The sequence below is a fragment of the Roseiarcus sp. genome (assembly GCF_049514155.1).
GTDB lineage: Bacteria > Pseudomonadota > Alphaproteobacteria > Rhizobiales > Beijerinckiaceae > Roseiarcus.
Genome location: NZ_JBEKVH010000004.1, coordinates 1 through 85,112, shown reverse-complemented (window position 1 = coordinate 85,112; position 85,112 = coordinate 1). Strand labels below are relative to the sequence as shown.

Here is an 85,112-nt window from a genome sequence, read left to right as displayed (position 1 = left end):
GATCCTTCGCCTGACGCAGCTCGGCGATATACTCGACCGCGTCGATGACGTTGGCGAGCTGGGTTTCGCCCGGCAATCCGAGCTTGTTGGTCGAACCGAGGCCGACGCCGAGGAACACCGCGTCATAGTCGCGGCGCAATTGCTCGAGCGTCACGTCGCGGCCGAGCGCGACGCCGTGCTTCACCGTGACGCCGCCGGTCGACAGGATGAAGGCGACCTCGCGCGCGGCGAAGTCGTCGGGCGTCTTGTAGGCGGCGACGCCGTATTCGTTGAGGCCGCCCGACTTCTCGCGCTTCTCGAAGATCGTCGCCTCGTGGCCGGCGACGGCGAGCGCGTGGGCGCAAGCCAGCCCGGCGGGGCCGGCGCCGACGATCGCGACGCGTTTGCCGCTCGGCGCGGCGCGGCTGAACGGCGTCTTGCCGGTCGCCATCTGCGCGTCGACGGCGTGGCGCTGCAACAGGCCGATTCGCACCGGCTTGCCCTCGGCCGCCTCGCGCACGCAGGCTTCCTCGCACAAGGTCTCGGTCGGGCAGACGCGCGCGCACATGCCGCCCATGATATTGGCGTTGAGAATCGTCTCGGCGGCGCCGAGCGGGTTGCCGCCGGCGACCTGGCGAATGAAGAGCGGAATGTCGATCGAGGTCGGACAGGCGCGCTGACAGGGCGCGTCGTAGCAGAAATAGCAGCGGTCGGATTCGACCTTCGCCTCATGGGCGTCGAGCGGCGGGTGGAGGTCGGAGAAATTGTCGCTGAGCGCGGCGCGGTCGAGGCGGCCCGGCTTGACGTCGGCGATCCCCCGCGGTTCGGAAACGATTCCCATTCCGGCCCTCCACGCGCGAGGTCCGCGCGCTGCGTTGCGACAGTTCTTGACCAATTGGTCAAAATGCTCGCCCGGCTCACAAATTATGTCAAGTGCGCGAACGCGAAGCGAGCCGCCAGGCGGCACATCAGCGCAGGGGCGGCGAACGGTAATCAGGGAGCGTCGGCCGTCCGCCGGCGCCCGCAGCGCCGGCGCTCGGGTCTTGCCGCCGACACGGCTGACCGAGAGGCCGACGTCGACCGCCGGCTTGCGGCCCTCGTTGAACAGCCGCGCGTCGAGCACGATCTGACCGTCGGCGATCGAGATCAGGTTGGTGGGGATATAGGCGGTCAGGTTGCCGGCGTCAGTTTCGGCGATCGGCAGCGCGGTCAGCGAACCGCCGCCGCGCGCGGCCGACAGTTTCGCCGCCCGTTCGAGCATCCGCGCGTGCAGATAGAAGACGTCGCCGGGATAGGCCTCGCGGCCTGGCGACTGGCGCGTCAGCAGCGCGATTTCGCGGTGCGTGGCGGCATGCTTACTCAGGTCGTCGACGACGATCAGCGCGTGGCGGCCGCGGTCGCGGAAATATTCGGCCATCGTGAAACCGGCGAAGGGCGCGATCCATTGCAGGCCGGGCGGGCTCGCCGCCTCGGCGACGACGAAGATGCAGCGCGACGGATCGCCGTGCGCCAGGATCGCGTCGATCGCCCGGCGCACGCTCGACGTATTCTGGGCGATGATCGCGTCGACGGCGAGCGTCGTCTTGCCGATCGCCCGATCGCCGATGATCAGCTCGCGTTGGCCGCGCCCCAGCGCGAACAGCGCGTCGACGACCGGGACGCGCACCACGTCGCCGGTTCCACGGACGGCGTCGCCCGCTTCGACCGCCTCGCCTTCGTCGAGCAGGACGCAACCAACGCGGTCGCGCTCGAGCGTTTGGGCGAAGCCGAACTGTCCGCCGTCGAACCGCACCAGTTCGTTGAGGCCGACGTCGGGCAGGCCGGAAACCAACGCGACGCCGTCCTCGACCTCTTCGACCCGCCCGATCGACTCGACCTTCGCGCCGAGCTCGGCGCGATCGAGCCGCGCGCGCGCGCCGTCGAGCCAGTCCTCCGCCAGACGTTCGAAATCATCCGACATCGGCGATCTCCCTCTTCAAGCGGTCGAGGTCGGCGCGCCAATTGTTGCCGACGAGGAGATGCGCGCCACGCAGCTCGAGGCCGGCGATCAGATTCGGATCGACCGCGAAGCCGACTTCGCCGGCGCGGCCGAGCGCTTCGGCGGCGCGGCGCTGACGATTTGCAAATCTGCGCGGGACGCGGCGTCGCCGCGCTCCTCGTCCGGCAGGGCGCGAATCGCCGCAACCAGCCCGTCGAGAAAGGCCGCGCGCACCGCGCTCGCGTCGAGCCGGCCGGCGAGCCGCCCGGCGATCTCGAGCGCGAGCCGCGCCGCCCGCTCGGCGAAAGCGCGCTCGGCGCCCTCGCGCTCGGCCGCCATCGCCGTGCGCGCCGCCGCCTCGATTTCGCCCGCCCGGCGATCCGCTTCGGCGCGGCGCGTCGCGCTCTCCGCTTCGGCGGCCGTCCGCGCCGCGGCGAGGATCGCCTCGCGCTCGGCGGCGAAACCGGCGCGCGCCTTGACCGCTTCGGCCGCCGCCGCCACGGCCTCGGCGCGCTTGGCCTCGGCCTCGGCGAGGATGCGGCCCGCCGCTTCGCGCCGCTGTTCGATCATGGCGGCGAGCGGCCGCCAGAAGAACCGCGCGAGAATCCAGATCAGGATCGCGACGTTGACGGCCTGGAAGCCGAGCGTCCACCAGTCGATGGTCATGCGGTCATTTCAGCAGCGGATTGGCGAACAGCAGCAGCAGCGCGATCACCAGGCAGTAGATCGCCATCGTCTCGATCATCGCCAGGCCGACGAACAGCGTGCGCGAGATGGTGTTGGCCGCCTCGGGCTGGCGGGCGATCGCGTCCATCGCCGCGGCGACGGCGCGGCCTTCGCCGAGCGCTGGGCCGATCGCCCCGAAGGCGACGGCGAGCGCGGCCGATGCGATGCTGACGGCGGCGATCCAATTCATGGCGGCGTCCTTTCTTCTGATGGCGATTCGGGAGCGGCTTCGGCGACGCGCCGGCGACGAACACCGTCGCCAGCACGGCGAAGATGTAGGCCTGAACGGCGCCGGTGAGCAGGTCGAGCGCCATCAACGGGATCGGCGCGACCAGGCCGGCGAGCGACAGGATGAGGCCGATGACGAACACGCCGCTCATGACGTTGCCGAACAGGCGGATCAGCAGCGAGAAGGTGCGCGTCAGGCTCTCGACGAAATTGAGCGGGATCATCAGCGGGCTCGGCGTGGCGAAGGTGGCGAGATAGCCCTCGAGGCCGCCGGCGCGCACGCCGAACCAGATCACCGCGACGAAGACGATCAGCGCCAGCGCCGCGTCGGTTTCGAGCCGCGCCGTCGGCGGCGTCACGCCGGGAACGAGCGACGACCAGTTGGCGACGAAGATGAAGACGAACAGCGTGCCGATGAAGGCGCGATAGGGCGCCGGATCGACGCGCATCGTGTCGCGGATCTGCGAGTCGACCGCTTCGACCACCAGCTCGCACGCCGCCTGGATCGACGCCGGCAGGAGCTTCAGCCGGCGGCGCAGCGCCAGACTGCCCACCGTCAGCGCCGCCATGATGCCCCGGGTGACGACGACCGGCTCGCTGATCGGGATCGGACCGACGTGGAACAGGACCGGGCTGACGAGCGGCGAGATCACGTAACGCCTCCGATGCGCCTGACCAGCGCGGCGCGGGTCAGCAGCGGGCCGAGCGCGAGCGCGAGCATCGGGCGGGCGCCGACGAGGCTCGCCGCGGTCAGCGCGCCGGTGAGCAGCGCCAGGCGCAGCGCGGTCAGCGCCGCGGCCGCGCGCGCGCCGCCGGCGACGAGACGCCGCACGGCGCAAGCAAGCGCCAGCAGGTGGAGACAGGCGACCGCCGCGCCGGCGGCGGCGAAGCCTGCGAGTTCGAGGACCTCGGCGCCGGCGTTCATTGGGCGTTGATCCATTTCCACGCCGACCACGCGCCGACCGCGAGGCCGACGATCAGCAGCGGCGCGGTCCAGAAGATGCCGGAGGCGAACGTGCGATCGAGCCAGCGGCCGACGAAGACGCCGATCAGCATCGGCGTGACGATGACCCAGCCGAGCACGCCGATTTCGGCGAGGCGGCGCGCGGTCGACGGCTCGCCTTCGCGCTTCCAGCGTCGTCGGCGCTCGTCCTTGCGGCGCGCGCTGGCGACCAGCGGGTCGCGTTCGCCGGGATTGGGGCCGGGCGCGCTCATCACCACCCCGTCGGGCCGTCGCGCCCCTCGGGGCGCAGGCGGCGCATGATCTGGCGGATCGCGGTCAGGTGCAGCCGGGCGCTGTCGGCACGGGCGCGGCGCTCCTCGTCGGTCTCGGAGCGGAAGCGCTCGATCACGGTCTGATCGAGCGTCGCCAGATCATCGCCAGGGACCGCCTTGCGCGTCGCGACCGCGATCTCCCGCCCACCGCTGACGGTCAGCACGCCGCCGCGCACCGCGCAATGGCGCTCGGCGCCGTCGCCGCCGATCCAGCTTACGACCGACACCGTCAGGCGGGTGAGGAAGTCGGCGTGGCGCGGCAGGATGCCGAAACCGCCGCTCGCGTCCTCGGCGCGCAGCGAGGTCACCCCCTGCTCGTCGACGACGATCTCGAGCGGCGTGACGATGCGCAGTCTCATGCGGCGCGCTCCGCCGGCGCGGCCGCGCGCTCCTTGGCGCGCGCCTCGTCGATGTCGCCGACCATGTAGAGCGAACTTTCCGCCCAGTCGTCGGCCTCGCCGTCGAGGATCGCCTGGCAACCGGCGATGGTCGCCGCGCGCGTCACGCTGCGCCCCGCGGCGCCGGTGAACGCCTCGGTGACGGCGAACGGCTGGGTGAGAAAGCGCTGCAGCCGCCGCGCGCGCTTGACGACGAGGCGATCGGCGGCGCCGAGCTCCTCGACGCCGAGCAAGGCGATGATGTCCTGCAGCTCCTTGAAGCGCGCCAGCGTTTCGCGCGCGCGCTCCGCAATGCGGTAATGCGCGTCGCCGACGACCTGCGGATCGAGCAGCGCCGAGGACGAGGCGAGCGGATCGACGGCGGGATAGAAGCCCTGCGGCGCGAGGCCGCGCGACAGCATGATGACGCTGTCCATGTGGCTCGAGATCGCAGTGACCGCCGGGTCGGTGAAATCGTCGGCCGGCACATAGACGGCCTGGATCGCCGTCACCGCCGCCCCGGCGACCGAGACGATGCGCTCCTCCAGCGCCGCGACTTCGGTGGCGAGCGTCGGCTGGTAGCCGACGCGCGAGGGCAGGCGGCCGAGCAGGTTGGAGACTTCGGCCCCGGCCCGGACGAAGCGGAAGATGTTGTCGATCAGCAGCAGGACGTTCTGCCGCTTGTCGTCGCGGAAATACTCCGCGATCGTCAGCCCCGTCATCGGCGTGCGCCAGCGCGCGCCGGGCGGCTCGTTCATCTGGCCGAACACCAGCGCCGCGCGCGCGAGCACGCCGGAGCGACGCACGTCGGCGAGCAGTTCGTGGCCCTCGCGCGACCGTTCGCCGACCCCGGCGAAAATCGAGATGCCGCGGTACTTCTCGATCATCGCCCGCGCCAACTCCATCGCCAGCACCGTCTTGCCGACGCCGGCGCCGCCGAACATCGCCGCCTTGCCGCCTTGCGCGAGCGACGCGAGCAGATCGACGATCTTGATCCCGGTCTCGAAGATCGCCGTCGCCGAGGTCTCATCCTTAAGCGCCGGCGGGCGAGCGTGGATCGGTCGGCGTTCGACGTCGGCGGGCAGCGGCGGGCCAAGGTCGCGCGGGGTTCCGGTCACGTCGAGCAGGCGTCCGAGCACCGCCTCGCCGACCGGCGTCATCAGCGGCCCGTCGGTCGTGCGAACCGGCGTCCCGCGGTTCAGTCCCGCCGTCGCCTGCAGCGCGATCGCCCGAACGGTGTTGGGATCGAGGTGGCCGTGCACCTCGAGCGTCAGCGACTCGCGGCCCGGCGGTTCGACGACCACGCCGGCGTCGATCGGCGGCAGACGACCGTCGAAGGCGACGTCGACGACGGCGCCGCGGACCGAGACGACCTTGCCGATCGAGGCGACGGCCTGCATGGTGGCTCCAGCGGCGCGATCGCGTAAGCGGGACGGCGATAAGCGGCGCTCCGCAACGGCGAATTCGCGCTTCAGGCGCAAGCGTGGGACCGGCGCCGCGCCTTGTCCACGCGTGGATCGTCGCTAAGCCGACGCTCAGATTTCGTAAGTCAGTTCGCCGTGCGTCTCGGTCAGGTCGCGCATCGCCGACAGCGAACGGTGGTCGAGGACGTCGGCGATCGCGGCGCGCACTTCGAGCATCATCAGCCTGACGTGGCAGGCCTTCTCGCTCGAGCAGTCGTCGCAGCGGCGGTAGAAGTTGCGGCTGGCGCAGGCGATCGGCGCCAGCGGACCGTCGAGCGCGCGGACGATGTCGCCGACCATGATATCCGACGGGCTCTTGGCCAAGGCGTAGCCGCCGCCGCGGCCCTTCTTGGAATGGACCAGACGCGCGGTGCGCAATTCGCCGAGGATCGCGTCGAGGAACTTCTTGGGAATGGCGTTGGCGGCGGCGATGTCGGCGACCAGGGACGGTTCGCCGGGCGGCTTGCCGGCGAGGTGGATCATCGCCTTCAATCCATATTTGCCCTTGTTGGTCAGCATCGACACTGGCTATGCCCTCCAGTCGGCGCAGCGCCAGGGCGCGCGCCGTCTATCCCGACTCGTTCGACAAGATTTATACGATTTACGCCCAGCGTCTATGTGGCTATGGCGTTACGGCTTGCCAACCTCCCGGTCGGGGAGCGTGGGGCGCAGCCCCAAGAGGTCGGCGCGGACCCACAGTTCGGCGGGAAAGCCGGTATCGGTCTCGGAAGCGTAGAGGCGATAGTCGGCCCGCGCCGCCGCGATCTCGGGGTCGCTCCACGCCCATTGGTGGAATCGGGTGTCGAGCCGTCCGACCAGCAGCGCGTCGGGGCGGTTGCGCTCGAGGTCGGCGACCAGCCGGTCGCGATCGGCGTCGATATAGACGCGCATGCGTTCGGCGAGCGCCGGATCGCCAGGGTTTTCGTCGATGCGTCGGCGGGCCGCGGCGGTAATCCACAGGCTGGGAACGCTCTGCGCCCAGACGCCGCCGATCCGGCGCACCATCGGATGGCCGAAGGCGAGGCTCTCGGAGAGCGACGCCACCGTCGGATGCGGCCCGAGCGAGGCGAGCGCGCGGGCGATCGCCGGCGTCTCGATCCCGTCCATGGCGAACAGGCCGCAGGCGGCGCCGAGCGCGGCGGCGACGCCCATTTCGGCGATCGGCGCGGCGCCCTTGCGCCCTTCGAGGCCCCAGGCGAGCGCCGCGCCAATCCCGGCGGCGAGAAAGGCGAGCGGCAGCGGCCAGCGGCCGAGCGCGACGAGACCCAGGCCCGCGGCGAGAAAAACAAGCGCGCCGAGCGCCACGCGCAACCTTGGCTGGGGCGCGCGCGCGAGCGCCGCGCCGGCGGCGAGCGAGAAGAAGGCGAGCGCGGGATAGGCCTGGTAGAGCCAACCCTTGCCTTGGACGAGATAGGCGGCGAGCGCGCCGAGGCCGGCGAGCGCGGGAATGGCGACCAGCGGCTCAGCGGAATCGTTGCGCGCGAGCCTCAAGGCGCAGACGACGAAGACGAAGGCGAGGAGCGGCCCCGGCGCGGCGAGCAGAGAGGCGATCGGCTCGCGGATCGGCGCATAGAGGTCGAGGCCGATCGGCAGGATGTTGGCGACGTAGTCAGGAAACGCATGCGGGACAGCCGCGACATAGGCGAGGCCGAACGCCGCCGCGACGTAATATTCGACCGCTTTCAGCAGCGGGACAATTCCGGCGCGGCGAACGAGATAGGGCAGCAGGATGAGCGCGACCAGCGCGTAAGGCGGCTTGATGACCCCCATCAGGCCGGCGCCGAGGCCGGCGAGAAGCGCGAGCCGCAGGTCGACGGGTGCGCGCGCCGCCCGCGCCGCCGCGACGGCGAGAAACGGCAGGCCGTAGACCGCCGCCAGGTGATCGCGCTCGTCGAACGACTGGCCGGGCAGCACGGCGAAGGCGACGAGCGCGACCGACGCGCCGAGCGCGCCGAGGCGGTCGATCAGGCCGGCGCGCGCGAGGATCGCCGCAGCGAGGCCGAGGCCGGCGGCGATCGACAGGAAACCGAAGGCGGCGACGGTGAACTCGGGCGCGACGCCGAGGACGCGCGCCAGCGCCACCGCCGGTCCATAGAGCATCAGCGACGCGGGCGGGTTGATCTCGATGATGTCGCGATAGGGGGTCGCGCCGTCGAGCCATTTCTCGTCGACGGTGATCAGCCACGAAACGTCGCCGAGCAGGCCGAAGCGCCATTGCAGCAGCATCGCAGCGACGGCGATGACGACGATCGGCGCCAGCGTCGCCGACAGGCCGCTGGCTGGCGCGCGCCAGCGGGCCTGGGGAAGCGCGGCGGGGGGAGCGGCCGACATCGCCTTCAGGCGCGCCGCGCCGCCGCTTCGCCGCGGCCGGCGCTCTCAGCCGCCGGCGCCGCGAAGCCCGCCTCGCGCTCGACGACATAGAGCGGGCGGCGCTTCACCTCGGAATAGATGCGGCCGACGTAGACGCCGAGCACGCCGGTCATCAGCATGTTGGCGCCGCCGAGGAAGGTCACCAGCACCGCGATCGAGCTCCAGCCGCGGGCGAAATCGGCGTTCATCGTCCACATGGCGATGACCCACAGGCCATAGAGGATCGCCAGCGACGAAATCGCCAGGCCCGCCCATAAAGCGAGGCGCAGCGGCGCGTCGGAGAACGAGACGACGCCGCTGGCGGCGAGCCGCAGCATTTTGGCGAGCGAGTATTTGGTCTCGCCGGCGGCGCGCGGCGGCCGATGGAACTTCACCACCGCCTGGCGGAAGCCGATCCAGGCGAACATGCCGCGCACGAAGCGGTCGCGCTCGGGCATGGCGAGAAAGGCGTCGAGCGCCTGGCGGTCGACGAGGCGGAAGTCGCCGACGTTGCGCGGAATGTCGACCTCGCTCAAGCCGCCGAGCAGGCGGTAGAACAGATCGGCGGTCATGCGCTTGAAGCGGCTCTCGCCCTCGCGCGTCAGCCGCTCGGCGTAGACGACCTGGACGCCCTCTTTCCATTTGGCGACCATGTCGAGCACGACCTCGGGCGGATCTTGCAGGTCGGCGTCCATGACGATCACCGCCCGGCCGGCGGCGCGCGCCATGCCGGTGGTGATCGCCACCTGGTGGCCGAAGTTGCGCGACAGGCGGATGAAGCGGTAGCGCGAATCGCCGCGCGCCTTCGCTTCGAGCACGATCGGCGAAGCGTCGGCGGAGCCGTCGTCGACCAGGATCGCCTCGGCCGGCGCGTCGAGCGCGTCCATCAACGCGTCGAGGCGGCGCAGCAGCAGCGGCAGGACCGCCTCTTCGTTGTAGATCGGAACGACCAGCGAATAGACGGGCGACATGGCGGCGCGGGCCTCGCTTCGACGATGCGGGCGCAAGCGTAAACCGCCAACGCTTAAGAAAGCGGTAACCAGAGCGGCGCGGGAGGGGGCCGATTCGCCGCCGATCGGTCCGGCGCCGGCACTCGAAAGCATGCGGGTCGTTCGCCTTCCAGCCAACCTTGCGGACCGGCGATGATTCACGCACATTCGCGCGGTCGAACGGCGGCGAACGTCCGTCGCCGCATCATCGAAAAGGGGCGCCTGCATGATGGGCTGGTCGGAGCGCTTGACTTTAGCCGCGGCGTTCGCCTGCTTCGCCGTCGCGCCGGCGTCGGCCGCCGATGTGCGCCAAGCGCTGGTCGGCAAGACCATCGTCGTCAGCTGGTCGGAGTCGGACCGGGAAATGGATATTTCCTCTGGCGATGAGACTCCCTACACGGTGCAAACCGAAGCGCGGTTCCTCTTCGGCGCGGACGGCCAAATCGCCACGCGCTACGACCGCACGATCAATGACCGGCGCCCGTTCTCGGCGGCGCAGACATTCGACGCCAACGGATCGCTGCTGACCGGCCCTGCGTCCGGCGTCTACAAGATCGTCAAGATCGAATTTCAAGACCGCGGGTTCGCCGCGTCGCTCGTCTGGGGCAACCATGGCGCCCAACAGATCAGAGTTGCGGTCGGGCCCGGCGCAAGCGCGTGCACAGGGGAATTTCTCCAAGGAACCGACCGGACGGGCGGCACCGACTATATCAGCCCCGTCGACGGCAAGAAGAAACGATCAATATCGAGGCAGGTGAGCGGCGTCAGCTGCCAGATCGCCAACGGCTAGAGGGCGTTCGGCGAGGGCGGGCGAAAACGGCCGGGAGCGCGCGTCATGGAATGGGAAAACACCCCCCTATCCGACAACGTCGAGGATCGGCGCGGCGGCGGCGGCGGCGGCTTGGGCGGGTTCGGCGGCACGGGCGGCCTCGGCCTGGGAACGATCCTGATCCTGACTATCATCGGCTACTTCACCGGCATCGATCCGCGCATGCTGATCGGCGGCGCGGAAGTCGTCTCCGACATGCGCGCGCAAGCGCCGCAGAGCCAGGCGGCCGCGCCCGGCGCCGACGACAAGCTGAAGCTGTTCGTTCGCCATGTCCTCGGCGAGACCGAGGCGGTGTGGGCGGACGCCCTGCCGGCGCAGACCGGCGTCAGCTACCAGCCGGCGACGCTGGTGCTCTATGACGGCGCGACCCAGTCCGGCTGCGGCGGCGCCCAGGCGGCGATGGGGCCGTTTTACTGTCCGCTCGACAAGAAGGTCTATCTCGACCTGTCGTTCTTCCGCGACATGGAGACGAAATACGGCGGCGGCGGCGATTTCGCCGACGCCTACGTGATCGCCCACGAGATCGGCCACCACGTCCAGGACCTGCTCGGAATCCTCGCCAAGACCGACGCGGCCAAGGAGAACGCGAGCCAGACGACGCGAAACGCGATCTCGGTCAGGGTCGAACTGATGGCCGACTGCCTCGCCGGCGTCTGGGCCGCCAACGCCAATCAGAAATGGAAGCTCCTCGACCCCGGCGACGTCGAGAAGGCCGTGGCGACGGCAGGGGCGATCGGCGACGACCGGCTGCAGACGGCGGCGCGCGGCTATGCCGTGCCCGACAGTTTCACCCACGGCTCGTCGGCGATGCGGGTCAAATGGTTGACGGTCGGCCTGCAGAGCGGAAAGGTCGACGCCTGCGACACGTTCAAGCAGTAAGGCGCCGGCGCCCTTCTCCCGCTCGCGGGAGAAGGTGTCGACCCGCAGGGGCGACGGATGAGGGGAGCGCCGCCAGAACCGCCTTCTCCCGCCTCGACAGTCTCGCGCTACGCGGACAACCCGCGCCGCACGCGCCCTCATCCGGCGCTTCGCGCCACCTTCTCCCGCTTGCGGGAGAAGGGTCTCGCCTAGGCCGCGTTCTCCAACAGCAGCGTGCCGGCCGCCGTGTTGGAAATCGGGATGTGGTAGTTCTGGTGCAGGCGCTTGACCTTGCCGTTCAGGCAGCCGCGCATCGCCAGCCAGAGAATGAACTCCAGCCCCTGCGCGCCCGCTTCGTGGATCAGGTCGGCCGTCGAGATCTTTGCCAGCTCTTCGGGATCGTCGACGATCTTCTCCATGCACATGAGGTCGAACTTCTTGTTGATGAAGCCCGCCCGCTTGCCGTCGAGCTGATGCGACATGCCGCCGGTGCCGAGGATCACGACTTTCTCGGCGCCGGGGAACGAGGCGATGGCGCGGCCGATCGCCTGGCCGAAACGATAGCAGCGCATCGGCGTCGGCACCGGATGCTGCACGGTGTTGACGCAGATCGGGATGGTCTTGATCGGGTTCTTGGTCTGGTCGCCCCAGAACAATTGCACCGGCACCGAGAAGCCGTGGTCGACCGCCATCTCCTGGCATGAGCAGACGTCGAAACCGTCGGCGACGACGCCGTCGATGATCCGCCAGGAGAGTTCCGGATAGCCGCGGAACTTGCCGAGCGCCGGGATGCCCCAGCCTTCGTCCTGGTTCTCGTATTCGAACGCCGCGCCGATGGCGAAGGTCGGCATCTTGTCGAGGAAGAAGTTGAGGCCGTGGTCGTTGTAGAAGACCACCGCTACGTCAGGCTTCTGCTCGGCGAGCCATTTGTGGACCGGCGGATAGCCTTCGAAGAACGGCTTCCAATACGGATCCTCGAACTGCTTCTTGGCGTAGGCGGCGCCGACGGCGGGAATATGCGAAGAGGTCAGGCCTCCGATGATGCGAGCCATGGCGTCATTCTCCCTGCTTCTTGAGCATGTCCTTGAAGGCCTCGACCGTCATGCCGGTCTGTTGCGCGCCGAGATCCTGCACGCCGAGGCCGAAGATGCCGGCGAGCTTGGCGAGATAATAGATGTTGCCGCCGGCGTCGATGAGCTGCGCGACGTTGCGCGCCCGCACCGCGGCCTTCTGCTTCTCGGTCAGGCCGAACCGGGTCATGTAGGCTTCCGGGTCGCGGCGGAAATCCTCGCGCGCGTCGGCCCGGTTGAACGAGTAGCACATCTTGTTGAGCGGGTAGCCCTTCATCGCTTCGCGGCCGTCGAAGATGACGGTGTCGGGAAGTTCATGCAGTTCGTGTGCGTGCGTCGCCATCGTACGTCCTCCCGCCGAATTGGCGTTCATCGCGACCAGTAGAGTCGCATCGGGTTGTCGACCAGCAGCGCCTGCCGCTCGTCGGGCGTCGGGGCGATGCGCGGGATCATGTTCGTCAGATCGCCGTCATCGGGCATGTGGGTCGTCATGTTGGGGTGGGGCCAGTCGGTTCCCCACAGCACGCGGTCGGGAAAGGACTCGACCAGAGCGCGGGCGAACGGGACGAAATCGTCATAGGCGGGAGGGCCGGAGATCGACAGCCGCTCCGGGCAGGTGACCTTGCTCCATATCCTCGGATTGGCGGCCATCAGATCGACGAAGCGGCGGAAGTCGGGATGATCGACGCCCTTGGCGAAGTCGGGTCGGCCCATATGGTCGACGACGATCTTCGTCGGCAGCGAATTGAGGAAGGGGATGAGGTCGGCGAGCTCGTGCGCCTCGAAATAGACGACGATGTGCCAGCCGAGCTTGGCGATGCGTTCGGCGATCGAGACATAGGTCTCGCGCGGCGTCGCGTCGACCAGCCGTTTGACGAAATTGAAGCGCACGCCGCGCACGCCGGCTTCGTCGAGCGCCTTCAGTTCCGCATCGCTGACAGTCGCCCTGACCGTGGCGATTCCGCGCGCGAGGCCGTTTGCGGCCTTCAGCGCGTCGACGAGCGCGCGATTGTCGGCGCCGTGGCAGGTCGCCTGGACGATGACGTTGCGCGAGAAGCCAAGAAAATCGCGTAAGGCGAACAGCTTCTCCTTCGGCGCGTCGCAGGGCGTGTACTTGCGCTCCGGCGCGTAAGGGAAGACGCCGGCCGGACCGAAGACGTGGCAATGCGCGTCGACCGCGCCCAGCGGCGGGACAAAGCTCGGCCGCGTCGGGTTCGGCTTGAACGGCATATAGTCAGCGTCCACGAACATTCTCCTCAGCGGCCGAAGACGATTCCGTCGAACAGCTTGCGCGCGGTGCGCAATAGCGCCGCCGACGTGACCGCGCCGCCGTCGTCGAGATCGACGACGACCGTCATCTCGCCGGTCGGGTGCTCGACCGCGAGCGTCTTGCGTCGGCCCTCGGGCGCGACGGCGAGCGCCTTGGCGGGCGAGCCGGCGAGCAGGCAGGCGGTGGCGACCGAGACCGCGCCGAGCACGCCGATCGAGGCGTGACAGCGGTGGGGGATGAAGGTGCGGGTCATGATCGCGCCGCCCGCCTTCGGCGCAGCGACGAACGACATCTTCGGCACCGACTTGTCGGCGACGTCGCCGAGGTTCATCAACGGCCCCGCCTTCAGCCGGATCGATTCGAGCTTCGCCTTCAGCGCCGCGTTCGCTTCGAGTTCTTCGCGCGTTTCGTAGCCGCTGACGCCGAGATCGGAAGCGCGCATGACGACGACCGGCATGCCGTTGTCGATCAGCGTCGCCTCGACGCCGTCGATCACGTCGACGGCGCGACCGGTCGGCAGCAGCGCGCCGCAGCTCGAACCGGCGGTGTCGCGGAACTCGATCGGGATCGGCGCCGCGGTTCCCGGAACGCCGTCGATGCGCGCTTCACCGGCATAGGTCGGCTTGCCGCCCGGCGTTCTGACCCGCGCGACGGCGACCTGGCCGGTGTTGACCATGTAGATCGTCACGAGCGTCTCGTCGCCGGTCGCCTTCACCAGCCCGCGCTCGATCGCGAACGGGCCGATGCCGGCGAGGATGTTGCCGCAGTTCTGCGCGTCGGTGACGATCGGCTTGTCGACGAACACTTGCAGGAAGAGATAATCGACGTCGACGCCGGGGCGGGTCGAGCGCGAGACGACCGCGACCTTGGAGGTCAGCGGATCGGCGCCGCCCATGCCGTCGATCTGCAGCTTGTCGGGCGAGCCCATCACGTCGAGCAGGAAGGCGTCGCGAGACGCTGCGTCCTGCGGCAGGTCCTCGGCGAGGAAATAGCCGCCCTTCGACGTGCCGCCGCGCATCCACATGCAGCGGGCCGAGATCGGCGTCCGCTCAGACATATTTCAGTCCCCGCTCGGCGAGGCGCTCGCGCATCTTGTAGAGGTCGAGACCGAGTTCGCCGGCCTGCAGGCGCTTGCGCTTGTCCTCTTCGTTGGCGACGCGCGTGCGCGACTTTCTCAGCACGTCGGCGGCGTCGGCGCGCTTGACGACGCAGACGCCGTCGTCGTCGGCGACGATCACGTCGCCCGGCTCGACGTAGGCGCCGGCGCAGACGATCGGCACGTTGACCGAACCGAGCGTCTCCTTGACCGTGCCCTGGGCCGAGACGCATTTCGACCACACCGGGAAGCCCATCTCGGTCAGGTCGCGCACGTCGCGCACGCCGGCGTCGATGACGAGGCCGATTCCGCCGCGCGCCTTGACCGAGCTGGCGAGCAGGTCGCCGAAATAGCCGGCGTCGGAGGGCGAGGTCGGCGCGACGACCATGACGTCGCCCGCCTTCATCTGCTCGACCGCGACATGGATCATCCAGTTGTCGGCCGGCGCGACCGAGACCGTGACGGCCGAGGCGGCGACGCGCGCGCCAGGATAGATCGGCCGCATGTAGGGCGCGAGCAGGCCGATGCGCCCCTGCGCCTCATGCACGGTCGCGACGCCGCATTCGGCGAGTCCGGCGACGACATCCTCGGCGGCGCGAGCGATGGTCTGGACGACAACGTTCATTTAGAGTTCGTCCACGGTGCGGGGGAACATCGACTGGAAGCCTTCGGCGTATTTGGCGTTGCGCCCGCCCGATTGGCCGCCGGAATTGCGCTTGAAATGGTTGGCGCGATTCTCAGCGAGGTTGGTGTAATAGGTCCAGAGGTGCTCCTGGCCGACCATACATTGGATGGCCGCGTATTTCTTGTCCCAGACCTCGGTGATGTCGAGGAAGACGTCGGGCTTCCAGTTCATCTGCTCGGTCTGGTGCGGCTCGAACAGGTAGAACTGCGGCGCGCCGAGCGCCTTCTCCTGCGGGTTGTGGCCCCAGGCCTGGGCGATCATGCGGCACTCGAGCGCGACCTTGGTCGCAAACATATGGTCGGTGTTGTAGGGGTCCCACAGCGAGTGGCTCATCATGAAGGTCGGCTGGACCTTGCGGATGACGTCGACCAGGCGGAACTTGGCGTCCTTGTCCATCTCCAGCGGATAGTCGCCGAGGTCGAAGAACTGGATGTCGTGGACGTCGAGCGCCTTGGCGGCCTGCTCGGCCTCGACGCGGCGCGCCGTCTTGACCTTCTCCAGGGTGGCGCCCGGCTCTTTCCAGATCTTGGCGCTCTCGCCGCGCTCGCCGTAGGACAGGCAGACGACGGTGACCGCGTAGCCCTTGGCCTGGTGGAGGGCGATCGCCCCGCCGGCGCGCCAGACGAAATCGGCGGCATGCGCGCTGATGACCAGCGCGGTCTTGTTGGTCATCGCCAATTGTCCTCCCTGCGGCGGCCGATTTTATCTTGGGCCGCGATCATTCGCCGGCTGGCCCGACCTGGCCAGTTCGAATTCCTCCCCTGCCATAAGTTTTTGTTATAAGAGTGGCCAAACCGCCCGCCGCCGCGCCATGTGGACCGACATCCCCAACCTGCGTCACCTGCGCGCCTTCGTCGCCGCGGTCGAACACGGCGGCGCGACGCGCGCCGCCGAGCGCATTCATCTTTCGCAGCCGGCGGTCACCCAGGCGTTGGCCAAGCTCGAGGCGCGGCTGGGCGCCAAGCTGTTCGTCGTCGGCGCCGACGGCATGCGGCCGACCGAGATCGGACGACTGTTCCACGATCGCGTCGCGCGCGCCCTCGCGCTGATCGAGACCGGCGCGCGCGAGGCGCTCGGCGCCGACGCGCGTCGCCCGGGCGACGGCGTCGCCCGCCTTGCGCGGCTGCTGACCGTCGCGCAATTGCGCGCGCTGGCGGCGATGCAGTTCAACCGCAATTTCAGCCTCGCGGCGCGCGAGTTGAAGCTGTCGCAGCCGTCGATCCACCGCGCCGCGCGCGATCTCGAGCGCGTCATGGGCGCGACGCTGTTCGTCGCTGCGCGCCAGGGCGTCGAGCTGACGCCGGCGGCGGCGATCTTCGCTCGCCACGCCGCGCTCGCCCATTCCGAACTGCTGCAAGGCTTCGCCGAAGTCGGCGAACGGCTCGACGCCGATCCCGGCGAGATCGTCGTCGGCGCGATGCCGTTCGCCCGCACCAAGCTGCTGCCCGACGCGCTCAACGCGCTTTCGCGCGAACGCCCCCGCGCGCGGGTGCGGGTGATCTCCGCGCCCTACGACGGGCTGCTCGGCCGGCTGCGCTACGGCGTGATCGATTTCCTGGTCGGCGCGCTGCGCGACCCGCCGCCGATCGACGACGTCGTCCAGGCGCCGCTGTTCGACGATCCGCTGTCGATCGTCGCGCGGCGTGGCCATCCGTTGACCTTGCTGCCGTCGGCGACCCACGCGGACCTGATCGCCTATCCCTGGGCGGCGCCGGCCGAGGAGACGCCGGCGCGCGCGGTGTTCGACCGACTCTTCCCGCCTGAGGACGTCGCGCGCATGCCGGGCGGCCTCGTCGAGACCAGCTCGCTGGTGCTGCTGCGCGGCCTACTCGCCGGCAGCGACCGGCTCGCCCTGCTCTCGGCGCGCCAGGCCCACATCGAGCTCGACCAGGGCCTGTTGGCGCTCGCGTCATTCAAAGTGCCGATCGGAACGCGGCGCATCGGCCTCACTTATCGCCGCGGCTGGCGGCCGACGCCGACCCAGGCGCTGCTGCTCGAGCTGCTGCGCAGCTCTCGCGAGGCCGAGGCCGCGGAGGGCGCTATAGGGAAAACGAATGGCCGGCGACGCCGTTCGACCTCGCCGCCCGAGGCGCCACGCCGCTAGAAATCAGCGCCAAAGGGGGAACGCATGGAGACTGGGCCCGCCGGCGCCGACCGCATCGCCTTTCTCGGCTTCGGCGAAGCGGCGCAGGCGTTCCTCAAAGGCTGGCGGACGCGACCGGCGTTCGCCGCGCGCGTCGTCGCCTACGACGTCAAGACCGACTCGCCCGACGCGCGCGTGCGCGACGCCAAACGCGCCGATTACGCCGCGGCCTGCGTCGAGGGCGGGACAAGCGCGCCGGCCGCGCTTGCCGGCGCGACGCTGGTCTTCTCCGTCGTCACCGCCGACCAGGCCGAAGCGGCGGCGCTCGCCGCCCTGCCCGGCCTCGCTCGCGACGCTTTTTTCTTCGACTGCAATTCCTGCGCGCCGCAGACCAAGGCGCGCTCGGCAAGCCAAGTCGAAGCGGCCGGCGGACGCTATGTCGACGTCGCCGTCATGTCGCCGGTCCACCCGCGCCTGCACCGCGCGCCGCTGCTCATCAGCGGTCCCCACGCCGCGGCGGCGGCGGCGGCGCTGCGTGCGCTCGACATGGCGCCCAGGGTTCACGAAGGGCCGGTCGGCTCGTCGTCGGCGGTCAAGATGATCCGTTCGGTGATGATCAAGGGGCTCGAAGCGCTGGCGTGTGAGTGTGCGCTCGCCGGGCGCGCGGCGGGCGTCGACGCCGTCGTGCTCGCTTCGCTCGACGAGAGCTTCCCCGGCTTCGACTGGAAGAAACGCGTCGCCTATATGATGGAGCGGGTGATGACGCACGGCGTGCGCCGCGCCGCCGAAATGCGCGAGGCGGCGCTGACCGTCGACGAACTCGGCCTCGACGGCGCGATGTCGCGCGGCGCGGTCGCTTGGCAGCAGCGCATCGGCGCGCTCAGGCTTCGCGCCGCCGACGGCGATTCCTCGGACTATCGCGATCTCGCCGACCGGATTCTGGCGGCGCTCGATTCCCACGGAGAGACGAAATGAAGATTTGCGTCGCTGGCGCCGCGGGCGCATTTGGCGTCAAGCATCTCGACGCGCTCGCCGCGATCGACGGCGTCGAGGTCGTCAGCGTGGTCGGCGGCAAGGCCGCCGACATCGAGGCGCTCGCCGCCAAGCGCGCCATCCCGCACGCCGACAAGAGCCTCGACCAAGCGCTGGCGCGCCCCGAGATCGAGGCGGTCATTCTGTCGACGCCGACCCAGATGCACGCCGTTCAGGCGATCGCCTGCCTGAAGGCGAGCAAGCATGTGCTGGTCGAAATTCCGATGGCCGACAATCTCGCCGACAGCGAGGAATTGGTGCGCATGCAGGCGAAGACCGGCCTCGTCGCGATGGCCGGGCACGTGCGGCGCTTCAATCCCAGCCATCAGTGGATTCACAACAGAATTGCCGCCGGCGAGCTGAAGATCCTGCAGATGGATGTGCAGACCTATTTCTTCCGCCGCACCAACCTCAACGCGCTCGGCCAGCCGCGAAGCTGGACCGACCATCTGCTGTGGCATCACGCCTGCCACACCGTCGATCTCTTCCAGCACCAGTGCGGCGAAGTCGCCTCCGAGGCGTTCGGCCTGCAGGGCCCCAAGCACCCGACGCTCGGCATCGCTATGGACATGTCGATCGGCCTGAAAGTCCCGTCGGGCGCGATCTGCACGCTGTCGCTGTCGTTCAACAACAAGGGGCCGCTCGGCACGTTCTTCCGCTACATTTGCGACAACGGCACCTATATCGCGCGCTACGACGACCTCTACGACGGCGAGGACAAGAAGATCGACCTTGCCGGCGTCGCCGTGTCGTCGAACGGCATCGAGCTGATCGACCGCGAGTTCGTCGCCGCGATCCGCGACCAGCGCGAGCCCAACGCCTCGGTCGCCCAGTGCCTGCCGGCGATGCGCACGCTCGACCGGATCGAGAGGGCGATGCGGTAAGCCATTCCGCATTTGCTCCAAACGATTGTCATGGCCGGGCTTGACCCGGCCATCCAGACTGTCGCTCGAAGAATCAGCGGCGGCGCATCCACGGCGACCCTTTCGCTGAGGTCGCCGCATGGATGGCCGGCTCAAGCCCGGCCATGACGCGTGGCGGCGGAGCCTCGCCGCGCGCGTCTACAGAGTGGCGTTTTCGGCCGGTTCCTGGCGCGCGACGACGACCTCCAGCCCGCCATGCGGCACACGCTGCGCGGCGCGGGCGAAACTGCCGTGCACCCGGTCGCCGGCGTCGCCGTGCGGCGCGCCGACGACAAGCGTACGCGCCCCGAGGGCGAGCGCGCGCTCGACAACCGCCTTGGCGGCGAGACCCTCGGGCGCCTCGATCCGCATCGAAGCGGCGGGCAAGCCAGCCTCCTCGACTGCACGCAGCGAACGCGTGACGATCGCCGCCGACTGCTCGGCGGTTTCGTCATCGGCGGCGTCTTCGCCGGCGACCTCGAGAACCTGGACGTGGGCGACGGCGACGCGACCTTGCGCGGCCGCGGCAATTGCGATCGCGCGCTCGATAACCGCCTCGTCACTGGCGCTGCCGTCGACCGCGGCGACGACCAACGGCTGCGCTGCGGTCATGGCCGGCGCCGACGCCTCGGCGACCACGCGGCCTTCGATGCGGAGCGCGCTGCGTCGCGCGAGCAGAATGAGCGGGGCGACAAGCGCCGCCGCAGCGGCGACGACGAAGGCCGACAGCGGGCCGAAATGCTCCGCAAGCGTCGGCGCGACGAACGGCGCGACCACGCCGGCGAACCAGCGCAGAAAATTGTAGCCGGCGGACGCGACCGGTCGCGGCGCGTCGGACACTTCCATCGCCATTTCGGTGAAGATCGTGTTGCAAACGCCCATGACGGCGCCGCTCGCCATTACGCAGCCGGCGATCGTCAGTTTCGCGCCGACGCCCATGACGATGAGCAGGATCGCCAGGACGACAAGGCTCGCGCCGGCGACCGGCAGCGCCCCGAAGCGCGCCTGAAGCCGCGGCGTGACGATGACCGAGAACGCCGCCAGCAGCACGCCCCAACCGAAGAAAATCAGGCCGACCGCGTGCGCCGACATCTGCAGCACAAACGGGACGAAGGCGAGCACGGTGAAGAACGCGTAGTAGTAGAAGAACGCCGCCGCCGACACGGCGAACAATCCGGGATGGCCGAGCGCGCGCAGCGGCGCGATCAGCGAGGTCTTGACGGCAGGTTTCGGCTGCGGCGGCAGGAACATCGCCACCGCGAGGAGACCGATCGCCATCAGGGTCGCGGTGCCGAAAAACGGATAGCGCCACGAATGGACGCCGAGCGCCGCGCCGACCAGCGGGCCGGCCGACAGGCCGAGGCCCATCGCCGCCTCATAGACGAGGACCGCCGAACTCACGCCGTGGCGCGACGAGGCGACCAGCACCGCCAGCGCGGTGACGACGAAGAACGCGTTGCCGAGACCCCAGCCGCCACGAAACAGCACCAGCTCGAAAACCGAGTTCGACGTGCCGGCGAGCGCCGAAAAGACGACGATCAGCGCGGCGCCGAGGATGAGCGTGCGGCGTCCGCCGAGCCGGCTCGAGACGAAGCCGGTCACCAGCATCATCAGCGAGGTCACCAGGAAATAGCTGGTAAAGAGCAGCGAGACCTGGGTCGGCGTCGCCTGAAGGCCGGCGGCGATCGAGGTCAGGATCGGATCGACGAGGCCGATCGACATGAAGCCGACGACGCAGGCGAAACCGGTCGCCCAAACCGCCCGCGGCTGGTCGAAAAAACTCACTGTCTCGGCATGCTGCGCCACACCGTTTCCCCGTCGCCAAGTGTTGGAAGTAGGTGTATGATACACATATAATCGTCTTGCGCAAGCCGCCCACAGCGGATGGAGGCCGGGATGGAAACCAAGACTGCGGCGAAGGACCTGGAGTTCGCGCTCGCTCTGCTGGCGCGCTCGATGGAGGCGATCTACCGCCAGCGCCGCTATCCGCTGGAGCGATCGCACCACCTCCTGCTGAGGACATTGAGCGAAGGCCCGCGCCGCAGCCGTGATCTCGCCGACGTCCTCCTGCTCGATCACTCGACGATCGCCCGGCAAGTGAGCGCGCTGGAGAAGCTCGGCCTGGCGCGACGCAAGCCCGACCCGGACGACGGCAGAAGCGATCTCGTCGCGACGACGGCGAAGGGCGAGGCCTTGTGCGCGGCGACGAGCGCGATGCGCGTGAAGCGCATCGAGACGCTGTTGGAAAGCTGGAGCGGCGAGCAGCGTCGCGCGCTCGTCGAGTCGCTGAAACATCTCAACGGCGATCTCTCGCAATCGCTGAGGGAATTGCGCGCGTCCGACGGCGTCGCTTAGACCCTTGCCGCGCCGTCGCCCTCGACCGCCCGCCGTCTCGCCTCGCGCCGGAATTCGGCCGGGGTGACGCCGGCGCGGCGGCGGAAGAAACGCCAGAAATAGGCCGCGTCGGCAAAGCCGAGTTCGTAGGCGATCTTCGTCGCCGGCGCGGCGATATAGGCGAGACGACGGCGCGCCTCGAGCATCAGCCGGTCCTGGGTCGCCGCGTGGGCCGACTTGCCGGCGACGGCGCGCGAGGCCCGGTCGAGCCGGCTCTCGGAGACGCCGAGCGCCGAAGCGTACCAGCCGACCGGCCGATGCTCCGCGTAGGCGGCCTCGAGCAGGGCGCGAAATCGGCCGTAGAGCTCGGCCTCGCGGCCGCGCGTCTGCCCTCGCGAGCCCGACGCCAACAGCCGCGCGGTCAGCGCCACGGCGGCCGCGGTCAACCCCTCGACCGCGGTCGTCCAGCCCGCGCCGCGCTCGCGAAACTCGACGGCGATTTCCCCGATCAGGCGCGCCAGCCGCGCCGCGGCCGGATCGGCCGAATCAAGCGCCAAAGCGGCGGGTCGCGCGAACGTCGTCTCCACCAAGGCGCGACGCTCCGGCGCGCCGTGGACGAACCGGCTCTCGGCGAAGGTCAGCACATGGCCGACGGCGCCCGGGGTGAAGCGGAAGGCGTGCACGGTCGCCGGCGGCACGACCAGCGCGCACGGGCCTTCGCTCGAACCTGCGTCTTCGTCGAGCCGGTAGGCGACTTCGCCGGCCGAAAGCATGAGGATCTGGCACAGGCCGTGATGGACGTGGCGGCCGATTTCCCAAGCGTAGCGCTGCGAGCGCGCGGCGATCTCCTCGATATGGACGAAGTCGTCGTCGTGCGAGGCCGGCGTCTCGCCATAAAGGGAAAATGCAGGCGCAGCGCGCGTCATATCGTCGCCTGCCGCGTCGCGCCCCTTTTTTTTGATAGATTTTTCCATGGCGACCGAGACCGTCATGCGCCGCGTGAGTTGCCGGAAAAGTACAGAATTTGACCGCCTTCGTCCAATGACCCGCCGCGTTCCGCGCGGCAAGCTGAAGCCAACGAGGCGGCCCGCGCGCGCGTCCACAGACGCCGGCGCAGACGGCCGCCATCAGGGAGGTTGCGATGTTCCGTTTCGACCCGTTTTCCCCCGAGACCGACGCCGATCCGTTTCCGGCCTACCGCCGGCTGCGCGAGGAGTTCCCGTGCTTCTGGAGCGAGGAGGCCAACATGTGGGTCCTCTCGCGCTTCGCCGACATCGTCGCCGCGCTCAACGATTGGGGGCGCTTCTCCTCGGCCAAGGGCAACATGATGACCGAATTGCCCAACCGCGCCGGCGCGACGCTCGGCACCACCGACCCGCCGCGCCACGACCGCCTGCGCGCGCTGATCCAATACGCCTTCGTCAAGCGCAACCTCGACTCGCTGACCGGACCGATCCGCGACATCGCGCGCGAAGCGGCTGAGGCCCTGCGCGGGCGCAAGCGGTTCGATTTCATCGACGACTTCAGCTCCAAGTTCACAGTCAGGGTGCTGTTCGCCGCGCTCGGCCTGCCGCTCGGCGACGAGGCGACGGTGCGGAAGAACGCAGTGATGATGGTGCAGTCGGACCCGGTCACCCGCGCCAAGGGGCCGGAACACATCGCCGCCTACGAATGGATGCAGGTCTATGCGGCGAAGGTGATCGCCGAGCGGCGCGCCCATCCGCAGAACGACCTCATCTCGCATTTCTCGCTCGCCGAGATCGAAGGCGACAAGCTCGACGAGCGCGAGGTGCTGCTGACGACGACGACGCTGATCATGGCCGGCACCGAGTCGCTCGGCGGCTTCATGTCGATGTTCGGACTGAACCTCGCCGATTTCGCCGACGCGCGGCGCGCGTTGGTGGCCGATCCGGCGCTGCTGCCCGACGCGATGGAGGAATCGCTGCGCTACAACACCTCGGCGCAGCGCTTCCGCCGCTGTCTGACCCAGGACGTCGAGTTGCACGGCCAGCGCATGCGCGCCGGCGATTTCGTCTGCCTCGCCTATGGCTCGGGCAATCGCGACGACCGCCAATATCCCAACGCCGACGTCTACGACCTCGCGCGCAAGCCGCGCGGCCATCTCGGCTTCGGCGGCTCTGTGCACGCCTGCCTCGGCGCGACCATCGCCCGGCTGTCGCTGACGATCGCGATGGACGAGTTCCACAAGGTCGTCCCCGCGTATCGTCGCGTTGAGGACAACCCGCCGTGGATGCCGTCGTCGACCTTCCGCAGCCCGATGCGGCTGTTGCTCGAAGCGGCGTAGCCGCTCAGCGCGAGGCGAGCCAGGCGCGCACGCGCTCGGCGGCCATCGCGCCGGAGCGCGCCGAGCCTTCGAGGCAATCGGGCAGGCCGGTCTGCACATAGGCGCCGGCGAGGAACAGGTTGGACCAGCGCGTGTCGCCGCCCGGCCGCAGCGCGTCCTGCTCCGGCGTCGCGGCGAAGGCGGCGCGCTTGCGCTTGACCACGCGCCAGGCGGGCACGGCGTCGCGCTGGCCGGTCAGCGCCGCGACGTCGCGCCAAGCGGCGGCGGCAAGCTGGTCGCGCGGTCGCTCGATCAGCGCGCCGGCGTCGCGGACGACCGCGGTCATGCTGTCTTCGCCGCTGAGCAGCCAATGGATCGCGCCGTTGGCGACGCCCAGGATCGGCGGCGCGTCACGCGCCGCGGGCGCGGCGAAATGAACATGGACCGCCGCGGCGAAGTCCTGCGGCGCGGCGAGGCCCGGCGCCAACGCCGTCGCTTCCTGCGGCGGCGTCGCCAGGATGACCGCGTCGCCGGGCGCAAGATCGACGCGGTCATGGACGAAGTCGAGCGCCGCGACGCGCCCATCGGCGAAGGCGAGCCCGACCAGCTTGCGCTCGAAACGGGTCGCCGCGCCGCACCGCGCCAGAGTCTTGAGCGCCGGCTCGACCAGGCCGCGCGCCAAGCCGCGCGAGGGCTTGAGCAGCGTCGCGCCGCCCCAGCGCGAGGCGGCGAGCGCCGCGCCGGCGAGCCGCGCCGAGGCGCGCTCGAGGTCGGCGTTGAGCGCGGCGAGCGCGAACGGCCGCCAGACCCGCTCGGCCGCCGTGCCGAAGCGCGGCGCGTAATCGACGAGCCGCGCGGCGGCGGGAGCGCGGGCGAGCCGCGCGCCCGGCCAGAAGTCGCTGAGCGCGACGCCCGGCGGGCGATTGCGCGGGTCGAGCAGCCGCCACGGAAAGCGCCCGCGGCCGAGCCGCAGCCGCCAGCGTTCGCCGGTCGCCAGATCGGCGAAGGCGATTCCGTCGGGCGCGGCCTCGCGCCATTGCGCGCGAGCGCCAACCGCCTCGATCAGCGCCAGCGCGCTCGTCCAGCTCGACAGGACGAAGTCGGCGCCGCTGTCGAACGCCGTCTGCGACGCTTCGTCGAACAGCGGCCGGCGGCGGCCGCCGGCGATCGCGGCGCTCTCGTGGACGACGATTTGGGCTTCGGCGGCCGCGGCGAGGCTGACCGCGGCGCTTAAGCCCGAAACGCCGGCGCCCACGACATGGACGGTTGGGCGGTTCATCGAGCCTTTCCAGACGAATCAGGCGGCGGCGCGGCGCGCGCTCACAGATAGCTGCGCCGGCGCAGGCGCGCAACGCGGCGCGCCCCGCCAGGTCGCAGCTATCCTCAGAGTTCGGTTAGGGCGAATTGAGGTTGATCGGAATCGCCCTTTGCGTCATGGCCGGGCTCGACCCGGCCATCCAAACGGCGACGCTCTGCGAGGAAGGCCGCCGCAGAAGGGCCTGCGTCGATTCTCCGACCGATACTGTTTGGATGGCCGGGTCAAGCCCGGCCATGACGGCGGATCGACGTGAAAGCAGAATGTTCTAGGAGGTGCGCGCCGACTCGTCAGGCGCGTGATCGCTCAGTGGCGATATTGCTGGATGCGGGTCGTGCGCAGGCCGGCGAGGCCGTGCTGGTCGATCGAGGCCTGCCAGGACAGGAACTCGTCGACGGTCAGGGTGTAGCGCGAGCACGCTTCCTCGAGCGAGATCAGGCCGCCACGCACAGCCGCGACCACTTCGGCCTTGCGCCGGATCACCCAGCGCTTGGTCGACGTCGGCGGAAGGTCGGCGATCGTCAGCGGGCTTCCGTCCGGACCGATGACGTATTTCACCCTCGGTCGAAGCGCTTCGCTCATTTCACTCTCACACTCGAACGCAAGTCCTTACGCACTGAAATCTAATGGCCGTCACTTAAGATTTGCCTAAGCCCATCACGAGTAAGTTCTTTACAAAGTGTTTCAACTTGCGGAGTTTTTCAGCCTGTTTCGGGACGGCGGCGGGTCGCGGCGCGTTTTTCTGGGCCGCGCCGGCGCTCGAATGCTATAAGGCGCTTAAGTTCCGCACGGACTTCGAACCCTTAAGATGTTGGCCCCGCCGCTTTCCCGGGACGCGTGGACGCGTCCGCTCAACAGCCTCGGGCTGGCCAAGGCCCCCAGGGACACCCGCGTCGTCGTCGCGATGTCGGGCGGCGTCGATTCGAGCGTCGCGGCGGCGCTGCTGGCGCGCGAGGGCTACGAAGTCGTCGGCGTGACGATGCAGCTCTACGACCATGGCGCGGCGACCCACCGCAAGGGCGCCTGCTGCGCCGGCCAGGACATTCACGACGCGCGCGACGTCGCCGCCCGGCTCGGAATCCCCCATTACGTGCTCGATTACGAGACGCAGTTCCGCCAGAAGGTGATCGAGCCCTTCGCCCGCGCCTATGTCTCGGGCGAAACGCCAGTGCCCTGCGTCGCCTGCAACCAGACGATGAAATTCGTCGACCTGTTCGAGGCGGCCAAGGACCTCGGCGCCGACATCCTGGCGACCGGCCACTATGTCGTGTCGGAAGACGATGGGCACGGCGGCCGCGCGCTCTATCGCGCCGCCGACCCCGAGCGCGACCAGAGCTATTTCCTCTTCGCCACCACCCGCGAGCAGCTCGCGATGCTGCGTTTTCCGCTCGGCGCGATGCCGAAGCCGCAGGTCAGGGCGCTCGCCGGCGAATTCGGCCTGACGGTCGCCGACAAGGCCGACAGCCAGGACATCTGCTTCGTGCCCGCCGGCCATTACAGCGAAATGATCGAGCGGCTGCTGCCGGGCGCGGCGGAAGCCGGCGACATCGTCCATGTCGACGGGCGCGTGCTCGGCCGCCATGCCGGCGTGCTGCACTACACGATCGGCCAGCGCCGCGGCCTCGGCATCGCCGCCGCCGAGCCGCTCTATGTCGTCGCGCTCGACGCTCAGCGCGCCCGCGTCGTCGTCGGCCCGCGCCAGGCGCTCGAGACCCATCGCATCCGCCTGCGCGACGTCAACTGGATCGGCGACGGCGCGCTCGCCGACATCCCCGCCGACGGCCTGGCGATCGCGGCGCGGGTGCGCTCGACCCGCCCGCCGACCTCGGCGCGCCTACTGCCAGGCGGCGCGGTCGAGTTCGACGACCCGGAATCCGGCGTCTCGCCCGGCCAGGCCTGCGTGTTCTACGCGTCCTGCGACCCGCGCGCGCGGGTGCTCGGCGGGGGGTTCATCGCCGGAGCGGCGCAATAGGGAGAAGTCGCGGCGAACGGCGCTGGCGAAACGCCGCGCCCCCGATTGGCGTGTCTCGCCAGAGGGGCGCAGTCCACGAGCGTGTCACCGAAAATCCGTGTCACCGAAAATCGAAAATCCGCTCGCCGCGCCGCGCGCCTTTCCCGGCGCAGGCGAAGCCGAGGTTTGCCCCTTCCGGCGCGCCGATTGGGCGGCGACGGAAACCGCCCTATGATGCGCGCGCTGCGCGCGAGGGGCGCGGTCGGGACGAAGAGGGGCGGGCCATGGCCGGGTTCGAGGACGAGGTTTTCGGCGCCCCGCCCGCCAAGCCGCCGGTCCACGCGATCGGCCAGCCGCTCGACGACCTTTCGGCCCCTGAGCTCGCCGAGCGCATCGTGCTGCTCAAGCTCGAGATCGAGCGGCTCGAGCGCGCCATCGCTCACCGCGAGGCGACGCGCAACGCCGCGGCCGCTTTCTTCAAATCATGAGGCCGGCCGTCTCGCCGCGGGACGCCGCGTCGCCGCCGGGACACTAACGGATTGTTAACGATTATCATTTATGAAGGAAGTCGATCCATTCCTTGGGTCCTGTTCGACGCCTCCCAACCTACCGACCTCCCCAGCCGCTTTCGGGCGGCTGTTTTTTGCGTTCTCCCCTCCGATCGGGTTAAGCTTTCGTTAACCTTAGCGAAAGGTAAACAGCCGGCGGACGGTCTGCGGCGTTAATCTTGCGGCGCGCCGAGTCGTGGCGTGCAAGCGTGCGGAATTGGCACGCCGGCCGCTTGTCAGGAACGCTTGGGAGAGGGAGTCATGGGGCGTAGCGACGGATCGGCGCAGAGCGCGGCGCTCGACGAGGCCGCGGCCAACACGGTTCTGTTCTATCCCAAGCTCGCCGCCTCGGCGGCGTTCAAGACGCTGTTCCGCGAAGGCATGAGCCTGGTCGAGGACACCGCCGCCTATCTCGACGGGCCGGGCCGCGAGGAATCGCGCAGCCTGCCACGCGCTGCGGCGCTCGCCTATGCGACCGAAAGCATGCGCCTGACGACCCGGCTGATGCAGGTCGCCTCGTGGCTGCTGCTGCAGCGCGCCGTCAACGAAGGCGAACTGTCCCCGGCTCAGGCGCAGTCGGAGAAGCATCGCGTCCGGCTCGCCGAACAGAACGTCGCCTGCCCGGACGAGCTGTTCGAGCAACTGCCCGAAGCGTTGCGCGCGTTCAGCGCCAAATCGCTGCGGCTGCAGGCGCGCGTCGCTCATCTCGACCGCGCCCTCGCCGAAGCCGAAGCCGCCCATCCGGCGCCGCGCGGGGCGGTCGCCGAGCAATTCGAGCGCCTGCGGGCCGCTTTCGCCAGCTGAGGCGCCGCGCCCAACCGGGCCGCGCCCGCTTGGGCTGCGCCGGCTCTTGCGTCGCCGCACTTTTGGCCGCATTGCTCGGCACATAACGCCCTCCGCCGAAGTCAAAGCCGCCCTTCATGGCCGTCGCTCCGTCCTGCCGCCTCTATCTTCTCACGCCGCCGCTCGGGCTTGCCGACCTCGCCGCGTTCGCGCCGCGGTTCGCCGCCGCGCTGGCGGCGGGCGACGTGGCCAGCGCGCTGGTGCGCATCGCGCCGGAGGCGCAGGGCGACGCCAAGCGGATCGCCGAGCGCATGGTCGAGGCGGCGGCGCGCGCCGACGCGGCGATCCTGATCGAAGGCGAGCCGCGGCTGGCGGCGCGCGTCGGCGCCGACGGCGCGCATGTTAGTGGCGTCGGCGACCCGCTCTCCGACGCCTTGGCGAGCCTGCATCCCGAGCGCATCGTCGGCGTCGGGGCTTTGCGCGGCCGCGACGACGCGATGACCGCCGGCGAGGCGGACGTCGACTACGTGATGTTCGGCGAACCGCGCCGCGACGGATGGACGCCGCCGCTCGCCGAAACTGTGGAGCGGGTCGCCTGGTGGGCTGAGATCTTCCAGACGCCGTGCGTCGCCTACGCGGCGCGGCTCGACGATGTCGCCGCGCTGGCGGCGGCCGGCGCCGACTTCGTCGCGCTCGGCGACGCCCTATGGTCGGCGCCCTCGGCCGAGCAGGCGATCGCCGCGGCCGAAGACGCCGCGCGCAAGGCGGCGGCGGCGCGCGCGGAGGCGAGCGCATGAGGCTCGCCGCGGCGCTGGGCTTGGCGATCGGGCTCACGCTGGCGGCGCCCGCCGCGGCGCAGACGTTCACGCCGCCGTTCACGCCGCCGGCCGGCCCGCCGACTGCGGAAGGCCCGCCGCCAGACACCGCCTTCGGCGACTATCAGCGCGGCTATTTCCTTACCGCGTTGCGCGAGGCGTTGAAGCGCGTCGCCGACAATCCCAAAGACGCGGCGGCGATGACCCTGATCGGCGAAATCTATCGCGACGGCTACGCCGTCGCGCCCAACGAGGCGGAGGCGGCGCGCTGGTATCGCGTCGCCAGCGGCCTCGGCGACCGCGAGGCCGCTTTCGCGCTCGGCATGCTGCTGCTCAACGGCGCCGACGGCGTCCCCGAGGACCGCGCCGGGGCCAAGGCTCAATTCGAGATCGCGGCGGCGAAGGGCCAGCCGGGCGCGCTCTACAACCTCGGCGTCATGGCGATCGGCGACAAGGCCGCCAACGGCTTCCCGGACTTCAAGGCGGCCGCGGCCGATTTTCGCCGCGCCGCCGAGGCGGGCTACGGCGACGGCGCCTATTCCTACGGGGTGCTGCTGCGCGAGGGCAAAGGCGTGCCGCTCGACATCGGCGAAAGCGCGCGCTGGCTCAAGCGCGCCGCCGACGCCGGCGTCGTCGCCGGCCAGGTCGAGTACGCGATCATGTTGTTCAACGGCGTCGGCGTCGCCAAGGACGAAGCCGGCGCGGCGAAACTGCTGTTGCGGGCCGCAGCGCGCAACAATCCGATCGCCGAAAACCGCCTCGCGCATCTCTACGCCAGCGGCCGCGGCGTGCCGAAGGACCTCGTCGAGGCGGCGACCTGGAACCGCTTCGCCAAGGCGGCCGGCATCGACGATCCCGACCTCGACGCCGCGACCGCCAGCCTGACGCCAGAAGAGAACAAGCGCGTCGACGAGCTGATCAGACGGCAGGCGGCGTTCTGAATTCCTCGGACCGCCGCCGCCCCCGCCGCGCTTCGACCAGCGCGCGGGTCAAATCGCCGGCGAAGGCCGCTTTTTCGTCGGGGCCGAGGAAGGTTGCGATCTCATGCCGGCGGCCGCGGCTGCGCAGCGCCAGCCGTTCAGCCATCGGTCCCGTCTCGCCGCGCTCGAGCGTCACCCAGGCCGGATTGAAGCGCCATTCGCGCCGCGCGCCGCGCGCGCTCACCCGGGCGAATTCGAGCTCGAGATAGGTGAGACGGTAGTCCTCATAGGCGCGGGCGGCGCGGAAGCTCATGCGGAAGGCGAGTCCCAGCAGCGCGACGTCGAGGCCGAGAAAGCCGACGATCGGCCAGGCCCCGGCGAGATAGAACGGCAGGCTGAACAGCGCGCTGGCGACGAATGTCGCTGCGAGCAGCCGGCGCGCCGCCGCCGGAGTGAACGAACGGCGCGGAAAGAGCCGCGCGGCGAAGAGCGCAGCGTCGTCGGCGTCAGGGCTTGGGTCCACAGCAACCTCCCTGGCGAAGCCGCCGCTTGGCGACCCGGTCGAGGCCGACTATAAGGCGCGCATGGCGCGAGGCAATCCGGCCGCATCCCCCGTCCGCCGCCGCCCGGCACGCGCGCCGAAGACCGCCGCGGCGGCGCGCGCCGAAGCGATCTTCGCCCGGCTAGCGGCCGCCAACCCCGAGCCGAAGAGCGAACTCGAATACGTCGATGCGTTCACGCTGCTGGTCGCCGTCGTGCTGTCGGCGCAGGCGACCGACGCCGGCGTCAACAAGGCGACGCGTGCGCTGTTCGCCGTCGCCGACACGCCGGCCAAGATGGCGGCGCTCGGCGAAGTGGGGCTCGCCGAGCGGATCAAGACGATCGGCCTCTATCGCACCAAGGCCAAGAACGTCGTCGCGCTGTCGCAGGCGCTGATCCGCGATCACGGCGGCGAGGTTCCGGCTGACCGCGACGCGCTCGAGGCGTTGCCGGGCGTCGGCCGCAAGACCGCCAATGTGGTGCTCAACGTTGCTTTCGGCGCGCCGACGCTCGCGGTCGACACCCATGTCTTCCGCGTCGCCAACCGCATTCCCCTCGCCAAAGGCGAGACGCCGCGCGAGGTCGAGGACGGGCTGATGAAGATCATACCGGCTCGGTTCATGCGCCACGCCCACCACTGGCTGATCCTGCACGGCCGCTACGTCTGCAAGGCGCGCGCGCCCGCATGCGCGCGCTGCGCGATCGCCGACCTCTGCCGCTACGAGGATAAGACGGTCTGAAGCGACGGCTCAGGCGACTTTCGTTCCGGTGGTGGAGTAAATCGACACGTTGTCGGAGGCGAGCTGCGCGATCGTGTCGGTGAAGCTCATCTGCAGCGACCCGGAATAGGCGGTGTTCCAGGGATTCTGGATCGAGACGGTGCCGTTGGTGAGGTTGATCCCGGTGACGATGTACATGTGGTCGCCGACCAGATTGCCGATGTCGACGTTGGGAGTCGACAGGATGATCTCGTCGCCTTCGGTGAAATCGGTGGAAAGCGTCGACATCAGCGAAGTGAGCGACGACGTCGATTCCGTCGGATTGAGATTGTAGGTGTTGAACGTCTGGTCGGTGATTTCGCTCAGCGTGATCGCCGTGCCGCCGTTGATGTCCTCGTAGGCGTTTCCCGCCGTGTGGCCGCCGTAACTCGCCGCGGCGGTCTGCTCGTTGAGCTCGACGAAGGCCTTCTCCACCAGCGCTACCCAATCGTCGACCGTCCCGTTGGAGAATTCCAGCGTCGAGCCGTTCGACCAAACGTAACCGCCGCCCATGACCGGCAATTGCGAATTGACGGTCACGTAATCCGGCTGACCGTTGATGTAGAAGCAGACCGAATAGGTCCCGTTGCCGTTGTTGGTGATCATGTTCTCGATCAGGGTCGGGTCCTGCAACGCCGTCTCGCCGAGCGCCGCGACGAAGTAGCAGTCGCCGAGATAACCCTGGTTGACGTCGAGGTAACTCGGCGTCCCGGTGTTGCCGAACAGCGGCAGGGTCGAAGTCTGGTAGGTCGGATTGAGATTCGACTCGCCGATGCCGGACAGGCTGAGACTCGGCAGGTCGGTTCCGAGGAACCATTTGCCGATCAGCTCGTCGACTTGGGTCTGGGTCGACTTGGCGCTGAGATTGCCGAGCTTCGTCGTCGTCGACGAACCGCCGTTCCAATAGGCGTTGGCCGGATTGCCGAGGATCACGTCGTCGGCGATCTGCTGGACGTAGGCCGAGGTCGAGAGGCCGCCCGACTGGTTGAGCATCGAGGCGAGCGTCTGCAGGGCGCTGAACTTGGTCGCGGTCATGCCGCCGACCGCCGCGTCCTGCAGGATGGTCAGCATCTGGTTATAGTTCAGCGAATTGCTGCTCGTCACCTGCTGAGTGATCGTAGAGGAGACGCCGAGTTCCCCGAGCAGCGAGCTGACGCTCGACGAGCCGGACGGCGCCGTCGTCTTCTCCGTGGTCGAATAGGCGGAGGACCAGGACTTGCCGTCATAGGCCTTGACGCTGATCGTTTCGCTGCCGCCGCTGGGCCCGGCGACATATTGAAGTTGTGCGAATTGCGCGGCGGTCAAATTGTGCCACGCGCCATCTGAGAGCTTGACGCCGTTGAGAATGAAATAGCCGCCGTCAGCGCCGCTGTCGTAGACCGAGTACTTGGTGATCGATCGAGACGCGCTGTCCGTTACAGAAGTGACGAAGGACGACGCGGAGATCGTCTGACCTTCCGTAAGCGTCTGAGGATCGAGGGTCAATGTAATCGTCATCGCAGCACCGCTTCCAGCGTTCGAGAGCGCCCGCGACCACCCGTTCCGTTCCATCTCCCGGCGGCGCAAGCGCGCAACCCCCGGTGAACGCAAATCAGGTTCAGTCGAAACGTACGTTAGGGCGCCTTTATTGAAAAGAGATTTGCGTGGTCTGTTAAAAATTTCCGAATTAATTGAACGTCGTGAGTCGCTTGCCCAAGCGTCAGAAAGGACTTGGCAATATCTTATGGGCAACTTGACCCTTAGGTCCCGCGCCGCGCTTGCCCCCCGGCCGCGCGACGCTCGATGTTCGGTCCTCCTTCGATTCTGGCCCCGCCATGCGCGCCGCACTCAGGCTGAACGAACCGCCCGCGCAGCCGACGCCGGAAGCGGCGACCGGCGGTCCGAAGGCCGCCGACCCTGCGGCTGCGGGGCCGGCGGCGCCGACCGGCGCGCCGTCCTCGCTCGCTCCGCCACAGGATTCCGGGCTCACCGCCTTGGCGATGGTCGCCGGCTTCTACCGCATCGCCGCCGACCCGGCTCAATTGCGCCACGAGCTCGCGCTGGGCGCCCACGCCGCCGGGCCGGAAGATCTCGTCCGCGCCGCCAAGCGGCTCAATCTCAAGGCGCGGTTGCTGACTGGAAATCGCGCCAAGCGCCTCGACGCGGCGCCCTATCCGGCTTTGGTCGCGCTCGCCGCCGGCGGCTTCGCCATTCTCGCCGCGGCGCCGGTCAAGGGTTCGGTCAGGCTGATCGACCCGCTGTTGCGAACCGCGCGCGACCTGCCAGTCGCCGAAGCGGCCGCGCTGACCGGCGGCGCCATGGTGCTCGTCACCCGCCGCTTCGCCGGCGCCGGCGCCGATCCGGCCGCGTTCGGACTGCGCTGGTTCCTGCCTTCGATCGCGCGCTATCGCAAGCCGCTCGCCGAGGTCCTGGTCGCGTCGTTGTTCGTCCAGGCGTTCGCGCTGGCGACGCCGCTGTTCTTCCAGCTCATCGTCGACAAGGCGCTGGTGCACAAGAGCTATGCGACGCTGACGGTCATCGTCGTCGGCATGCTGGTCGTCGGCCTGTTCGACACGCTGCTGCAGTTCCTGCGCTCCTATACGCTCAGCCACACCACCAACCGCATCGACGTCGAGCTCGGCCGGCGGCTGTTCCACCACCTCTTCCGCCTGCCGCTCGCCTATTTCGAGACGCGCGCGGCCGGCCAGACGGTGGCGCGGGTGCGCGAACTGGAAACGATCCGCAGCTTCCTCACCGGGCAGGGCCTGACTTCGCTGCTCGACCTCGTCTTCACCGTCGTGTTCTTCGCCGTGATGTTCCTCTATTCGGCCAAGCTGACGCTGATCGTGCTCGCTTCGATTCCGGTTTACATCATCGTCGCCGTGCTGATCCGGCCGCCGCTGCGCGAGCGGATCAACGAGAAGTTCGACGCCGGCGCGCGCTCGCAGCAGTTCCTGGTCGAGTCGATCGTCGGCGCGCAGACGCTCAAGGCGGCCAGCGTCGAACCGATGATGCAGGCGCAATGGGAGGAACGGCTCGCGACTTACGTAAGCGCCTCGTTCGACGCCGGCGTGCTCGGCTCGCTCGGCCAGAACCTGATCCAATACGTCAGCAAGGCGACGACGGCGCTGATCCTGCTGTTTGGCGCAGAGGCGGTGATCGAGGGCGGGATGACGATCGGCGAGCTGATCGCTTTCAACATGATCGCCGCCCAGGTGGTGCAGCCGATCCTGCGCCTGTCGCAACTGTGGCAGGACTTCCAGCAGGTGCAGGTGTCGGTCGCCCGGCTCGGCGACATCCTCAACGCGGCGCCCGAGCCGGTCCCGCGCAATCTGCTCACCCTGCCGCCGCCGGCCGGCGCAATCGAGCTGCGCGGCGTCTCGCTGCGCTACCGGCTCGACTCGCCCGACGCGTTGCGCAACGTTTCGCTGGCGATCGCGCCGGGCGAGGTGATCGGGGTCGTCGGCGCTTCGGGTTCGGGCAAGTCGACGCTGACGAAAGCCATACAGCGCCTCTACAGCCCGCACGCCGGCCAGATTCTGCTCGACGGCGTCGACATCGCCCAACTCGACCCGGCCTGGCTGCGCCGCCAGATCGGCGTCGTGCTGCAAGAGAACGTGCTGTTCAACCGCTCGATCCACGAGAACATCGCGCTCGCCGATCCCGCCGCGCCGCGCGCGCTGGTGATGCAAGCGGCGCGGCTCGCCGGCGCCGAGGAGTTCATCGCCCAACTGCCGCAAGGCTACGACACGATCATCGAGGAGCGCGGCGCCAACCTGTCGGGCGGCCAGCGCCAACGCGTCGCCATCGCCCGCGCGCTGGTCACCAATCCGCGCATCCTCATCCTCGACGAAGCGACCTCGGCGCTCGACTACGAGAGCGAGCGCGTCATTCAGCGCAACATGCGCGCGATCGTGCGCGGCCGCACGGTGATCATCATCGCCCACCGCCTCGCCGCGGTGCGCGAGTGTGACCGCATCGTCGGCATGCGGGGCGGCGAGATCGTCGAGGTCGGCACGCACGAGCAACTGCTCGACCGTCCTGACGGTCTTTATGCGCGGCTTTGGCAACTGCAATCCGAGCCGGAGCGGCGACTGCGATGAGCGACGCGCGCTCCGCCGGCCGCCGCGCCGCCTCGTCCGTCTCCGGTCGTAGCCGGCAGTTCCTGCCCGCGGCGCTGGAGATCCTCGAGACGCCGCCTTCGCCGCTGCCGGTCGTGACCATGCTGACGATTTGCGCCGTCTTCGCGGCGGCCTTCGCCTGGTCATTCTTCGGCCGGCTCGACGTCAACGCCGTCGCGCCCGGCAAGCTCGAGCCGACGGGGCGGGTCAAAGTCATCCAGGCGCTCGATCCCGGCAAGGTCGCCGCCATCCGGGTCGACAACGGCCAGTTGGTCAAGGCCGGCGACCTGCTGCTCGAGTTCGACCCCGCCGAATCCGCCGCCGACGAACGCGAGGCGCGCGAGGCGCTGCAGGCCGGCTTGAGCGAAATCGCCCGCCGCCGGCTGGCGATCGACGCCGCGCGCGCCGCGCAACGCGCGAGCGCCGAGAACAGCGCGCCCTTGCCGGCGCTCGAAGCGCTCGCCGCCAATCCGCAGGGCAAGATCGATTGGGGCGAGCCGCCGCCGGACGGCATGCAGGCGCGCGAAGAAGCCGTGCTGTCAGCCGATCTCAGCCAGCTCGCCGACGCGCTGCGCGCGCTCGACAAGCAGATCGCCCAGAAACAGGCGACATTGCAGCGACTGCGCATGAGCATCGCCTATCAGACGGCGCTGATCGAGACGCTGAACGATCGCGTCGCCACTCGCCAGCAAGCGATCGACCTCAAGGTCGGCACCAAAATCAACCTTTACGACGCCAAGGAGGAGCTGCAGCGCTCGCAGTCCTCGCTCGCCTCCGACCAAGGCCAGTTGATCGAGACCGACGCCGCGATCGGCGAGCTGCAGAGCGAAAAGACCAAGGCTCTGTCGCAGTTCATCGCCGAAAACGAGAACAAGGCGGAAGAGGCGTCGCGCAAGGCCGACGAGGCGCGCCAAGCGCTCGCCAAGGCGACCGCACGCCTCGCCAACACCAAGCTCTACGCGCCGATCGACGGCATCGTGCAGCAACTGTCGGTGACGACCTTCGGCCAAGTCGTCGGCGCCGGCCAGCAGTTGGCGACGGTGACGCCGACCGACGGCGCGCTGCAGGTCGAGGCGCTGGTCGCCAACATGGATATCGGCTTCGTCCGCGTCGGCCAGGAAGTCGCCGTCAAACTCGACGCCTTCCCTTTCACCCGCTTCGGCGCGCTGCACGGCAAGGTCGTCGCCATCGCCGCGGCGGCGGTCGACGAACAGCAGGCGAAGCGTTCGCTCGCCAACGCCACCACGCCCGGCAACGCCCCCGAATCGGCCGCGCCCGGCCAGGCGCAGAGCTTCGTCTTTCCCGTAACCGTGGCGATCGACGAAACGGCGATGCGCGTCGATGGCGCGACGATCCCTCTGACGCCGGGCATGACGGCGACCGTCGACATCAAGACCGAGAGCCGGCGAGTGATCGATTACCTGCTGTCGCCGCTCGCCAAGACGGTCTCTGAGGCGATGACCGAGCGTTAGCGACAAGCGCTGCGCTTCAACTCAGCCGTGCGGAAGAGGATGGTACCGCCACCCCGGCTCGAACGGGGGACCTCTAGATCCACAATCTAGCGCTCTAACCAACTGAGCTATGGCGGCGACGGGCGGGAAACTAGTGTCAAAGCCCGGCGCTTGCAAGCCGCCTAAAGGCGGCCCGCCGGCGGCGCGGGCGGGGCGCCCGGACCGCGCCGAAAGGGGGCCGTCAGAGGGCGAGCTTGAAGCTCTTTTCGACCTGCGCCTTGATCGGCTCGAGCGCTTCGAGGGCGGTCTTCTGCGCCAATTCGCCGATCGCCTTGGCCTGGCCGGCGACGGCGTCGAGGCGAGCGCTGGCGAATTCGCCTTGCAGCGCGACATAGTCGGCGAAGCCGCCGACGCCGAACGCCAATTTGAGGAAATCGAAATTGGCTTCGACGTTGGCCGTCAGCAATTCGAGCGCCTTGACGTTGATCGCGACGACGCCGGCGCGAGCGGCGGCGTAACTCGTCTCCAGCGCGTCGGCGGCCGCTTCGGCGGCGACCTTGGTCTTCACATAAGCGGAGCGAGTCTCGGCGAGACCCTTTTCGGCCGCCGCGCGCAGCTGACCGTGCAACTCAGCCAGCGTCGCGTCCGGCGCGGCGAAGATTTGCGGCGAAGGGCTCGGGGCCGGCGCGGCGACGCTTTCAGCGACGGAAGCGGCGGGCTCGACCGGCCCGGCGGGGAGGGCGGTTTTCCTTGGAGCGGTCGCCATGTTCGGATTCCCCCTATTGGCGGCGAATGAGTGGGTTTTCGACGACGCGTCGTCGATCACTTGGCGCCGGGCGTCGCGCTCTTCTGGATCAGGGCGCCGATCTCCTTGGCCTGGGCCTGGAGGCTGACGAGCTGGCTCTTGAGGAACTCGCTTTGCAGCGCGAAAGCCTCCTGCGGATCCTTGGCCTGAACCAGCTTGTGGGCGAGATCGAGGGCGGCGTTGACGTTTTGCTCAGTGAAGCTCAGCGCCTGCGCGCCAACCGACTTCGCGTTCTTCTGCGCCGCCTCGGCGGCGTCGTCGGCCGCGCCGATCGTCTTCTGGGCGACGGTGACGAAGCCCTCGAACGCCTTGCGCGCCTGGTCGACGCTGCGTTCGGCGAAATCGCGAAGCTCGTTGGGAATCTCAAACGGGGGGTTGGTCATGGTCGGTCTCGCCTGCGGCGTCCTCTCGTCGGCGGTTTTGGTTGGCGGGCATATAGACTAATCATTGCTGCAGTGCAACATAATTTTGCGCCGCAACACGCGTTAACCGTTTTGCCGGGCGGCGGGGGATGGCGCGCACGAAAGGCGAGCGCAACCGTTAAGTTTTTGGTAAGCATGCCTTTGCCGTGCGCTTTTCGCCGCGCCGACGCCCGCAACCGCATCACCGCCGATGGATTCCGAAAGAGCCGTAGCCAGCGCCGAGGAGACCGCCGCCCTGCTGGCGGGGTCGCCGTTCGCCGAGCGGCTCGCCCGCGGAGCGGCGACGATCGTGGCCGTCGGCCGGCCCCCGCGGGTCCTGTTCGCCAATCCGGCGGCGCTGACCCTGTTCGCCGCGCCCGACCTCGCCGCGCTGGAGGCGCATCTCTTCTCGCCTTCGAGCCCCGGCGCGCGGCGCTTGACCGGCCTCGCCGAGGCTGCGGCGGCCGGTCCGCCGCGGGTCGAATCGCTGCGCTTCTGGCTCGGCCGGCGGCCGCTGCCGCTGGCGCTGCTGTGCGGAAGGATCGGCGACCGGCTGGTCCTCGCCACGCCGCCGACGCCCGACGAAATCCGCGCCGCCGCGCCGCCGCCCGAGCCGCAGCGCGCGCCGCCGCCGCGGCGCTTCCTCTGGCGTCTCGACGGCGAAGAGCGTTTCGGCGCCGTCGACCCAGCGCTGGCGGACGCCTTCGGCGACCACGCGCCGCAGACCGGCGAAACGCTGGCGACGTTCCGCGCCCGCGCCGGCTTCGATCGCGACGGCAAGCTCGCCGACGCGCTGGCGGCGCGCCGCACTTTCGCCGCGCTGCCGATGAGCTGGGGCGAAAAGGACGGCGCTCGCTTGGCGTTGATGTCCGGCGCGCCGGAATTCGATCGCGACCGCCGCTTCGCCGGCTGGCGTGGGTTCGGACTGTTCGCCGATCAGGCGGCGCCGGACGCGCCAAGCGCGCCGCCCGCCGAGGCTGTGGCCGAGTCCCCGCTGGCTGAAGCCGCGGCCGAGGCGCCGCCGAACCCGCCGCAGGAGGCCGTTGCGCCCGCGCCGCCGGTCCGACCGACGCCGCCGGCCGAACGCAGCGCCGAAATCGTCGTGTTGCGTCCGGCAGCGCCGCTCGCCGCCGCCAACGTCGTGCCGATCCGCCCTGGCGCGACGCCGCCGCTCCCCCCCGCCGCCGAAGCGCGCCGCGGCGACGACGACAATGTCGAACTCTCCAGCCACGAACGCGACGCGTTCCGCGAAATCGCCCGCGCGCTCGGCGCGCGCCTGCCGAGCCACGGCGACGACGGCGCGCCGCGCGACCTCCTCGACCTCGCCCCGCCGCCCGCCGTCGAGCCAGCCGCGGTCGCCTCAGGCGTTGCCGGCGCCAATGCGGAAGCGCTGCTCGACCTGCTGCCGATCGGCGCGATGGTGTTGCGCGCCGGCGAGCCGCTCTACCTCAACCGCACGCTGCTTGAGCTTGCCGGCTACCACGATCTGTCCGAGTTTCGCGCCGCCGACGGCCTCAAACGCATGTTCCGCGGCCGCGACGCGCAGACCCTGGCCGAATCGGGCGAGGGCGGCGCCATTCCGCTGGTCGCATTGGGGGGCGAGTTGATCGCCGTCGACGCGCTGGCCGAAGCGATCGCTTGGGACGGCGCGCCGGCGACTCTGCTGTCGCTGCGCCGATCGCGCGAGGTCGAATACCAGGAGCGGCTGCGCAATTTCGAACGCGAGGCGCGCGATCTCAAGGCGCTGCTCGATTCGGCCGCCGACGGGGTCGTCACGCTCGACGAGTCGGGGCGCGTCCTCGCCATGAGCCGCGGCGCCGAGGCCTTGTTCGGCTACGACGCCAGGGAAGTGGCGGGCGAAAGCTTCCTCATTCTGTTTGCGCCGCAGAGCCAGAGCGAAGCGGCGGCGTGCTTCGAACGGGCGCGGCGCGAGGAGCCGCCGGCGCGCGGCGGCGAGGAACTCTCCGGCCGCGACCGGCGCGGCCAAACGCTTGCCCTCGCTTTGACTCTGGCGCGCTTCGTCTCCGCCGGCGCGCTGGCGCGCTACTGCGCAGCCTTGCGCGACCTCGGAATGTCGAAGGCGACCGAACGCGCGCTGGAGACGGCGCGCGACGCCGCCGAACAGGCCAACGCGCGCAAGACCGAGTTCCTTGCCCGCGTCAGTCACGAGGTGCGCACGCCGCTGCACGCGATTCTCGGCTTCGCCGAAGTGATGATGGAGGAGCGGTTCGGGTCGATCGGCAACGACCGCTACAAGGACTACGTCCGCGACATCCACGCTTCGGCGCGGCACGTCATGAGCCTCGCCAACGACCTGCTCGATCTCGCCAAGATCGAGGCGGGCAAGCTCGAGCTCGAGTTCGCGCCGGTCGACGCCAACCGGGTCGTGCGCGAATGCGTCTCGCTGATGCAGCCGCAAGCGGCGCAGGAGCGCATCATCATGCGCCTGTCGCTGTTGGAGCGCCTGCCGCCGGTGATGGCCGACGAGCGGGCGCTGCGCCAGATCCTGCTCAACCTGCTCTCCAACGCGGTGAAGTTCAACGAACCGGGCGGACAGGTGATCGTCTCGACCGCGCTCGACGAGGCCGGCGCCGCCGTCATCCGCGTGCGCGACACCGGCGTCGGCATGAACGAGAATGAGATCGCCGCGGCGCTCGAACCGTTCCGCCAGGTCGGCGACGCGGCTCAGCGGGCTGGCGGCGCCGGCCTCGGCTTGCCGCTGACCAAGGCGCTCGCCGAGGCCAACCACGCCGACTTCTCGATCAAGAGCCGCAAGCAGCAGGGGACGCTGGTCGAGGTCGCTTTCCCTGGCGCCAAAGCGGCGCAGTAAAGCGCCGCCCGGCCGGACACAAAGCGGCGCGATTTGCGACAAATCGATTAAACCGCCGTTAGCGGATAAACGCTATCGATGGACGCGCGCCGGCCGCAGGAGAGCCAGGCGGAGTCGCGTCCATGAAAGCCTTCGGCGCCGTCGCGCGTCCAACGATCCGCAATGAGCGCGAGCTGCTGCGCTACGTGGCGTTGGTCACGGCGTTCGCACTCGCCTTCGCCCTCGCCGTCGACGTCGTCAACCAGCTCGCTTTCTTCGTCGATTGGGAGCGATGCCTGCGGTCATGGTCGGTCACGACGGCAGTCTGTCTGGCCATCGCGACGCCGATCGCCTATTCGATCGGGCACACCCATCTCGAACTGTTTCGCGCCAAGGAACTCGCCGACGCGTTGGGCCGCATCGACTCCCTGACCGGCCTTTCCAACCGCCGGGCGCTGATCGAGGACGCGGAGTCTTCGCTCGCCGAAGTGCTGGCGCTGGCGATCTTCGACCTCGATCGCTTCAAGTCGGTCAACGACGCCTATGGCCATCTCGTCGGCGACATGGCGCTGCGCACGGTCGGCCGGATGATGCAGGAGGAGCTCGGCGCCCTCGGCCTCGTCGCGCGGATCGGCGGCGAGGAATTCGCGCTGCTGACGTCGCGCGCCTCGCTCGAGAACATGGTCGAGCGCCTGCTCGCGTTCCGCGATCGCCTGCGAGCGACGCCGATCCTGATCGACGACATCACCTTGCGGGTGACGGTCTCGGCGGGAATCGCATTGCGCGAGAACGGCGACGGCTTCGACCGCCTTTACGGGCTCGCCGACCGCGCGCTTTACGAGGCCAAAGCGGCCGGCCGCAACCAATTCCGCTTTCCGCCGTCGCTCGAACCGCTGGTCAGTCGGCACGCGACGCGTTTCGAGCCGGGCTCGCGCATCGCGACGCTGCGCAGCGCCTGAGCGTCGACGCTCACGGCAACGGAAAATCGGCGCGCGCCGACGGCCGCAGCGTCGCGTAGGGCACGCTGCAGGAGAATGCGCCCTCGACATAGGCGCCGACCGCGTAGGGATCGTACGAGACCGTCGCAGCGTCGGCGCCGAAGCTCCACGCCTTGAGGTCGGCAGTCGCCTCGGCGACGCTTTCGGCGAGCGTCTTCGGCGCGCCGGAATCGTCGTCGGCCGACCCCTCTCGCGCCGACTTCTGGTCGCGCACCTGCTTCAGGCACAGCGCGAAGATCTTGTCCGCCGCCGGCTTGTCGAGCATGTCGGCGAACGTCGCCTCGCGGCCGCGCGCGCCATCGATGTTGACGTTGACGCTGTAGGAATTGGGGTGGGCGCCGCCCATGAACGAATCGCCGTCGGCGTGGGCCGAGATCAGCCGCGGCGAAGCGTAGGCCATGCGCATCGACCACATATAGGACCATTGGTCGGCGAGCGGATCGTCCTTGCCTGGATTCTCGAGGTCGTTGGTCAGTCGGTCGACCGCGGCGTTGAACGCGCGCTCGGCCGGCGTTGCGGCGTCGACGAACTTCAGCAGTTGCACGTCGACGTCGGTGCGGCCCTTGCCGCCTTTCTGCATGCGGAAGACTGGCGCGAGTCGGCCCGGCGCGCCGGGCCCCGCCTCGGGCGCGCCGGCGAGGAAGGCGACGCGCGCGCGGGTCTCGCGGGCGAGGCAGGCGCCGAGCGCCGGGCCCTTCTCGTCGGCGCAATTCGAGTCGCGTAAGCCCAGCCACGCGACTTGAGCGGCGACAAGCTGCGTCCTGCCCTTCGGATCGAGAGAGGCGCGCAACGCATCGAACGCCTTGCCGAGATCGGAATCGGCGGCGAGCGCGATCGGATCGGCGCAAATCGCCTTCTCGCTCGGCGTCGCCGCGCGCTGACAGTCGAGCGCCATCGCCGGCGACGCGGCCAGCGCCGCGAGCCCCAAGCCGACGCGGACAGCGCGCGTCATCGCGCGCGCGTCCAGTCGTACGACTTGCAAATGAGGCCGCCGAAGACGCAGCCGGCGGTCGTCAGATGTTCGCCCGCCAGCGTCATCTTGCCGGAGTAGGCGCGGCCGTCGTCGGGATTGAACGCCGAGCCGGCCCAGGTTCCCTCGCCGTTCGGCTTCATGTCGAAGAACACTTGCTGACCGACCTTGGCCGGGCTGTCGGCGTCGCGCAGCCAGGTGACCGAACCGCAGACCGCGCCGCCGCCGCAGGGCGCGAAGCGCACTTTGGACTTGCCGTCGTCACGCTTCCATTCGCCGACCACGTCGGCGGCGAAGGCGGCGGACGAAAAGGCGACGGCGGCCGCAGCCGCCAGCGTCAAGCGGCGAATCATCATGTCCTCCCTTTGGCGTTCCCGTTTGGTCGCTCTTTTCTTCGCGACGCGCCGGTCATGAAAGCCGTAAGCGACGCGCGCGGTCAAGGCTGCGACGGCTCAAAAGCCGCCTGTGCGCAGCGCATCCGACGGACGCTGCTGGTCGGCGGCGAGCTCCAGCGCCCAATAGACGCCGTAATGGGTGTTCGGGCTCTTGGCGATGGCGACGCCCATGCGGGTGAAGCCGGGCATGCGCAGGTTGGCGTCGTGCTCGGCCGAGCCGCGCCAGCCGGTCATCGCCTCGTCGAGCGAAAAATAGCCTGCGCCGAGATTCTCGCCTGCCTCGGTCGTGACGATTCCGGCGGCTGCGAGTCGCGTCGGGAACGGGCCGCCGACGCCGTGCGACAGCGCATCGCCGGCGACCATCGCGTCGGCCTGGCGCTGCGCCATCGCGGTCAGCGCCGGATCGAGCCGCAGCGGCTTGAGGCTGCGGCTCGAGCGATAGGCGTTGATCGCCGATTCCGCGGCGCCGGGATCGAGCCGGACATTGTCGAGGCGCCGCGCCAGCCGCGAATCGATCGGCGCCAGCGGCACCTCGCCGCAGGCGGCGAGCAGCAAAGCGCCGGCGAGCGCGACGAGCGCGAACCGACCGCGCGCAAACAGGCGAATCGTCATCAGGAAAGATCCTCGGCCCAACGCGGGCGATAACCGGCTTCGAGCGCGGCGACAATAGCCGGCGGCGTCAGCACGCGAGCCGCTTCGCTCGCCGGGCGCGCCTCGGGCGCGCCATAGCCGAAGAAGCTCCATGGCAGCAACGCCGCGCCGCGCACCCCGTAGGGTCGGCCGTCGCGCTCGATCATCGTCCCGTCGGGCAACCCGGCGAGCGGGCGCTCGACGATGCGGCCGGGAAGCTCGGCAAGCCGCTCACGGTGGAGGACTTCGTCGATCGCGGGCGCGCTTCGCGTCCCGGCGACGAACGCGTCGCGGAACGCCTCCGCGTCGGCGCGGCGGCAGACGAAGCACGGTCGGTGGCCGGCGGCGAGCGCCGTCGGCTCGTCGAGAAAGAACAGCTCGGTGTAGCTCGCGCCCCACACGCGGCGACGGCGGCCCCGGAATGCGCACAGGCACGAGATCCATTGGCGCGAAGCCCAGCGGCGGCGGCCGAGGGTCTGGTCGGGGCGATGAAAGCGGCCGCCGCGATTGCCCATCAGCGCGCCGCGTGCGGCGACGGCGACGAGCGCGCCGTAGGGATCGACGCGGTTCTGCAAGGGCCGCGAAGCCGTCATTGGGCGTTGGCGGCGAAGGGCGCCGGGCGCAACGCCTCATCGAACGGCGAGGCCGGCGCGACGCCCGCCGACGCGTCCGCCGCGGCGTCGAGGCCATAGACGTCGTTGCGGAAATTGGCGGCGCCGTCGGCGCTCGCCCAGCCGGTGAGATAGACCCAGATCACCGGCGTCGAGCGCGTCAGCTTGATGTCCTCGCGCGCGCCGGTCTTGGTCTCGGCGACGAGCGCATCCTTGTCCCAGGCGCCGCCGAGCGGCGCGCCGCTCGCGCCGTCGAGCAGCCAAGCGGCGAGATCGTAGACGCCCTGCACCCGCACGCAGCCGTGGCTCAAGAAGCGGTAGTCGGCGCCGAACAAGCGCTTCGACGGCGTGTCGTGCATGTAGACGGCGAGCTTGTTGGGCATGTCGATGCGGATCGCGCCGAGCGAATTGCCGGCGCCCGAATCCTGACGCAGCGTGTAATTGACCGCGCGCTCGGTCGACCAATCGATGCGCTTGGGGTCGATCTCCGCGCCGGTCGAATCGAGGATGCGGATCTTTTCGCGCGCAAGATAACCGGGATCGCGCTGCATGCGCGGGATGATTTCCTTCTTGATGATCGAGACCGGCACGGTCCAGGTCGGATTGAGATTGATCGCTGCGATATGGGCGGCGATCTGAGGCGACGGATGATCGACGTCGCCGACGATCGCCGCGTAACGGTGGACGACCGCGCCGTTCTCGACCGCTTCGACCGCGGTCGCCGGCAGGTTGACGACGACATAGCGCTCGCCGAACCCGAATGTCACATCGGCGAGGCGGCGCGCGCTCGCCGCGAGTTCTTGCGCGCGCACGCTCGCCGGCGCGTTGAGCGCCTTCAGCGTCGCGCCGGCGACGATCCCGGTCGGACGCAGGCCCATGCGCGCCTGGAAGCGCTTGACCGCAGCCGTGAGGTCGGCGTCCCACGCCAGCGTTCGCAGCCCTTCGGCGGCGGCGCGATCGAGATCGCCTTCGATCGCCAGACGGCGGCGCAGGTCGGCGACCTCGGGACCTTTTGAATGGGGGCCGAGCGGCGCGATGTCGGTCGGCCAGCCGCCCGCCGCTTCGATCGCCGCGTAGCGGTCGGCCGCTTTGGCCGTCAGGGCGGCGGTGTCGGCGGTCAGCGTCGGCGCGGGATCGCTCGACAGCGCCGTTTCGAGCGGCGGCGGCGGCGGAGCGATCTTCTTCGGCTTGGCCGGCGCGGCGACGACGGGGATCGGGACGGCGCCCGGCGTCGCGGCGAGGGCGCCGGGCGAATAGGCGGCGCCGGGCTGCGCCTGGGCGGCGGGGACGGCGGCAGGAACGGGGATGGGGGCCGGGATTGGGATCGCCGCCGGGTTGAGCGCGGCCGCCGGGGCCAGCGCGGCCGCGTCCTCGGCGAACGCCGCCGTCGCCGCGCAGACGAGCGCAAGCCCGATCAGTCCGCCCGCCAAAAGCCGTCGAAACGCCATCGTCAAGGACCCCGTCGCATTCTGTTTCTTAGCTACGGGATGGTTACTAAATCGCCACGAAGGCCAGTTTGGGGCGGCGAGGCTAACCGGCGCCGACGACAACAATATGCAGCCTCCTCGGCCCATGGGCGCCGAGCAGCAGGGTCTGCTCGATGTCGGCCGAGCGCGACGGGCCGGTGATGAAATTGACCGTGCGCGGCAGCGCGCCGGGTCCATAGGCCGCCTTCAGCCGGGCAAAGACGCTTTCGACGTCGGCGACGACGTCTGCGGCGAAGACGACGACGAAATGGTTGTCGGGCAGGAAGTTGAGCGTCGTCGGATTGTCCGAGCCGGAGAGGAGCGCCAGCGTCCCGGTCTCGGCCACGGCGGCGAAGGCGGCGCTGACGGCGTTGAGATCGTCGCCCTCGGAGGGGCCGCGTGCGATTTCGAGCGCGGTCGCCGCCCACGGCATGTCTGCGAGGCGCTGGTCGTCGCCGAAGCGTAGGGTCGCCGGCAGGTTGTTTTCGCGCAGGTAGCGCGCGATCTCGGCCGGAACGTCGGCGGCCGCCGCGGCCTCGGCGATCGTCGCCTGGACGCGCTCCGCCTCGGACTTGAAGGTCGCCAGCCGCTCGGCCGCCTCGCCGTGGCCGCGGCGCGGAACGATCCCGACCGGCGCGTGAGCGAGCCGCGCGGCGACCGCGTCGCGACGCGGCGCATCGACCGGCCCGACGTTCAGCGAACGGCGGATCGAGGCGAAGATCTCCTCGCGCGCGCTCATTCGACTGCCCCGCTCTTCGCCCGCCAGCGGCTCTGAAAGGTCGCGCCCTGCGGCGCGGCGAGATCGCGCCAGCGCGTCCAGCCGCCGGCGAACGGCAACCAGGCGAAACGGCCGCGGCGGCGGCCGATCAGGCCGAGCGCGCGCATCGCCGGCTCGACGGCGAGCCGATAGAGCGCCGGCCGCTTGGCGAAGAACACCCATAGCCGCAGCCCGGCGCGCGCGAGCGGCGGCGTCAGGCGGCGCTCGAACTCGCGTTCGCGCCAATTGCGCATCAGCTTCGGCAGCGGGATGCGCATCGGACAGACCTCTTCGCAGCGGCCGCAGAAGGTCGACGCGTTGGGCAACTGGCCGCCCTCGGCGACGCCGATCAACAGCGGCGTCAGCACCGCGCCCATCGGCCCGGGATAGACCCAGCCGTAAGCGTGGCCGCCAACGGCATGATAGACCGGACAATGGTTCATGCAGGCGCCGCAGCGGATGCAGCGCAACATCTCGGCGAACGGGCCGCCGAGCGTCGCAGAGCGGCCGTTGTCGAGCAGCACGACGTGATATGCCTCTGGCCCGTCGGGGTCGCCCGGCCGGCGCGGGCCGGTCGACAGCGTGGTGTAGACCGACATGTCCTGGCCGGTCGCCGAGCGGCCGAGCACGCGCAGAATCTGCGCCACGTCGTTGAGCGTCGGGGTGATCTTTTCGAGCGAGGCGAGGACGACATGGACCTTGGGCAAGGTCTGGGTCAGGTCGCCGTTGCCCTCGTTGGTGACGATGATCGACGTCCCGGTCTCGGCGACAAGGAAATTGGCGCCGGTCAGGCCGACATCGGCGGAAAGGAAGCGGTCGCGCAGAATCGCGCGCGCCTCGCCAAGTAGCTGCTCGGGCCGCGAAAGGTCTCGGTCCGGCGGGAGATCGCGGTGGACACGGCGGAAATCGGCCTCGATATCGTCGCGGGTGACGTGGATTGCCGGGGCGATGATGTGCGAGGGCGCCTCGCCGCGCAGCTGGATGACATATTCGCCGAGGTCGGTCTCGACCGCATCTATGCCTTTTCGCTCCAAGGCCGCGTTGAGGCCGATCTCCTCGGAGATCATCGACTTGCCCTTGGTCACCACCTTGGCGCCACGCGCCTCGCAGATGCCGAGGATGATCTCGACCGCTTCTTCGGAATCGCGCGCATAGTGCACGCGGCCGCCCGCCTCGACGACCTTGCGCTCGTAGGCTTCGAGATAGAGATCGAGATGGGCGAGCGTGTGGTCCTTGATCGCACGGGCGCTGTCGCGAAGCGCGTCGAACTCCGGCAGGCGCGCCACGGCGTCGGCGCGCCTGCCGATGAAATTCTTCGCGTGCGGCAGCGCGCCCTGCAGGCGCTGGTCATTGAGCGCGTCGTGGACATTGTCCTTGAAGCGCGGCGTGGCGCCGGCGACGCTCACTTCGCTTCGTCCTCAGCGGGCTCGCCGATCGCCGGCTCGTCGGTCATGCCGGCCAGCACCTCGGCGACATGGCGCGCCTTCACCGCGCGGCCCTGGCGCTGCAGCTTGCCCGCCATGTTCATCAGGCAGCCAAGATCGCCGGCGAGCAGGGTGTCGGCGCCGGTCGCGACGATCTTGTCGCTCTTGCGCGCGACGATTGCGTCGGAGAGTTCGCCGTACTTGACCGCGAAGGTTCCGCCGAAGCCACAGCAGACGTCGGCCTCGTCGAGTTCGACCAGGCTCAGGCCTTCGACGCTGGCGAGCAGCTTGCGCGGCTGGTCGCGCACGCCGAGTTCGCGCAAGCCCGAACAGGAATCGTGGTAGACGGCGACGCCGGAAAAACGCGCCGCGACGCTGGTCACGCCGAGCGTATCGACCAGGAAGCTCGTCAGCTCGCGGCACTTGGCGGAGAAGGCGACGGCCTTGATCGCCATGTCCGGCTCGTCGGCGAACAGTTCCGGGTAGTGTCTGGCGAGCATGCCGGCGCATGAGCCGCTCGGCGCCACCACGTAATCGCAACCGGCGAAGGTTTCCATGTTGCGGCGGGCGATCGCCTGGGCGTCGGCGCGGTCGCCGGAATTGAAGGCCGGCTGGCCGCAGCAGGTCTGCTTCGGAACGATGACTTTGCAGCCGGCGTCCTCCAGCAGCTTGACCGCGGCGAAGCCGACGGTCGGGCGAAACAGGTCGACGAGACAGGTGACGAACAGGCCGACGCGAAGCTGCGTCTTTGCCGCTTGGCTTTCCGACACGTTTCGATCACCCTCTCGCGGCGGCTTGGCGCTTGGCCGGCGCGCCGCCCTTGTCGCTCGTCCCTGCGCACCCTAATGTTATGAAGGCATGATCCCGGATATCGCCACGCGTGTCTACAACCACACGTTCCGCATCGACCCGATCGTGCGGACGCTGCTGGACACCGATTTCTATAAGCTATTGATGCAGCAGATGATCTGGAAGCTGCATCGCGACCGCCAAGTCACCTTCCAGCTCCATAACCGGACCAGTGAGGTCCGCCTCGCCGACATCGTCGACGAGCGCGAACTGATCGACCAGCTCGACCACGCGCGTTCGCTGCGCCTAGCCAAGAACGAGCTGATCTGGCTCGCCGGCAACACATTTTACGGCGACCGGCAGATATTCGAGCCTGATTTCATGGAATGGCTGGCCGACTTCCGCCTGCCCGAATACGAGCTGACCCGCAAGGACGGGCAATACGAACTGCGCTTCGCCGGACCGTGGACGCATACGACGATGTGGGAGATCCCGGCGCTGGCGATCATCAACGAACTGCGCGCGCGCGCCGCCATGCGCGGCATGAGCCGCTTCAATCTCGACGTGCTCTACGCCCGCGCCAAGGCCAAGCTGTGGAGCAAGGTCGAACGGCTGCGCACGCTCGCCGCCGAGGGTCCTCTGAAGATCTCCGATTTCGGCACCCGTCGCCGCCATGGGTTTCTGTGGCAGCGCTGGTGCGTCGAGGCGCTGCAGGAGGGCCTCGGCGACAATTTCATCGGCACCTCGAACATCAAGCACGCGATGGACACCGGGCTCGAGGCGATCGGCACCAACGCCCACGAGTTGCCGATGGTCTACGCCGCGCTCGCCGACAACGACGAGGCGATGCGGCAGGCGCCTTACGAAGTGCTGCGCGACTGGGCGCGCATGTATGGCGGCAATCTGCTGATCGTGCTGCCCGACTGTTTCGGCTCGACCGACTTCCTGGCGCGCGCGCCTGACTGGGTGGCGGACTGGAAGGGCGCCCGCCCGGATTCGAAGGAGCCGATGGCGGCGGCGCAGGAGCTGATCGCCTGGTGGCGCAAGCGCGGGCGCAATCCGCACGAAAAGCTGCTCGTCCTTTCCGACGGAATGGACATCGACACGATCGAGACCGCAGTCAGGGCGCTGCGCGGCCGCCTCAACGTCTCGATCGGCTGGGGCACCAACCTCACCAACGACTTCAAGGGCTGCGCGACCGACGGGATCGACGGCGAACTGAAGGCGATCTCGATCGTCTGCAAAGTCGCCGACGTCGACGGGCGGCCGGCGGTCAAGCTCTCCGACAATCCCAACAAGGTGCTCGGGTCGCCCGAAGAGATCGCGCGCTATCGTCGCGTGTTCGGCGCCAAAGGCATGATCCCGCAACCGGTGGCGGTCTAGGCCGCGCCTCGCCGTCGCCCGCTGCGGCGGCCGCATTTCGAGAATGGAACCATCCATGGCCTTGGACGCAGTCGTCACCGGCGCTTCGACCGGCATCGGCCGCAGCGCGGTCAAGGTCCTCGTCGGCCACGGCTGGCGGGTCTTCGCCGGCGTGCGCAAGGTCGCCGACGCGGAATCGCTGCGCCAGGAATTCGGCGAGGCGGTCGAGCCGCTGCTGTTCGACGTCACCGACGCCGACGCCGTGCGGCGAGCCGCCGAGGAGACCCGGGTGAAGCTCGACGGGCGCACGCTCAAGGGTCTGGTCAACAACGCCGGCCTTGCGCTGGGCGGACCGCTCGCGCATCAGCCGATCGACCAGATCCGATGGGTGCTCGACGTCAACGTGCTCGGCGCGGCGCGCGTGAGCCAGGCCTTCATTCCCCTGCTCGGCGCCGATCGGTCGCTGACCGGCGACCCAGGACGGATCGTCAACATCACCTCGGTCGCCGGCAGGATCGCCGCGCCGTTTCTCGGCGACTACGCGATGTCGAAGCACGCGCTGGAGGCGTTCAGCGACAGCCTGCGCCGCGAATTGGCGATCTACGGCATCGACGTCGTCGTCATCGGTCCGGGCGCGATCGTCACGCCGATCTGGGACAAGGCCGAAGCGACCGACGATTCGGCTTACGCCAATACCGATTACGGCCCCGCGCTGAAGCGGTTCAAGAAGGTCTTCGTCGAGCGCGGGCGTAAAGGCCTGCCGCCAGAGGCGATCGGCGAAGCGATCCATCTCGCGCTGACGGCGCCGAAGCCGCGGGCGCGCTACGCGATCTTGCGCGGCAAGTTCTTCAACTGGACGCTGCCGCTGCTGCTGCCCAAGCGCCCGCTCGACCGGATCATCACCCGGGCCTTAGGGCTGACCCGACGGCGCTGAGCCGCCGCAGGGGCGCATCGCGCCGTAAGTCGTCTTGCGGCGGCTCGTCATTCCGTGGATGATTCCCGCCGCGCCCGGCCGCCGGCCGCGTGATGCTAGGGAGGCCTCGACCATGGCGCAGATTGCGTTTCCGCCGCCTGATCCGACCATCCTTAAACGGCGCGACCAGATCCTCGCCGGCCTGGCGGCGATCCTGCCCGCCAATGGCCTGATCGCCGACCTCGCCGGGCGGCGCGCGTTCGAGACCGACGCGCTGACCGCCTATCGCCGCCTGCCGCTCGCGGTCGTCCTGCCGCGCTCGGTCGACGAGGTCGCGCGCATCATGCGGTTCTGCCGCGACGCCGGCGTCAATATTGTGCCGCGCGGCGCCGGCACCTCGCTCTCCGGCGGCGCGATTCCGCAGGAGGACGCGATCGTCCTCGGCCTGTCGAAGATGAACCGCATCCTCGAGATCAACCTCGCCGACCGTTATGCGCGGGTCGAGGCGGGCGTCACCAATCTCGCCATTTCCGAAGCGGCGGCGGCGGACGGCTTCTTCTACGCGCCCGACCCCTCCTCGCAGCTCGCCTGCACCATCGGCGGCAACGTCGGCATGAACTCGGGCGGCGCGCATTGCCTCAAATACGGCGTGACGGTCAACAACCTGCTCGGCGTCCGGCTCGTCACCCTCGACGGCGACATCCTCGACCTCGGCGGGGCCGAGCCCGACGCCGCCGGGCTCGACTGGCTAGGGTTGGTCTGCGGCTCGGAGGGGCAGCTCGGCATCGTCGTCGAAGCGACGGTCAAGCTGATCCGCGCCGCCGAGGGCGCGCGCCCGGTGCTGTTCGGCTTCGATTCCTGCGCCGACGCCAGCCGCTGCGTCGCGGCGATCATCGGCGCCGGAATCGTGCCGGTGGCGATGGAATATATGGACCGGCCGGCGATCGCGATCTGCGAGGACTTCGCTCACGCCGGCTATCCGCTCGACGTCGAGGCGATGCTGATCGTCGAGGTCGAGGGGAGCGAAGCCGAGATGGCGGCCGAACTCGCCGGCATCGCGGCGATCGCCAGGGCGCATGGCGTGCGGGTGATGCGCGAGTCGATGTCGGCGATGGAGAGCGCGCAGATCTGGAAGGGGCGCAAGTCGGCGTTTGGCGCGACCGGCCGTGTCGCCGACTACATCTGCATGGACGGCACGGTGCCGACCGGGCGACTGCCCGAGGCGCTGCAGCGCGTCGGCGAGATCTGCGCCGCCTACGGCTTGCGCGTCGCCAACGTCTTCCACGCCGGCGACGGCAACATGCATCCGCTCATCCTCTACGACGTCAACGATCCCGCCCAGCAGCAGAAGGCCGAAGAAGCGGGGATGGAAATTCTGAAGATGAGCGTCGCGCTCGGCGGCAGCCTGACCGGCGAGCACGGCGTCGGGATCGAGAAGCGCGATCTGATGTCCTGCCAATATAGCGCGGCCGATCTCGCCCAGCAGAAGCGCGTGCGCGCGGCGTTCGATCCCGCCGCGCGGCTCAATCCGGCCAAGGTCTTTCCGCTCGAAGGGAGAGGCGCGTGATCGCCGACGAAGTCGCGACGCTGACGCCGAGCGACGAAACCGAAGCTTGCGCGGTGGTCGCCGAGGCGCGTGGGGCGGGCGAGACGCTCGACATCGCCGGCGGCGGCTCGCGCGCCGGGCTTGGCCGTCCGCCGGAGGGAGCGCGCCGCCTGTCGAGCGCGCGGCTCAACGGCATCGTGTTTCACGAGCCGGCCGAGATGGTCCTGCGCGCCAAGGCCGGAACGCCGCTTGCCGTTGTCGTGGCGGCGCTCGAAGCGCATGGGCAGATGCTGCCGTTCGAGCCGATCGACCATCGCGCGCTCTACGGCGGCGGCGGCGAGCCGACGATCGGCGGGCTGGTCGCGGCCAACGCTTCCGGCCCGCGCCGAGTCAGCGCCGGGGCGGCGCGCGACAGCGTGATCGGCCTCAGACTGGTCAACGGCCGCGGCGAAGCGATCATGACCGGCGGCCGGGTGATGAAGAACGTCGCCGGCCTCGACCTGGTCAAGCTCAATTGCGGCGCCTTAGGCGTGCTCGGCTTCCTCACCGAGGCGACGTTCAAGCTGCTGCCGAAGCCTCAGAGCGAAGCGACCATCGTCATCCGCCGCCTCGACGACGCGCGGGCGGTCGCGGCGATGACGGCCGCACTCGGTTCGCCGTTCGGCGTCAGCGGCGCGGCGATGCTGTCGCCCGGAATGGGACGCGAGTTCTCGCGCACCTTCCTGCGCGTCGAGGGCGCCGCCGCCTCGGTCGACTATCGCGCCGACAAGCTGCTGGCGCTGCTTGCCGAATTCGGCGCCGAGCGGGTGCTGAAGGGCGACGATTCGGGCCGGCTATGGCGCGCGTTGCGCGACGCCGAATTCCTCGCCGAGCCGCGCGAGCGCGCGGTCTGGCGGGTCGGCGTCAAGCCGTCTCGCGCCGTCGACTTCCTCGCCCGCCTGGGTCCCCGCGCGCTGGCGCATCTGTTCGACTGCGGCGGCGGCCTCGTCTGGCTTTCGACGGCGCCGACGCCGGCCGACGCCGCCGCCGTGCGCGCCGCGCTGTCGCCGTTCGGCGGCCACGCGACGCTCGTGCGCGCGCCGGACGCTTTGCGCGCCGCGGTCGAGGTCTTCCAACCGCTGCCGCCTGCGCTCGTCGCGCTGACGCGGCGGGTCAAGGCGGCCTTCGACCCCGACGGCCTGTTCAACCGCGGGCGCATGTACGCGGGGATTTGAACCGTGCAGACCCATTTCGCCCCCGAGCAACTCGCCGATCCGAAAACCCGCGCGCTGGAGAGGATCCTGCGCTCCTGTATCCATTGCGGCTTCTGCACCGCGACCTGCCCGACCTATGTCGTCAGCGGCGACGAACGCGATTCGCCGCGCGGGCGCATCTATCTGATCAAGGACCTGCTCGAGAGCGGCCGGGCGCCGACCGACGACGACGTCTGGCCGATCGACCATTGCCTATCCTGCAACGCCTGCATGACCACCTGTCCGTCGGGCGTCGAATACCGCCGCCTGGTCGACCACGCGCGCGTCCTGATCGAGGCGCGCTACAAGCGACAGCTGCCTGACCGGCTGATGCGCGCTGCGCTCGCTTGGCTGTTGCCGTCGCGCCCGCTGTTCGCGCTTGGCCTCAAGCTCGGCGCGCTGGCGCAGCCGTTCGCGCCGCTGATCGCCGCCCTGCCGCGCGTCGGGCCGCAGCTCGCGGCGATGCTGGCGCTGGCGAGGAGGCGTCGCGCGCGTCTGCCCCCTGAAGCCGTCGCGGCGCCCGTCGCCAGCGCCGATGCGCCCCGCCGTCGCGTCGCGCTGCTGACCGGCTGCGCGCAAGCCGTGCTCGCCCCAGAAATCAACGCCGCGACCGAGCGTCTCCTGCGCCGCGCCGGGATCGCCGTCGCGCCCGCGCCGGGCGAAGGCTGCTGCGGCTCGCTACTGCACCACATGGGTCGCGAGGACGCCGCGCGTGCGCAGATGCGCGCCAACATCGACGCCTGGACGCGTGCGATCGACGGCGAAGGGATCGAGGCGATCGTCGTCACGGCGTCGGGCTGCGGCGCGACGATCAAGGACTATGGCGCGCTGCTCGCCGACGATCCCGCTTACGCCGACAAGGCGGCGCGGGTGGCGGCGCGGACGCGCGATGTGAGCGAATATGTCGCCGGTCTCGATATCCCCTTCGCCGCGCCGAAGCCGCTCGTCGTCGCCTACCACGCCGCCTGCACGCTGCAGCACGGACAGAGAATCGTCGAGCCGCCCAAGGCGCTGCTTAGCCGCGCCGGCTTTGTCGTGCGCGAACCGGCCGAGAGCCATCTCTGCTGCGGCTCGGCGGGGACCTACAACATTCTCCATCCCGAGACCGCCGCCGCGCTGCGCGCGCGCAAGGCAAGCCATCTCGAACGACTGAAGCCCGACGTCATCGCCGCCGGCAACATCGGCTGCCTGACCCAGATCGCCAGCGCGACCGCGGTGCCGGTCGTCCACACGGTCGAGCTGCTCGACTGGGCGAGCGGCGGGCCCGCGCCGGGAGGGCTGACGCACGGGGCGCCGTTTTCCGGAGCGAAGGCCTGACTTCAATAGCTTGCGTGGCAATTTTCCGCCGCTCGCGCAGTTCGGTCTGGACAGCGTCTCGTCGCTCGCGACGATGGCGGCGGGCGCGCGGCGCAAACCCGTGACGCGATAGATTGAAGTCAACGGGTTAGGCGCCAATTTGTGTCCCGATTTCGGAGCGTCCCTTTATGTCGCCGCTTCCTCGGCGACGGCGGCGAGAAAATCGGCCATCGCCTTCAGGATCGCCTCATTGCCGACCTCGGCGCCGTGCCGCCGGGCGAGCCAGCGCGGGTCGTTGTAGCCGACATGGGTCGCCCCGGACGCGTCGCGCCAGACGAGCGCGCGCAGCGGCAGATCAATCCCGATCGTCAGCGCCGCCTGCATCAGCGGCGTGCCAGCCTTTGGATTGCCGAAGATAAGAACCTCGGTCGGCGCCAGCGCTAGGCCGACCGCCGCCGCGGCCGCCGCATGGTTGACGCGCGCCACGACCGCCGCGCCGCGCGCCGTCACCGCGGCGACGAGCCGATCCATCGTCTCTTTCGGCTCATGGCGGCTCAAGCGGACGATCAGTCCTTCCGGCGTCATGACAAGCCTCCCGCCGCCCAGGCGTTGCAGGCGAAAGCTACCGCGAACGCAGCGGTTCGACCAGCGAGCGGTCCGCGCGGCTACGCCTTCGACGGGCTCGCCGCGCGGCGGCTGCGAACCTGCGCGGCGACATGGGCGAGCGCCATGTCGAAGGCGAGCGCGAGCGGCCGGTCGGACTTGGCGCTGCGCGACAGCAGCAGGCCGCCCTGCACGGCGCTGAGAACAGCGAGCGCGATGTCGGCGGGCGCGGCGCCAGGCGCGAGTTCGCCGCGCGCCTGCATCCGGACGAGCCCCTCCTCGATCCGCCGGCGCCATATCTCCAGCCCGTCGCCGACCGCCGTCCGCGCGCCTCTGGCGCTGCGCGGCAACTGATAGACGAGCGCGCCGAGCGGACAGCCGGTCCGCCGGTTGAGCGCCAGAACGGCGTCGCGCCAGCTGCGCATCGCGGCGAGCGAATCGAGCGCCTCGAGCAGCGGCCCGTGCGCAGCGAGCACGCGCTCGGCCTGCAACGCCGCCGCTGCGCGCAGCATCGCGAGGTCGGCCGCCGCCGCGACGATGCGGCGCCGCGTCGCCGCGCCCCGCGTCGTCAGACGCCGCTCGGTTCCGCGCTTTTCGCTCATCGCGCCGCTTTCCCGCCGCTTCGCTCGCCGGAACGAGCGATACATCAATTGGACTTGACAGTCCAGTTTCCTGCCGCCACCAGTGGACCATCCGGTCCACATACAGGAGAGTTGTCCAATGCCCCTTCTTCACAACGGCGATCGTTTCCCGCGCCTGTCGATCCGCAAAGTCGGCGGTGGAACGATCGAACTGCCCGGCGATCTCGCCGGCTCGTTCGGCGTCGTGCTGATCTATCGCGGCGCCTGGTGTCCCTATTGCAACGCCCAGCTTGCCGCCTTCGCGCGCGCCAGCGCCAAGCTCGACGAGGCCGGCGTCAAGGTCGTCGCCTTCTCGGTCGACGACGAGGCGACGACGGCGGCCCTCGCCGCCAAACACAACGTCCGCTATCCCCTAGGCTACGGCGCCGACGCCGACGCGATCGCCGCCGCGGTCGGCGCCTACGTCAATTCGGAGCCGCATTACCTGCAGACCACCGGGTTCGTGCTGGCGCCCGACGGGACTTTGGTCAACGCCGTCTATTCGTCGGCCGCGATCGGCAGGCTCGTCCCCGACGACGTCGCTGGCCTCGTCGCCTACATCAAATCGAAGACGTCGCAGGCGTCGGCGGCCTGACCAACGGGCGCCGCAGCATCGCGCCGGTTTCGCCCCAACACGAGACCGGCGTTTGCCGCCGCCGCGGCGATCGCCGATAATTTCGTGGTTGCTGGGAGATGCGCCGTGCTGAAGCTTCGTTCGTTGTCATGCGCGGCGCTGATCTGCGCCGCCTTCACCCTCACGCCTTTCGCCGCGGGGGCGGCTCAGACCGTCCCCTTCGTCGGCTGCGCGAGCGACGGCCAGCAGGGGCCGGTCGCCGCGCCGAAAGGCCAGCCAAAGGCGGTCGCCATCAATCCCGCGGCGGCGAAAGGGCTCGCCTGGTATCAGGCGCAATATTCCGCCGGCGCGCTCGCGCCGCGCGGCTGGAAATGCTTCTCGTTCTACGGCTCGAGCGGCGTGACGCTGACGATCGCGCCGAGCGGCAAGCTCGACGACGCGAGCCAGCCGATCGCCGGCCCCGCCGTTGTCCTCGCCGACGACTCGGGCGGCACCAGCGGCCGCTTCGACGTCGCCAAGGTCGCCGCGCGCGTCTTCGCCGGGCCGGAAAAGGCGTTCGTCGCTTCGGTGATCGCCGAGGGGGTCGAGCCGAAGGAGAATTTCCCCGCCGGCCCCTACCCGGCCGACAAGCTGACCTACAAGACGGCGACGCTGGTCGCGTTCGCGACGCCCGCCGGCAAGGACGGACTGGGCGCCGCGGCCGGGCTGGGCGCGAGCCCGCTGCCGGTCGTCGGTCTCGCCAAGCTCGTCGGCCCGGCGGACGGGCCCGATCTCTACTTGCTCGCCGTTCGTCTGCCGGCCGCCCAGGCCGACCTCGCGGCGGCGATCGTCGCCGCCGCCGAGGCGACGTTGCCCAATTCTTCCCAGTGAGCGCGACGTTTGCGCGTCCGCCTTGCCGGGCCTAGAAGAGCGACGCTTTCGCGGTCTTCGTCAGGAATCGCGCCATGCCTTTTTCCGGCTTCGGCCCCCAGGCCGTCCCCTTCTTCAAGGCGCTCGCCTTCCACCAGACCAAGGACTGGTTCGAGGCCAACCGCGCAATCTACGAGGGCGAGATCAAGGGGCCGCTCGGCGACCTGGTCGAAGAACTCGCGGCGCGCTTCGCCAAGGCGAAAACGCCGCTCAAGGGCGACCGCAAGGCGTCGCTCTTCCGCATCAACCGCGACGTGCGCTTCGCCAAGGACAAGAACCCGTACAAGACCAACGCCGGCGCGGTGCTGTCTCGGACGGGCGCGAAAAACGACCCCGGCATGCTCTACGTCCACGTGTCCGCCGAGGGCTGCTTCGCCGCCGCCGGCTTCTGGCAGCCCGAGCCGGAAGCCCTGGCGCGGCTGCGCGCGGCGATCGTGCGCGCGCCAAAGGCGTGGAAGACGATGGTCGCCAAGCTCGCCGACGGCGGCCTCGCGCTCGAAGACGAACACGCGTTGAAGCGCGCGCCGCGCGGCTACGAGGCGATCGACGACGAGGAGATCGCCGCCGCGGTCCGCAACGCGTCGTTCATCTGCTCGCGCGACATCGCCGACGCGCGGCTCGCCAAGCCCGCCCTGGTCGACGACATCGTCGCCTTCGCTCATGACGCTATGCCGCTGCTGAAATGGGGCTGGAGCGCGGTCGTCGATGCGCGCTAGACGGCTAACTAAAGTAGTCGTTTTCGGGTGGCGCTGCGCATCCGGCTCGACGATGATGTCGGCAGGAGCGCGTTGCAGTTAGGCGAAAACAGCGCAGCTGCGTCCCTTCTCCCCGCTTGCGGGGAGAAGGATAGGATGAGGGGCCGGGCGATTGGCTGCAACGCGGCGGCTAATCACCAAGCCCCTCACCCTCGCCCTTTCCCCGCAAGCGGGGAGAGGGGATTGTGGCGCAGCAGTTCGAACCGAGTGCAACGCGCTCTGGACTTCATGGATGCGGACCAATGCTCGATTTTCCCGCCTTCCCCGTCGCGCCCGGCGCCGATTACGCCGTCGTGCGCAAGGCGATCGAATTCATCTCGACCCGCTGGCGCGACCAGCCGTCGATCGAGGCGATCGCCGACCACGTCGGCCTCTCCGCGTCGCACTTCCAGCACGTCTTCAAGCGCTGGGCGGGACTGACGCCGAAGGCCTTCCTGCAAGCGCTGACGATCGAGCGGGCGCGCGAACTGCTGCGCGATTCGGCGAGCGTGCTCGACGCCGCCTACGACGTCGGCCTGTCGGGGCCGAGCCGGCTGCACGACCTGTTCGTCACCCATGAGGCGCTGACGCCGGGCGACTATCGCCGCGACGACCTCGAACTCGCCTACGGCTTTCACCCCTCGCCGTTCGGCGAAGCGATCGTCGTCGCCGCGCCGCGCGGCCTCGCCGGTCTCGGCTTCGTCGACGACGGGGACCGCGCCGCGGCGCTCGCCGATATGCGAAAGCGTTGGCCGCGCGCCCGCTTGGTCGAGGACGAGGCTGCGACGGCGCCGCTCGCCGCCCGCGCCTTCGATTCGGCGCAATGGCGGCCCGACGCGCCGCTGCGAATTGTCATGATCGGCACCGATTTCGAGGTGCGGGTGTGGGAAACGCTGCTCGCCGTGCCGATGGGTCGCGCGACGACCTATTCCGATATCGCCCGCCATCTCGGCAAGCCCAACGCGGCGCGCGCGGTCGGGGCGGCGGTCGGACGCAACCCGATCTCGTTCGTCGTCCCCTGTCATCGCGTTCTCGGGCGCTCTGGCGCGCTGACCGGCTACCACTGGGGCCTGGCGCGCAAGCAGGCGATCATCGGTTGGGAAGCCGGCCGCACCCAGGCGGGCTAAAGCTTGATGCATTCAAGTCGAATCGCCTCGGTCGTCATCGCGAGCAAAGCGAAGCGATCCAGACTTGGGGATTGCGGCAGCGGCTCAGTCCGGATCGCGTCGCTGTCGCTCGCGATGACGACCGGAACCGTTTCAATCTAAAGACAACTTGCTCGAAGCTGCCGCAAAAAGAAACGGCCCGCGCCGGTCTCCCGAGCGCGGGCCGATGGCCTCGACCCCGGCCGGGCGTTCCCGGCCGAGGCGAAAGATTGTGAGCCTTACAGCGGCTTCAGATTGTCGGCCGACGACTTGCCGGTGCGGCGATCGGCGACGACCTCGTAGGCGACCTTCTGGCCCTCGTTGAGATCGACGAGACCGGCGCGCTGCACCGCGCTGATGTGGACGAAGACGTCCTTGCTGCCGTCGTCCGGCTGGATGAAGCCGTAGCCTTTTTGGCCGTTGAACCACTTCACGGTTCCCTGCGCCATGTGAATTTCCTTCCTTACGGATCCAAATTGAAGCCGCGTGTCGCGGCCGGCGAGATTCGAGTTTGGGAGAAGGTCGTCAGTCTGACGCGGGAGCGCGCCGAGGCCAAGTCGTTCGGCCGAAGCCCGATCGCAGCCATTTATTCGATCGCGCGTCATCGCGCAAGATCGGCGAAAGGCGGCAAGCGTTATCGGCCCCAGCCGGAGAATTGTCACGCCGGGCCAAAGGCGCGATTATGACGCTGACGAACGGCCGATTCCCATGCGCCCCCCTTCGAGAAGGGGCCAGGCGTCGGTCGCCTTCGGGGGGTAGGCCAATGAAATGGATATTGCCGCTGGCGCTCATCGTCGGCGTAAACTTTGGCCTGTTGCTGTGGGACGAAGCGCCGCTGATTTCGTCCGGGCAGACCGCCGACCAGTGGAACCGCAGCTGCAAATACTATTTCCCGTTCCGCATCATCGAACAAAAGTTGCCGCTGAGCCAAAGCTGCCCGCACTGGGCGAAGCCGGATTGAAATAGAAAAAGGGGCCGGGGAACGTCATGACGGGAGAGACGGGCGCCGCGACGGCGGCGATCGGGGCGCCGGGAGTCGGCGTCGGCCGCATCGTGCTGGCGAGCTTGATCGGCACGGCGATCGAATTTTATGATTTTTACATCTACGGCACCGCCGCGGCGCTGGTGATCGGCCAGACGTTCTTCCCGCAATCGGCGCCGCGGACCCAGGCGCTCAACGCCTTCCTCACCTTCGGCGTCGCCTTTGTGGCGCGGCCTGTCGGCGCGTTCCTGTTCGGCCATTTCGGCGACCGAATCGGCCGCAAGGCGACGCTGGTGGCGACGATGGTGGTCATGGGACTGTCGACGACGCTGATCGGCGTCCTGCCCGGCTATTCCACGGCCGGCGCGCTCGCGCCCTGGCTGCTGTGCCTGCTGCGCTTCGGCCAGGGTGTCGGGCTCGGCGGCGAATGGGGCGGCGCGGCGCTGCTGGCGACCGAGAACGCGCCGCGCGGCCAGCGCGCCTGGTTCGGCATGTTCCCGCAACTGGGGCCGCCGATCGGCTTCCTGATGGCCAACGGACTGTTCCTGCTACTGATTCTCGGTCTGGGCGAACAGAGCTTCGTCGCCTGGGCGTGGCGGGTTCCCTTCCTGCTCAGCGCCGCGCTGGTGGCGATCGGCCTCTATGTCCGCGTGACCGTCGCCGAGACGCCCGCCTTCCGCGCGCTGGTCGAAACGCGCCAGCGCGCTCAAGTTCCGCTCGTCGAAGCGATCCGCGATCACTGGCGACCGATGATCCAGGGTTCGCTGGCGATCGTCGTCTGCTATGCGCTGTTCTACGTCTCGACGGTGTTCGCGCTCGGCTACGGCGTGACGACGCTGCATATCGCGCGCACCGACTTCCTGGCGATGCTGTGCGTGGCGGCGCTGTTCATGGCGGCGGCGACGCCGGTCTCCGCTGCGCTCGCCGACCGCTTCGGCCGCCGGCCAGTGCTGCTCGTTGCGGCGATCGCCGCAGCGGCGGTCGGGCTCGCCATGCCGACCTTGCTCGGCGGCGGGACGATCGGCGTCCTGGCCTTCCTGTCGCTCGCGCTTGCCGCGATGGGCCTCACCTTCGCCCCGCTCGGCGCGCTGCTGCCGGAGCTGTTCCCCGCCCGCGTGCGCTACACCGGCGCCTCGAGCGCCTACAACCTCGGCGGCATTCTCGGCGCTTCGCTCGCCCCCGCCGTCGCGCAACTGCTGCTGGCGCGCGGCGGCGTCGCCTGGGTCGGCTATTACATCGTCGCGGCCGCGGCGGTGAGCTTCGCCAGCCTGCTCAGCCTCAGGGAGACGCGCGAAGCTGCGCAGGCGTGAATTTCGCGCCGGCCCGAGCCGCTATGGCAGGCGCACGCCGCGTTCTTTCTCGATTCTGCGTTTCCAACGCTTCATGAGGTCGCCGGGGCGAGCGCCATGGCGCTCGTCGAGAAATTCGGCGGCGACGATACGGTCGGTCCTGAAATGGCGGAAGTCCTGACGGAGCTCGCACCAGGCCGCCAGCAGACGCACGGTCTCGGCATAGCCGATGATCACCGGCCAGATGGTGCGCTGGCTGTCCTCGTCATGCTGATCGCGATAGCGGATCCGGATCTTGCGCCCGGCGCGGATCCAGGCGCGGGTCCGAGCCATGTCCAAGCCGTCGCGGGCCGGCGCATTGTTGGCCGGCGCGCCGATGGTGGGCTCGGCGATGTAGGGACGCAGGCGCTCCGGCACGGCGGCTTCGATCTTGGCGATCAGATCGCGCGCCGCGGTTGCGAGAACTGCATCCCCGCGCTCAGCCACCCATTGCGCGCCCAGCACCGCGGCTTCGATCTCGTCGGGCGCGAGCATCAGCGGCGGCATGTCGAAGTCGCGGGCCAGAACGTAGCCCGACCCCGCCTCGCCGCGGATCGGCGCCCTCTGCCCGATTAAATCGGCGACGTCGCGGTAGACCGACCGCTTCGACACTTCCAGTTCTTCGGCCAAGCTGGCGGCAGTGACCGGACGGGTCGTGCGCCGCAGGATCTGAATGATCTGAAACATTCGGTCGGCGCGGCGCATGGCCCGTCTCCATGCTGACAGAATGCTGTCAGCAGGCCCCGGCTACAAGCCGAATGCGCCCCAGCGGGCCACCTGAGAAAGGGAAGCGATCATGAATTTCGTCTCGGTGCGGATTATCACCAGCGACGTAAGCCGCCTGGTTGAATTCTACGAAGGCGTCACCGGCCTGCCGGCGACGCGCTACACGGAGGACTTCGCCGAGCTGGCGACGCCTGCCTGCACGTTGGCGATCGGCAGCGAGCGCACCGTGGCGCTGTTCGGGGCCGGGTCCGCGCGTCCCGCCGACAATCATAGCTGCATCATCGAGTTCCGCGTCGACGACGTCGACCAGGAATACGAAAGACTCGAAGACGTCGTCCGCGCCTTTGTCCAGAAGCCGACGACCACGCCATGGGGAAATCGCTCGTTGCTGCTTCGCGACCCCGACGGAAATCTGGTCAATTTCTTCACGCCGGTCAGCGCGGAAGCGATCAAGAAATTCGCCGCTCGGGCGTAATGGGTTCGAGGCGTCAGGGCTGAGTCTCGACCGCTTCGCTGTCGTTCGCGATGACGATTCTTCTGCCCCTCGCTTTCGGCGCTACGCCGACGCGCCGAACATCGCCCTCAGGCCCTCGATCAGGCTCGGCCGCTGCCGCGTCTCGCCGAGCGCGGTGAGGAAGCTGTCGGACCATTGATCGACGGTGTGATCGCGCAGGCGCGCCAGCATCGGCCCGTGCCGGTCGCGCCGCTCGATCAGCGGCATCTCCAGCGCCTGCTTGATCGCCGCGGCGACGCCCTCGACCTCGTGCGGATTGACGATCACCGCGCCGTCGAGCTCGGCCGCCGCGCCGGCGAATTGCGACAGGATCAGCGCGCCTGGATTCTCCGGGTCCTGGGCGGCGACGAACTCCTTGGCGACGAGATTCATGCCGTCGCGCAGCGGCGTCACCAGCGCGACGTCGGCGGCGCGATAGACGCCGGCGAGCGCGGTGCGCGAGTAGGAGCGGTTGACGTAGCGCACCGGCGTCCACGCCGCCTCGCCGAAGCGCCCGTTGATCTTGCTGATCAGCGTCGTCACTTCGTTCTCGATTTGCGCGTATTCGCGAATCTCGCCGCGGCTCTTCGGCGTCACCTGCAGGTAGGTGACGCGCGACCGCCATTCCGGATTGACCTCGAGAAAGCGATCGAAGGCGTTGAGGCGATGGATGATGCCCTTGGAATAGTCGAGCCGATCGACGCCCAGCATCAGCTTCTGGCCGTTGAGGCTTTCGACCATCTCGCGCACGAAGCGCGAGCGCACCGCATTGCGGGCGAGGCGGGCGTAGACGGCGGTTTCGATGCCGACCGGAAAGGCGCCGAGGCGGGTCGTCCGGCCGTCGAGCGTGAAGCTTGCGCTGCGCACCGGTTTCGCGCCCAGCGAGGTCAGGTAATGGGCGAAGTTGTCGCGATCGTTGTCGGTCTGGAAGCCGACCAGGTCGTAATGGACGAGGCTGCCGAGGATCTCCTCGTGGTTGGGCATCGTCGCCAGGATGTCGGGCGGCGCGCAGGGAATGTGGAGGAAGAAGCCGATCGGGTTGACGCGGCCGCGCGCCCTGAGTTCGCGGGCGAGCGGCATCAGATGATAGTCGTGCACCCAGACGACGTCGTCTTCCTCGATGATTGCGTCGAGCTGGTCGGCGAACAAGCTGTTGACGCGCATGTAGCCGCTTTGGTCGGCGCGTGAATATTCCTGCAAGTCGACCCGGTAGTGTAGGATCGGCCACAGCACCCGGTTGGCGAAGCCGTTGTAATATTCCTGGTAGTCGGCCTCGGAGAGGTCGATGACGGCGTAGTCGACCCGGCCGCGTTTGAGGCGGCGCGGCGCCGTCGCTTCTTGGTCGCTGATGTCGCCGCTCCAGCCGAACCAGACGCCGACGCGATCGCGCAGCGCGGCCTTGACCGCGACCGCCAACCCGCCCGCCAGGTGCTGCCGCGTGTCGGGAATAGCGACTCGATTCGAGACGATGATCAGGCGCGTAGCCATGCGTCCTCCCAACTCGACGACAGACGCGTCGCCGTATTGATTATGCCGGCCATTGAGTAAGCCTGAGGAAAATTGCCCCACAGCTCGCCAGTCTCGGGATGGATGTCTTCCGACAGCAGCCCGAAATGGTTGCGGCGCGCCAGCACGCTCTCGAACATCGCGCGCGCCTCGTCGCGTCGGCCGATCTGCGCCAGCGCATCGATGTACCAGAAGTTGCAGGCGAGAAACGCCGTCTCGGGAGCGCCGAAATCGTCGGCGACGGCGTAGCGCATGATGCGGCCGTTGCGCATGAGCTCGCGCCCGATCGTCTCGACCGTGCTGCGGAACCGCGGGTCCTCAGGCGCCAGCAGGCCGAGTTCGGCGAACAACAGCACGCTGGCGTCGAGATCGGGCGAGCCGATCGCGGCGGTCAGCGCGCCGCGTTTTTCGTTCCACGCGCCGACAAGCAATCGTTCGCGGATGATTTCGGCGCGCGACGCCCAGAACCGCTGGCGTTCGGCGAGACCAAGGACATGCGCGATGCGCGCGAGCCGGTCGCACGCGGCCCAGCACAAAGCGGCGGAATAGGTGTGGACCCGCGTGCTGCCGCGATATTCCCAGATGCCGGCGTCTGGCTCGAACGCGACCTTCCACGCCTTCTCGCCGAGCGTCTCGAGTTCGGCGAACAGCGTGTCGTCGCCCATGTGGGTCAGCCGCTCGTCGACGAACATCTGCGCCGCGCCGAGCACGACGCTGCCGTAAGAATCGTGTTGGACCTGTTCCGCCGCCTGATTGCCGATGCGCACCGGCCCGTAGCCGAGATAGCCCTTCAGCGCCGGCGTGGTCCTCTCGTCGAGGTTGGTGAACGGCACGATGCCTTGCACCGGCCGCAGCGTGCCCGTTTCGTGCGTGGCGATGGTGGTGAAATAATGGATGTAGGATTCCATCATATGCGTGGCGCCGAGGCGGTTGAGCGCCTGAACGACGAAGAAGGCGTCGCGCAGCCAGCAATAGCGGTAGTCCCAATTGCGCGACGTCCCCGGCGCCTCCGGAATCGACGTCGTGTGGGCGGCGACGATGCCGCCGGTGTCCTCGTAGGCGCACAGCCTGAGCGTGATCGCCGCGCGCACCACCGCCGACTGCCATTCGAACGGGACGTTGAGACGGCGCGTCCACTCGCGCCAATGGTCGCAGGTGCGGTCGAGGAATTCACGGCAAGTGTCGTCGATGGCGTCACGAACCGGATCATCCTGACCGAAGATGAGATTGATCGTCCGATGCAGCGGAAAACCGGTTTCGGCGACGATGTAGGAGATCGGCGCGTCGGTCGTCAGTCGCACGACGGCGCCGCCGCTGATGTAGCGGATGTGATGCGAGCCGGCGCTGATCTCGCCGACGCGTTCGCCGTAGTTACAGGTCGGCCGCACCTTGACCGTGATTCGCGGCAGGCCGGCGATCGGCTCGATGCGCCGCACGATCTGCGGCGCGCGGTAGGTGCGGCCGTAAAGATCGAAGAGCGGCGCGAAATCGACGACGCGCACCTGCCCGCCGCGCACGTCGACGAGAATCGTCTCGACGACGGCGGTGTTGCGCAAGTACTGCGTCTTGACCTCGACAAGGTCGGCGAGCGCCACTTCGCAGAACCCCTTCTCTTCGTCTCCCGCCAGCAGGCGGGAGAACACCGGATCGGAATCGAAGCGCGGAAAACACCACCAGATGATGCGCCCGCGCCGGTCAACGAGAGCGGCGGTCTGGCAATTGCCGATCAGCGCAAAATCCATGCCTGCGCTGGGCTCGGTCGCGACGCTCACGTAGCGGCCGGCTGGGCGGCGAGCCGCTCCAGCCATAGCCGCACCGTCGCCGGATCGGCGAACACATGGTCGACTTGCGGTCGCGCCGCGCCGACCGCGAAAGCGAGGCCGCGGCGATCGGCGACCGAGCGGAAGCCGAATTCGTCGCTGGCGTCGTCGCCGATGAACATCGGCCGGCGTCCGACGAAAGGCGGGCGCTCGAGGAACCGGCGCACCGCCGCGCCCTTGTTGACGCCGCTCGACTTGATCTCGTAGGCGCAGAGCGCATCGGTCAATTCGAGATCGCCCGTCGCGCAGCGCTCGAGCAAGCTCAGCAGCGCCGCGCGCAGCGGCGCGGCCGCTTTCGGCGCGGCGCGATAATGCGCGGTGAAGGAATAGCGCTTGTTCTCGGCCAGCGCGCCGGGGAAGGCGAGCGTCGTGGCGGCGAATGCGCGCCACAGGCTGTCGGGCAGCGGCGCTGCGCCGTCCGATTCGACCGCGGCTTCGTTCGGCGCAAAGCGAATTTCGGCGCCGTGCACGCCGGCGGCGCGCGTACGCAATGGAAGGAACAGCCGATCGAGATCGGCGAGTGTGCGGCCGGTGACGATCGCCAGCGCGCCGCCGAGCGATTGTTCGAGCCGGGCGATCGTCGCGACGAGTCCGTCGGGCACCACGACCCGCTCGGGCGTTGCGGCGATGTCGAGCAACGTCCCGTCGACGTCGAGGAACAGCGCCGTGCGCTGGAAATCCAAATCGTCGGCGGCCATTTTCGGAAAGTGCGAATTCATCATTGCGCCCTTTCTTTGGCGCGGCCCATGGTGCCTGCCAATGTGGCGATTGTCTGGCGGACGCCTGGCGGCGCGGTTCGCCGCAGCGGCGTATGACGCACTTGCGCGCCTCGGTCTCGTCGTCGCCCGGCGTCGCAGCGCTTCATATATAGTGACGGCGGCGCAGCCGGGAGACGAAATATGACGAAATCGTCAGCGACGCGACGCGAAACCGACAGTTTCGGCGCGATCGACGTGCCGGCCGAACGGCTGTGGGGCGCGCAAACGCAACGGTCGCTGGAGAACTTTCCGATCGGCGACGAGCGCATGCCGGGCGCCGTCATCTACGCGCTCGGCCTGGTCAAACAAGCGGCGGCGTTAACCAACGAAGAGCTCGGGCTGCTGCCGCCGCCGCTCGCGCAGGCGATCGCCGCCGCGGCGGCGGACGTCGCGGCGGGCCAGCACGACGACGAATTCCCGCTCAAGGTCTGGCAGACCGGCTCCGGCACCCAGACCAACATGAATGTGAACGAGGTGATCGCCAACCTCGCCAACGAACGGCTCGGCGGACGTCGCGGCGACAAGTCGCCGGTCCATCCCAACGACCACGTCAATCTTGGACAGTCTTCGAACGATTCGTTTCCGAGCGCGATGCATATCGCCGCCACGCTGGCGATTCATCGCCGCCTGCTGCCGGCGCTCGCCCGCCTCGGCGACGCGCTGACGGCCAAGAGCGCCGCCTTCGCCGAATTGGTCAAGATCGGCCGCACCCATCTGCAGGATGCGACGCCGATCACGCTCGGCCAGGAATTCTCCGGCTGGGCGGCGCAGGTCGAGCTCGGCGGCGCGCGGGTCGCAGCGACGCTGCCGGGTCTCTACGCCTTGGCGCAGGGCGCGACGGCGGTCGGCACCGGCTTGAACGCCGATCCGCGTTTCGCCGAAGCGTTCGCGCGCCGGATCGCGGCGCTGACCGGCCTGCCGTTCGTCTCCGCCGCCAACAAGTTCGAGGCGATCGCCGCGCACGACGCGCTGGTCTTCACCCACGGCGCGCTGTCGAGCCTCGCCGCGGCGCTCTACAAGATCGCCTGCGACATCCGCCTGCTCGGCTCCGGCCCGCGCAGCGGCTTCGCCGAGCTGCGGCTGCCGGAGAACGAGCCCGGCTCGTCGATCATGCCCGGCAAGGTCAATCCGACCCAGATCGAGGCCTTGTGCATGGTCTGCGTGCAGGCGATCGGCAACGGAACGATCGTCGCCTTCGCCGACAGCCAGGGCCATCTCGAGCTCAACGCGCTGAAGCCGCTGATCATCAACGCTTGCCTGCAATCGATCGGCCTCGTCGCCGACGCCGTCGACAGTTTCGTCACGCGCTGCGTCGTCGGCATCGAGCCCGACCGCGCGCGGATCGACGAGCTCATGCGCCGTTCGCTGATGCTGGCGACGGCGCTGACGCCGGCGATCGGCTACGATCGCGCCGCGGCGATCGCCAAGGCCGCGCATCACAACGGCGCGACCCTGCGCGAGGAGGCGCTGAAGGCCGGCCTCGACGCAGCGACCTTCGACCGGCTTGTCCGCCCGGAGGCGATGGTCGGCCGCAAATAGAGCGCGGCCGACTCGGGTTCAGTGGCGCTCGCTCTTCGCCCGCGTCCGCTTACGCCTCTGGCTTCACCCAAGCGCCGTTGGCTTTCGACGATCTCACCGCCGCCTCGACGAAGGCGACGCCTTTGACGCCGTCGACGATGGTCGGGAAGTCGCACTCGGCCGGCGGCTTCTTGCCCTCGCGCGCCGCTTTGATCGCCAGCGCGACTTCGGAATAGATGTTGGCGAAGCCTTCGAGGTAGCCTTCCGGATGGCCGCCGGGCGTGCGGGTGACGCGCGCCGCCGCGGCGCCCGAGCCGGGGCCGGCGCGGGTGATGATGCGCGTCGCCTCGCCGAGCGGCGACCAGCGCAACACGTTGGGATTTTCCTGCGCCCAATGGAGACCGCCCTTGCTCCCGTAGACGCGCAGCCTCAGGCCGTTCTCGTTGCCGGGCGCGACCTGGCTCGCCCACAGCGCGCCGCGCGCGCCATTGGCGTAGCGCAACAGCACCTGCGAATTGTCGTCGAGCTTGCGGCCGGAGACGAAGGTGGCAAGATCGGCGCAGAGTTCGGCGACGTCGAGGCCGGTCACATAGTCGGCGAGGTTGAAGGCGTGCGTGCCGATGTCGCCGAGCGCGCCGCCGCCGCCGGCGCGCGCCGGATCGACGCGCCACTCGGCCTGCTTGTTGCCGGTCGTCTCCGTCGGGCCGGAGAGCCAGTCCTGCGGGTATTCGACCTGCGCCAGCCGGAGATCGCCGAGATCGCCGGCGCGAATCATCTGCCGCATGCAGCGGACCAGCGGATAGCCGGTGTAGTTGTGGGTGAGGGCGAAGATGCGTCCCGACGCCGCGACCGCCGCCTGCATGCGCTTGGCCTCGGCGAGCGAGACGGTGAGCGGCTTGTCGCAGATGACGTGGATGCCCGCCTTGAGCAGAGCATAGGCGGCTGGCGCGTGGACGTGGTTGGGCGTCACGATCGCCGCCGCTTCGATGCCGTCCGGGCGGGCCGCCTCGACCTTGGCCATGGCCTCGAAGCTGTCGTAGACGCGATCCGGCGCAAGACCCAGCGCCTGACCGGAACGACGCGCTTTCTCCGGCGTCGACGACAAGGCGCCGGCGACCAGTTCGTATTGGTCGTCGATGCGCGCGGCGATGCGATGCACGGCGCCGATGAAGGCGCCTTCGCCGCCGCCCACCATGCCGAGCCGAATCCTTCCGCCCCGCTTAGCGTCGCTGCGTCCCTCGATCGTCATCGACCTGCCTCCTTCACTTCAGCCCAAGCGTGCGCCGAATCATCGACTGATCGATCGCCCCGCCGGCGAAATCGTCGAACGCCTTCTCGGTCACCCGGATGATGTGGCGCTTGATGAACTCGGCGCCCTCGCGCGCGCCGTCCTCGGGATGCTTGAGGCAGCACTCCCATTCGAGCACCGCCCACGACGAGAAGCCGTATTGCGCCATCTTGGAGAAGATCGCGCGGAAATCGACCTGCCCGTCGCCGAGCGAGCGGAACCGCCCGGCGCGCTCGACCCACGGCGCGTAACCGGAATAGACGCCCTGGCGGCCGGTCGGATTGAACTCGGCGTCCTTGACGTGAAACATCTTCACCCGCTCGTGATAGATGTCGAGGAAGGCGAGATAGTCGAGCTGTTGCAGCACGAAATGCGACGGGTCGTAGAGAATGTTGCAGCGCTTGTGGCCGCCGACCGCGTCGAGGAAACGCTCGAAGGTCGCGCCGTCGAAGAGGTCTTCGCCCGGATGGATTTCATAGGCGACGTCGCAGCCGGCGTCGTCGAAGGCGTCGAGGATCGGCCGCCAGCGACGGGCGAGTTCGGCGAATGCCGTCTCGATCAGCCCCGGCGCGCGCTGCGGCCACGGATAGACGAATGGCCAAGCGAGCGAGCCGGAGAAGGTGGCGTGCGCCTTCAGACCCAGCCGCTTCGACGCCTTGGCGCTGTTCATCATCTGTTCGACCGCCCATTTCTGCCGCGCGGCTGGGTTGCCGTGCACCTCAGCGGGCGCGAAGCCATCGAACGCTTCATCAAAGGCCGGGTTCACCGCAACGAGCTGGCCTTGCAGATGCGTGGCGAGTTCGGTGATAACGAGTCCGTGACTCGCCGCGATTCCATTGAGCTCATCGCAATAGGTCTGGGAAGAAGCGGCTTTGCCGAGATCGATCAGGCGTCCGTCCCAGGCGGGAATCTGCACGCCCTTGTAACCGAGCGAAGCCGCCCATTTGCAAATCGAATCGAATGAATTGAACGGCGCCGCATCACCGGCGAATTGCGCCAGGAAAATCGCCGGACCCTTCACCATGCCAGCCATGATCGTCCCCTGAAAAGAACTTCGCGCGCCAAGCGCCCTCAAGAAAAACCGGGGAGCGCGGACGCGCTCCCCGTCGTGCTTCAAACGTTCAGAACGGCGAATCCTTGTAGTAGAAGTTCTTCGCGTTGTCCTTGGTCACCAGCGTCGCGTCGAGGATGTAATTGCCGCGCACCGGCATTTTCTCCTCGAGGCCGAGCGCGGTGAGATCCATCGCCACCGCCACCATCGCCGGCGGATAGAGCACGTCGACCGGGATCATCGCATCGCCATCCATGACCTTCTTGATCATGTCCTTCATGCCGGCGCCGCCGATAACCAACTTGATGTCGGTGCGCTTGGCCTGTTTGATCGCCTCGAGGATGCCGACGACCATGTCGTCGTCCTGCGCCCACACGGCGTCGATCTTGGGATGCTTGACCAGGAAGTCTTGCATCACTTTGAAGGCGTCGTCCCGGCTCCAGTTGCCGTACTGGCTGTCGAGCACCTTGATGTCGGTGCCCTTGATGCCATCCATGAAGGCGTTGTAGCGCGCTTCATCGATCGGAATCGGCAGGCCGCGGATGATGACGATGTCGCCCTTGCCGCCCATCTTCTCCTTCATATAGACGGCCGCGTTGCGGCCGATGCCGGGATTGTCGCCGCCGACATACAGGTCGTAGATCGAGTGGTCGTTCGCGATACGGTCGACGACGGTGACGAAGGTCCCCTTGCTCTTGACCTTGCGGACCGGGTCGGTGAGGACGTTCGGGTCGTGCGGCAGGATGACCAGCGCATCCATGCCTTGCGTCGACAGATCCTCGAGCGCATTCGCCTGGGCGGCGGGATCAGGCGAGGTCTTCACGATGACTTTCAGCCCCGGATATTTCTTTTCCAGCGCCTTCGCCTCTTCCGTGGCGAAGTAGACGACGCCGCCGGTCCAGCCGTGATCCGCAGCGGGGATCGACACCGCCATCGTCATTTTGTCTTGCGCATAGGCCGCGCCCGCCATGAGGCCGAGAACGGCCACGCTCGCCAGAAATCGCTTCATGTTTCCACTCCCTATTGTGAGAGGCGACTTTGGCCGTCGCGCTCCCTCTACGCTTCACCGACCACGGGCCAGGCCGCGTTGCGCCAGCATCGCAATGATGATGATCGCCCCCTGAACCGCGCCGATGAGGTATTCGCTGACCACATTCGACAACAGCATGATGTTGCCGATGACTTCGAGGATGAGCGCGCCGGCGATCGTCCCCCACATCCGACCCACGCCGCCCTTGAGCCGCGTGCCGCCGACAACGACAGCGGTGATCGCCGTCAGCTCCCAGCCGAGCCCAGTCGTCGAACTGGCCGAACTCAGCCGCGGCACGTAGACGATGACGGCGATGGCGACGCACAGGCCCTGCAGCACATAGGTGATCGTGCGCACCCGCGCGACATTGATGCCGGAATAGCGCGCGACGTCCTCGTTCGAGCCGACCGCGCGCACGTGCCGCCCGTAGGCGGTGCTGTAGAGAATGAAGGCGCCGACGATCGCGACGCCGAGGATGACCAGAACCGGATAGGGCACACCGAACAGGTCGCCGAAATAGACCTGACTATAAGCGGCCCGGACATTGTTGCTCCTGATGGTGATCGAGCCGCCCTGCGCCAACCAGGTCAGCAGCGAGCGGAAGATGCCCATCGAGCCCAGCGTAACGATGAAGGGCTCGATCTTGCCGAGCGTCGACGTCAGTCCGTTGAACAGGCCGCACAGCGCGCCGGCCACGAGCGACAGCGCCATCGCCGCGAGGATCAGCAACGTCGGGTCGGCGATGAGCCCGCTGTTGAGGAACAGGATCACCAGGCCGGAGACCAGGGCCGCCATCGCGCCGACCGACAGGTCGAGCCCGCCGCCGACGATGACCAAGGTCTGGCCGACCGCGATCGTGGCGATGAACGTGCTGCGCGCCAGCACGTTGGTGATGTTCTCCAGACCGAGGAAACGCGGATTGACGAGCACGCCCAATACGCATAGCAGCGCCAGCGCCATGAACGGCGCGACGGCGCCGATCTCGAAGCGCGCCCTCGTCGGGATCGCCGTTTCGTGGGTCGCTTGAGTCATGTATGCGCTGCCCCTCCGGGCGCATCGACGCCCGTCGCCAACACGACGATGGCGTGTTCCGTCATCGCGTCCCCCGCAACCTCGCCGACAATGTGTCCGTTGCGCATGACGATAATGCGGTGGCAGATGCCGATGAGCTCCGTCATTTCGGACGAGATGACGATGACCGATCGGCCCTCGGCGGCGAGCGCGACAATGAAGCGATAGATCTGCTGCTTGGCGCCGATGTCGACGCCGCGCGTCGGTTCGTCGATGACGACCAGTTTCGGATCGAGCTGCAACATCTTGGCGATGAGCAGCTTCTGCTGGTTGCCGCCCGACATCTGGCCGGCAAGGATGCCCCTGTCGCCGACGCGGATGTCGAAGCGGCGGATCGCCTCGTCGAGCGCCCGCGCTTCCTTGGCGCGGTCGACCAGCGGCCCGCGCTGGAACCGCTCGAGCGCCGCAAGGGTCAGATTGGTGGCCACGGTCTCCTCGAGCAGCAGCCCTTTGCCCTTGCGATCCTCGGTCAGGTAGACGGCGCCGGCGTTCATGGCGCTACGCGCGTCGGACCAGCGTTGCGCCGCGCCATCGAGGCGGATCTCGCCGCCGCCCTTGCGCAAGCCGAACAACGCCTCGAACAACTCGGTGCGGCCAGCCCCGATCAGGCCGGAAAAGCCGAGAATCTCGCCCGAACGCACCGCAAAGCTCGCCCCCTCGGCGAAACCGGCCGCATTGAAGTCGGAGACGGCGAAGGTGGGCGCGCCGGTCGGCGCGGGCGCGCGCGGCGGATAAAGCGCCAGCAGGTCGCGCCCGACCATCAGCCGCGCCATGTCGACCGGCTGCAGTTCCACTGCGGGAGAGGTCGCCACATGCTTGCCGTCGCGCAGCACGGTGACGATGTCGGCGATCGCTTTGACCTCTTCCAGGCGGTGCGAGATGTAGATGACCGCGATCCCCTTCGCCTTGAGCTCGCGGATGAGCTTGAGCAACGCCCCGGTCTCGACGGGCGTTAGCGAGGCGGTGGGCTCGTCGAAGATGGCGATGCGGTGCGGAACGGCCAGCGCGCGAGCGATCTGCGCGAGCTGTCGTCTGGCGATCGAGAGCCGCTGCACCGGCACGGTGACGGAAACGTCGACGCCGAAGACGCCCATCGCCTCTTCGGCGCGCGCGTTCATCGTCCGGTCGTCGACGGCGACGCCGCGACGCAACTCGCGGCCGAGAAACATGTTCTCGGCGATCGACAGGTCGGGGGCGAGCATGATCTCCTGGTGGACCAGCACGATGCCGCGCCGCTCGGCGTCGACCGGTCCGCGCAGCGTCAGCGGCGCGCCGTCGAATTTGAGCGAGCCGCGCGTCGGATCGAGGTGGCCGCTGATGATCTTCATCAGCGTCGACTTGCCGGCGCCGTTTTCGCCGATGATCGCGTGAACTTCGCCGGCGCGGAAGGCGAGGCTGATGTCGGAGAGCACCTCGACCGGGCCGAACGCCTTCGTCAGGCCGTTCGTCTCCAGCAGCGGCTGAGCGCCGCTTTCCGCATCGACGACGTCGGTCTGAGACGTCATCGCGTCCGCCTCGCGGCGCGCTGACGCCGGCTGGACGCGGACGCGCTTCGACGCGACGAATTGTCGACGAAATCGCCCGGTCGTTTCCTCACCATCTCTCGACCTCGAGAGCGCCGCCGGCGCCCATAAAGACGGGTCAGCTGGCGCGTGGCCGCGGTGGCTTCTTGTGTCGCGGCGAATAAAGTTGTTTCATTGTTAGAAAACGTTTTCAGGCGAGTCAAGCGGCGCTGCGACGATAAACGGCTTGACGTGGCGACCAGGTCCGTCGTCGGCTGGGCTTGGCGCTGATTCTCGTGAGAATGCCGACAGCGCGAGAGGGACGATGCTGAAGCGGGCAGGCGAAATGCCGGACGGCGGCGCGGCGCGGCCGCGACGCCCGCGCAAGGCGACCATGAAGGACGTCGCCGACCTTGCTGGCGTGTCGCTCGCCACCGTTTCGCGGGCGCTGTCGGCCACCGCCGAGGTGTCTCCCCGTCTGTCGCGCCGGGTGCAGGCGGCGGCGCGGCGGCTCGACTACGCGGTCAACATCAATGCCCGCGGGCTGCGCGGCAAGAGCAGCGGCCTCGTCGTGGTGCTGCTGCCCGACATCGCCAATCCATTCTTTTCCGTGCTGCTGCAGGGAATCGAGGAACAGGCGCGCAGCCACGACATGGCGGTGCTGATCGGCGACACCGGCGTCGACCACGCCATCGCCGAGACCTATTGGCGACTCATGGACGGTCAGCGCGCCGACGGCATCATCCTGCTCAACGGTTTTCTGCCCTTCCCGCCGGGGAAATGGGGCGCCGGCGACTACCCGATGGTCGTCGTCAGCGAACGGATCGCCGGCGTCGACGCGCCGATCGTCGGCATCGACAACGTCGCCGCCGCATTCGACGCGGTCAGCTATCTGGCGCGCCTCGGCCATCGCCGCGTCGCCCACATCTGCGGCCCGGCCGACAACGTGCTGACCATAGAGCGGCGCGCCGGCTACCAGAAGGCGGTCGAGGCGCACGACCTCGAGCGCTGGCCGGAGGCGATCCAGCCGGGAGAATTCTCGATCCGCGCCGGGCGCGTGGCGACCGCCCGCTTGTTGGCCGCCTCGCCGCAGCCGACCGCGGTCTTCGCCGCCAACGACGAGATCGCGATCGGCGCGATCCTGGAGGCGAAGGCGCAGGGCTTGCGCGTGCCGGAGGACCTGTCGGTCGTCGGCTTCGACGATATCGAAATGGGGCAGATCTGCGATCCGCCGCTGACCACGATCTATCAGCCGCGGCGCGAAATGGGCCGCAAGGCGCTGGAGACCCTGGCGCGGCTGGTCGAGGCGCCGGAAAAGCCGGTCGGCGACACGCTGCTCGACTACAAGCTCGTCGTGCGCGACAGCACGAGCCCGCCCACCGACCGCTAGTCAGCCGACGTCGTCCCGCAGGCGACGATCCAAAGGTCGAAAATGACCGCAAACGCGCTCATCGTCGGTTACGGCAACCCGCTGCGCGGCGACGATGGCGTCGGTCAGGCCGTCGCGCGCGCGTTCGCCAACGAGGCCGCCATCGATGGCGTCGACGCGATCGCCTGCCACCAGTTGACCCCCGAACTCGCCGAACGATTCGCTGCGGCGGCGCGGGTCGTCCTGATCGACGCCGCGGCTGGCCGAGCAGCGGGCCGCGTCTCCGTCACCCCGTTGCATCCCGCGCCGGCGCCCGCCTCAACCCTCGGACACCATGTCGAACCGTCGCAGTTGCTGCACATGGCGCAGAGGCTCTACGGCCGATCGCCCGAGGCCTACCTGGTTACGGTCGGGGCGAGTTCGCTGGAGCTGGGCGAGGGATTGTCGGCGCCGGTCACGGCGGCGCTGCCCGAGGTTTTCGCGACGGTGCGGCGCTTGGCGCTGAAGCGCCCGCCGGGCGCGTGATCGGCTTTCGGCGGACGCGCCAAGGCGCTCGAGCCAACTTGCGCTCAAGTCGATCGGAGTCGAGCGATCGGGAGACGATCACGACGCTGACGCCAGCGCCACGCCGTCAATCCATTGATTCGGACCGATCGGAAAGCGCGCCGGCGCGCCGCGGCGCCGTCAGCTGCGGCGCCGATCGACCACCGCGCCGGCGGCGTCCACCAGCTGAATGTCCAGCGGATACTGGCCGTCCGCGTGGGTCGAACAGCTCAGGCACGGATCATAGGCGCGCACCACCGCCGACACGCGATTGAGCATCCCCTCCTGCATCTTCGCGCCGTCGATATAGCGGCGGGCGACCTGGTCGACGCTGTGGCTGATGGCGAGGTTGTTGTGTCCGGTGGCGACGATGAGATTGGCCCAGGTGATCGCCCCGTCCTCGTTGACCTTGTAATGGTGGATGAGCGTGCCGCGCGGCGCCTCGGCGATGCCGATGCCTTCGAGCGCGTTCACCCCCGCCGTGGCGCGGACGTGCCGGTCGAGGATCGCCGGGTCGTTCAACAACATCTCCATCCGCTCGAGCGCATAGATGATCTCGATCAGCCGGGCGTAGTGGAAATGGAACGAGCTATCCACCACTTTGCCGAAGCGTTGGTGGAATTCGGCGAATTCGACGTCGGCGAGCGGCGTCCCGCAGCGCGCGGCGACGTTCAGGCGGGCGAGCGGACCGACGCGGTAGACGCCGTTGGGGAAGCCGAGCGGCTTGAAGTAGGGCGCCTTCAAGTACGAATATGGCATCGTCGCTTCGCCGATGAACTGCTGATAGTCTTGCGGCGCCATCTGATCGACGACGATCTTGCCCGAGGCGTCGACGAAGCGCATGCCGCCGTCATAGAGCTGCAAATTGCCGTCGGCGTCGGTAAGCCCGGCCGAAAGCGTGGGCGCATTGCCGAAATTAGCGATCTCGTCGCTGAACTGGTCGACGACGCCCTTGAAGAACTCGATCGTCCGCAGCGCGATCGCCTTCGCTTCCGGCAGGCCGGCGAGAATGCGGTCGCGCGCGACGCGATCGAGCGGCGCGTTGACGCCGCCGGGCACCGTCCACGACGGATGGATGCGCTCCTTGGCCAGGGTTTCGATCACCTGTTGGCCGAACTTCCTCAGCGCGATGCCATCCTTGGCCAGCGCCGGATGGTCCTCGATCACGCCGATGACGTTGCGCCGGGCCGGATCGGAGTCGAAGCCGAGCAGCATATCCGGCGAGGAGAGATGGAAGAAGCTCAGCGCATGCGACTGGGTGATCTGGCCGCAATGCAGAAGCTCCCGCAGCTTCGCCGCGGTCGGCGGAATGCGCACGCTCATGATGGCGTCGCAGGCCTTGACCGAGGCCAGCAGATGGCTGATCGGGCAAATGCCGCAGATGCGCGCGGTGATCGCCGGCATCTCGTAGAAGGGCCGACCTTCGGTGAATTTTTCGAAGCCGCGAATCTGGGTGACGTGGAACGCCGTCTCGGCGACCTTGCCCTCGTCGTCAAGATGGATGGTGATCTTGGCGTGGCCTTCGATGCGCGTGACGGGGTCGATGACGATGGTCCGCATGACGGCCTCCTCAGCCAAACCGCACTTTGGACTTCAGGTCAGGGATGCGGCCGTCCAGAAGCTCGGTGAGAACGAACAGGATCGAGGAAGCCGAAGGCGGGCAACCGGGCACGTGCACGTCGACCTTGACCACATCTTGAAGCGGGATCGCTTGTTTCAGCAGGGTGGGGACGCCGTCGGTCGGGATCCCTTTCTGCACGTCGGCGCCCTCGATGTAGATGCGTTCGAGGAGCATCTTCACCGGCAGCCGATTGCGCATCGACGGAACATTGCTGGTGACTGCGCAGTCGCCGAGCGCCACCAGGATGCGCGAGCGTTCGCGAACGCGCTTGATCTTCTCCAGATCGTCCTGGCTGCTGACCGCGCCTTCGACGATGGCGACGTCGACGTCGGGAGGAAACTCCTGCGCGTCGACCAAAGGCCCATAGACGATGTCAGCCCGCTGCGCGACGATGAGGATCGCTTCGTCGATGTCGACGAGAGACATGTGGCACCCGGAGCAACCGTCGAGCCACAGCGTGGCCACTCTCGCCTTTTTCATGGGTGGACCTCTCTCTTCGCGGCGAGCTGCGCGACGACGGTATTCCGCTTCGTCATTTCCTCGACCGCATAGCCCTTCTCCACCAGAGCCCCGGTCGGGCAGGCCTGTACGCATTTGCCGCAGCTGGTGCAGTTCTCGGATTCGCCCCAAGGACGATCGAGATCGGAGACCAAGAGGGAGTTGATGCCGCGCGCGGCAATGTCCCAAACGTGGGCGCCTTCGATCTCGTCGCAAACGCGGACGCAGCGGGAGCAGAGAACGCAGCGGTTTTGATCGAGCACGAAGCGGGGATGCGAAGTGTCCACCGGCAGACGCGGATAGTTGTAAGGGAAGCGGACGTGGGTGAGGCCCAGCGTCTGCGCCAGCGCCTGCAACTCGCAGTGGCCGTTTGAGACACACACGGCGCAAATGTGGTTGCGCTCGACGAAGAGCAATTCCAGCGCCATCAGGCGATTCTGAGCCAGATTCTCCGACTCGGTGGTGACCGACATGCCGCTGTGGACTGGGGTCGTGCAGGCGGGCAGCAACCGGGCGATGCCTGAAACTTCGACCAGACACAATCGGCAAGTCCCCGCCGAACTCAGGCCCTCCATGTGGCAGAGCGCGGGAATGTAACGCCCGTTGGCGCTGGCCACGTCGTAGATCGTCTGACCCTCGGTGGCCGTGCAGAGCTCACCATCGATGCGCACCGAGACCTGTTCGGACACGGTCGAGCCTCCTTACCGGTGTGTGACGGCGTCGGCCGTTTCGCGGAGATCGCACCGCAAGCAGCGGCATGACTCCTCGTAGGCCTCTTCAGGCAACAGGGCCGACGCGGCCTCCTGGAACGTCTTGACTCGGATCGCAGCCGGCAGTTCGTGCGCATGGTGGCGGCGGCAAGCGCTGGGTTCGGCCGGCGGCGTCTGGTCGTACTCGAAGCTGGGCATCACGCCGTCGAAGCGCGATTCGCCGGTGAGATAGTGATCGATGTTCCTCGCCGCCTTCTTGCCGAAGCCCATCGCGTTGGAGAGGTTCGACGCCCCGCTGACCAAGTCGCCGCCGGCGAAGAACTTCTCGCGGCTCGTCGCCAGCGTGTAGCGATCGACCTCGAGCATCGCGCTTTCCTTGATCCTCAGACCGGAGGCGCGGGAAAAGTCGGTGTCCACGCCTTCGCCGACCGCCAGAATGACGCTGGTGCAGGGGACGATATGCACTTCGTCGGTCTCGATTGGCCGCCGGCGTCCAGACGAGTCGAATTCGCCCAGGCGCGTCTTGACGACTTCGATCGCCTTGACCTCGCCCTGCTCGCCGACGATGCGGTGGGGCGTTGCGAGGAAGCGGAAATGGACGCCCTCTTGCTCGGCGGCGTCGACTTCGTCCTGGATGGCCGGCATGTCCTTGCGCTCGCGGCGATAGACGACCGTCGCCGACGAACCTCTGCGCACCACCGTGCGCGCCGAATCGATGGCGGCGTTGCCGCCGCCGATAATGACGACGCGTTCGCCGAGCTTCACCGGCTTGTCGCTCGCTTCGGCCTCGAGGAACGGCAGCGCCGGCGTGACGCCCGTCAGCTCGGTGCCCGGCAGGTAGACCCACCCTTCCTTCCAGGTGCCGATCGACAGACACACCGCGTCGAACGCGGCGTCGAGATCGTTGAGCGAGATGTCGACGCCGACCTGGGTGTTGAAGACGAAGTGGACGCCGAGACGGCGGATGATCTCGATTTCGCGGTCGAGAACCGCCTTGGGAAGCCGATATTCCGGCAAGGCGAAGCGCAACATGCCGCCGGCTTCGGCGTGCGAGTCGTAGATGGTGACGTCGTGCCCCAACAGGGCGAGATAGAAGGCCGCGGTGAGGCCCGTCGGGCCGGCGCCCGCAACGCCCACCTTGCGCCCCGTCGGCGAGCGGCGCTTGGCGACGATGCGGCCGACCATTTCGTCGAACCGATCCGACAGCAGCACCGAATCGGCGATCACGCGATGGACCTCGCGCATGTTGACCGCTTCGTCGAGGGTCTGGCGGCGGCAACGATCGTCGCAAGGATGCTGACAAACACGCCCGGTGGAAGCGGGCAGGGGATTGTCCATGATCACGGATTCGAAGGCTTCCTCGAGACGGCCCTCCTTGTAGAGCTGCAGGAAACGGGGAATGTTCATGTGCAGCGGACAGCTGTTCTCGCACGGCGACAGCGCCAGATCTTGGCAGACGCCGGCGCGGCAGCGCTTGGCCCGGATGTGGTCCTCGAACTCGTGGTGGAAGTGGCGCAGCGTGGTGAGGACCGAATTCGGCGCGGATTGGCCGAGCGCGCACAGCGACGTGTCGCGGATCATCCGGCCGAGTTCGTTCAGCTCGGCGAGGTCCTCCTCGCGGCCTTCGCCTTTGGTGATCCGCGTCAGGGTGCGCAGCGCCTTGTCGAGGCCGACCCGGCACGGCGTGCATTTGCCGCACGACTCGGATCGGGTGAACTCGATGAAATAGCGCGCGACGTCGACCATGCAGTTGTCGTCGTCCATCACCACCATGCCGCCCGAGCCCATGATCGAGCCGAGCTTGCCGAGCGATTCGTAATCGACGGGCGTATCGAACAATTCATGGGGGATGCAGCCGCCGGACGGACCGCCGGTCTGCACCGCCTTGACCGGATGGCCGCGCATGCTGCCCGCGCCGGCGTCGTAGACGAAGCTCGACAGCGGCGTGCCGAGCGGCATCTCGACCAGGCCCGTGTTCTTCACTTTGCCGACCAGCGAAAACACTTTGGTGCCGGCGCTCGCGACGCTGCCGGTTTCGGTGAACCAGGCCGGCCCCTTGGCGATGATGGGGGCGATGTTGAACCAGGTTTCGACGTTGTTGACGTTGGTCGGATAGCCCCACAGGCCTTTTTGGGCCGGGAACGGCGGCCGCGGCCGCGGTCGGCCGGAGCGCCCCTCGAGCGAGCTGATCAGCGCCGTTTCTTCGCCGCAGACGAACGCGCCGGCGCCCTCGACCAGGTCGATGTCGAACTTGAAGCCGCGCCCCAGAATGTCGTCGCCGATGACGCCGTAGTCCTTGGCTTGCGCAAGCGCCACTTTCAGCCGATGGACGGCCAGCGGATATTCGGCGCGAACATAGATGATCCCTTGATTGGCGCCGGTGATGTAGCCGCCGATCGCCATGCCCTCGATCAGCGAGTGCGGATCGCCCTCGATTTCGTTGCGATTCATATAGGCGCCGGGGTCGCCTTCGTCGGCGTTGCAGATCAGGTATTTGTGCTCCGCCGCCGCCTTGCGCATGAACTCCCATTTCAAGCCGGTGGAGAAGCCGGCGCCGCCGCGGCCGCGCAACCGCGAAATCTTGAGCTGCTCGTTGACCAGCTCCGGCGTGCCGTCGATCAGCACCTTGTACAGGGACTGGTAGCCGCCGACGGCGATGTATTCTTCGATATCGTCCGGGTTGATCAGTCCACAGTTGCGCAGGACGATCTTCTTTTGTCCGCGGAAGAACGGAACCTCGTTCCACGTCGGAATGTTCGGATAGCCGGCGCCGAAGTGCATCTGCGCGGTGATGTGATCCCAATCTTCGATCTTGCACAGAGCGAGCCGCTCCGGCACCGTCTTCGTCGCCAACGCGTCGAGAATCGCATTGACGTGATCGGTCTGCACGCGATGCAGGATGGCGAGCGGCTGCCCGGGGATCCAAACATTGACTAGCGGTTCCTCGGCGCAGAAGCCGAAGCAGCCGGTGCGGACGAGGTGCACATCCAAACCGCGTTGGGTGATCGAGTCGGCGAGCGCCGCATAGACGCCTTCCGAGCCGTTGCCGGTGCCGCAGGTGCCCATGCCGACGGCGATTCGCGGACGCGAAGGCTGCAGTTTGGCCAGTCCGGCGCTGCGAACGGCGTTGAATGTGCTCAGGTCGCGAATTCGCGTCATGGCCGTGTCTCTCGCTTCTCCAGCGCCTCCAATTCACGCTGCAGGGACCGCTCGTTCATGTGACCGAAAATCGCGTGATTGACTTCGACCACCGGCGCGAGCGCGCACTGGCCGAAGCAGGCGACCGTGCGCAGCGTGGTTTCGCCGTCGGCGGTCGTCATCGCCAGCTTCTCTGTCTCCCCGTCTTCCGCGCCGTGCAGCCCCAAGTCCATCATCACTTGTTCGAGCAGGCGGCTCGAGCCACGGGTATGACAGGCGGTGCCGCGACAGACCGAAATTGTGTCGCGGCCCTGCGGTTCGAGATTGAACAGCGCATAAAATGTGACGAAGGAGAACAGTCTGGAAAGCGGCACATTCGCCTTCAGCGAGATGTACTCGAGCGTCTCGCGCGGCAGAAACTTGCGAGCGTGGCTGTCCTGGACTCTCTGCAGAATAGCCAGCAGAGCGCCGGCGCGACCGTTCTCTTGCAAGACCACTTTATCAATAAAGTGCTTGGCCGCGTCTGATAACGAATGCGAAGGAAGGCTCTGCATCGCCGACTCCCCCCCGGGCGTTCGGTCTCGTGCCGAAAACCCAATGTTGCAAGATGTCCTGATCCGCCTCATGCGCCTTGAGCGAGATCAATCTCCGCCCCGCACGATTTCATATCGCCGCGCTTCGAAGACGCGAACGGCGCGACCGATTGTCGCGACGCGACACGACACGTCGCACGCCAAAGACGTCGTCATGCGCGCCGACGAGGGGTGGACTTCGACGCGAACTGGGCCCGACCACAGCGCCGGCGCGCGCGCAATTCCTCGCCGTTTCGCCGGTCGCGCGGACTCGTTTGCGGCTGCGGCGGCCAGCGCTGAACCCTGTCGTCGCCAACGCGCGCTCGCGGCGAACGACGCGAGTCCGGCGATCTTAACCATCGCGGCGCGGCGCATAGGGCGACCGCTTGGCGGCGCGGACCACCGAGCACGCGGCGCTTCGTCGCGGGCCGGCGAGGCAAAATTGCGCCGACCTTCAAGCGCCTAGCGCGGCTTCAGCCCTTCACAACCCGTCGAGCACGAAGTCGGGCGCTGTCGGGGCCGCGCGCCGCAGCTCGTCGTCGTCGCGACCGGCGCCGAGGCCGGTCTTGACCAGAGCCGTCGCGAAACCCGCCCCCGCCGCGCCCTCCACGTCGTGCAGCGGGCTGTCGCCGACGGCGAGGATGCGGCGCGGTTCGACGCCGGCGAAGGCTCGCGAGGCGATCGCGTAGATGAGGGGATGCGGCTTGCCGACATAGACGACCTCGCCGCCGAGGGTCTCGTAGAGCCGCGCAATGGCGCCGGGCGCGGGCTGCTGGCCAGACTTGGTCAGCATCAGCAGGTCGGGATTGGCGCACAGCGCCGGCAGCCGTCGCGCGGCGGCCGGCTTCAGGCGGTCGGCGTATTCGTCGAGCGAGACGCGCGGCGCGTCGCTGCCGATGATCAGCAGCGCACTGGCGGCCGCGAGATCGACCGCGACCAGCGGAAACCGCTCGAGCCCGTAGTCGTCGCCGGTCCGGCCGACGACATGCACCTTGCCGCCCGCGGCGAAGGCGGGTCCGAACGCGCCGTCTTCAATGCCAATACGCGCGGCCTCCCCTGACGAGACGAGCGCGGCGTAGAGTTCGCGGCCGACGCCGAGCCGGGCGAGCCTATCCTCGTTCGCCGCGGCGGGCTTGCCGGAATTGGTCACCAGCGCCACGCGCTTGCCGGCTGCGCTTGCGGCTTCGAGCGCCGCGATGGCGCCGGGATAGGGCCTGACGCCGTCATGCAGCACGCCGTACTGGTCGATGACGAAACCGTCGAATTGAGAGATGAGATCGCGCAGTCTCATGCCGACGCCCTCGAGGCGAGCAGCGCGGCGCCGACTGCGGCGTGTTCGCTCAAGGGCGGCAGGAACGGCGCGGCGATGCGCGCGGCGCGCAGGCGCGTCCAGGCCGGATTGCGCGCGCCGCCGCCGACCGAGCGCAGGCTGCGCAGCTTGCATCCCGACAGCCGAGCGAGCCTGGCGTAGCCGTCCGCCTCGATCGCGCTCATCGCCTCGAGCATGCCCTGCAGGAAGACCGCGTCGTCGACGGGACGGGGCGTGAGCTTCGGCGCGCGCTCCGCGTCGCTGACGGGAAAGCGCTCGCCTTTCTTGAGCAGCGGGTAATA

The 85,112-nt window shown here is 68.7% G+C and carries 83 protein-coding genes, 1 tRNA gene and 2 pseudogenes; 32 read left to right on the top strand and 54 right to left on the bottom strand.

What is annotated here, in order from left to right:
- The 12 genes and pseudogenes from ABSF49_RS01305 to ABSF49_RS01250 form a co-directional block, all read right to left on the bottom strand.
- A partial coding sequence (locus ABSF49_RS01305; RefSeq protein ID WP_424110823.1) for an FAD-dependent oxidoreductase occupies positions 1-820 on the bottom strand: 820 nt, incomplete at its 3' end.
- 168 nt (positions 821-988) lie between these two features.
- Positions 989-1,939, bottom strand: a pseudogene (locus tag ABSF49_RS01300) (F0F1 ATP synthase subunit alpha); the annotation flags it as partial.
- A gap of 87 nt (positions 1,940-2,026) precedes the next feature.
- Positions 2,027-2,623, bottom strand: a complete 597-nt coding sequence (locus ABSF49_RS01295; RefSeq protein WP_424110819.1) for a F0F1 ATP synthase subunit B family protein — start codon at positions 2,621-2,623, stop codon at positions 2,027-2,029.
- 4 nt (positions 2,624-2,627) lie between these two features.
- Positions 2,628-2,873 (bottom strand): F0F1 ATP synthase subunit C, encoded by a 246-nt coding sequence (locus tag ABSF49_RS01290; RefSeq protein ID WP_424110822.1) that lies wholly within the window; start codon positions 2,871-2,873, stop codon positions 2,628-2,630.
- A 94-nt stretch (positions 2,874-2,967) separates the two neighbouring features.
- A pseudogene (locus ABSF49_RS01285) lies at positions 2,968-3,564 on the bottom strand (F0F1 ATP synthase subunit A); the annotation flags it as partial.
- Positions 3,561-3,836 (bottom strand): hypothetical protein, encoded by a 276-nt coding sequence (locus ABSF49_RS01280; RefSeq protein ID WP_424110818.1) that lies wholly within the window; start codon positions 3,834-3,836, stop codon positions 3,561-3,563. The gene ABSF49_RS01280 and the pseudogene ABSF49_RS01285, both read right to left, overlap by 4 nt.
- The gene (locus tag ABSF49_RS01275; RefSeq protein WP_424110817.1) at positions 3,833-4,126 is read right to left on the bottom strand and encodes an AtpZ/AtpI family protein; all 294 of its coding nucleotides are present in this window, start codon (positions 4,124-4,126) and stop codon (positions 3,833-3,835) included. The genes ABSF49_RS01280 and ABSF49_RS01275 overlap by 4 nt, the downstream gene beginning before the upstream one ends.
- A complete protein-coding gene (locus ABSF49_RS01270) occupies positions 4,126-4,545 on the bottom strand; it encodes a F0F1 ATP synthase subunit epsilon (protein WP_424110816.1) in 420 nt (139 codons plus the stop codon). Before ABSF49_RS01270 ends, ABSF49_RS01275 begins: the two co-directional genes overlap by 1 nt.
- The gene (atpD, locus tag ABSF49_RS01265) at positions 4,542-5,963 is read right to left on the bottom strand and encodes a F0F1 ATP synthase subunit beta (RefSeq protein WP_424110815.1); all 1,422 of its coding nucleotides are present in this window, start codon (positions 5,961-5,963) and stop codon (positions 4,542-4,544) included. Before atpD ends, ABSF49_RS01270 begins: the two co-directional genes overlap by 4 nt.
- Positions 5,964-6,098: 135 nt before the next feature.
- Positions 6,099-6,545 (bottom strand): RrF2 family transcriptional regulator, encoded by a 447-nt coding sequence (locus ABSF49_RS01260; protein ID WP_424110821.1) that lies wholly within the window; start codon positions 6,543-6,545, stop codon positions 6,099-6,101.
- Between the two features lie 111 nt (positions 6,546-6,656).
- The gene (locus ABSF49_RS01255) at positions 6,657-8,357 is read right to left on the bottom strand and encodes a hypothetical protein (RefSeq protein WP_424110814.1); all 1,701 of its coding nucleotides are present in this window, start codon (positions 8,355-8,357) and stop codon (positions 6,657-6,659) included.
- A 5-nt stretch (positions 8,358-8,362) separates the two neighbouring features.
- The gene (locus ABSF49_RS01250; protein WP_424110813.1) at positions 8,363-9,346 is read right to left on the bottom strand and encodes a glycosyltransferase family 2 protein; all 984 of its coding nucleotides are present in this window, start codon (positions 9,344-9,346) and stop codon (positions 8,363-8,365) included.
- Between the two features lie 322 nt (positions 9,347-9,668).
- Between ABSF49_RS01250 and ABSF49_RS01245 the strand changes: the two genes are divergently transcribed.
- Both ABSF49_RS01245 and ypfJ read left to right on the top strand, forming a co-directional pair.
- Positions 9,669-10,154 carry a hypothetical protein gene (locus tag ABSF49_RS01245; protein ID WP_424110812.1) on the top strand — a complete coding sequence of 162 codons (486 nt, stop codon included), beginning with the start codon at positions 9,669-9,671 and terminating at the stop codon, positions 10,152-10,154.
- A 45-nt stretch (positions 10,155-10,199) separates the two neighbouring features.
- Positions 10,200-11,072, top strand: a complete 873-nt coding sequence (gene ypfJ / locus ABSF49_RS01240; RefSeq protein WP_424110811.1) for a KPN_02809 family neutral zinc metallopeptidase — start codon at positions 10,200-10,202, stop codon at positions 11,070-11,072.
- 188 nt (positions 11,073-11,260) lie between these two features.
- Here the strand turns inward: ypfJ and ABSF49_RS01235 are convergent, their stop codons facing one another.
- From ABSF49_RS01235 to ABSF49_RS01210, 6 genes are read right to left on the bottom strand one after another with little or no spacing between them, the layout of a single operon-like run.
- On the bottom strand, positions 11,261-12,103 hold the full coding sequence (locus ABSF49_RS01235; RefSeq protein WP_424110810.1) for a class III extradiol dioxygenase family protein: 843 nt from the start codon (positions 12,101-12,103) through the stop codon (positions 11,261-11,263).
- A gap of 4 nt (positions 12,104-12,107) precedes the next feature.
- Positions 12,108-12,464, bottom strand: a complete 357-nt coding sequence (locus ABSF49_RS01230; protein ID WP_424110809.1) for a protocatechuate 4,5-dioxygenase subunit alpha — start codon at positions 12,462-12,464, stop codon at positions 12,108-12,110.
- 26 nt (positions 12,465-12,490) lie between these two features.
- Complete coding sequence (locus ABSF49_RS01225; protein ID WP_424110820.1) at positions 12,491-13,351, bottom strand: amidohydrolase family protein; 861 nt, start codon at positions 13,349-13,351, stop codon at positions 12,491-12,493.
- 26 nt (positions 13,352-13,377) lie between these two features.
- Positions 13,378-14,448, bottom strand: coding sequence for a 4-oxalomesaconate tautomerase (locus ABSF49_RS01220; protein WP_424110808.1), 1,071 nt, complete (start codon positions 14,446-14,448; stop codon positions 13,378-13,380).
- Complete coding sequence (locus ABSF49_RS01215; RefSeq protein ID WP_424110807.1) at positions 14,441-15,112, bottom strand: 4-carboxy-4-hydroxy-2-oxoadipate aldolase/oxaloacetate decarboxylase; 672 nt, start codon at positions 15,110-15,112, stop codon at positions 14,441-14,443. The genes ABSF49_RS01220 and ABSF49_RS01215 overlap by 8 nt, the downstream gene beginning before the upstream one ends.
- Positions 15,113-15,844: a PIG-L deacetylase family protein gene (locus tag ABSF49_RS01210; protein WP_424110806.1), complete on the bottom strand. Its 732-nt coding sequence runs from the start codon at positions 15,842-15,844 to the stop codon at positions 15,113-15,115.
- A gap of 139 nt (positions 15,845-15,983) precedes the next feature.
- Here ABSF49_RS01210 and ABSF49_RS01205 point away from each other — a divergent pair, with 139 nt between their 5' ends.
- Genes ABSF49_RS01205 through ABSF49_RS01195 form a run of 3 tightly spaced genes read left to right on the top strand, consistent with a single transcriptional unit; the run spans position 15,984 to position 19,171 of the window.
- Positions 15,984-17,276, top strand: coding sequence for a LysR family transcriptional regulator (locus ABSF49_RS01205; RefSeq protein WP_424110805.1), 1,293 nt, complete (start codon positions 15,984-15,986; stop codon positions 17,274-17,276).
- A gap of 24 nt (positions 17,277-17,300) precedes the next feature.
- Positions 17,301-18,230 (top strand): NAD(P)-dependent oxidoreductase, encoded by a 930-nt coding sequence (locus ABSF49_RS01200; protein ID WP_424110804.1) that lies wholly within the window; start codon positions 17,301-17,303, stop codon positions 18,228-18,230.
- On the top strand, positions 18,227-19,171 hold the full coding sequence (locus ABSF49_RS01195) for a Gfo/Idh/MocA family oxidoreductase (protein WP_424110803.1): 945 nt from the start codon (positions 18,227-18,229) through the stop codon (positions 19,169-19,171). The genes ABSF49_RS01200 and ABSF49_RS01195 overlap by 4 nt, the downstream gene beginning before the upstream one ends.
- Before the next feature lie 177 nt (positions 19,172-19,348).
- On the opposite strand, the gene ABSF49_RS01190 is transcribed toward ABSF49_RS01195, so the two are convergent.
- Positions 19,349-20,995, bottom strand: a complete 1,647-nt coding sequence (locus ABSF49_RS01190) for an MFS transporter (RefSeq protein ID WP_424110802.1) — start codon at positions 20,993-20,995, stop codon at positions 19,349-19,351.
- Positions 20,996-21,085: 90 nt separating this feature from the next.
- Between ABSF49_RS01190 and ABSF49_RS01185 the strand changes: the two genes are divergently transcribed.
- The gene (locus tag ABSF49_RS01185) at positions 21,086-21,544 is read left to right on the top strand and encodes a MarR family winged helix-turn-helix transcriptional regulator (protein ID WP_424110801.1); all 459 of its coding nucleotides are present in this window, start codon (positions 21,086-21,088) and stop codon (positions 21,542-21,544) included.
- Here ABSF49_RS01185 and ABSF49_RS01180 read toward each other — a convergent pair.
- Positions 21,541-22,449, bottom strand: coding sequence for a helix-turn-helix domain-containing protein (locus tag ABSF49_RS01180; RefSeq protein ID WP_424110800.1), 909 nt, complete (start codon positions 22,447-22,449; stop codon positions 21,541-21,543). The two genes, ABSF49_RS01185 and ABSF49_RS01180, sit on opposite strands and share 4 nt — an antisense overlap.
- Before the next feature lie 215 nt (positions 22,450-22,664).
- Here ABSF49_RS01180 and ABSF49_RS01175 point away from each other — a divergent pair, with 215 nt between their 5' ends.
- A complete protein-coding gene (locus ABSF49_RS01175) occupies positions 22,665-23,828 on the top strand; it encodes a cytochrome P450 (RefSeq protein ID WP_424110799.1) in 1,164 nt (387 codons plus the stop codon).
- Positions 23,829-23,832: 4 nt separating this feature from the next.
- Here ABSF49_RS01175 and ABSF49_RS01170 read toward each other — a convergent pair whose 3' ends face one another.
- Together ABSF49_RS01170 and sciP are read right to left on the bottom strand one after the other, a co-directional pair.
- On the bottom strand, positions 23,833-25,086 hold the full coding sequence (locus ABSF49_RS01170; protein ID WP_424110798.1) for an FAD-dependent oxidoreductase: 1,254 nt from the start codon (positions 25,084-25,086) through the stop codon (positions 23,833-23,835).
- Positions 25,087-25,428: 342 nt separating this feature from the next.
- On the bottom strand, positions 25,429-25,704 hold the full coding sequence (gene sciP, locus ABSF49_RS01165) for a CtrA inhibitor SciP (protein ID WP_424110797.1): 276 nt from the start codon (positions 25,702-25,704) through the stop codon (positions 25,429-25,431).
- 226 nt (positions 25,705-25,930) lie between these two features.
- Here sciP and mnmA point away from each other — a divergent pair, with 226 nt between their 5' ends.
- The 5 genes from mnmA to ABSF49_RS01140 all read left to right on the top strand — a co-directional run bounded on the left by mnmA (position 25,931) and on the right by ABSF49_RS01140 (position 30,160).
- The gene (gene mnmA / locus ABSF49_RS01160) at positions 25,931-27,094 is read left to right on the top strand and encodes a tRNA 2-thiouridine(34) synthase MnmA (RefSeq protein ID WP_424110796.1); all 1,164 of its coding nucleotides are present in this window, start codon (positions 25,931-25,933) and stop codon (positions 27,092-27,094) included.
- Between the two features lie 263 nt (positions 27,095-27,357).
- Positions 27,358-27,561 (top strand): DUF1192 domain-containing protein, encoded by a 204-nt coding sequence (locus ABSF49_RS01155; protein WP_424110795.1) that lies wholly within the window; start codon positions 27,358-27,360, stop codon positions 27,559-27,561.
- A 321-nt stretch (positions 27,562-27,882) separates the two neighbouring features.
- On the top strand, positions 27,883-28,425 hold the full coding sequence (gene rcdA / locus ABSF49_RS01150) for a protease adaptor protein RcdA (RefSeq protein WP_424110794.1): 543 nt from the start codon (positions 27,883-27,885) through the stop codon (positions 28,423-28,425).
- Between the two features lie 116 nt (positions 28,426-28,541).
- Positions 28,542-29,201, top strand: a complete 660-nt coding sequence (locus ABSF49_RS01145; protein WP_424110793.1) for a thiamine phosphate synthase — start codon at positions 28,542-28,544, stop codon at positions 29,199-29,201.
- Positions 29,198-30,160, top strand: coding sequence for a tetratricopeptide repeat protein (locus ABSF49_RS01140; protein ID WP_424110792.1), 963 nt, complete (start codon positions 29,198-29,200; stop codon positions 30,158-30,160). The genes ABSF49_RS01145 and ABSF49_RS01140 overlap by 4 nt, the downstream gene beginning before the upstream one ends.
- Here ABSF49_RS01140 and ABSF49_RS01135 read toward each other — a convergent pair.
- Positions 30,138-30,662, bottom strand: coding sequence for a DUF2244 domain-containing protein (locus ABSF49_RS01135; protein ID WP_424110791.1), 525 nt, complete (start codon positions 30,660-30,662; stop codon positions 30,138-30,140). The genes ABSF49_RS01140 and ABSF49_RS01135 overlap by 23 nt on opposite strands.
- 61 nt (positions 30,663-30,723) lie before the next feature.
- Between ABSF49_RS01135 and nth the strand changes: the two genes are divergently transcribed.
- Positions 30,724-31,419, top strand: coding sequence for an endonuclease III (gene nth, locus ABSF49_RS01130; RefSeq protein ID WP_424110790.1), 696 nt, complete (start codon positions 30,724-30,726; stop codon positions 31,417-31,419).
- Between the two features lie 9 nt (positions 31,420-31,428).
- Here the strand turns inward: nth and ABSF49_RS01125 are convergent, their stop codons facing one another.
- Positions 31,429-32,934 carry a C2 family cysteine protease gene (locus ABSF49_RS01125; protein ID WP_424110789.1) on the bottom strand — a complete coding sequence of 502 codons (1,506 nt, stop codon included), beginning with the start codon at positions 32,932-32,934 and terminating at the stop codon, positions 31,429-31,431.
- 317 nt (positions 32,935-33,251) lie between these two features.
- On the opposite strand from ABSF49_RS01125, the gene ABSF49_RS01120 reads away from it, so the two are divergent.
- Together ABSF49_RS01120 and ABSF49_RS01115 are read left to right on the top strand one after the other, a co-directional pair.
- A complete protein-coding gene (locus tag ABSF49_RS01120; protein WP_424110788.1) occupies positions 33,252-35,519 on the top strand; it encodes a type I secretion system permease/ATPase in 2,268 nt (755 codons plus the stop codon).
- Positions 35,516-37,009 carry an HlyD family type I secretion periplasmic adaptor subunit gene (locus ABSF49_RS01115; RefSeq protein WP_424110787.1) on the top strand — a complete coding sequence of 498 codons (1,494 nt, stop codon included), beginning with the start codon at positions 35,516-35,518 and terminating at the stop codon, positions 37,007-37,009. Before ABSF49_RS01120 ends, ABSF49_RS01115 begins: the two co-directional genes overlap by 4 nt.
- A gap of 40 nt (positions 37,010-37,049) precedes the next feature.
- On the opposite strand, the gene ABSF49_RS01110 is transcribed toward ABSF49_RS01115, so the two are convergent.
- From ABSF49_RS01110 to ABSF49_RS01100, 3 genes are all read right to left on the bottom strand, one after another.
- A tRNA-His gene (locus tag ABSF49_RS01110) sits at positions 37,050-37,126 on the bottom strand.
- A 103-nt stretch (positions 37,127-37,229) separates the two neighbouring features.
- Positions 37,230-37,754: a phasin family protein gene (locus ABSF49_RS01105; protein ID WP_424110786.1), complete on the bottom strand. Its 525-nt coding sequence runs from the start codon at positions 37,752-37,754 to the stop codon at positions 37,230-37,232.
- A gap of 56 nt (positions 37,755-37,810) precedes the next feature.
- Entirely contained in the window at positions 37,811-38,176 is a 366-nt protein-coding gene (locus ABSF49_RS01100; RefSeq protein WP_424110785.1) for a phasin, read from the bottom strand.
- Positions 38,177-38,405: 229 nt separating this feature from the next.
- On the opposite strand from ABSF49_RS01100, the gene ABSF49_RS01095 reads away from it, so the two are divergent.
- Entirely contained in the window at positions 38,406-41,024 is a 2,619-nt protein-coding gene (locus ABSF49_RS01095; RefSeq protein ID WP_424110784.1) for a PAS domain-containing sensor histidine kinase, read from the top strand.
- Between the two features lie 122 nt (positions 41,025-41,146).
- A complete protein-coding gene (locus ABSF49_RS01090; RefSeq protein ID WP_424110783.1) occupies positions 41,147-41,962 on the top strand; it encodes a GGDEF domain-containing protein in 816 nt (271 codons plus the stop codon).
- A 10-nt stretch (positions 41,963-41,972) separates the two neighbouring features.
- Here the strand turns inward: ABSF49_RS01090 and ABSF49_RS01085 are convergent, their stop codons facing one another.
- The 8 genes from ABSF49_RS01085 to ABSF49_RS01050 all read right to left on the bottom strand — a co-directional run bounded on the left by ABSF49_RS01085 (position 41,973) and on the right by ABSF49_RS01050 (position 49,024).
- Positions 41,973-42,953 (bottom strand): DUF3298 domain-containing protein, encoded by a 981-nt coding sequence (locus ABSF49_RS01085; protein WP_424110782.1) that lies wholly within the window; start codon positions 42,951-42,953, stop codon positions 41,973-41,975.
- Positions 42,950-43,324 carry a DUF2147 domain-containing protein gene (locus ABSF49_RS01080; protein WP_424110781.1) on the bottom strand — a complete coding sequence of 125 codons (375 nt, stop codon included), beginning with the start codon at positions 43,322-43,324 and terminating at the stop codon, positions 42,950-42,952. Before ABSF49_RS01080 ends, ABSF49_RS01085 begins: the two co-directional genes overlap by 4 nt.
- A 99-nt stretch (positions 43,325-43,423) precedes the next feature.
- On the bottom strand, positions 43,424-43,978 hold the full coding sequence (locus ABSF49_RS01075; protein WP_424110780.1) for a CAP domain-containing protein: 555 nt from the start codon (positions 43,976-43,978) through the stop codon (positions 43,424-43,426).
- On the bottom strand, positions 43,978-44,571 hold the full coding sequence (locus ABSF49_RS01070) for a hypothetical protein (protein ID WP_424110779.1): 594 nt from the start codon (positions 44,569-44,571) through the stop codon (positions 43,978-43,980). Before ABSF49_RS01070 ends, ABSF49_RS01075 begins: the two co-directional genes overlap by 1 nt.
- Positions 44,572-44,585: 14 nt before the next feature.
- Positions 44,586-46,055, bottom strand: coding sequence for a L,D-transpeptidase family protein (locus ABSF49_RS01065; protein WP_424110778.1), 1,470 nt, complete (start codon positions 46,053-46,055; stop codon positions 44,586-44,588).
- Positions 46,056-46,137: 82 nt separating this feature from the next.
- Positions 46,138-46,812 (bottom strand): LutC/YkgG family protein, encoded by a 675-nt coding sequence (locus tag ABSF49_RS01060; protein ID WP_424110777.1) that lies wholly within the window; start codon positions 46,810-46,812, stop codon positions 46,138-46,140.
- Positions 46,809-48,236 (bottom strand): lactate utilization protein B, encoded by a 1,428-nt coding sequence (locus tag ABSF49_RS01055; protein WP_424110776.1) that lies wholly within the window; start codon positions 48,234-48,236, stop codon positions 46,809-46,811. Before ABSF49_RS01055 ends, ABSF49_RS01060 begins: the two co-directional genes overlap by 4 nt.
- On the bottom strand, positions 48,233-49,024 hold the full coding sequence (locus ABSF49_RS01050; protein ID WP_424110775.1) for a (Fe-S)-binding protein: 792 nt from the start codon (positions 49,022-49,024) through the stop codon (positions 48,233-48,235). The genes ABSF49_RS01055 and ABSF49_RS01050 overlap by 4 nt, the downstream gene beginning before the upstream one ends.
- 88 nt (positions 49,025-49,112) lie before the next feature.
- Here ABSF49_RS01050 and ABSF49_RS01045 point away from each other — a divergent pair, with 88 nt between their 5' ends.
- The 5 genes from ABSF49_RS01045 to glcF all read left to right on the top strand — a co-directional run bounded on the left by ABSF49_RS01045 (position 49,113) and on the right by glcF (position 55,413).
- Complete coding sequence (locus ABSF49_RS01045) at positions 49,113-50,426, top strand: nicotinate phosphoribosyltransferase (protein ID WP_424110774.1); 1,314 nt, start codon at positions 49,113-49,115, stop codon at positions 50,424-50,426.
- 55 nt (positions 50,427-50,481) lie between these two features.
- Positions 50,482-51,339, top strand: a complete 858-nt coding sequence (locus ABSF49_RS01040) for an SDR family oxidoreductase (RefSeq protein ID WP_424110773.1) — start codon at positions 50,482-50,484, stop codon at positions 51,337-51,339.
- A gap of 112 nt (positions 51,340-51,451) precedes the next feature.
- Complete coding sequence (locus ABSF49_RS01035) at positions 51,452-52,885, top strand: FAD-linked oxidase C-terminal domain-containing protein (protein WP_424110772.1); 1,434 nt, start codon at positions 51,452-51,454, stop codon at positions 52,883-52,885.
- The gene (locus ABSF49_RS01030) at positions 52,882-54,078 is read left to right on the top strand and encodes an FAD-binding protein (protein ID WP_424110771.1); all 1,197 of its coding nucleotides are present in this window, start codon (positions 52,882-52,884) and stop codon (positions 54,076-54,078) included. The genes ABSF49_RS01035 and ABSF49_RS01030 overlap by 4 nt, the downstream gene beginning before the upstream one ends.
- Before the next feature lie 3 nt (positions 54,079-54,081).
- Complete coding sequence (glcF, locus tag ABSF49_RS01025) at positions 54,082-55,413, top strand: glycolate oxidase subunit GlcF (RefSeq protein WP_424110770.1); 1,332 nt, start codon at positions 54,082-54,084, stop codon at positions 55,411-55,413.
- 165 nt (positions 55,414-55,578) lie between these two features.
- Here glcF and ABSF49_RS01020 read toward each other — a convergent pair whose 3' ends face one another.
- Positions 55,579-55,977: a DUF302 domain-containing protein gene (locus tag ABSF49_RS01020; protein WP_424110769.1), complete on the bottom strand. Its 399-nt coding sequence runs from the start codon at positions 55,975-55,977 to the stop codon at positions 55,579-55,581.
- A gap of 80 nt (positions 55,978-56,057) precedes the next feature.
- Positions 56,058-56,597: an LmrA/YxaF family transcription factor gene (locus ABSF49_RS01015; protein ID WP_424110768.1), complete on the bottom strand. Its 540-nt coding sequence runs from the start codon at positions 56,595-56,597 to the stop codon at positions 56,058-56,060.
- Between the two features lie 118 nt (positions 56,598-56,715).
- Here ABSF49_RS01015 and ABSF49_RS01010 point away from each other — a divergent pair, with 118 nt between their 5' ends.
- From ABSF49_RS01010 to ABSF49_RS00995, 4 genes are all read left to right on the top strand, one after another.
- Positions 56,716-57,210 carry a redoxin domain-containing protein gene (locus tag ABSF49_RS01010; protein WP_424110767.1) on the top strand — a complete coding sequence of 165 codons (495 nt, stop codon included), beginning with the start codon at positions 56,716-56,718 and terminating at the stop codon, positions 57,208-57,210.
- Positions 57,211-57,315: 105 nt separating this feature from the next.
- On the top strand, positions 57,316-58,059 hold the full coding sequence (locus tag ABSF49_RS01005; protein WP_424110766.1) for a hypothetical protein: 744 nt from the start codon (positions 57,316-57,318) through the stop codon (positions 58,057-58,059).
- 74 nt (positions 58,060-58,133) lie between these two features.
- A complete protein-coding gene (locus ABSF49_RS01000; protein WP_424110765.1) occupies positions 58,134-58,814 on the top strand; it encodes a TIGR02453 family protein in 681 nt (226 codons plus the stop codon).
- A gap of 281 nt (positions 58,815-59,095) precedes the next feature.
- Positions 59,096-59,959 (top strand): methylated-DNA--[protein]-cysteine S-methyltransferase, encoded by an 864-nt coding sequence (locus tag ABSF49_RS00995; protein WP_424110764.1) that lies wholly within the window; start codon positions 59,096-59,098, stop codon positions 59,957-59,959.
- A 257-nt stretch (positions 59,960-60,216) separates the two neighbouring features.
- Here the strand turns inward: ABSF49_RS00995 and ABSF49_RS00990 are convergent, their stop codons facing one another.
- Complete coding sequence (locus ABSF49_RS00990; protein WP_424110763.1) at positions 60,217-60,426, bottom strand: cold-shock protein; 210 nt, start codon at positions 60,424-60,426, stop codon at positions 60,217-60,219.
- 314 nt (positions 60,427-60,740) lie between these two features.
- Here ABSF49_RS00990 and ABSF49_RS00985 point away from each other — a divergent pair, with 314 nt between their 5' ends.
- Together ABSF49_RS00985 and ABSF49_RS00980 are read left to right on the top strand one after the other, a co-directional pair.
- Positions 60,741-60,938: a hypothetical protein gene (locus ABSF49_RS00985; protein ID WP_424110762.1), complete on the top strand. Its 198-nt coding sequence runs from the start codon at positions 60,741-60,743 to the stop codon at positions 60,936-60,938.
- Between the two features lie 26 nt (positions 60,939-60,964).
- Positions 60,965-62,269, top strand: a complete 1,305-nt coding sequence (locus tag ABSF49_RS00980) for an MFS transporter (RefSeq protein ID WP_424110761.1) — start codon at positions 60,965-60,967, stop codon at positions 62,267-62,269.
- A 21-nt stretch (positions 62,270-62,290) separates the two neighbouring features.
- Here ABSF49_RS00980 and ABSF49_RS00975 read toward each other — a convergent pair whose 3' ends face one another.
- On the bottom strand, positions 62,291-62,992 hold the full coding sequence (locus ABSF49_RS00975) for a helix-turn-helix transcriptional regulator (protein ID WP_424110760.1): 702 nt from the start codon (positions 62,990-62,992) through the stop codon (positions 62,291-62,293).
- A 91-nt stretch (positions 62,993-63,083) separates the two neighbouring features.
- On the opposite strand from ABSF49_RS00975, the gene ABSF49_RS00970 reads away from it, so the two are divergent.
- Positions 63,084-63,488 (top strand): VOC family protein, encoded by a 405-nt coding sequence (locus tag ABSF49_RS00970; protein ID WP_424110759.1) that lies wholly within the window; start codon positions 63,084-63,086, stop codon positions 63,486-63,488.
- Positions 63,489-63,569: 81 nt separating this feature from the next.
- Here the strand turns inward: ABSF49_RS00970 and otsA are convergent, their stop codons facing one another.
- From otsA to otsB, 3 genes are read right to left on the bottom strand one after another with little or no spacing between them, the layout of a single operon-like run.
- Positions 63,570-64,994 (bottom strand): alpha,alpha-trehalose-phosphate synthase (UDP-forming), encoded by a 1,425-nt coding sequence (gene otsA / locus ABSF49_RS00965; RefSeq protein WP_424110758.1) that lies wholly within the window; start codon positions 64,992-64,994, stop codon positions 63,570-63,572.
- Entirely contained in the window at positions 64,979-66,754 is a 1,776-nt protein-coding gene (locus tag ABSF49_RS00960; protein WP_424110757.1) for a glycoside hydrolase family 15 protein, read from the bottom strand. Before ABSF49_RS00960 ends, otsA begins: the two co-directional genes overlap by 16 nt.
- Before the next feature lie 26 nt (positions 66,755-66,780).
- Entirely contained in the window at positions 66,781-67,554 is a 774-nt protein-coding gene (gene otsB, locus ABSF49_RS00955; protein WP_424110756.1) for a trehalose-phosphatase, read from the bottom strand.
- Positions 67,555-67,731: 177 nt separating this feature from the next.
- On the opposite strand from otsB, the gene fumC reads away from it, so the two are divergent.
- On the top strand, positions 67,732-69,129 hold the full coding sequence (gene fumC, locus ABSF49_RS00950; protein ID WP_424110755.1) for a class II fumarate hydratase: 1,398 nt from the start codon (positions 67,732-67,734) through the stop codon (positions 69,127-69,129).
- A gap of 49 nt (positions 69,130-69,178) precedes the next feature.
- Here the strand turns inward: fumC and ABSF49_RS00945 are convergent, their stop codons facing one another.
- The 5 genes from ABSF49_RS00945 to ABSF49_RS00925 all read right to left on the bottom strand — a co-directional run bounded on the left by ABSF49_RS00945 (position 69,179) and on the right by ABSF49_RS00925 (position 75,053).
- Positions 69,179-70,357, bottom strand: coding sequence for a Gfo/Idh/MocA family protein (locus ABSF49_RS00945; RefSeq protein ID WP_424110754.1), 1,179 nt, complete (start codon positions 70,355-70,357; stop codon positions 69,179-69,181).
- Between the two features lie 13 nt (positions 70,358-70,370).
- Positions 70,371-71,429 carry a sugar phosphate isomerase/epimerase family protein gene (locus ABSF49_RS00940; protein ID WP_424110753.1) on the bottom strand — a complete coding sequence of 353 codons (1,059 nt, stop codon included), beginning with the start codon at positions 71,427-71,429 and terminating at the stop codon, positions 70,371-70,373.
- Positions 71,430-71,517: 88 nt separating this feature from the next.
- Positions 71,518-72,456 (bottom strand): substrate-binding domain-containing protein, encoded by a 939-nt coding sequence (locus ABSF49_RS00935; protein WP_424110752.1) that lies wholly within the window; start codon positions 72,454-72,456, stop codon positions 71,518-71,520.
- A gap of 54 nt (positions 72,457-72,510) precedes the next feature.
- A complete protein-coding gene (locus ABSF49_RS00930; RefSeq protein ID WP_424110751.1) occupies positions 72,511-73,509 on the bottom strand; it encodes an ABC transporter permease in 999 nt (332 codons plus the stop codon).
- On the bottom strand, positions 73,506-75,053 hold the full coding sequence (locus tag ABSF49_RS00925; RefSeq protein ID WP_424110750.1) for a sugar ABC transporter ATP-binding protein: 1,548 nt from the start codon (positions 75,051-75,053) through the stop codon (positions 73,506-73,508). Before ABSF49_RS00925 ends, ABSF49_RS00930 begins: the two co-directional genes overlap by 4 nt.
- 322 nt (positions 75,054-75,375) lie before the next feature.
- Here ABSF49_RS00925 and ABSF49_RS00920 point away from each other — a divergent pair, with 322 nt between their 5' ends.
- Complete coding sequence (locus ABSF49_RS00920; protein ID WP_424110749.1) at positions 75,376-76,440, top strand: LacI family DNA-binding transcriptional regulator; 1,065 nt, start codon at positions 75,376-75,378, stop codon at positions 76,438-76,440.
- Positions 76,441-76,482: 42 nt separating this feature from the next.
- Positions 76,483-76,944, top strand: coding sequence for a hydrogenase maturation protease (locus tag ABSF49_RS00915; protein WP_424110748.1), 462 nt, complete (start codon positions 76,483-76,485; stop codon positions 76,942-76,944).
- Positions 76,945-77,103: 159 nt separating this feature from the next.
- Here ABSF49_RS00915 and ABSF49_RS00910 read toward each other — a convergent pair whose 3' ends face one another.
- The 7 genes from ABSF49_RS00910 to ABSF49_RS00880 all read right to left on the bottom strand — a co-directional run.
- A complete protein-coding gene (locus ABSF49_RS00910) occupies positions 77,104-78,522 on the bottom strand; it encodes a Ni/Fe hydrogenase subunit alpha (protein WP_424110747.1) in 1,419 nt (472 codons plus the stop codon).
- Positions 78,523-78,532: 10 nt separating this feature from the next.
- Complete coding sequence (locus ABSF49_RS00905; protein WP_424110746.1) at positions 78,533-79,048, bottom strand: NADH-quinone oxidoreductase subunit B family protein; 516 nt, start codon at positions 79,046-79,048, stop codon at positions 78,533-78,535.
- 11 nt (positions 79,049-79,059) lie between these two features.
- Positions 79,060-79,770, bottom strand: coding sequence for a bidirectional hydrogenase complex protein HoxU (gene hoxU, locus ABSF49_RS00900; protein ID WP_424110745.1), 711 nt, complete (start codon positions 79,768-79,770; stop codon positions 79,060-79,062).
- Positions 79,771-79,782: 12 nt separating this feature from the next.
- Complete coding sequence (locus tag ABSF49_RS00895) at positions 79,783-82,950, bottom strand: NADH-ubiquinone oxidoreductase-F iron-sulfur binding region domain-containing protein (protein WP_424110744.1); 3,168 nt, start codon at positions 82,948-82,950, stop codon at positions 79,783-79,785.
- Entirely contained in the window at positions 82,947-83,483 is a 537-nt protein-coding gene (locus ABSF49_RS00890; protein WP_424110743.1) for an NADH-quinone oxidoreductase subunit NuoE family protein, read from the bottom strand. The genes ABSF49_RS00895 and ABSF49_RS00890 overlap by 4 nt, the downstream gene beginning before the upstream one ends.
- Before the next feature lie 499 nt (positions 83,484-83,982).
- Positions 83,983-84,792, bottom strand: a complete 810-nt coding sequence (locus ABSF49_RS00885) for a TIGR01459 family HAD-type hydrolase (RefSeq protein WP_424110742.1) — start codon at positions 84,790-84,792, stop codon at positions 83,983-83,985.
- A partial coding sequence (locus tag ABSF49_RS00880) for an FGGY-family carbohydrate kinase (RefSeq protein WP_424110741.1) occupies positions 84,789-85,112 on the bottom strand: 324 nt, incomplete at its 5' end. The genes ABSF49_RS00885 and ABSF49_RS00880, both read right to left, overlap by 4 nt.

Bases quoted from the DNA above. Each gene is read 5' to 3' on its own strand.
- ABSF49_RS01295 (WP_424110819.1), bottom strand. From the start codon at position 2,623: ATGACCATCGACTGGTGGACGCTCGGCTTCCAGGCCGTCAACGTCGCG.
- ABSF49_RS01290 (WP_424110822.1), bottom strand. From the start codon at position 2,873: ATGAATTGGATCGCCGCCGTCAGCATCGCATCGGCCGCGCTCGCCGTC.
- ABSF49_RS01280 (WP_424110818.1), bottom strand. From the start codon at position 3,836: ATGAACGCCGGCGCCGAGGTCCTCGAACTCGCAGGCTTCGCCGCCGCC.
- ABSF49_RS01275 (WP_424110817.1), bottom strand. From the start codon at position 4,126: ATGAGCGCGCCCGGCCCCAATCCCGGCGAACGCGACCCGCTGGTCGCC.
- ABSF49_RS01270 (WP_424110816.1), bottom strand. From the start codon at position 4,545: ATGAGACTGCGCATCGTCACGCCGCTCGAGATCGTCGTCGACGAGCAG.
- atpD (WP_424110815.1), bottom strand. From the start codon at position 5,963: ATGCAGGCCGTCGCCTCGATCGGCAAGGTCGTCTCGGTCCGCGGCGCC.
- ABSF49_RS01260 (WP_424110821.1), bottom strand. From the start codon at position 6,545: ATGCTGACCAACAAGGGCAAATATGGATTGAAGGCGATGATCCACCTC.
- ABSF49_RS01255 (WP_424110814.1), bottom strand. From the start codon at position 8,357: ATGTCGGCCGCTCCCCCCGCCGCGCTTCCCCAGGCCCGCTGGCGCGCG.
- ABSF49_RS01250 (WP_424110813.1), bottom strand. From the start codon at position 9,346: ATGTCGCCCGTCTATTCGCTGGTCGTTCCGATCTACAACGAAGAGGCG.
- ypfJ (WP_424110811.1), top strand. From the start codon at position 10,200: ATGGAATGGGAAAACACCCCCCTATCCGACAACGTCGAGGATCGGCGC.
- ABSF49_RS01235 (WP_424110810.1), bottom strand. From the start codon at position 12,103: ATGGCTCGCATCATCGGAGGCCTGACCTCTTCGCATATTCCCGCCGTC.
- ABSF49_RS01230 (WP_424110809.1), bottom strand. From the start codon at position 12,464: ATGGCGACGCACGCACACGAACTGCATGAACTTCCCGACACCGTCATC.
- ABSF49_RS01225 (WP_424110820.1), bottom strand. From the start codon at position 13,351: ATGCCGTTCAAGCCGAACCCGACGCGGCCGAGCTTTGTCCCGCCGCTG.
- ABSF49_RS01220 (WP_424110808.1), bottom strand. From the start codon at position 14,448: ATGTCTGAGCGGACGCCGATCTCGGCCCGCTGCATGTGGATGCGCGGC.
- ABSF49_RS01215 (WP_424110807.1), bottom strand. From the start codon at position 15,112: ATGAACGTTGTCGTCCAGACCATCGCTCGCGCCGCCGAGGATGTCGTC.
- ABSF49_RS01210 (WP_424110806.1), bottom strand. From the start codon at position 15,844: ATGACCAACAAGACCGCGCTGGTCATCAGCGCGCATGCCGCCGATTTC.
- ABSF49_RS01205 (WP_424110805.1), top strand. From the start codon at position 15,984: ATGTGGACCGACATCCCCAACCTGCGTCACCTGCGCGCCTTCGTCGCC.
- ABSF49_RS01200 (WP_424110804.1), top strand. From the start codon at position 17,301: ATGGAGACTGGGCCCGCCGGCGCCGACCGCATCGCCTTTCTCGGCTTC.
- ABSF49_RS01195 (WP_424110803.1), top strand. From the start codon at position 18,227: ATGAAGATTTGCGTCGCTGGCGCCGCGGGCGCATTTGGCGTCAAGCAT.
- ABSF49_RS01185 (WP_424110801.1), top strand. From the start codon at position 21,086: ATGGAAACCAAGACTGCGGCGAAGGACCTGGAGTTCGCGCTCGCTCTG.
- ABSF49_RS01180 (WP_424110800.1), bottom strand. From the start codon at position 22,449: ATGACGCGCGCTGCGCCTGCATTTTCCCTTTATGGCGAGACGCCGGCC.
- ABSF49_RS01175 (WP_424110799.1), top strand. From the start codon at position 22,665: ATGTTCCGTTTCGACCCGTTTTCCCCCGAGACCGACGCCGATCCGTTT.
- ABSF49_RS01170 (WP_424110798.1), bottom strand. From the start codon at position 25,086: ATGAACCGCCCAACCGTCCATGTCGTGGGCGCCGGCGTTTCGGGCTTA.
- sciP (WP_424110797.1), bottom strand. From the start codon at position 25,704: ATGAGCGAAGCGCTTCGACCGAGGGTGAAATACGTCATCGGTCCGGAC.
- mnmA (WP_424110796.1), top strand. From the start codon at position 25,931: ATGTTGGCCCCGCCGCTTTCCCGGGACGCGTGGACGCGTCCGCTCAAC.
- ABSF49_RS01155 (WP_424110795.1), top strand. From the start codon at position 27,358: ATGGCCGGGTTCGAGGACGAGGTTTTCGGCGCCCCGCCCGCCAAGCCG.
- rcdA (WP_424110794.1), top strand. From the start codon at position 27,883: ATGGGGCGTAGCGACGGATCGGCGCAGAGCGCGGCGCTCGACGAGGCC.
- ABSF49_RS01145 (WP_424110793.1), top strand. From the start codon at position 28,542: ATGGCCGTCGCTCCGTCCTGCCGCCTCTATCTTCTCACGCCGCCGCTC.
- ABSF49_RS01140 (WP_424110792.1), top strand. From the start codon at position 29,198: ATGAGGCTCGCCGCGGCGCTGGGCTTGGCGATCGGGCTCACGCTGGCG.
- nth (WP_424110790.1), top strand. From the start codon at position 30,724: ATGGCGCGAGGCAATCCGGCCGCATCCCCCGTCCGCCGCCGCCCGGCA.
- ABSF49_RS01125 (WP_424110789.1), bottom strand. From the start codon at position 32,934: ATGACGATTACATTGACCCTCGATCCTCAGACGCTTACGGAAGGTCAG.
- ABSF49_RS01120 (WP_424110788.1), top strand. From the start codon at position 33,252: ATGCGCGCCGCACTCAGGCTGAACGAACCGCCCGCGCAGCCGACGCCG.
- ABSF49_RS01115 (WP_424110787.1), top strand. From the start codon at position 35,516: ATGAGCGACGCGCGCTCCGCCGGCCGCCGCGCCGCCTCGTCCGTCTCC.
- ABSF49_RS01105 (WP_424110786.1), bottom strand. From the start codon at position 37,754: ATGGCGACCGCTCCAAGGAAAACCGCCCTCCCCGCCGGGCCGGTCGAG.
- ABSF49_RS01100 (WP_424110785.1), bottom strand. From the start codon at position 38,176: ATGACCAACCCCCCGTTTGAGATTCCCAACGAGCTTCGCGATTTCGCC.
- ABSF49_RS01095 (WP_424110784.1), top strand. From the start codon at position 38,406: ATGGATTCCGAAAGAGCCGTAGCCAGCGCCGAGGAGACCGCCGCCCTG.
- ABSF49_RS01090 (WP_424110783.1), top strand. From the start codon at position 41,147: ATGAAAGCCTTCGGCGCCGTCGCGCGTCCAACGATCCGCAATGAGCGC.
- ABSF49_RS01085 (WP_424110782.1), bottom strand. From the start codon at position 42,953: ATGACGCGCGCTGTCCGCGTCGGCTTGGGGCTCGCGGCGCTGGCCGCG.
- ABSF49_RS01080 (WP_424110781.1), bottom strand. From the start codon at position 43,324: ATGATTCGCCGCTTGACGCTGGCGGCTGCGGCCGCCGTCGCCTTTTCG.
- ABSF49_RS01075 (WP_424110780.1), bottom strand. From the start codon at position 43,978: ATGACGATTCGCCTGTTTGCGCGCGGTCGGTTCGCGCTCGTCGCGCTC.
- ABSF49_RS01065 (WP_424110778.1), bottom strand. From the start codon at position 46,055: ATGGCGTTTCGACGGCTTTTGGCGGGCGGACTGATCGGGCTTGCGCTC.
- ABSF49_RS01060 (WP_424110777.1), bottom strand. From the start codon at position 46,812: ATGAGCGCGCGCGAGGAGATCTTCGCCTCGATCCGCCGTTCGCTGAAC.
- ABSF49_RS01045 (WP_424110774.1), top strand. From the start codon at position 49,113: ATGATCCCGGATATCGCCACGCGTGTCTACAACCACACGTTCCGCATC.
- ABSF49_RS01040 (WP_424110773.1), top strand. From the start codon at position 50,482: ATGGCCTTGGACGCAGTCGTCACCGGCGCTTCGACCGGCATCGGCCGC.
- ABSF49_RS01035 (WP_424110772.1), top strand. From the start codon at position 51,452: ATGGCGCAGATTGCGTTTCCGCCGCCTGATCCGACCATCCTTAAACGG.
- ABSF49_RS01020 (WP_424110769.1), bottom strand. From the start codon at position 55,977: ATGACGCCGGAAGGACTGATCGTCCGCTTGAGCCGCCATGAGCCGAAA.
- ABSF49_RS01015 (WP_424110768.1), bottom strand. From the start codon at position 56,597: ATGAGCGAAAAGCGCGGAACCGAGCGGCGTCTGACGACGCGGGGCGCG.
- ABSF49_RS01010 (WP_424110767.1), top strand. From the start codon at position 56,716: ATGCCCCTTCTTCACAACGGCGATCGTTTCCCGCGCCTGTCGATCCGC.
- ABSF49_RS01000 (WP_424110765.1), top strand. From the start codon at position 58,134: ATGCCTTTTTCCGGCTTCGGCCCCCAGGCCGTCCCCTTCTTCAAGGCG.
- ABSF49_RS00995 (WP_424110764.1), top strand. From the start codon at position 59,096: ATGCTCGATTTTCCCGCCTTCCCCGTCGCGCCCGGCGCCGATTACGCC.
- ABSF49_RS00990 (WP_424110763.1), bottom strand. From the start codon at position 60,426: ATGGCGCAGGGAACCGTGAAGTGGTTCAACGGCCAAAAAGGCTACGGC.
- ABSF49_RS00985 (WP_424110762.1), top strand. From the start codon at position 60,741: ATGAAATGGATATTGCCGCTGGCGCTCATCGTCGGCGTAAACTTTGGC.
- ABSF49_RS00980 (WP_424110761.1), top strand. From the start codon at position 60,965: ATGACGGGAGAGACGGGCGCCGCGACGGCGGCGATCGGGGCGCCGGGA.
- ABSF49_RS00975 (WP_424110760.1), bottom strand. From the start codon at position 62,992: ATGCGCCGCGCCGACCGAATGTTTCAGATCATTCAGATCCTGCGGCGC.
- ABSF49_RS00970 (WP_424110759.1), top strand. From the start codon at position 63,084: ATGAATTTCGTCTCGGTGCGGATTATCACCAGCGACGTAAGCCGCCTG.
- otsA (WP_424110758.1), bottom strand. From the start codon at position 64,994: ATGGCTACGCGCCTGATCATCGTCTCGAATCGAGTCGCTATTCCCGAC.
- ABSF49_RS00960 (WP_424110757.1), bottom strand. From the start codon at position 66,754: ATGGATTTTGCGCTGATCGGCAATTGCCAGACCGCCGCTCTCGTTGAC.
- otsB (WP_424110756.1), bottom strand. From the start codon at position 67,554: ATGATGAATTCGCACTTTCCGAAAATGGCCGCCGACGATTTGGATTTC.
- fumC (WP_424110755.1), top strand. From the start codon at position 67,732: ATGACGAAATCGTCAGCGACGCGACGCGAAACCGACAGTTTCGGCGCG.
- ABSF49_RS00945 (WP_424110754.1), bottom strand. From the start codon at position 70,357: ATGACGATCGAGGGACGCAGCGACGCTAAGCGGGGCGGAAGGATTCGG.
- ABSF49_RS00940 (WP_424110753.1), bottom strand. From the start codon at position 71,429: ATGGCTGGCATGGTGAAGGGTCCGGCGATTTTCCTGGCGCAATTCGCC.
- ABSF49_RS00935 (WP_424110752.1), bottom strand. From the start codon at position 72,456: ATGAAGCGATTTCTGGCGAGCGTGGCCGTTCTCGGCCTCATGGCGGGC.
- ABSF49_RS00930 (WP_424110751.1), bottom strand. From the start codon at position 73,509: ATGACTCAAGCGACCCACGAAACGGCGATCCCGACGAGGGCGCGCTTC.
- ABSF49_RS00925 (WP_424110750.1), bottom strand. From the start codon at position 75,053: ATGACGTCTCAGACCGACGTCGTCGATGCGGAAAGCGGCGCTCAGCCG.
- ABSF49_RS00920 (WP_424110749.1), top strand. From the start codon at position 75,376: ATGCTGAAGCGGGCAGGCGAAATGCCGGACGGCGGCGCGGCGCGGCCG.
- ABSF49_RS00915 (WP_424110748.1), top strand. From the start codon at position 76,483: ATGACCGCAAACGCGCTCATCGTCGGTTACGGCAACCCGCTGCGCGGC.
- ABSF49_RS00910 (WP_424110747.1), bottom strand. From the start codon at position 78,522: ATGCGGACCATCGTCATCGACCCCGTCACGCGCATCGAAGGCCACGCC.
- ABSF49_RS00895 (WP_424110744.1), bottom strand. From the start codon at position 82,950: ATGACGCGAATTCGCGACCTGAGCACATTCAACGCCGTTCGCAGCGCC.
- ABSF49_RS00890 (WP_424110743.1), bottom strand. From the start codon at position 83,483: ATGCAGAGCCTTCCTTCGCATTCGTTATCAGACGCGGCCAAGCACTTT.
- ABSF49_RS00885 (WP_424110742.1), bottom strand. From the start codon at position 84,792: ATGAGACTGCGCGATCTCATCTCTCAATTCGACGGTTTCGTCATCGAC.